Source organism: Streptomyces sp. CNQ329 (assembly GCF_000482585.1).
In genome coordinates this window covers 257,556-372,543 of the sequence record NZ_KI519460.1, presented here as the reverse complement: position 1 = coordinate 372,543, position 114,988 = coordinate 257,556, and the positions used below count along the sequence as shown (strand labels likewise).

At 74.3% G+C, this 114,988-nt stretch carries 97 protein-coding genes and 3 pseudogenes (1 of these 100 running past the window's edge); 42 read left to right on the top strand and 58 right to left on the bottom strand.

The window, feature by feature from the left end; all coding sequences use genetic code 11:
- A protein-coding gene (locus I003_RS0131155; protein ID WP_027775001.1) for a LysR family transcriptional regulator crosses the window boundary here: on the bottom strand, positions 1-584 show its 5' portion. Its footprint begins 331 nt before the window's first position; only the first 584 of its 915 coding nucleotides appear in the window; the start codon lies at positions 582-584; the stop codon falls past the left edge of the window.
- 250 nt (positions 585-834) lie between these two features.
- On the opposite strand from I003_RS0131155, the gene I003_RS0131150 reads away from it, so the two are divergent.
- Positions 835-2,007, top strand: coding sequence for an LLM class flavin-dependent oxidoreductase (locus I003_RS0131150; RefSeq protein WP_051368672.1), 1,173 nt, complete (start codon positions 835-837; stop codon positions 2,005-2,007).
- Positions 2,008-2,072: 65 nt separating this feature from the next.
- Here I003_RS0131150 and I003_RS0131145 read toward each other — a convergent pair whose 3' ends face one another.
- The 3 genes from I003_RS0131145 to I003_RS0131135 are packed head-to-tail and all read right to left on the bottom strand — an operon-like array spanning position 2,073 to position 4,099.
- Complete coding sequence (locus I003_RS0131145; protein WP_027774999.1) at positions 2,073-3,011, bottom strand: MauE/DoxX family redox-associated membrane protein; 939 nt, start codon at positions 3,009-3,011, stop codon at positions 2,073-2,075.
- A 31-nt stretch (positions 3,012-3,042) separates the two neighbouring features.
- Positions 3,043-3,660: a hypothetical protein gene (locus tag I003_RS0131140; protein WP_027774998.1), complete on the bottom strand. Its 618-nt coding sequence runs from the start codon at positions 3,658-3,660 to the stop codon at positions 3,043-3,045.
- Positions 3,661-3,673: 13 nt separating this feature from the next.
- Positions 3,674-4,099 carry a hypothetical protein gene (locus tag I003_RS0131135; protein ID WP_027774997.1) on the bottom strand — a complete coding sequence of 142 codons (426 nt, stop codon included), beginning with the start codon at positions 4,097-4,099 and terminating at the stop codon, positions 3,674-3,676.
- Positions 4,100-4,449: 350 nt separating this feature from the next.
- Here I003_RS0131135 and I003_RS0131130 point away from each other — a divergent pair, with 350 nt between their 5' ends.
- Positions 4,450-4,983 (top strand): TerD family protein, encoded by a 534-nt coding sequence (locus I003_RS0131130; RefSeq protein ID WP_027774996.1) that lies wholly within the window; start codon positions 4,450-4,452, stop codon positions 4,981-4,983.
- Positions 4,984-5,053: 70 nt separating this feature from the next.
- On the opposite strand, the gene I003_RS0131125 is transcribed toward I003_RS0131130, so the two are convergent.
- The 18 genes and pseudogenes from I003_RS0131125 to I003_RS0131040 form a co-directional block, all read right to left on the bottom strand.
- Positions 5,054-5,788, bottom strand: coding sequence for an IclR family transcriptional regulator (locus I003_RS0131125; protein WP_486584493.1), 735 nt, complete (start codon positions 5,786-5,788; stop codon positions 5,054-5,056).
- A 73-nt stretch (positions 5,789-5,861) separates the two neighbouring features.
- On the bottom strand, positions 5,862-6,323 hold the full coding sequence (locus tag I003_RS0131120) for a YbhB/YbcL family Raf kinase inhibitor-like protein (RefSeq protein WP_027774994.1): 462 nt from the start codon (positions 6,321-6,323) through the stop codon (positions 5,862-5,864).
- A 37-nt stretch (positions 6,324-6,360) separates the two neighbouring features.
- Positions 6,361-7,248, bottom strand: coding sequence for an alpha/beta fold hydrolase (locus I003_RS0131115; RefSeq protein WP_027774993.1), 888 nt, complete (start codon positions 7,246-7,248; stop codon positions 6,361-6,363).
- A 17-nt stretch (positions 7,249-7,265) separates the two neighbouring features.
- A complete protein-coding gene (locus I003_RS0131110) occupies positions 7,266-8,198 on the bottom strand; it encodes a 3-hydroxyacyl-CoA dehydrogenase NAD-binding domain-containing protein (protein WP_027774992.1) in 933 nt (310 codons plus the stop codon).
- Positions 8,199-8,260: 62 nt separating this feature from the next.
- Positions 8,261-9,001, bottom strand: coding sequence for a class II aldolase/adducin family protein (locus tag I003_RS0131105; protein ID WP_027774991.1), 741 nt, complete (start codon positions 8,999-9,001; stop codon positions 8,261-8,263).
- Between the two features lie 14 nt (positions 9,002-9,015).
- Complete coding sequence (locus I003_RS0131100; protein ID WP_027774990.1) at positions 9,016-9,627, bottom strand: amino acid synthesis family protein; 612 nt, start codon at positions 9,625-9,627, stop codon at positions 9,016-9,018.
- Between the two features lie 14 nt (positions 9,628-9,641).
- Positions 9,642-10,793 (bottom strand): FAD-dependent oxidoreductase, encoded by a 1,152-nt coding sequence (locus tag I003_RS0131095; RefSeq protein WP_486584492.1) that lies wholly within the window; start codon positions 10,791-10,793, stop codon positions 9,642-9,644.
- A 52-nt stretch (positions 10,794-10,845) separates the two neighbouring features.
- Positions 10,846-11,874: an ABC transporter substrate-binding protein gene (locus I003_RS0131090; RefSeq protein WP_486584491.1), complete on the bottom strand. Its 1,029-nt coding sequence runs from the start codon at positions 11,872-11,874 to the stop codon at positions 10,846-10,848.
- A 107-nt stretch (positions 11,875-11,981) separates the two neighbouring features.
- Positions 11,982-12,830, bottom strand: coding sequence for an ABC transporter permease (locus I003_RS0131085; RefSeq protein ID WP_027774987.1), 849 nt, complete (start codon positions 12,828-12,830; stop codon positions 11,982-11,984).
- Position 12,831: 1 nt separating this feature from the next.
- Positions 12,832-13,575 (bottom strand): ABC transporter ATP-binding protein, encoded by a 744-nt coding sequence (locus I003_RS0131080; protein WP_027774986.1) that lies wholly within the window; start codon positions 13,573-13,575, stop codon positions 12,832-12,834.
- Between the two features lie 268 nt (positions 13,576-13,843).
- Positions 13,844-14,206 (bottom strand): hypothetical protein, encoded by a 363-nt coding sequence (locus tag I003_RS36330; protein WP_158689060.1) that lies wholly within the window; start codon positions 14,204-14,206, stop codon positions 13,844-13,846.
- A 221-nt stretch (positions 14,207-14,427) separates the two neighbouring features.
- Positions 14,428-15,273: a 4'-phosphopantetheinyl transferase superfamily protein gene (locus tag I003_RS0131070; RefSeq protein ID WP_027774984.1), complete on the bottom strand. Its 846-nt coding sequence runs from the start codon at positions 15,271-15,273 to the stop codon at positions 14,428-14,430.
- Between the two features lie 60 nt (positions 15,274-15,333).
- Complete coding sequence (locus tag I003_RS0131065) at positions 15,334-16,488, bottom strand: MFS transporter (RefSeq protein ID WP_027774983.1); 1,155 nt, start codon at positions 16,486-16,488, stop codon at positions 15,334-15,336.
- A gap of 5 nt (positions 16,489-16,493) precedes the next feature.
- The gene (locus I003_RS36620) at positions 16,494-16,991 is read right to left on the bottom strand and encodes a GNAT family N-acetyltransferase (RefSeq protein ID WP_486584490.1); all 498 of its coding nucleotides are present in this window, start codon (positions 16,989-16,991) and stop codon (positions 16,494-16,496) included.
- Positions 16,981-17,376, bottom strand: a pseudogene (locus tag I003_RS36615) (type III PLP-dependent enzyme); the annotation flags it as partial. The pseudogene I003_RS36615 and the gene I003_RS36620, both read right to left, overlap by 11 nt.
- Positions 17,373-17,651 (bottom strand): annotated as a pseudogene (locus I003_RS36610) (DUF6271 family protein); the annotation flags it as partial. The pseudogenes I003_RS36615 and I003_RS36610, both read right to left, overlap by 4 nt.
- The gene (locus I003_RS0131045; protein ID WP_027774979.1) at positions 17,633-18,721 is read right to left on the bottom strand and encodes a phytanoyl-CoA dioxygenase family protein; all 1,089 of its coding nucleotides are present in this window, start codon (positions 18,719-18,721) and stop codon (positions 17,633-17,635) included. The pseudogene I003_RS36610 and the gene I003_RS0131045, both read right to left, overlap by 19 nt.
- Positions 18,722-18,765: 44 nt before the next feature.
- Positions 18,766-20,304, bottom strand: a complete 1,539-nt coding sequence (locus tag I003_RS0131040; RefSeq protein WP_027774978.1) for a glycoside hydrolase family 3 N-terminal domain-containing protein — start codon at positions 20,302-20,304, stop codon at positions 18,766-18,768.
- A gap of 356 nt (positions 20,305-20,660) precedes the next feature.
- Here I003_RS0131040 and I003_RS0131035 point away from each other — a divergent pair, with 356 nt between their 5' ends.
- Both I003_RS0131035 and I003_RS0131030 read left to right on the top strand, forming a co-directional pair.
- The gene (locus I003_RS0131035) at positions 20,661-21,308 is read left to right on the top strand and encodes a DUF427 domain-containing protein (protein WP_027774977.1); all 648 of its coding nucleotides are present in this window, start codon (positions 20,661-20,663) and stop codon (positions 21,306-21,308) included.
- Positions 21,309-21,427: 119 nt separating this feature from the next.
- Complete coding sequence (locus I003_RS0131030; RefSeq protein WP_027774976.1) at positions 21,428-21,742, top strand: hypothetical protein; 315 nt, start codon at positions 21,428-21,430, stop codon at positions 21,740-21,742.
- A 12-nt stretch (positions 21,743-21,754) separates the two neighbouring features.
- Here the strand turns inward: I003_RS0131030 and I003_RS0131025 are convergent, their stop codons facing one another.
- Positions 21,755-22,879 (bottom strand): aminopeptidase P family protein, encoded by a 1,125-nt coding sequence (locus I003_RS0131025; protein ID WP_027774975.1) that lies wholly within the window; start codon positions 22,877-22,879, stop codon positions 21,755-21,757.
- Positions 22,880-23,049: 170 nt separating this feature from the next.
- Here I003_RS0131025 and I003_RS37230 point away from each other — a divergent pair, with 170 nt between their 5' ends.
- Positions 23,050-23,181: a hypothetical protein gene (locus I003_RS37230; protein WP_486584489.1), complete on the top strand. Its 132-nt coding sequence runs from the start codon at positions 23,050-23,052 to the stop codon at positions 23,179-23,181.
- A gap of 19 nt (positions 23,182-23,200) precedes the next feature.
- The gene (locus I003_RS0131015) at positions 23,201-23,797 is read left to right on the top strand and encodes a TetR/AcrR family transcriptional regulator (RefSeq protein WP_027774974.1); all 597 of its coding nucleotides are present in this window, start codon (positions 23,201-23,203) and stop codon (positions 23,795-23,797) included.
- 56 nt (positions 23,798-23,853) lie between these two features.
- Here I003_RS0131015 and I003_RS0131010 read toward each other — a convergent pair whose 3' ends face one another.
- Positions 23,854-27,036, bottom strand: a complete 3,183-nt coding sequence (locus I003_RS0131010) for a BTAD domain-containing putative transcriptional regulator (protein ID WP_027774973.1) — start codon at positions 27,034-27,036, stop codon at positions 23,854-23,856.
- 307 nt (positions 27,037-27,343) lie between these two features.
- Between I003_RS0131010 and I003_RS0131005 the strand changes: the two genes are divergently transcribed.
- Together I003_RS0131005 and I003_RS35890 are read left to right on the top strand one after the other, a co-directional pair.
- Complete coding sequence (locus I003_RS0131005) at positions 27,344-28,606, top strand: hypothetical protein (protein ID WP_027774972.1); 1,263 nt, start codon at positions 27,344-27,346, stop codon at positions 28,604-28,606.
- Positions 28,603-29,169, top strand: a complete 567-nt coding sequence (locus I003_RS35890) for a hypothetical protein (RefSeq protein ID WP_051368671.1) — start codon at positions 28,603-28,605, stop codon at positions 29,167-29,169. Before I003_RS0131005 ends, I003_RS35890 begins: the two co-directional genes overlap by 4 nt.
- A gap of 9 nt (positions 29,170-29,178) precedes the next feature.
- Here the strand turns inward: I003_RS35890 and I003_RS0130995 are convergent, their stop codons facing one another.
- The 9 genes from I003_RS0130995 to I003_RS0130955 all read right to left on the bottom strand — a co-directional run bounded on the left by I003_RS0130995 (position 29,179) and on the right by I003_RS0130955 (position 40,302).
- Positions 29,179-29,499: a tetratricopeptide repeat protein gene (locus I003_RS0130995; protein ID WP_027774971.1), complete on the bottom strand. Its 321-nt coding sequence runs from the start codon at positions 29,497-29,499 to the stop codon at positions 29,179-29,181.
- A gap of 267 nt (positions 29,500-29,766) precedes the next feature.
- The gene (locus tag I003_RS0130990; RefSeq protein ID WP_037722292.1) at positions 29,767-30,648 is read right to left on the bottom strand and encodes a universal stress protein; all 882 of its coding nucleotides are present in this window, start codon (positions 30,646-30,648) and stop codon (positions 29,767-29,769) included.
- A gap of 216 nt (positions 30,649-30,864) precedes the next feature.
- Positions 30,865-31,581, bottom strand: a complete 717-nt coding sequence (locus I003_RS0130985; RefSeq protein WP_027774969.1) for a branched-chain amino acid ABC transporter ATP-binding protein — start codon at positions 31,579-31,581, stop codon at positions 30,865-30,867.
- A gap of 8 nt (positions 31,582-31,589) precedes the next feature.
- Complete coding sequence (locus I003_RS0130980; RefSeq protein ID WP_027774968.1) at positions 31,590-32,411, bottom strand: ATP-binding cassette domain-containing protein; 822 nt, start codon at positions 32,409-32,411, stop codon at positions 31,590-31,592.
- The gene (locus tag I003_RS0130975) at positions 32,408-34,501 is read right to left on the bottom strand and encodes an ABC transporter permease (protein WP_027774967.1); all 2,094 of its coding nucleotides are present in this window, start codon (positions 34,499-34,501) and stop codon (positions 32,408-32,410) included. The genes I003_RS0130980 and I003_RS0130975 overlap by 4 nt, the downstream gene beginning before the upstream one ends.
- A 1-nt stretch (position 34,502) precedes the next feature.
- Entirely contained in the window at positions 34,503-35,714 is a 1,212-nt protein-coding gene (locus I003_RS0130970) for an ABC transporter substrate-binding protein (protein ID WP_027774966.1), read from the bottom strand.
- Between the two features lie 163 nt (positions 35,715-35,877).
- Positions 35,878-36,282 carry a roadblock/LC7 domain-containing protein gene (locus I003_RS0130965; protein ID WP_027774965.1) on the bottom strand — a complete coding sequence of 135 codons (405 nt, stop codon included), beginning with the start codon at positions 36,280-36,282 and terminating at the stop codon, positions 35,878-35,880.
- Positions 36,282-38,789, bottom strand: coding sequence for a nitrate- and nitrite sensing domain-containing protein (locus I003_RS34105; RefSeq protein WP_078564610.1), 2,508 nt, complete (start codon positions 38,787-38,789; stop codon positions 36,282-36,284). Before I003_RS34105 ends, I003_RS0130965 begins: the two co-directional genes overlap by 1 nt.
- Positions 38,790-39,081: 292 nt before the next feature.
- A complete protein-coding gene (locus I003_RS0130955; RefSeq protein ID WP_027774964.1) occupies positions 39,082-40,302 on the bottom strand; it encodes an FAD-dependent monooxygenase in 1,221 nt (406 codons plus the stop codon).
- 258 nt (positions 40,303-40,560) lie between these two features.
- On the opposite strand from I003_RS0130955, the gene I003_RS0130950 reads away from it, so the two are divergent.
- Positions 40,561-42,324 carry an ABC transporter ATP-binding protein gene (locus I003_RS0130950; protein ID WP_027774963.1) on the top strand — a complete coding sequence of 588 codons (1,764 nt, stop codon included), beginning with the start codon at positions 40,561-40,563 and terminating at the stop codon, positions 42,322-42,324.
- Positions 42,321-44,180, top strand: a complete 1,860-nt coding sequence (locus I003_RS0130945) for an ABC transporter ATP-binding protein (protein ID WP_027774962.1) — start codon at positions 42,321-42,323, stop codon at positions 44,178-44,180. The genes I003_RS0130950 and I003_RS0130945 overlap by 4 nt, the downstream gene beginning before the upstream one ends.
- Before the next feature lie 63 nt (positions 44,181-44,243).
- Here I003_RS0130945 and I003_RS0130940 read toward each other — a convergent pair whose 3' ends face one another.
- Positions 44,244-44,837, bottom strand: coding sequence for an NAD(P)H-dependent oxidoreductase (locus I003_RS0130940; protein WP_027774961.1), 594 nt, complete (start codon positions 44,835-44,837; stop codon positions 44,244-44,246).
- Positions 44,838-45,028: 191 nt separating this feature from the next.
- Here I003_RS0130940 and sigJ point away from each other — a divergent pair, with 191 nt between their 5' ends.
- Positions 45,029-45,970: an RNA polymerase sigma factor SigJ gene (sigJ, locus tag I003_RS0130935; RefSeq protein ID WP_027774960.1), complete on the top strand. Its 942-nt coding sequence runs from the start codon at positions 45,029-45,031 to the stop codon at positions 45,968-45,970.
- Between the two features lie 418 nt (positions 45,971-46,388).
- A complete protein-coding gene (locus I003_RS0130930) occupies positions 46,389-48,194 on the top strand; it encodes a hypothetical protein (RefSeq protein WP_027774959.1) in 1,806 nt (601 codons plus the stop codon).
- 83 nt (positions 48,195-48,277) lie between these two features.
- Here I003_RS0130930 and I003_RS0130925 read toward each other — a convergent pair whose 3' ends face one another.
- Positions 48,278-49,330, bottom strand: a complete 1,053-nt coding sequence (locus I003_RS0130925) for a LacI family DNA-binding transcriptional regulator (RefSeq protein WP_027774958.1) — start codon at positions 49,328-49,330, stop codon at positions 48,278-48,280.
- Positions 49,331-49,609: 279 nt separating this feature from the next.
- Between I003_RS0130925 and I003_RS0130920 the strand changes: the two genes are divergently transcribed.
- Entirely contained in the window at positions 49,610-50,695 is a 1,086-nt protein-coding gene (locus I003_RS0130920) for a hypothetical protein (RefSeq protein WP_486584488.1), read from the top strand.
- 41 nt (positions 50,696-50,736) lie between these two features.
- On the opposite strand, the gene I003_RS0130915 is transcribed toward I003_RS0130920, so the two are convergent.
- On the bottom strand, positions 50,737-52,374 hold the full coding sequence (locus tag I003_RS0130915) for an FAD-binding oxidoreductase (protein WP_027774956.1): 1,638 nt from the start codon (positions 52,372-52,374) through the stop codon (positions 50,737-50,739).
- Positions 52,375-52,589: 215 nt separating this feature from the next.
- Here I003_RS0130915 and I003_RS0130910 point away from each other — a divergent pair, with 215 nt between their 5' ends.
- From I003_RS0130910 to I003_RS0130880, 7 genes are all read left to right on the top strand, one after another.
- Entirely contained in the window at positions 52,590-53,831 is a 1,242-nt protein-coding gene (locus tag I003_RS0130910; RefSeq protein WP_486584487.1) for a beta propeller lectin, read from the top strand.
- Between the two features lie 276 nt (positions 53,832-54,107).
- Positions 54,108-55,130 (top strand): LacI family DNA-binding transcriptional regulator, encoded by a 1,023-nt coding sequence (locus tag I003_RS0130905; RefSeq protein WP_027774954.1) that lies wholly within the window; start codon positions 54,108-54,110, stop codon positions 55,128-55,130.
- A gap of 62 nt (positions 55,131-55,192) precedes the next feature.
- On the top strand, positions 55,193-56,791 hold the full coding sequence (locus tag I003_RS0130900; RefSeq protein ID WP_027774953.1) for an FAD-dependent oxidoreductase: 1,599 nt from the start codon (positions 55,193-55,195) through the stop codon (positions 56,789-56,791).
- 42 nt (positions 56,792-56,833) lie between these two features.
- A complete protein-coding gene (locus I003_RS0130895) occupies positions 56,834-58,123 on the top strand; it encodes an ABC transporter substrate-binding protein (protein WP_027774952.1) in 1,290 nt (429 codons plus the stop codon).
- A 10-nt stretch (positions 58,124-58,133) separates the two neighbouring features.
- Entirely contained in the window at positions 58,134-59,087 is a 954-nt protein-coding gene (locus tag I003_RS0130890; RefSeq protein WP_027774951.1) for a carbohydrate ABC transporter permease, read from the top strand.
- Positions 59,077-59,916, top strand: a complete 840-nt coding sequence (locus I003_RS0130885) for a carbohydrate ABC transporter permease (RefSeq protein ID WP_027774950.1) — start codon at positions 59,077-59,079, stop codon at positions 59,914-59,916. The genes I003_RS0130890 and I003_RS0130885 overlap by 11 nt, the downstream gene beginning before the upstream one ends.
- A 399-nt stretch (positions 59,917-60,315) precedes the next feature.
- Complete coding sequence (locus tag I003_RS0130880) at positions 60,316-62,778, top strand: phosphoinositide-specific phospholipase C-related protein (RefSeq protein ID WP_027774949.1); 2,463 nt, start codon at positions 60,316-60,318, stop codon at positions 62,776-62,778.
- Positions 62,779-62,972: 194 nt separating this feature from the next.
- Here the strand turns inward: I003_RS0130880 and I003_RS0130875 are convergent, their stop codons facing one another.
- From I003_RS0130875 to I003_RS0130850, 6 genes are all read right to left on the bottom strand, one after another.
- Entirely contained in the window at positions 62,973-63,710 is a 738-nt protein-coding gene (locus tag I003_RS0130875) for a hypothetical protein (RefSeq protein WP_486584486.1), read from the bottom strand.
- Complete coding sequence (locus tag I003_RS0130870; RefSeq protein ID WP_027774947.1) at positions 63,707-64,552, bottom strand: carbohydrate ABC transporter permease; 846 nt, start codon at positions 64,550-64,552, stop codon at positions 63,707-63,709. The genes I003_RS0130875 and I003_RS0130870 overlap by 4 nt, the downstream gene beginning before the upstream one ends.
- Positions 64,549-65,493, bottom strand: a complete 945-nt coding sequence (locus tag I003_RS0130865; RefSeq protein WP_027774946.1) for a carbohydrate ABC transporter permease — start codon at positions 65,491-65,493, stop codon at positions 64,549-64,551. Before I003_RS0130865 ends, I003_RS0130870 begins: the two co-directional genes overlap by 4 nt.
- Positions 65,490-66,776, bottom strand: coding sequence for an ABC transporter substrate-binding protein (locus I003_RS0130860; RefSeq protein ID WP_486584485.1), 1,287 nt, complete (start codon positions 66,774-66,776; stop codon positions 65,490-65,492). The genes I003_RS0130865 and I003_RS0130860 overlap by 4 nt, the downstream gene beginning before the upstream one ends.
- 256 nt (positions 66,777-67,032) lie before the next feature.
- Positions 67,033-69,537, bottom strand: a complete 2,505-nt coding sequence (locus I003_RS0130855) for a GH116 family glycosyl-hydrolase (RefSeq protein WP_027774944.1) — start codon at positions 69,535-69,537, stop codon at positions 67,033-67,035.
- A 207-nt stretch (positions 69,538-69,744) separates the two neighbouring features.
- A complete protein-coding gene (locus tag I003_RS0130850) occupies positions 69,745-70,731 on the bottom strand; it encodes a sensor histidine kinase (RefSeq protein ID WP_027774943.1) in 987 nt (328 codons plus the stop codon).
- 157 nt (positions 70,732-70,888) lie between these two features.
- Here I003_RS0130850 and I003_RS0130845 point away from each other — a divergent pair, with 157 nt between their 5' ends.
- Positions 70,889-72,301 carry a hypothetical protein gene (locus tag I003_RS0130845; protein ID WP_027774942.1) on the top strand — a complete coding sequence of 471 codons (1,413 nt, stop codon included), beginning with the start codon at positions 70,889-70,891 and terminating at the stop codon, positions 72,299-72,301.
- 289 nt (positions 72,302-72,590) lie between these two features.
- Positions 72,591-73,589, top strand: coding sequence for an alpha/beta hydrolase (locus I003_RS0130835; RefSeq protein ID WP_027774941.1), 999 nt, complete (start codon positions 72,591-72,593; stop codon positions 73,587-73,589).
- A gap of 25 nt (positions 73,590-73,614) precedes the next feature.
- Here I003_RS0130835 and I003_RS0130830 read toward each other — a convergent pair whose 3' ends face one another.
- Positions 73,615-74,865, bottom strand: a complete 1,251-nt coding sequence (locus I003_RS0130830; protein ID WP_027774940.1) for a helix-turn-helix domain-containing protein — start codon at positions 74,863-74,865, stop codon at positions 73,615-73,617.
- A gap of 26 nt (positions 74,866-74,891) precedes the next feature.
- Between I003_RS0130830 and I003_RS0130825 the strand changes: the two genes are divergently transcribed.
- On the top strand, positions 74,892-75,869 hold the full coding sequence (locus tag I003_RS0130825) for an extracellular catalytic domain type 1 short-chain-length polyhydroxyalkanoate depolymerase (RefSeq protein WP_486584484.1): 978 nt from the start codon (positions 74,892-74,894) through the stop codon (positions 75,867-75,869).
- A 39-nt stretch (positions 75,870-75,908) separates the two neighbouring features.
- On the opposite strand, the gene I003_RS0130820 is transcribed toward I003_RS0130825, so the two are convergent.
- On the bottom strand, positions 75,909-76,520 hold the full coding sequence (locus I003_RS0130820) for a TetR/AcrR family transcriptional regulator (RefSeq protein WP_027774938.1): 612 nt from the start codon (positions 76,518-76,520) through the stop codon (positions 75,909-75,911).
- 89 nt (positions 76,521-76,609) lie between these two features.
- Between I003_RS0130820 and I003_RS0130815 the strand changes: the two genes are divergently transcribed.
- On the top strand, positions 76,610-78,022 hold the full coding sequence (locus I003_RS0130815; RefSeq protein WP_027774937.1) for an MFS transporter: 1,413 nt from the start codon (positions 76,610-76,612) through the stop codon (positions 78,020-78,022).
- Between the two features lie 115 nt (positions 78,023-78,137).
- Here I003_RS0130815 and I003_RS0130810 read toward each other — a convergent pair whose 3' ends face one another.
- Positions 78,138-78,800: a response regulator transcription factor gene (locus tag I003_RS0130810; RefSeq protein ID WP_027774936.1), complete on the bottom strand. Its 663-nt coding sequence runs from the start codon at positions 78,798-78,800 to the stop codon at positions 78,138-78,140.
- A 272-nt stretch (positions 78,801-79,072) separates the two neighbouring features.
- Between I003_RS0130810 and I003_RS0130805 the strand changes: the two genes are divergently transcribed.
- A complete protein-coding gene (locus I003_RS0130805; RefSeq protein WP_026276345.1) occupies positions 79,073-79,546 on the top strand; it encodes a cation:proton antiporter regulatory subunit in 474 nt (157 codons plus the stop codon).
- 4 nt (positions 79,547-79,550) lie between these two features.
- On the top strand, positions 79,551-80,927 hold the full coding sequence (locus I003_RS0130800; RefSeq protein ID WP_027774935.1) for a cation:proton antiporter: 1,377 nt from the start codon (positions 79,551-79,553) through the stop codon (positions 80,925-80,927).
- Here I003_RS0130800 and I003_RS0130795 read toward each other — a convergent pair.
- Entirely contained in the window at positions 80,867-82,066 is a 1,200-nt protein-coding gene (locus tag I003_RS0130795) for a PP2C family protein-serine/threonine phosphatase (protein ID WP_027774934.1), read from the bottom strand. The two genes, I003_RS0130800 and I003_RS0130795, sit on opposite strands and share 61 nt — an antisense overlap.
- A 185-nt stretch (positions 82,067-82,251) precedes the next feature.
- Positions 82,252-84,066, bottom strand: coding sequence for an ABC-F family ATP-binding cassette domain-containing protein (locus I003_RS0130790; RefSeq protein ID WP_027774933.1), 1,815 nt, complete (start codon positions 84,064-84,066; stop codon positions 82,252-82,254).
- A gap of 395 nt (positions 84,067-84,461) precedes the next feature.
- Here I003_RS0130790 and I003_RS0130785 point away from each other — a divergent pair, with 395 nt between their 5' ends.
- From I003_RS0130785 to I003_RS0130770, 4 genes are all read left to right on the top strand, one after another.
- Entirely contained in the window at positions 84,462-85,316 is an 855-nt protein-coding gene (locus tag I003_RS0130785) for a hypothetical protein (RefSeq protein WP_486584483.1), read from the top strand.
- On the top strand, positions 85,316-87,523 hold the full coding sequence (locus tag I003_RS0130780) for a bifunctional serine/threonine-protein kinase/ABC transporter substrate-binding protein (RefSeq protein ID WP_027774931.1): 2,208 nt from the start codon (positions 85,316-85,318) through the stop codon (positions 87,521-87,523). Before I003_RS0130785 ends, I003_RS0130780 begins: the two co-directional genes overlap by 1 nt.
- Before the next feature lie 16 nt (positions 87,524-87,539).
- Positions 87,540-89,999, top strand: a complete 2,460-nt coding sequence (locus I003_RS0130775; protein ID WP_027774930.1) for a bifunctional serine/threonine-protein kinase/ABC transporter substrate-binding protein — start codon at positions 87,540-87,542, stop codon at positions 89,997-89,999.
- A gap of 263 nt (positions 90,000-90,262) precedes the next feature.
- Positions 90,263-90,949, top strand: a complete 687-nt coding sequence (locus I003_RS0130770) for a glycoside hydrolase family 11 protein (protein WP_027774929.1) — start codon at positions 90,263-90,265, stop codon at positions 90,947-90,949.
- A gap of 99 nt (positions 90,950-91,048) precedes the next feature.
- On the opposite strand, the gene I003_RS0130765 is transcribed toward I003_RS0130770, so the two are convergent.
- Complete coding sequence (locus tag I003_RS0130765) at positions 91,049-92,140, bottom strand: glycoside hydrolase family 5 protein (protein WP_027774928.1); 1,092 nt, start codon at positions 92,138-92,140, stop codon at positions 91,049-91,051.
- Positions 92,141-92,700: 560 nt separating this feature from the next.
- On the opposite strand from I003_RS0130765, the gene I003_RS0130760 reads away from it, so the two are divergent.
- Positions 92,701-93,552, top strand: a complete 852-nt coding sequence (locus I003_RS0130760; RefSeq protein WP_027774927.1) for a peptidoglycan-binding domain-containing protein — start codon at positions 92,701-92,703, stop codon at positions 93,550-93,552.
- A gap of 143 nt (positions 93,553-93,695) precedes the next feature.
- Positions 93,696-94,241, top strand: coding sequence for a SigE family RNA polymerase sigma factor (locus I003_RS0130755; protein ID WP_027774926.1), 546 nt, complete (start codon positions 93,696-93,698; stop codon positions 94,239-94,241).
- On the opposite strand, the gene I003_RS0130750 is transcribed toward I003_RS0130755, so the two are convergent.
- On the bottom strand, positions 94,208-94,807 hold the full coding sequence (locus I003_RS0130750) for an ABATE domain-containing protein (RefSeq protein WP_027774925.1): 600 nt from the start codon (positions 94,805-94,807) through the stop codon (positions 94,208-94,210). The two genes, I003_RS0130755 and I003_RS0130750, sit on opposite strands and share 34 nt — an antisense overlap.
- 87 nt (positions 94,808-94,894) lie before the next feature.
- Here I003_RS0130750 and I003_RS0130745 point away from each other — a divergent pair, with 87 nt between their 5' ends.
- The gene (locus I003_RS0130745; protein WP_027774924.1) at positions 94,895-95,683 is read left to right on the top strand and encodes an MBL fold metallo-hydrolase; all 789 of its coding nucleotides are present in this window, start codon (positions 94,895-94,897) and stop codon (positions 95,681-95,683) included.
- Positions 95,684-95,843: 160 nt separating this feature from the next.
- Complete coding sequence (locus I003_RS0130740) at positions 95,844-97,109, top strand: MFS transporter (protein WP_027774923.1); 1,266 nt, start codon at positions 95,844-95,846, stop codon at positions 97,107-97,109.
- Here I003_RS0130740 and I003_RS0130735 read toward each other — a convergent pair.
- On the bottom strand, positions 97,096-97,674 hold the full coding sequence (locus I003_RS0130735; protein ID WP_027774922.1) for a TerD family protein: 579 nt from the start codon (positions 97,672-97,674) through the stop codon (positions 97,096-97,098). The genes I003_RS0130740 and I003_RS0130735 overlap by 14 nt on opposite strands.
- Positions 97,675-97,781: 107 nt before the next feature.
- Complete coding sequence (locus I003_RS0130730) at positions 97,782-98,603, bottom strand: DMT family transporter (RefSeq protein ID WP_037722287.1); 822 nt, start codon at positions 98,601-98,603, stop codon at positions 97,782-97,784.
- A gap of 73 nt (positions 98,604-98,676) precedes the next feature.
- Between I003_RS0130730 and I003_RS0130725 the strand changes: the two genes are divergently transcribed.
- On the top strand, positions 98,677-100,146 hold the full coding sequence (locus I003_RS0130725) for an aminotransferase-like domain-containing protein (protein ID WP_027774920.1): 1,470 nt from the start codon (positions 98,677-98,679) through the stop codon (positions 100,144-100,146).
- 225 nt (positions 100,147-100,371) lie between these two features.
- On the opposite strand, the gene I003_RS0130720 is transcribed toward I003_RS0130725, so the two are convergent.
- Positions 100,372-101,709 (bottom strand): extracellular solute-binding protein, encoded by a 1,338-nt coding sequence (locus tag I003_RS0130720; RefSeq protein ID WP_027774919.1) that lies wholly within the window; start codon positions 101,707-101,709, stop codon positions 100,372-100,374.
- A 126-nt stretch (positions 101,710-101,835) separates the two neighbouring features.
- A complete protein-coding gene (locus I003_RS34100) occupies positions 101,836-102,105 on the bottom strand; it encodes an SDR family oxidoreductase (RefSeq protein WP_486584482.1) in 270 nt (89 codons plus the stop codon).
- Between the two features lie 88 nt (positions 102,106-102,193).
- On the opposite strand from I003_RS34100, the gene I003_RS0130710 reads away from it, so the two are divergent.
- Positions 102,194-103,312, top strand: a complete 1,119-nt coding sequence (locus I003_RS0130710) for an FAD-dependent oxidoreductase (RefSeq protein WP_027774918.1) — start codon at positions 102,194-102,196, stop codon at positions 103,310-103,312.
- 233 nt (positions 103,313-103,545) lie between these two features.
- Here I003_RS0130710 and I003_RS0130705 read toward each other — a convergent pair whose 3' ends face one another.
- Complete coding sequence (locus I003_RS0130705; protein ID WP_027774917.1) at positions 103,546-104,202, bottom strand: maleylpyruvate isomerase N-terminal domain-containing protein; 657 nt, start codon at positions 104,200-104,202, stop codon at positions 103,546-103,548.
- An 820-nt stretch (positions 104,203-105,022) separates the two neighbouring features.
- Here I003_RS0130705 and I003_RS0130695 point away from each other — a divergent pair.
- A complete protein-coding gene (locus I003_RS0130695; protein ID WP_027774915.1) occupies positions 105,023-106,372 on the top strand; it encodes a hypothetical protein in 1,350 nt (449 codons plus the stop codon).
- Positions 106,373-106,445: 73 nt separating this feature from the next.
- On the opposite strand, the gene I003_RS34090 is transcribed toward I003_RS0130695, so the two are convergent.
- Positions 106,446-107,321 carry an FCD domain-containing protein gene (locus I003_RS34090; protein WP_078564604.1) on the bottom strand — a complete coding sequence of 292 codons (876 nt, stop codon included), beginning with the start codon at positions 107,319-107,321 and terminating at the stop codon, positions 106,446-106,448.
- A gap of 170 nt (positions 107,322-107,491) precedes the next feature.
- Between I003_RS34090 and I003_RS0130685 the strand changes: the two genes are divergently transcribed.
- Positions 107,492-108,424, top strand: a complete 933-nt coding sequence (locus I003_RS0130685; protein ID WP_027774914.1) for an ROK family protein — start codon at positions 107,492-107,494, stop codon at positions 108,422-108,424.
- Positions 108,421-109,182, top strand: coding sequence for an N-acetylmannosamine-6-phosphate 2-epimerase (locus tag I003_RS34085; RefSeq protein WP_051368670.1), 762 nt, complete (start codon positions 108,421-108,423; stop codon positions 109,180-109,182). The genes I003_RS0130685 and I003_RS34085 overlap by 4 nt, the downstream gene beginning before the upstream one ends.
- Positions 109,183-109,240: 58 nt before the next feature.
- Here the strand turns inward: I003_RS34085 and I003_RS0130675 are convergent, their stop codons facing one another.
- Positions 109,241-109,738, bottom strand: coding sequence for a lamin tail domain-containing protein (locus tag I003_RS0130675; protein WP_027774913.1), 498 nt, complete (start codon positions 109,736-109,738; stop codon positions 109,241-109,243).
- A 576-nt stretch (positions 109,739-110,314) separates the two neighbouring features.
- Between I003_RS0130675 and I003_RS34075 the strand changes: the two are divergent.
- From I003_RS34075 to I003_RS0130655, 3 genes and pseudogenes are all read left to right on the top strand, one after another.
- A pseudogene (locus tag I003_RS34075) lies at positions 110,315-110,878 on the top strand (sigma factor-like helix-turn-helix DNA-binding protein); the annotation flags it as partial.
- A gap of 90 nt (positions 110,879-110,968) precedes the next feature.
- Positions 110,969-111,976, top strand: a complete 1,008-nt coding sequence (locus tag I003_RS0130660; protein ID WP_027774912.1) for a methyltransferase — start codon at positions 110,969-110,971, stop codon at positions 111,974-111,976.
- Positions 111,977-112,218: 242 nt separating this feature from the next.
- The gene (locus I003_RS0130655) at positions 112,219-113,373 is read left to right on the top strand and encodes a ScyD/ScyE family protein (protein WP_106966367.1); all 1,155 of its coding nucleotides are present in this window, start codon (positions 112,219-112,221) and stop codon (positions 113,371-113,373) included.
- 48 nt (positions 113,374-113,421) lie between these two features.
- Here I003_RS0130655 and phzG read toward each other — a convergent pair whose 3' ends face one another.
- Together phzG and I003_RS0130645 are read right to left on the bottom strand one after the other, a co-directional pair.
- The gene (gene phzG / locus I003_RS0130650) at positions 113,422-114,060 is read right to left on the bottom strand and encodes a phenazine biosynthesis FMN-dependent oxidase PhzG (protein WP_027774910.1); all 639 of its coding nucleotides are present in this window, start codon (positions 114,058-114,060) and stop codon (positions 113,422-113,424) included.
- A gap of 42 nt (positions 114,061-114,102) precedes the next feature.
- A complete protein-coding gene (locus I003_RS0130645) occupies positions 114,103-114,942 on the bottom strand; it encodes a PhzF family phenazine biosynthesis protein (protein WP_027774909.1) in 840 nt (279 codons plus the stop codon).
- Positions 114,943-114,988: the final 46 nt, after the last annotated feature.

The following is a 114,988-nucleotide window of genomic DNA, read 5'->3' as shown; positions in this document are numbered from 1 at the left end:
CCGATCAGCGGCTCGGCGAGGAGTTCGACGGCGCCGATCTCGTCCAGCTCCGCCAGCGGGCTGCCGGGGTTCAGGCACACCACGGGACGGCCGCTCAGCAGCCCGGTGTCGTGCAGATCGGGGTGCGGGTCGTCGTCCGCGAGCCGGACGACGAGCCCCAGGTCGAGACCGCCTTCGACCAGCCCGCGGTGCACGGCCTCCTGCGGCCCGGAGACGATCTCCACCCCGGTCTGCGGGTGTGCGGCACGGAACTCCCGTACGGCCGGCGCCAGCAGCGGCGCGGCGACCGCGCCGCCGATCCCGAGCCGTATCGACCTGCTGACCCGGTGCTGCTCGTCGGCGGCCCGGCGGAGCCGGTCGACGGCGTCGAGCACGGCGGCGATATGCGGCAGCAGCTCGCGGCCCGCGTCGCTGATCCGCGCGCCGGAGCGGTGCCGGTCCAGCAGGTCGACGCCGAGCTCGCGCTCCAGGTTCCGCACGGTCTCGCTGAGCGCCGGCTGGGAGAGATGAAGCGATTCCGCGGCGCGCCGCAGAGAGCCGAAACGGGTGACCGCGGCCACGTATTCCAACTGCTGTATGCGCACCCCGACTCCCTGCTCCGCCGCAGGTCGAACACCCTAGCGCGGGTCCGGGGCGGGAATTCGGCCCGCGCCGGGAGCCGTGACCGGAAACGGGCGCGAGGCACCCCGGAAGGCTGCTCGCGGAAGGGGGAAATGCCTTGTCACGACGGTTTGTGAACGCGGCATGTCGACTCTGTGGCACCTCGGAGGTGCAGTGGTCCAGACCACCTGCTCCGGAGCCACGGGAATACGGAGCCGTCTTCCTGATGTCGGTATGGGGAAGGACCGCAGGACACCCGACGACCAGGAGGACCACGTGGCGGCAGCGGACGTGACGGCACCCGACCCGCAGGACGAGACACGGGGCCGGGTGAGCGGCTCCGCACCCGTGCCGCTGTCCGTGCTGGACCTGGCCACCGTGGGCGCCGGGTACACCGCGAGCGACGCGCTGCGCACCGGCGTGGAGCTGGCCCGGCTCGCCGAGGCGCGCGGCTTCCACCGCTACTGGGTCGCCGAGCACCACTCGATGCCCGCCGTCGCCTCCTCCTCGCCCGCCGTCATCCTGGCGCACCTGGCCGCGCACACGACGACCATCCGGCTCGGCTCCGGCGGCGTGATGCTGCCCAACCACGCACCGCTCGTCGTCGCCGAGCAGTTCGGCACGCTGGAGGCGCTGGCTCCCGGCCGCGTCGACCTGGGCCTGGGCCGCGCGCCCGGCACCGACGGTGCGACGGCGGCGGCGCTGCGCCGCACGGAGCGGCTGCACGAGGGCGCCGAGGAGTTCCCGCAGCAGCTTGCGGAGCTGATCCGCTTCCTCGACGACGACTTCCCCGACGGCCATCCGTACCGCAGGATTCACGCGGTGCCGGGCCCGGTGCAGGGCACGGCGCCCGGCGGGGTGCAGTCGGCGCACCGGCCGCCGGTGTGGCTGCTGGGCTCCTCGATGTTCAGCGCCCGGCTCGCCGCGGAGCTGGGGCTGCCGTTCGCCTTCGCCCACCATTTCGCCGGGCAGCACACCGGCCCCGCGCTGGAGCTGTACCGCGAGGCGTTCCAGCCGTCGGCCGTGCTCTCCGCCCCGTACGCCCTGATCGGCGTCTCGGTGCTGGCCGCGGAGGACGAGCGGGAGGCACGGCGGCAGGTGACGACGGGGGCGCTGAGCATGCTGCGGCTGCGCACCGGCCGGCCCGGTCTCGTGCCCTCGCCGGAGGAGGCGGATGTGTACGACTTCAGCCCGCTGGAGCGGGAGTTCGCCGACACCTGGATCTCCAACGTGGTGCACGGCACCCCGGACGAGGTGTGCACCGGCCTGGACGACCTGCGCAAACGCACCGGGGCGGACGAGCTGATGCTCACCACGAACGTGCACGGGCCGCGGGCACGGCTGCGCTCGTACGAGCTGATCGCGGACGCCTACGGCATGCCGGCCGGCGCCGGAGCGGACGCCTAGCCCGAGGAGCGCGCGGTACGGGGCGGTGCCCGGAGCCCGCCCCGTACGGGCTCCGGGCACCGCGCTCAGACGCCTTCGCCCAGCAGCGCGCCGGGGCGCTCCCGGCCGCCGGTGACGTCCACGCGCTCGCCGGTCTCCTCGTCGACGACACCGACCCGGATGACCGGCGGACGCGGGCTGTCCAGGCCCGCCTTCGCGTCCATCGCGAAGACCACGGACACCGGCCGGCCGCCGTCCTCGGCACCGTCCCGGCCCGTGTCGTACAGGCCGGTGTACCGCAGGAAGCGCCAGCCCTCGTCGTCCCAGTGCTCGCGCAGCCCGGAGCGGACGACGTGGATCACCGTCTGCCACGCGAGCGAGCGCTCCAGCAGTTCGACGGAGCCCTCGACGGGCACCGCCTCGGGGTCGCCGCCCGCGCCCGGTCCGCCGTGCAGCGGGTGGCCGAAGAGCCGCAGCCGCAGCCTGCGCAGCGGCAGCCGGACGGCCCGGTCGGGGTCGCCGAAGAGCAGCCAGGCCACCGCCGTGCCCACGGCCAGCAGGCCGAGGGCGGCGCCCGGCCGGTCCCGTAGCGTCTCCCACCAGGGCCCGCCGGCCGCCGCCGGGAGACCGCCGGCGGCCAGGCCGTCGGCGAGCACGACCGCCCCGCCGGCCAGGACGAACCCGGCCCTGGCGAAGGCCCGTACGCCGATGGGCGCCTTGTCCCGCGCGGTGCAGCCGCAGGACGAGTCGGGCGCGGTGGCCCTGGCGTAGCCGAGGTACGCCGCGAAGCCCGCGCCCGCGAGCGCCGCGAGCGCCCCGGTGACCAGCGGCACCGGCAGGGCCGCCAGCGCGAGCGCGACGAGCAGTTCCGCCGCCCCGACCGCGCGCAGCGCGACCGTGGCGCGCGGCAGCCCGCCGAGCTTGCGCTCCAGCACGGTGCCCGACGCCTGAACCGGGGTGTTGCGTCCGAACAGCTTGGTGCTCCCGCTCCAGCCGAGCACGCCGCCGACCAGCAGTGCGATCATGCTGCCTCCGTCCTCGATGTGGCCGCGACGGTCAGTGCCCGACCGTGATCCTGGCGATGTCGATCGCCCCGTCCTTGGGGCGCCAGGCGCCGAGCACCAGCGCGTGCTGCCCCATCCGCACGCCCGACAGGTCGTCGGTGAGTGCGGCGCCCCCGTACGAGGCGGTGGAGCGGCCCGGGACGATGCGGCCGATCAGCTCGCCGCCGTGGTAGCCGAGCGCCAGCCGGTCCTTGCCGATGCCGCGGACGGTGACGTCGAGGTTGACGATGTTCACCCAGACCGCGTCGGCGGCGAGGGTGCCGTCGGGCATCTCCAGGCCGCGGGCGTAGAGGCCGTCACCGGTCTCCACGTCCTCGGCGGTGGTGGGGTGGAGCTTCCAGATGCTGGTGGCGTTGGTGAGCTGGATGCGGTGCCGTTCGCCGTACGATCCCTTGACGTGCAGCAGGGTGCCGCCGTCGATGCCGGTGATGAGACCCTCGGCGAACGAGGTGTCGGCGACCGCCGGGTCCAGCGGCGGAGTGGGCGCCGCGAACGCGGCGTCGGGGTCCACCGCACCGAGCGCCGTGGCGCCGACGACGGTGGCCCCGCCCAGTGCGCTGGCGGACAGGAAGCGCCGCCGGTCGAGCGTCGAGTTCGTCGCGTGGTTCATGGCCGGGCCTCCTTCACTCGTAGATCCAGACACCGGTCTTGCCGGAGCTGAGGCTGGCGATCTGGGAGTACGCCGCGGGCGTCAGGTCGAGGATGCGGTTCGTGCGGCAGACGCCGTTGCAGCAGGCCGCCTCGCCGCAGAAGCTCTTGGTGCGCGGGCCGCAGTCGGTGATGGTGATGCAGACGGCCGCCTTGGAGCACTCCTGGACCACGCGCATGACGGAGCCGCAGCCGCGACGCGGGATGCCGCCCTCGCCGCACAGGTCGGGCCGGGTGATGTCCCAGCATGCCGCGGAGGCGTTCGGCCAGGCGCCGTGGTTCGAGGCGGAGCGGCAGTTGCCGCAGGCGCCGCCGCCGGCGGAGCCGCAGGGGCCCCAGGCGGCGCCGCAGCAGAACCAGGTGGCCTCGCCGCGCCAGAGGTAGTTGGTACTGCAAGCCATGTGTTCGAGCTCCCTTCAGATTGGCCCGTACATGACAGTCCGAATGCCATGTGGGGGTGGCGTACGGGTACCGAGAGCCCGCCGGGGGACACAGGTGGCGGACGGCCCGAGCGTGACGCGCCCCACACGCACCGTCAATCGGGCACCGCGGCGCCAGTGGACCGGTCCTCTGGTGTAACCGCCGCGCAAGGCGGTCCTTCCGGGGGCGGCCGCTCCGCCCCCCGCGTGCCGCTCCGCGCTCCCCGCACGCCGCTCCCGCGACCGGCGGAACGTGACACGATAGAGGCAACCGGCGGACACCGCCGGGCAGTTGTGCGGGAGCGCAGAGGAACGCGGGAGAGGGGAGCCCGGTGACCGGTCTCAACAAGGGTGTCGACAAGGTCGAGATCGAGCTGAAGTGGGACCCCAGTCCTCTCGGCGAACCCTCGCACGACCTGGATCTGATCGCGGCGGCCTACCCCGCCGACGACCCGCACGGCGAGCCGGCCTTCCTGGTCCACTTCGACAGCCGCGACCCCGGCGGCACGATCACCCTCCAGCGGCACAGCGAGACCGGCCAGGGCTTCGGCGCCGACGAGGTGCTGACGCTGGAGTTCGCGCGCATCTCTGCCGCGTACGCGCGGGTCGTCGTCGGCGTCGCGATCCAGCAGGGCCCCGGGCGGCTGACCTTCGGCGAGGTGACGGGCACCCACGTACTCGTCCGCGACGGCCACGACGAGCTGGCCACCGACGACTTCGCCGCGGTCCCCGGCGCCACCGCCGCCACCGTCGCGGAGTTCGTCCGGGAGGAAGACGGCAGTTGGCAGTTCCACCCCGTGGTGCAGGGCTTCGACGCCGACCCCGCGTCGTTCTCGGCCCTCATGGGGACCGTGTCCGGCGGCTGACGGCCCGCGCCGGCCCGGGGGACGCCACCGCGCCACGCAAGGCCCACGGTGGCATCCCCGGGAGGCGGCGCTAACGCCGCCAGGTGCTGAGCGAGTCGGACAGCTCGGCCGCGGCGGCCACGACGCGCTCCGTGATGTGCCCGGCGCGCTCGTCGTCGATGCGGAAGTGCGGCCCGGCGACCGTGACCGCGGCGACGACCTTCCCGCCCACCCCGATCGGCGCGGCCACCGCCCAGACGCCCTCGTCGACCTCCGCCTCGCTCATGGACCACCCCTGCGCGGCCACCGCCTGCACCTCCGCCAGCACCGCGTCGCGCTCGGCGGCCGACGGCGCGGGGCGCAGCCGGTCGAAGTAGCGCTGGGCCCACGCCTCGCCCATCGCGGCGAGCAGCACCTTGGGCCCGGCGCCGCGGTGCAGGCTCATGATCTGCCCGGGCTCGAACGACAGCCGGATCGTGTGTTCGGGGTGGCTCATCTCCACGCAGGTCGCGAAGTCGCCCACCCGCCGGATCACCAGCGCCGCCTCGCCGGTGTCCTTCGACAGCCGCTCGACGAGCGGCCGGAGCACCCGGGAGACCGGGAACGCCTGCTCCGCGCTGCTGGCCAGCAGGAAGATCCGCGGCGAGAGCACGTACGTGCCGCCGCCGTTGTCCTCCACCATGTCCATCTCGCGCAGCAGCGAGACGAACCGGTAGGCGGAGGGCACCGAGATCCCGACGGAGTGCGCGATCTCCTCCACGCTCAGCTCCGGTCCCTTCTCGGTGAAGAGAAGAAGGATCTTCAGCACCCTCCTGGCGCTGTCCACGCCGGGGGTCCGCTCCCGCCCTTCAGACACGTTGCGCTCGCCCTTCTGTGCTCGTGGTGTGGCCCCGGGTGCGTCAGGCGGAGTAGGTGCCGACGAGCCGGTTCTGCTCGATGACGCGATCGCCGTACGCGTGGAGGAACTCCTCGCGTGACGGCTCGCCCGCGACCGGGGTGTCGAGGGCGTACACCCAGAAATAGTAGTGATGGGTGCCGTGGCCGGGCGGCGGCTGGGGTCCCGTATACGCCTTGTCGCCAAGGGAGTTGGGGCCCTCGCGGACAGCGCCGCCGGATCCCGGGGCGGGAAGGGCGGGAGCGGCCGGGTCGATGCCGTAGACCACCCAGTGGGTGAAGCCGTGTGGCAGCGGCGCATCGGGGTCGTGGAGGATCAGCGCGAGTTCCGCGGTGCCGGCGGGGACTCCGGTGATCCGGATCCCGGGGGCGGCGTTGCCGTGGCCGGCGGCGTGCCGGTCCGGGATCCGCTCGCCGGGGCCGAAGCCGTCGGCGCTGACGGCGAGGTCCTTGATGTTCAGGGGCATGGCGTGGGGGTCCTCTCGGTGGCGGGACGCGGGCGGGTCAGCCCGTCGTCCGGTCGAGCATGCGGACGATCTCGTCCGCGACGGTGTGCGGGTCCTCCTCGGGCAGGTAGTGGTCGAGCCCGGAGAGTTCCACGGCGCGGAAGTCGGGGCGCAGTTCGCGAGTGGCGGCGAAGGCGGGCGGGGAGACGATCGCGCTGTGCTCGCCGCGCAGCAGGGTGACGGGGACGCGCACGTCACGGGTCTCGGCGGCGAAGTCGCGGCGCAGCCCGTCGACGGTGCGGACCATGGCCGCGGGGTCGGCGAGCGGGCGCAGCGTCCGGCCGGCGCCGGCCGGGGCGTAGCCGTAACGGCGCCGGCGGCGGACGGCGCCGGCGGGCAGCAGGGGGTAGCGCTCGCGCAGATACGCCTCGACGTCCGCGGCGGTGGCGAAGGCGCGGTCGCCGCCGCGCACCCGGGTCTCCAGGGCGTCGAGCACGGCCGGTTCGACGTACGGGGTGTAGTCGACGGCGACGACGCCCGCAACGGCGCCGGGGTGCGCGGCGGCGAGCACGAGGGCGTTGCGGGCGCCGAGGGAGTGCCCGACGGCCACCACGGGACCGGTCTCCAGCTCGCGGATGAGCGCGAGCACGTCGGCGGTGTACGCGGCGGCGTCGTAGCCGGCGGCGGGCTTGCCGCTGCGGCCGTGGCCGCGCTGGTCGACGGCGACGGTCCGTACCGTCTCGCCGAGCCGCTCGACCACGGCGTCCCAGACGCCGAGGCTGGCCGTCGTGCCGTGCAGCAGCACGACCGCCGGGCCCGCGCCGGCGTCGCGTACACACAACTCGACCTCCCCGGCGCGCACGTACGCCAGCCCCGGCAGTTCATCAGGGAGCGCTGCGGTGGCGGGGTGCGACGCCGGGTCAGGCGGCTGCGGTGCGCGGTTCACGGTCAACTCCCGTCCGCTCAGACCGGTTTGATCGCGGAGAGCGCCTTGCGGACGCTCACCAGGCCGTCGACGATGTCGGCGCGCTTGGCGGCGACTTCGCCCTCGCCGTACTCGTAGAGACCGGTGCCGGTCTTCATGCCGAGCTTCCCCTCGGCGGTCAGCTCGGTGACCAGGGAGGAGACACCGGTCTCGGTGGACAGGTCGCGGTTGAGGTAGGAGCCGACGGCCTGGTAGATGTCCAGACCCGCCATGTCGACCAGCCGCATCGGCCCGATGACGGCGAGCTTGTAGCCGACGCCCCACTTCACCACGGTGTCCAGGTCGCGCTGGGAGACCACGCCCTCCTCGACGAGGGCCATGCACTCGCGCAGCACGGCGTACAGCACGCGGTTCTCGACGAAGCCGGGCACCTCCTTCTCGACCACGGCCTCGTAGCCGAACGCCTCGACGATACCGACGAGCCGGTCCTCGACGGCGGCGCCGGTGCGCGCGCCCCTGACGATTTCGATCATCGGGATGAGGTGCGGCGGGTTGGACCAGTGCATGCCGATCAGGCGCTCGGGGTGGTCCATGTCGGCCGCCATGTCGGAGATCGGGATGCCGGAGGTGTTGGTCGCGATGATCACGTCGTCGCGCACCGCGGCCTCGACCTGGGCGAGCACCGTCTTCTTCAGCTCCAGGTGCTCCGGCACCGCCTCGATGACGAAGTCGGCGCCCGCCAGTGCCTTGTCCCGGTCGCGTTCGAAGGTGACGGAGCCGCCGGGGGTGACGGGCACGTCGAGGCGGTCGAGGTGCGCGACGACGCCGGCGCAGGTCCCCTCCGCCCGCGCCAGGGCCTCGTCGCTGACGTCGTACAGCCGTACGCCGGATCCGTAGCGGGCGAGCAGCGCGGCGATGCCGGGCCCCATGCTCCCCGAGCCGAGGACGGCGCTGGTGGTGGGAATGCTCACGATGGTTCCTTTCGTGCACTGCCGCGGTTGGCCGCTTCCGCCGCCGGGCCGCGCGGGCGGGCTCAGCGGGCGGCTTCGAGCCGGTCGAGCTTGCGGTTGAAGTACATCCAGTAGTTGTCGCGGGCGCGTTCGGGGTAGATGCGGCGGTTCTTCTCCACGCTCTCGGCCGCGTCCGGCGGGTCGTACGGCAGGCCGGAGGCGAGGAGCGCGAGCTGGAAGGCGGCCGCCTTCTCCAGGAAGATCCCGGCGAGCGTCGCGTCGCGGACGTTGCGGCCGACGAACGACACGCCGTGGTTGGCCTGGAGCACGGCGTCGGCGTCGCCGAGGACCCGGGCGAGATCGCGGCCCAGCTCCGGGGTGGTGATGATGTGGCTGGTGGCGTCGAAGCGCGGGACGCCGTGCTCGGCGAACCACACACCGTGGTTGTTCACCGGCTCGATCCGCGCCCGGCCGGCGCCGAAGACCGTGGCCTGGAACGGGTGCGAGTGGCCGACGACGTTGACGTCGGGGCGGGCGAGCATGATCTCGGCGTGCAGCGGCCATTCCAGGTGGCGCAGCCCCTGGCCCTCCAGCACGGTGCCGTCGAAGCCGATGAGGATGTAGTCGCCGGCCCGTACCTCCTCCATGCCGAGATTGCCGCGCTTGAGCCACAGCCCGCGGCCGTGCGGGTCGCGGTAGGACAGGTGGCCCATGGACATGTCGCCGTGGCCCTCCAGCTCCAGGATCCGGTGGGCCCTGGCGAGGTTGTCGAGCACGTTGGCGACGGAGTCGTCCTGGAAGTAGAGCGCATCACTGGTCTGCATCGGGTCTCTCCTTCTCACCGGGCGGAGCCGGATGCGGCCCGCTCGCGCGCCTCGGCAGCGGTCAGGCCGCCGACGCGCTCGTGGATCCGGCCGCCGCTGGCGACGGCCACGCAGACGAACAGCTCGTCGGGGCGCGGCACATCGGGCACGGAGACGGTGACGGCGTCGTAGTGGGAGCGGACGTAGACCTCGTCCTTGTACGCCAGCGGGATGTCGAGGCCCGCGCCCGCCGCGGCGGTCTTGGTCGCGGAGGAGATCCACGCCGCGCCACCGCCGACCGCCTCGCGCAGCGCGTTGCCGAAGACGGTGGTGACGCAGGCGACGACGTGTTCCTGCTCGCCGTCGAGCCCGGCCAGTCCGCCTTTGCCGTAGCTCTCCACCGGCGCGTCGCCGAGGAGCGCCGCGGCCCGCCGGCCGAGCGCCGTCCCCAGCGCGGCGCTCGGCGCGGTGAGCGCGGACAGGTCCTCGGCGTAGGTGCCGGCGAAGGGGTTCTTGATGACGACGCCGCAGACCGCCTTGCGCAGCGGGCGGGCGGCCACGGGGCCGTTCTCGTGCAGCGTCTCCTCGACCAGGCCGACCCAGCGCCGTACCCGGTAGTCGTTCGTCACCTGCTCCTCGGGGGTCATCCAGATCCTCTCCTCTAGCTCCGCACGACGGACAGGGCGTGCCGGTTGGGGTTGGTCGGGTCGTACAGGGCGGTTTCGAGGTTCTCCAGGGTGAACTGGTTGCCCTCGGACATCGCGCGGGTGGCCGCGAAGTCCGCGGAGCGGCGCTGGCAGCGGTCGGTGAACGGCCGCTCCAGCTCCTCCCAGCCGGCCAGGGCCTCCTCGATGCCGCCGTCCGGGGCCTCGGTGGCGGCGACCGCGAGGGTGTACGCGTTGGCCATCGCGCAGCCGGCGCCCTGCGCGAGCGCAGGGGGCATGGCGTGGGCGGCGTCGCCGACCAGGGCGACGGCGCCGCGGCGCCACTCGGCGACGGCGGTGGTCTCGTAGCCGTAGTAGCGGGGGTCCGCGGCCGTGGCGGCGGCCTGGAGGACGGGGGTCAGCTCGGGGTACGCGGACGTCCACAGGTCCAGGTCGATGGGGGTGCGGCTGCCCTGCTCGTCGGCGCGGGGCGCGCCGAGGGCGAGGTACAGCTCGCGCTCGTTGCAGGGCACGTAGAGCACCCGCAGATAACGGGGTTCGAGGTTCCAGAAGTCGATGACGTTGTCCCATTCGCCGGGGCCGAGTTCGGCCTTGCGGCGCGGCACGAGGAACCGGGTGATCCCGTCGCGGGACTTCCAGCGCTCCTGTTCGAAGCCTAGGGAGTCGCGAACCTTCGACTTCACCCCGTCGGCGCCGACGACGAGGTCGGCGTAGAGCGTCTCACCGGAGGCAAGGGTGATCCGGCCGCGCGGGTCGGCGGCGGCCACCTCGGATCCGGTGCGGATCTCCACTCCGGCCGCGAGTGCGGCCTCCAGCAGGCGCGCGTGCAGATGGGGCCGGGTCATGGTGCGCCAGGGCAGGCCGCCGAAGTCCTCGTGGGACACGCTGGCGTGCTGGAAACGGGTCTCGTAGTACGGCGGCGTCATCGAGTCGGCCATCACCGCCTCGTACGCGCCGATGGCCTTCAGCACCTTGAGGCTGTTGTGCCACAGGACGATGCCGGCTCCTTGCTCGCGCAGCTCCGCCCCCTTCTCGTGCACCCGCACCGACCACCCGCGCTGCGCGAGCGCGGTGGCGGCCGTCAGGCCCGCGAACCCGGCGCCGGACACCTCCGCGTGGCGCCCTCGCCTGTCAACCGTGGTTTCCATAGCTCCGCTCTCACTCGTCGTGCCGGCCGCCCGGAGGCGGCCGGCTGCGCCATCAGTTGCCGGCGTCGCTGCCGCCGCCGGTCTTCGCGGCGGCCTTCTCGACGAACCTCTCCTGGTAGACGTCCCCGACCTCGGGGGCGCCGCCCTTGAGCACGTCCTCCTCGGCGAGGGTGTCGATGGTCGCCTGCCACGTGCGGGCGTCCATGGCCCCCAGGCCGTGCTTTTCGGTGACGTCACCGGTGAAGGTGTGGTCGATGTCCGCCTGGAGCTGCCGCTCGAACAGGTCGGCCTTGTCGCGGTTCTCCGGGGAGGACTCGGCGAGGATCTCGGCGGTCTTGTCCGGGTGCTTCGTCACGTAGTCGAATGCCTTGATGTAGGCGTTGGTGAAGCGCTGCACCAGACCGGGGTCGTCCTCGACCATGCTGTCGCTGGTGAACAGCCCGGAGCCGTATGCCTCGAAGCCGTGCTCGGAGCCGAGCAGGAGGTCGAGCGAGCCCTCGCCGCCGGCGGCCTCCTCCAGCAGCGGCACCTCGGCGTCGATGTAGCAGGGAACGGTGTCGACCTTGCCCTGGATCAGGTAGTTCTCGTACGGCGGGGTGACGCTGACCTCCTTGAGGTCGTCGCGGTCCAGGCCGTTGGCCGCGAGCAGCGCCTCGTAGAAGATGAACGTCGAGCCGGCGGCGTGGATGCCGACTGTCTTGCCCTTCAGGTCGTCGATCGACGTCAGCCGGTTCTTGTCCTTCACCGAGCACATCGCCAGCGGCGAGGTCTGGTTGACGGCGGCCAGGGTGGTGACGGGCACGTCCTGGGAGCGCGCGGTGACCAGCGACGGCAGGTCGCCGAAGCCGAAGTCGGCGCGGCCGGTGCCGACGAGACGCAGCGCGTCGGGTGAGCCGGTTCCGGTCTTGATGTCCTCGACGTCGATGCCCTCGTCCTTGAAGTAGCCGAGCTTGTCGGCGACGTAGAACATGCCGTGATTGCCGCGGAGTTGGTAGTCGAGCTGGACGGAGACCTTGTCGAGTCCGCCGTCGGCGGAGTCGTCTCCCGAGTCGCCGCCGCAGCCGGCCAGCAGGAGTGCCACGGCCGTCGCACCCGCGATACCGGCGACGGTTTTCCTACTCTGCCTGATTGTCTTTCCGGAGGGAAACATGATGGGCTCCTAGTGCAGGAGGGAATGCGAAGCCGGATTCAGCGGAGGGTGTCGGCCGTGATGTGCGGGAATCGCTTGCGGAGCACGAACTCCAGCAACGACATCGCGTAATAGAGGATCAGGCCGAGCAGGGACACGAGGGTCAGGGCCGCAAACATGAGCGGGGTGTCCAGTTGCGTCGAGGAGAACTGGATGAGATAGCCGAGGCCGTTCTCGGCGCCGGAGAACTCCGCCACCACCGCGCCGATGACGGCCAGGGTGATCGCGATGCGCATGCCGGCGAACAGGTACGGCAGCGAGGTGGGGATCCGGATACGGGTGAGGATCTGGTTCGGCGACGAGCCCACGGACCGCATGAGCAACAGCAGGTCCTGGTCGATGGCCTTGAGGCCGACGATCATGTTGAGGGTGATCGGGAAGAACGTGATCACCACGATGAGCAGCAGCTTGGGCGCCAGCCCGTAGCCGAACCAGAGGATGAAGATCGGCGCCAGGGCGACCTTGGGGACGACCTGGAAGAGCACGATCAGGGGGTAGAGCGCGCGCTCCAGCCAGCCGAAGCGGACGATGAGCACGGCGAGCAGCACGCCGAGGGCGAAGCTGAGCAGGAAGCCGTAGAGGATCTCCTGGGTGGTGACCCAGGCGGCGTCCCCCAGCATGTCGCGCGAGCGCCACATCTCGGCGAGGAACTCGCTCGGCTTGGCCAGTTCGAAGCTGGAGATGCCGAAGACCTCGACGGCCAGCTCCCAGAGCAGGAAGCCCGCGACGAAGACGGCCAGGCTGGGCCACACGCGCCGGAGCCAGGCGCGCACCGCGCCGCCGCGGCGGCGCCGGCCGCCGGGGCGGCGCCCGGCCGGCTTCTTCACGTCGTCCTGTGCGAGCGCCATGTCAGACCGTCGCTTTCGGTTCCAGGTGGCCGCGCAGCCGGCCCGTGTATTCGGTGAAGACGGGGTCGTCCAGCACCTCGCGGGTGCGCGGCCGGGGCAGGGCGACGTCGAGCGTCTCCAGGAAGCGGCCCCGGTCCAGGCCCATCACGTGCACGGTGTCGGAGAGGAAGACCGCCTCGGCGATGGAGTGGGTGACGAAGACGACGGTCTTGCCGGTCGTCGCCCAGATCTCGGCGAGCTTCAGGTTCATCTCGTCCCTGGTGATGGCGTCCAGGGCGCCGAAGGGCTCGTCCATCAGCAAGATGGCCGGGTCCATGGCCAGCGCCCGGGCGATGGACACGCGCTGCGCCATGCCGCCGGACAGTTCGTGCGGCAGCTTGTCCTCCGCCGCGGCGAGGCCGACCAGTTCCAGCGCCCGGCGCGCCGCGGGGGCGGCGTCCGCGGCGCGCTCGCCCGCGGCGATCTGCCGCAGCATGCTCGCGTTCTGCAGCGCGGACTTCCACGGCAGCAGCGCGGGCCGCTGCGGTACGAGGCCGATGACGCGGTCCTTGACCGCGTCCGCGGCCGGCCGCCCGCCGATCCGCACGGTACCCCGAGTGGGTGCGAGGATGCCGCCCAGGATCTTCAGCAGCGTGCTCTTGCCGCAGCCGGAAGGGCCGAGCAGCGTGACAAAACTTCCGGGGGTGATGTCGAGGTCCAGGTTCTCCAGAACCGTCTGTTCCTGCTCGCGCCGAGCAAAACTCATCGCGATACCCTGCGCTGAAATCCCCATGGATTCCATGGAAAAGCTCCTCTCCGCGCATCACAGCGGCACCGGAGTTGGCAGTTCGGGTTATCACTGTCTAAGAATGTGTTATCAAGCACGCTAGGCACGGCACCCCGGGGCCGTCAAGGGAGGAAACATGGATTTCCCTCGGGCGCCCCAGCACGGACACACGAAGGGGTGGCCGGAGCGCCGGTGTCCACCGGTGCCCCGGCCGCCCCTCCATGCGGACGGCCCGCTGCCTCGCCGGCTACAGCGCGGTCTCCCGCACGAACCGCAGCCGCGCGTAGTCGCCGTCGTCCGCGGACAGTTCCGGGTCGTCGTGCGGCCGGAGCCGGCGCGGTGTGCCGCCGGCGGCGCGGCAGGCGGCGGGGAAGGTGACGACGGCGCCGTGGCCGGCCGTGAACCGGCGCTCGGCGTCGTCCACCGCCGCGGTCAGCGCCGCACCGCGCACCCCCGCGGCGCGCAGCCGCGCCACCGTGGCGGCGGGGGTCTCGACCGTGCCCTTCCCGCCGCCGTCGAGGAGCGCGGCGAGGCCGGCGAGCGGCGGGGTTCGAGGCGTTCGCAGGCGAGGACGACGAGGGTGGAGTCGCCCGCCGCCCCGCCGAGTCACTCGCCGAGCCGGCGCACCGGCAAGACGCGTGTGGGCAGGGCCTGATCGGCACCGGGGCGTTTCCGGGCAGGGCACCACCTTCAGCCGTACGCCGGGCAGTTCCCCGGGCGCGCGGACCAGCAGGAGGCGGGCCTCCCGGCGGGCCATCCGCTCCAGGACGGCGAACCGAGCCGGAGGGCGGAACCGGAATGAGCCGGAACGGCCGTTCTCACGGCAGCGGATCAGGGAAATCCCGTGCCGCTTCCGCGGATGTCCCCGGCGGTGTCCCCGGCGCCCGCGCGCTCCACGGCCAGCGCCCCCGCGTGGCCGTTCCCCGGGGCCAGATCGACCAGGTGCCAGCCGGGTACGGCGGTGGAGACGTCGTCCGCGTCGAGGGCGCGGCCGAGGCCCACTCCGAGCCCTTTGAGGTACGCCTCCTTGCGCGTCCACAGGCGCGTGAACGCGGCGGACCGCAGTTCCTCGGGCGCCGCCCGCACCACGGCGCGCTCCGCCGGGTGCAGCCGCTCCACCAGGCCCGGGTCGGGCGGCGTGCCCGGGACCGGCTCCACGTCGACGCCCACCCGGCCGGGCGCGACCGCGACGAGTACCAGCCCGCCGCCGTGCGAGAGCGAGAACTCGGGGCCGCCCGCCGGATGTTCGAGCACCGGCCGGCCGTGCGGTCCGCCGCACCGGGGGCATGCGCGCCGGCCGAAGCGCAGCGCCGCGGGCGCGGCGCCGGTCAGCTCGCCGAGCAGCCGGCGCAGCGCGGCGTGGGCGACGCCGTAGCGGATCCGGTCCGCCGGGCGCAGGAAGCGCGCGTGCCGCCGCAGTTCCCCCTCGTCGAGCGCCGAGAGGTCCGGCTCCGCCCCGGGCCCGGCGTCGAACGTCCACACCCGCGCTCCCCCGGGCAGCCCCGGCGGCCCGGGGACGCCGGGTGCGGTCCGTACGACCGCGACGGCGCCGCCGGCCGCGTCCTTGCCCCGCACCGCCGCCCCGGGAACGTCCCCGGGCGCCTCCCCGGGTACGTCCCGGTCCGCAGCCGTCCTCTCGTCCGGCTCCGGCGACCGGCCCCGCGCGTGTGTCGCCACGCCGACCCACCCCCGCTTCGAACAGCCTTTGTGTAGTGCCCCGTTCGCGCCCGCCGGCGCTCAGGCCCTGCTCAGCGCAGGCCAGCGTATACGCGTCGTGCACAGCGAGACGAGCAGGGCGGACACGGCGACGGCGCCCATGCCCCACGCCAGCCCGGCGGCACCCGCGATGAAGCCGATCACCGCCGGCCCGCCCAGCAGCCCCGTGGTGCCCATCGACGCCACCAGCGACAGCGCATCCGGTCCCTCCCGGGCCGCCGCGACGTAGACGCACGGCGTCACGGCCGCGACGCCCAGTCCGACGCACGCGAACCCGACCAGCGCCGGCACCACCCCGCCCGCGAGCACCGCGACGGCGAGCCCGGTGCCCGCCAGCGCGCTGCCGAGCCGCACCACGGGGCCGTCGCCCCAGCGGGTGCGCCAGCCCTCGGCGAAGAGGCGGGCGAGGACCATCATCACGGAGACCACCGCGATGCCCAGCGGCGCGACCTCCGGCGCCGCGTCGGCGACGTCCTCCAGATAGAGCGTCGACCAGTCGTTCATGGCGCCCTCGGTGACGGTGCCCAACGCCATCGCGCACCCCATCCACAGCGTGACGCGCGCCGGCCGCCGGCGGCGGCGGCGCTCCTTGTCCGGCTGCCGGAAGCCGTCGTCGGGCGGCAGCCCGGTACGGGCGACGGCGAGCATGGCGACGAGCAGCACCGCGGCCACCGCGAAGTGCGCGGCCGGCACCGCGGTCACGGTCTGGACCAGGGAGGCGAGCAGCGCCGCGGCCAGCGACCCGGCGCTGAACGTGGCGTGCATCTTCGCCATGGCCGTGCGCTCGTGGATCCTCTCCAGGACGGCGCCCTGCGCGTTCATCGCCACGTTCAGACAGCCGACGGCGACGCCGTCGGCGGCGGCGACGGCCAGCGCGACCGGGTAGCCGGGGGCCGCGGCGAACGCCGGCAGGACCAGCAGCAGGGCGCCCGCCGAGGCGAACGCGAGCCGTTCGGCGCCCATCGCCTTCATCAGATGGGCGACCAGCGGGAAGGACACCGCGGCGCCCGCACCGCAGGCCATGAGCAGCAGCCCCAGCTCGGTGGCCGTCAGGTCCAGTTCGTCCTTGATCCACGGCAGCCGGGACACCCAGGTGACGTACTGGAAGCCCAGGAAGCAGAAGAGCGCCGCGATCGCCACCTGGGCCCGGCGGAACTCGTCGCGTATCGGCGGCATCGTGATCAGCCCGCTTCCCGGGACATGGAGACCGCCCGCGGGCCGTAACCGGCCGGGAGTGCCACCCCGGGGTGCGGGCGGTAGCCGCGGCGCGTCCAGAACACCGCGGTACCGGCGACGGCGACGAGGGAGATCCGCCGGTACCGCCGCGCGCGGGCGGTGGCCGTGAGCCGGGCGAGGAGACACGTGGCCAGCCCGGTGCCGCGCAGCCGTTCGGCCACGACGATGTCGTGCAGGTGCAGGTTGTCGGTGGCGTGCCCGGCCTCCTCCGCGCCCCGCAGCTCCGGGCAGCGGAACTCCGGGTACGGAAGCGCCAGCAGATAGCCCTCCGGCGCGCCGTCGGCGTCCAGGACGAAGCAGGTGCCGGGCGAGGCCCGGCCGCGGGCTGCGAGCGCCTCGCGGCCCTCGGTGAGCGCGCGGTCGGCGTACGCGCGGTCCTCCAGTGCGGCGATGGCGCCCCAGTCGTGCGCGGCGATGTGCCGGATGCGCACCTCAGCCGGCACGCAGGCAGGTGTGCGGTAGCGGGCCATAACCGTTGAACCCCCGGGTCAGGTAACTGACGGCGTACGCGCCGCTGGACAGGATCCACACCGGATCCCCGGACGCGGCGGCCCGGGGAACCTGTACCGGCACGCGGCCCTCCGCCACGACGTCGTCGCTGTCGCAGGTGGGGCCGGCGACGACCGCCGGCACCAGCTCCGCGGCGACGCCGTGGGAGGGGAACACCAGCGGGTACTGCAACCGGTCCACCTCGTACAGGCCGTTGAACTTGCCGCAGCTCAGGAAGAGCCAGTAGCGCCGCTCCCCGTCCGCGCGCCGGCGTGAGGAGAGCCGTGCGACGTGCGCCCGGATCGCGCCGTGGTCGGCGACCAGGTGCCGGCCCGCTTGTCGGCGCCGGCGACCCGGGCGCGGCGGAGCACGGCGGTGAGGAACGTACGCTGCTCCGCCTCGCCGAGATGGTGCACGACGACGCCGGGAACGGGCGGCAGCCCGGCGACGGCGGCGGCGTGGCCGGCGCGGTCGCGCTCGGCGGCGGAGTCGAGGACGAGGAAGTGGACCTCGACGCCGAAGCGGGCGGCGGCGTGGGCGGCTTCCTCGTGGACGGCGGCGATGGTGGCCGCGCAGGCGCGGTTCGTGGGCAGCGTCAGGCAGATACGTGCCACGCCCGCTCCCCGGTCTGCTCCGTCCGGTCCGCGGCCGTCCCGGCGTCCGGCGCGGGCGGATGCCAGGAGTCGAGCCCGAGGAGCTTGCGGCCGAGGCCGGTCAGCTCGGCCGGCCCGTACCGCTCCGACTCCTGCCGCCGCGCGTCGCCGAGGAGAGTGGCGTTCCAGTCGGGGGTGGACAGGGTGCGCCAGGACTCCACGCGCGAGCGCCGCAGCCGCTCGTGCTCCTCCAGGGCGGGCATCATCGCGAGGTACTGCACGGCGCGTACGCCGCCGTCGGAGGAGTTCAGGGCGACGCCGTGGGCCAGCAGCCCGTTCCAGAGGAGCAGGTCGCCGGCGGCCAGCTCGGGGCGTACGACGGGGAACTCGGCACGGTCGGTGTTCGGCCGGACCGGGTCGCGGCCGGCGGGCTGGGCGAGCCGCCACTTCTCGAAGTCGCGGAAGAGATCGGGCGCGCACTGGAAGCCGCCGTGGTCGGGGCGGGTGTCGTTGAGGGCGATGATGCCCTGGACGCGTTGCGGGAGGACGGCGAGGGTGGTGTCGACGTCCCAGTGCAGTTCGATGTCGAAGCCGGTGTCGGCGGGCTCGATGAGGGCACGGCTGCGGTTGCGCACGTTGGGCGGATTGAGGTGCAGCCGGTCGAGGGTCACCCACAGCTCGTCGCAGTCCCACACGTCGGCGAAGGCGTCGTAGACACGGCGGGTCTGGCGGCTGTCCCAGATCAGCTGGTGCTGGTACGCCTCGACGAAGCCGTACACGTGCAGGTCGCGATCGAGGTCGGAGCGGAACTCGCGCTCCTCGTACCAGGTTTCCGGCCGGTCGGGGTCCAGGCCCTGGAAGTCCCACGCGAAGTCGAGCAGCAGGGCGGCGGCTTCGGCGGGTATCGCCTCCCTGACCACGACGTAGCCGGAGGTCTGCCAGAACGCGAAGTCCTCTTCGGAAAGCACGCGCAGGGGCCGGGACTTGCGGATGTCGCGTAACGGGGTGCGGGCGAGGTAGGACTCGCCGTCGGCGCTGCAGTACGGGGTGCCGGAAGCGGCACGGTACAGGTACGGGCCGGGGTCGGGCATGGAACGTTTTCCTCCAGAGGGTGGAACCCTGCTACGTGCCGGCGTCACACGTCGCCGGTGAGAACCTCGGCCGCGGCGATGCCGGAGACGCGCGTGGCACCGTGCGTCGACAGATGCACGGCGCCGAGCCGGTCCTCGGCGGGCAGGCCCATCTCGACGACGAGCGCGTCGGGCCGCCGCCGCACCAGGTCGGCCAGCGCCTGCCACATCCACGGGTGGCGGGCCGCGTCCCTGACGACGACGACCAGTTCCCGGCCGTCGGCCGGACGCAGCGCCTGCCCGTCGAGCACGTCCGCGGCGCCCCCCGGGGCGCCGGTCAGCTCGGACTCGCCGAGGCGCACCGACGTGGTGCCGGGGCGCAGGGCGCGCAGCGGGCCGGCGACGCCCCAGGGCGTGCGGCCGTCGATGGCGAGGCTGGTGACGGGGGCGAACTCGACGACGTGCGGATCGCCGGCGAGCGGGAAGCGGGCCGCGCCCGCCGGGCCGTGGTGGACCCGGACCGCGCGGCGGGCGGCGAGGAGGCCGATCTCGTGGCCGGCCCCGTCGCCGCGGGGGTCGCCGGCCGGGACACTGCGGGTCAGCGCGGCGGACCAGCCGGCGAACTCGTGTACCCGGGCAGCGGCTTCGGCGAGCCGCTCCTCGGGCAGGCTGCCGTCGCGCACGGCGGCGACGATGGCGTCCGTCAGGTCGGTGGTGACGGATTCCTCGGCGCTCTCGCCGCCGACGCACACGGCGTCGGCGCCGCCGGCGAGCGCGCGGACGGTGGCTCCCTCGATGCCGTACAGGTCGGAGACGGCGCCCATCTCGATGCCGTCGGTGACGACGAGCCCGGTGAAGCCGAGTTCGTCGCGGAGCAGGTCGCGGATGATCCGGGGGCTGAGGGTGGCGGGGAGGCTGTCGTCGTAGGCGGGGATGAGCATGTGCGCCGTCATGACGGTGCGGACGCCGGCCTGCATGGCGGCGGTGAACGGCGGCAGCGCGGTACGGGCGATCTCGCGGGCGTCGGCGGAGACGTGCGGCAGTCCGTGGTGGGAGTCGACGCTGGTGTCCCCGTGGCCGGGGAAGTGCTTGGCGCACGCGGCGACACCGGCGGACTGCAGGCCGCGGATCCAGGCGGCGGTGTGCCGGCAGACCAGATCGGTGCGGGCGCCGAAGGAGCGGACGCCGATGACGGGGTTCTTGGGGTTGGAGTTGACGTCGGCGGAGGGCGCGTAGTTGAGCGAGACGCCCATGGCATGCAGTTGGCGGCCGATGTCGTACGCGACCTGCTCGGTCAGCTCGACGTCGTCGACGGCGCCGAGGGCGAGGTTACCGGGGCGGGTCGCCCCGGTGCCGGCCTCGATCCGGGTGACGTCACCGGCCTCCTCGTCGATGGCGATGATCAGGTCGGGGTTCTCGGCGCGCAGCGCGGTGGTGAGGGCGGCGACCTGCTCGGGGTCGGCGATGTTGCGGCCGAAGAGCACCACGGAGGCCAGCCCTTCGCCGATTCTGCGGCGCAGCCAGTCGGGCGCGGTCGTGCCCACGAACCCGGGCTGGAGAACCGAGTTGGCCAGCCGGGCGAGTTCGGGGTTGTTGGCTGCCATGGAAACCTCCGCGGGAGCAGGGGCGGGACGGCGGCCGCGGCGGTACTGCGGGCCGGGCGCGCGACGGGTGCGGACGGGGTGAAGGGTGTGTCGGAAGGGGCTGAAGCGGCACGAGAAGACTTGGTACAGACCAATGCCGGATACTGGCCTATACCAATCGGGGGTGTCAAGGAAGCCGGCGATCCGAACGGAGGCGGAATGCCCTGCTCCGCAACGGTGGGGGGACGGGAGGGGGCCCGCAACCACACGCGGCGGGCCGCGCACCCGTGCGTTCTCCCGGACGGGAAGTCCGGGCGCGCGGCGGATGTTGGCACTGACAGGCTTTGACAGATGGTGACCGTTGAGCGGGAGGGACGATGGCGACCTTCGGGACCAGGACCTGGGAGCCGAGCGAGCGGTGGGTGCGCGGCAGGCTCGGGGGCGAACTCGTCGTCGACAGCCGGGCTCCGCTGCTCGTGCGCGAGGCGGGCAGGCCGTCCGTGACGTACGCCTTCCCGCGCGGCGACGTCCGCGCGGACCTCGTGCCGGACGCGGTGCGGGCGTACGACGGCGACGGGCCGGCGGACCACGTGTCGGTGCGGTGGTCGGCGCTGGACCACTGGTACGAGGAGGACGAGGAGCTGCCCGCCGGCCCGCGGGATCCGTACCACCGGGTGGACGTGGTCCGCAGCGCACGGCACGTGCGGGTCTCGATCGACGGGCAGGTGGTCGCCGAGTCGCACAGGCCGCTGGCGGTCTTCGAGACGGGGCTGCCGGCACAGTTCTACCTGCCGCCGGAGGACGTGCGGCTGGAGCTCTTCGAGCGCACGCACACACGGACCGGGTGCCCGTACAAGGGCTTCGCCTCGTACCGGACGTACCGCGGCGCGGGGACGCCCGAGCGGGCGGACGTGGCCTGGTCGTACGAGGAGCCGCTCCACGAGGTGGCGCCGCTGGCGGGGTACGTGGCGTTCTACGCCTCGGTGGCGGACGTCGTGGTGGACGGGGTGAAGCGGGCCGGCTGAGCGGGGGCCCCCGGCGGCCGCGGCCACGACCTGCGAAGCCGGCCCGCCGGCGGGACAATGACGCCGTGGGTGGCGCACGCGGCGCGTGTGCGTCCGACAGCGAACCCCGGAGGTACCCCATGGCCGCCCAGCCCAGCGACCCCGTCGTGGCCGCCTTCGTCTCCGCGCTCAACGCCGGGGACAAGGACGCGTTCTTCGCGCTCCTGACCGACGACGCGACGATGACCGACGACGGCGTCGAGCGCGACCTGGCGGCGTGGACCGACAAGGAGATCTTCTCCTCCGCCGGCCATATGGACGTCGAGTCCGTCGCCCCGGACAGCCGGTCGCTCGTCGCCACGTACACGAACTCCACCTGGGGCGCCATGCGCACCCGGTGGTCCTTCACGGTCGCCGGCGACCGCATCAGCCACTTCGACACCGGTCAGGCGTGAACCGCCGCCCGGCTAGGAGACGATCGCCATCTCCCGCGGAGTGTCGTTGAGCCGCCGCCCGCCGCTCCCGGTGACGGTCACGATGTCCTCGATGCGTACGCCGAAGCGCCCCGGCAGGTAGATGCCGGGTTCGACGGAGAAGCACATGCCGGGCACGAGCGGCTGCTCCTCACCCTCGACCATGTACGGCGGCTCGTGGGTCGTGGTGCCGATGCCGTGCCCGGTGCGGTGGATGAAGTACTCGCCGTAGCCGGCGTCGGCGATGACCCGGCGCGCCGCCCGGTCGACGTCCTGGCAGGCGGCGCCCGGCCGCACGGCCCGGAAGCCGGCCTCCTGCGCCGCGCGCACGATGTCGTGGATCTCCCGTTCCTCGGCCGTGGGCTCGCCGACGTGCACGGTGCGGGTGGTGTCGGAGCCGTAGCCGTGGACGAGGCCGCCGAAGTCGAGGACGACCATGTCGCCGTCGCGGATGACCCGTTCGCCGGCCTCGTGGTGCGGGTCGGCGCCGTTGGGCCCGGAGCCCACGACGGTGAAGTCGACCTGGGAGTGGCCGAACCGGCGCAGCAGCGCGGCCAGGTCGGCGGCGACGTCGGACTCCTTGCGCCCGGCGAAGCGCGCCTTCCTGATCTCCACGTACGCGGCGTCAGCGGCGGTGCCGGCCGCGGCCAGCCGGGCCAGTTCGGCGTCGTCCTTGACGGCGCGCAGCATCGGCAGCCCGTCGGAGAAGGAGACGTACGCGGATTCCGGCAGTTCGCGCTGGAGCCCGAGCAGGTGCAGCGCCCAGGCGTCGTCGCTGACGGCGTACCGGCCGCGGGGGTCGAGCAACGGCGCGGTCACGGCGTACGGGCTCGTGCCGTCGGCCCAGTCGCGCAGGGCGAGGACCGGCCCGCCGGCCGCCTTGGCGGCGTCGCCGGCCTCCAGCTTCGGCACCACCAGCACCGGGTCCGCCCCGGGCACGAGGACGAGCAGGGTGAGCCGCTCGGTCGCGGCGGGCGGCGCGTAGCCGGTGAGCCACACGAGGTCGGGCCCGGGGGCGACGAGCAGCCCGGAGAGCCCGGCGTCGGCGGCGGTGCGGGCGGCGTGCCGCATGCGGGCGCGGTAGTCGTCGGCGGTGAACGGGGCGAAGTCGCCGGTCATCAGGGGCTCCTCGGTGCTCGTCGGCTCGCCGGCGGGGTGGGCCGGGCCTGGGACGAACGTACCCCCGCACCCACCCGGAGGCACGTAATGCAAGTCATCTTGCGTTAGAGGCCGGCCGCGCCGTACCTTAAAGCAAGCATTACTGCGTTAACTGCTCAGGAGGCACCCCGATGGTTCTCACCCCGGACTTCTGGACGCTCTTCACCCTGTTCGCCGCCGGCGGCATGGGACTCACCGCCGTGACCGCGGCGCTCGTCGCCGCACTCCCCCGCGCCCACGCCGAACGGCCGGCGCCGCACTGAGCTGCGCTACGTTGGCGGGATGCCGGAAAGCAGCCGCCAGCCCGCCACCGCCGCCCGCAGAACGGGCGGCCGCAGCGCCCGCGTACGCGCCGCCGTGCTGCAGGCGACGGTGGACGCCGTCCTGGAGCACGGCGTCGACGCGCTGTCGATCGCCGGGGTCGCCCAGCGCGCCGGCGTCCACGAGACGTCGATCTACCGCCGCTGGGGCACCAAGTCCGCGCTCGCCCTCGACGCCGTCCTCGACCGCACGCGCACCGACCTGCCCACCCCCGACACCGGCACCCTCAGGGGCGACCTCCTCGCCCTCCTCCACGGCACCGCCGCCTTCGTCCGCACCCCGCTGGGCGGCCTGCTGCTGCGGATGGCCGTGCAGGAGGACCTGGCCGAGTACGAGGCGGCCCGCGACCAGTTCTGGACCACCCGCTTCGCGGTCGGCGCGACCGTCCTCGACCGCGCCGAGTCCCGCGGCGAACTCCGCCCCGGCGTCGACCGCCGGCTGGCCTTCGAAGCCCTCATGGGCCCGCTGCACACCCGCGTGCTGCTCACCCGCGAACCGCTGGACGACGCCTTCCTGGAAGGCACGGTGGACCTGCTCCTTGCGGGCATCGGCACCTGACACCGGCCGTCTCCACGAGACGGCCGCTCCTCGACGGCCTCCGTAGCCGGCCGGGTTCACGAACCGGTCAGGCCGTGGTCCCGTAAGAGACGGAGCAGCCTGCCGGCCTCGTCCTCCGCCTCCGCGCTGCGGTAGAGCACGATCGCCCGCGCCGCGAGGCGCCGGGCCTCCTCGATGCTGCCCGAGGTCAAGGCGAGCCGGGTCAGTCCGGTCAGGGCCTGCGCGGCGCTCCGGGGGATGCCCGCGTCGCCGGCCACGCGCAGCACGGACTCGTACTGCTCGCGCGCCGCCGACAGCCGGCCCGACTCCCGCTGGATCTCGGCCGAGCCGAGCAGCGCGCCGGCGCGCTCGTACGGGGTGCCGATGGTGCGGGCGATCCGCTCGGCCATGGAGAAGTGCAGCAGCGCCTCCCCGCGGCGCCCGCCGGCCGCGTACGCGCCGCCCAGGCCCAGCAGTGTGTTCACCTCCCCCAGCGCGTCGCCGGCCGCCCGGTGGCTGGTCAGCGCCCGGTGGAAGGACTCCAGAGCCCGGGAGGTCTGGCCGGTCGCCTGGTAGACCTCGCCCATGTTGGTGGCGAGGATGGCGAGGTCCTGGCGGGCTCCGTAGCGCCGCATCAGGCTCAGGGACTGCTCGTAGTAGTCCAGGGCGGCCTCGAAGTGGCCCTGGAAACGGCGCAGATCGCCCAGGTTGTTCAGCGCCCTCGCCTCCCCGTACCGGTCACCGAGCATCCGTTGCAGGTTCAGCGTCGTACGGGCGGTGCGCAGGGCCTCGGCATGCCGGCCGCCGTGCAGGAGAGCGAGGCCGCGTACGTTCAGGCAGGACGCCTCCCCGTGCCGGTCGCCCGCGCCGCGGAAACCCTCCAGCGCCGCGTCGAAGGCCCCCAGTGCCTCCTCGACGCCGCCGACCGCGAGCTGGGCCCGGCCGGCCTGCAACAGTGCGTCCGCGCAGCCCAGTTCGTCTCCGCCGCGCCGGAACTCCGCCAGCGCCTCGCGCGCGCTGCGAAGGGCCTCCTGCGGGCTCTCCTTGGCGAGTTGCGCCGCGCGGTCCACCAGCGTCCGGGCCAGCGCGGCGGTCCCCCCGCGGGTGCGCAGGATGGCGAGTGCCGCGTCGTAGAGCGCCTCGGCGGGCTCACGGGCGCCCCAGCGGTCCAGGGACGGGGCCAGCACGTGAGGGAAGAGCGCCGCCGTCGCCGGGGACCGGGTGGTGGCGTGGGCGGCGGTGGCGAGGAGGTTGGCCCGTTCCACGGAGAGCCACACCGACGCCTCGTCGGCGTCCGCGAACTCCGGTGCGTACGGGGAGACCAGATCCGGCGGCAGGGGAAGGAGGCGGTGGTGCGGGTGGGCGAGGCGGGTCGCGCGGTGGGCCCCGGTCAGGTAGTGCGCGGCGAGGCGTGCGAACGCCGCCTGCCGCGCGGCCGGGCTGACGGCGCGCAGGCCGGCCTGACGGCCGAAGGCGCCGATGAGGTCGTGCAGGCGGTAGCGGTCGCGCACGGGCTCGTCCAGCAGGTTGCAGTCCTGCAGTTCGTCGATGCTGCGCCGCGGCCCCGCCGGGGGGACGCCCGTCGGGGCACCCACGAGTGCCAGCACCGCGCTCGGCGTCAGGTCGGGGCCGGGGGCCAGGGCCAGGGCACAGAGCATCTCCCGGGCCGGGGCGCTGAGTTCCTCGTACGACAGGCGGAACGCCGAGGCCACCGCGGCGTCCAGCTCTTCCAGCGGATCGGCGGCCTGGCCGAGCCGGTCGAGGAGATGCGGGAGGTCCCAGGAGCCGCGGTGCCGGAAGCGGCCCGCGAGCAGTTGGACCGCGAGCGGGTGGCAGCCGCAGGCGGCGACGACCTCGGCCAGCGTCGCGCCGTCGCCGGGCAGCCGGGCCGAGCCGACGATGCGGGTGAACAGCTCCGCCGCCTCCGCCGCGGCCAGCACCTCCAGTTCCAGCGACTCGGCGCCGTCCAGCCGCAGCCGGTTGCGGCTGGTGACGATCGCCCGGCAGTCCGGCGAACCGGGCAGCAGCGGTTCGACCTGAGCGGCGTCGCGGGCGTCGTCGAGGACCAGGAGCAGCCGCCGGCGCGCCGTCCACTCCCGCCACGCACTCGCCCGCTCGTCCAGCGTGTCCGGCGTCTTCGGCGCCCCGCAAGTCTGCAGCAGCACGGCGAGCGCCTCGGCCGGGTCGTACGGCTGCTGGCCGCTGAAGCCGCGCAGGTCGAGGAAGAGCTGCCCGTCGGGGTACGCGCTGCCGAGCGCGTACGCGACGTGGACGGCCAGGCTCGTCTTGCCGACGCCCGGCATCCCCTGGATCACGGTGAGCGGCAGCGCCCGCTTCTCCCGCCGGCCGGGCACCGCCCCCGGGCCGGCGCCCGCGCCCGTGGCGGCGAGGAGCAGCCTCAGTTCGCTCGCCCGGCCGGTGAAGTCGAGGGTGTCGCGCGGCAGGTTGGTGGGGGGCGCGAGCGTCACGGCCGCGTCCACCGGGGTCCCGGCGGCGGGAGTGGGGGCGGCGAGCAGTTCGCGGTCCTGTTCCAGGATGCGCTGGTGCAGGTCCCGTAGCTCCGCCGAGGGCTCCATGCCCTGCTCCTCCTGAAGCCGGCGGTGCGTGGTGCGGTAGAGGTCCAGGGCATCGACGTGCCGGCCGCAGCGGTACAGCGCCAGCATGAGGGAGGCGACGAGCCGCTGGGCGAGCGGGTTCTCCGCCACCAGCTCCTGTAACTCCCCGATGAGATCCGAGTGCCGGCCCGCCTCCAGCTCCAGCCGGATGCGCTGCTCCCGCACCCGGCGCAGGTCCTCGGCCAGCCGGGCGCGGGTCGAGGCCGCCCAGGTCCCCGGGAACTCGGCCAGCGGCTCTCCCCGCCACAGAGATTCAGCGGCGCGCAGAAGGGCGACGGCCCGCCGGCGTTCGCCGTGGGCGACGGCCGTCGCGCTCCGGGTCCGTAACTCCTCGAAGCGCAGCAGGTCGACGCTGCCGGGCGTGACCCGCAGCCGGTACAGGCCGGGCGAGGGGCGCTCCAGCTCGATCGTGTCCTTGTACGGCTTCAGCTTGGTGCGCAGCCGCGAGAGCATGCTCTGCAGCGTGCCCTGCGCGCTCGGCGGCGGCGAGCCGTCCCAGATGCGCTCCATCAGTGCCTCGGCCGTCACCGACCGCCCGCGCGCGTGCAGCAGTACGGCCAGAACGCAGCGCTCCTTGACCGAACCGAGGTCGCGGCGCTGCTCGCCCTGCCAGAGTTCCAGCGGTCCCAGAGCCCGTAGTTCCACCCGTCGCTCCACCATCGCCCGGCGGGGCCGTCGCCCCGCGGCCGGATCCCCTCCCGTGGTGGCGGCGCCCCGCCCGCAAGCCGGGGACACCACACCTTTGCCACGCCGGTACGGATGCGCCAGGGGAGCGGGACGGGGCGCACGGATGCGTGCGCCGGGCGCGCAGGAGCCGTCCCGCAGGCGGAGTGCAGGATTCCTGCAAGCCTCGTCCCAGACTCCCGGGGCAGCCCCTCTCTGTGGCCGCGAAGCCACGCGGCCGCCTCGGCCGGGCGATCGGCCGAAGCAGAGGAAACGGGGATCGACAGGGATGAGCATGGCGATACGGGAAGGGCGCTGGCACGTGCCGGTGCGGCTCGACGTCGAGCGGTGGGCGACGAGGCGTACCAGCAGGCGGGTGCTGGTGGTGGTGCACACGGTGACGTCGGGGCAGCGGGTGCTCGAAGCGGTGCGGTTGCTGGAGGGGGACCCGCGGGTGCAGGTCTGCTTCACCGCGGCGCCCGACGTGTTCAGCAACGGAGTGACGGCGTTTCTGGACCGGCTCGGCGGCCTGGTGCTGCCGTGGGACCAGGCGGCGCAGACCAGGTTCGACCTCGCCCTGGCGGCGAGCTACGGCAGCCTGCACGAGCTGCATTCGCCGGTGCTCGTCCTGCCGCACGGCGCCGGACACAACAAGATGGTGCCCGAGCGCCGCCGCGGGCGCCTCGCCGCGGCGCGCGGCACATACGGGCTGGCGCGCCAGATGCTGGTACGCGACGGGGCGGTGATCCCGGAGACCATCGTGCTGTCGCACGAGGACGACCTGGCCCGCCTCGGCCGCGAGTGCCCCGAGGCGCTGCCCGTCGCAGCGGTCGTCGGCGACCCGTGCTACGACCGCATCCAGGCCAGCCGCCCGTCCCGCGCACTGTACCGCGAGGCGCTGCGGGCCGGGGCCCGGCAGCGGCTGGTCGTGGTCTGCTCGACGTGGGGCACGGGGTCGCTGCTCGGGCAGGGCTGGGAACTGCTGCACCGGCTGGTGCGGGAGCTGCCGCGAGAGGACTTCCGGGTGGCCGCGCTGCTGCACCCGCACGTGTGGAACGGCCACAGCGAGTGGCAGATACGAAGCTGGCTGGCCGAACTCGGCCGCGCCGGACTCACCGTGGTCAGCCAGCACGCGGACTGGGTCGGGCCGCTGGTCGCCGCCGACGTGATCGTCGGCGACCACGGATCGACCACGCTGTACGGGACGGCGACGGGCGCGCCGGTGCTGCTGGCCGAACTCAGCGGCGCCGACCTGGACCCGAGCTCGCCCATGGCCGAACTGGTCTCCTTCGCCCCCCGGTTGCGCGCCGACCGGCCGCTGGCGCGGCAGCTCTCCCGCGACGCGCGGGCGTCGGTCCGGCCGCGCTACGAGCACGTCGCCGGCCGCATCACCTCCGAGCCGGGACGGTTCGCGCGGCTGATGCGCGGACTGCTGTACCGGAAGCTCCGGATGCGGGCACCGGGCGGCCTGCCGGGCGCCCCGGTCACCGAACGCGCGGCGCTGCCGCGGCTGGTGCCGCACGACGAGCAGAACGGCACGGTGGTGCCGTGAGGGGCGAGTGGGATCCGGTGTGCGTCGTGGCGGGGGCGGAGCTCACGGCCACGGTGTGGCACATACCGGTGTACGCGGACGAGCCGCCGGCGGGCCCGCGGCTGCGGCGGCACGGCCGGTCGCGGTCGCTGGCCGGCCCGGTGCACCGCGTACGGGTCGAGGCCCGGCGCGGCACCGAATCGCCGGCGGTCGACGAGCACGTGCGCGCCGGGCTGCACGCGCCGGCGCCGTGGCCCCGGGTGGCCGACGTGCTGCTGGTACCGGGCGGCGGTTGCGCGGACGGCCCGGCGGCGGCGAGCCACCCCGGCGCGCTGGTGGTGGCGGCGTACCGGGGTGAGCGGTGCCGGCTGCGGTACGGCGGGCGGGTCCTCGGCCTGCACTCCGCCGTGACGACCGCCGACGCTCCCGGGCCCGGCCGGCGTTGGCACGCCCTGGCCTCGGCGGTCCATGCCTGGGTCGCGGCCGGCCTGCTCGCGGATACGCTCCCCGGGCCCGTACGGCTGCGGACCATGCGCCTGCCCGCAGGACACGACGCCCCGGTGACCGCCGCACCACCGGCCTGACCCGGCGGGTCAACCGCCCTCCAGCCGCCGCAGCCGCTCCCGCACCGCCTCCGCCAGGGGCGACTCGGAGCTGCCTGCGGCGGCGTGGAGGTCCAGCGCCTCCCGGTAGTGGTCCCGGGCCTGCTCGGGCTCACCGCGGCGTTCGGCGAGGATCCCCATGCCCTCCACCGCGCGGGCCGTCTCGAAGTCGGCGGCGATGGCGCGGAACTCGGCCAGGGCGCCGGCCAGGTGGTCCTCGGCCCGGTCCGGCAGGCCGCGTTCGAGGAGGGCGTGGCCCAGGAGGGTGCGGGCGCGGGCGGCGTGGTACGCGTCGCCCGCGTCCCGTAACACGGCGAGCGCGGTCCCGGCGTCCTCGGTGGCAGCCTCGGGGCGGCCCCGGGTTCCCGAGCCGCAGCCAGTCCCTCCGCGTGCGCGGCGCGCCCGTGCGCGTACGACTTCCGGCGAATGCCGCGCAATGGTCCCGCCGGCCCGGACGCCCCGCTCCATACTGGGCTGGCCTGCACGTTCGCGCGGACGAGGCACCGGCGGGCGTCACCCTCCGTACCGCGGGTTCACACGGGTACAGCCGATGCCGTACGGGCCCTGGACCACGCCCGTCTACGGCCGGACCACCGCCACCGGGCAGTCCGCGTGGTGCAGCAGTGCCTGGCTCACCGAGCCCAGCAGCATTCCCGTGAAGCCCCCGCGTCCGCGTGCGCCCACGACCGCCAGAGCCGCCTCGCGGCTCGCCTCGATCAGCGCCTCCCGGGGGCCGCCGCGCAGCACGCGGCGGTCGACGGACACGTCCGGGTAGCGTTCCTGACGGCCCGCCAGTGCCTCGGCGAGCACCCGCTCCTCGTTCGCGGCCAGGTCGCCGGAGCCGCTCGCGTACGGCGCGGCCGGGTCCTGCGGGGGCGGGATCTCGGCCTTCCACGGCGACCAGGCGTGTACGGCGACGATGCCGGTGTCCCGCATCGCGGCCTCGGCGAAGGCGAACTCGATCGCCGCGTCACCCGCCTGCGAGCCGTCCACGCCGAGCACCACCGGGCCCTCGCGCGCCGGTGCACCCGCACCGCGTACGACGAGCACCGGGCAGTGGCCGTGCGCCACCAGGTGGACGGCCGTGGAGCCCAGCAGGAGGCCGGCGAACGCGCCGAGTCCGCGGCTGCCGACGACGGCCAGCGCCGCGCCGCGTGACTCCTCCGCCATCACCGGCAGCGTGTCGCCGGTGACCACGGCGCCCTCGGTCTCGACGTCCGGTTCGGCCTCGCGCGCGTGCCGTACGGCCTCGACGACCAACTGCTCCGCCTGGTTGCGCAGTCCGCCCTCGGGCGGGCCCATCGACGACGGCTCCAGCGGCACCCGCATCATCGGCCAGAAGAAGGCGTGCACGATGCGGAGGCCGGTGCCGCGCAGCCGTGCCTCGCGCGCTGCCAGGGCGACCGCTTCCAGGGCCTCGGGCGACCCGTCGACGCCCACCAGCACCGGTGCACTCACCATCGGCCTCCGTCTGTGCGCGCGGCGCCGTGTGCGCCGCCGGACCCACGTACCGTGCCCCCAGGCTTGCCCACCGCCGCCGGTCCCGCCAGCCGACGGCGGGTGAGCGGGTGAGCGGAGGGTGAGGCGGTGAGGGCGGGCGGGCAGAGCGGCGAGCGGCGTCACCGGCCGGGGGCGCCGTACGGCACGGGGCACCGTCGGCGCCCCGTCCGGGCGTGGTCAGTGCGCCGTCAGCGCCAGCGCCTCGTGCAGCTCCGCCGGGTCCTTGCGCACCGCCGGACCGTCCAGCCTGGCCGTCACACGGCCCGATGTCAGCACCGTCACCGTGTCGGCGCATTGCGCGGCCGACGCCGGGCTCGGCGAGACCAGCAGCACCGCAAGCCCCTCCCCCGCCAGCGTGCGGACCAGGTCGAGGATCTGCCCCACCAGCACCGGCGCCAGGCCCTCCGTCGGCTCGTCCAGCAGCAGCACGCGCGGCGAGCCCAGCAGCGCGCGGGCCAGCGCGAGCATCTGCTGCTCGCCGCCGGACAGGTCGGTGCCGCGGTGGGTGCTGCGCTCGCCGAGCCGGGGCAGCAGATCGAGCACCCGCTCCGGCGTCCAGGGCCGGTGGCCGCCGTCACGGGGCGGCGGGCGGTGGGCGAGGCGGATGTGCTCGGCCACGGTCAGCCGGGCGAAGACCCGGCGGCCCTGGGGTACGAGGCCGACGCCGGCGCGGGCGATGCGGTGCGCCGGGCGGCCGGTGACGTCGTGACCGGCGATCCCGACGGTGCCCGTGGCCGGGCGCAGCAGTCCGGCGACGGTGTGGACGAGCGTCGTCTTCCCGGCGCCGTTGTGGCCGACGACGGCGTGCACGCTGCCCTCGGGGACGTCGAGGTCGAGGTCGTGGAGGACCGTGCCGCCGTGGTAGCCGGCGGACAGCCCGGAGATGCGGAGCATGGGGCGGGTCACCTCTTCGCGCCGGGGTCGTGGACACCGGCGGCACCCGAGGTGCCGCCGGCGGCCGGGGCGTCCGCCGTGGTGGCGGCGTCCAGGTACGCGCTGCGCACCTCGGGCAGCGCGAAGACCTCCCGTACCGGTCCGGAGGCCAGCACCCGCCCGGTCACCAGCACCGTGACCGTACGGGCCAGTCGGGCGACCACCTCGGTGTTGTGCTCGACCAGCAGCACGGCGATGTCGTCGTCCAGGGCACCGAGGACGTCGAGCAGCAGGACGACGTCCCGGTCGGTGAGTCCGGCGGCGGGCTCGTCGAGCAGGAGCACACGCGGCCGGGCGACGAGGGCGGCGGCGAGGTCGAGCAGCCGGAGCTGTCCGTGCGACAGCGAGCCCGCGGGCCGGTCGGCCACCCCGGCGAGGCCCACGTCTGCGAGCCGCTCCGCGGCGGCCGCGGCCAGCCGGCCCCGGCGCGCGGCACGCCGCCAGGCGCCGCGGCGCTCGGGGTGGTGCCGCCAGGAGGCGAGCAGCACGTTGTCCAGGACGGTCAGGTCCGGGATGGCGGTGGGCTGCTGGAAGCTGCGGGCGACGCCGAGGCGGCTGCGCCGTGCGGGTGCGGTACGGGTGACGTCGCGGCCCAGGAAGGCGATGGAGCCCTGGTCGGGACGTTCGGTGCCGGCGATGAGGTTGAGAAGGGTGGTCTTGCCGGCGCCGTTGGGCCCGATGAGGGCGTGCCGGGCGCCGGCGGGCAGGTCGAGCGAGACGTCGTCGACCGCGGTGAGGCTGCCGAACCGGCGGGTGAGGCCGGCGAGTTCGAGGGCGGTGGCTGCGGTCACGTCGTCTCCTTCCGTATCCGGGCCGGTGAGCCCGCTTCGGCCGGCTCGGTGGCAGCCGGTGCAGCCGCGTCGCCCGGGCTGCGCGGCGCGGGCACCAGCCCCCCGGCGCCGCCGTGCCCGCCGCCCGCGGCGGCGGCGCGCGGTGCCCCGGACACCATTGCGGCGAGTCCGCGCGGCAGCAGGTAGACCGCCGCGACGAACAGCGCACCGAGCAGCAGCGGCCCGTGGCCCGGCCACGAACCGGCGAGCCAGTCGCGGGTGTAGACGATGAGCCCCGCGCCCACCAGCGCGCCGATGACCGAGGTGATGCCGCCGATGACGGCCGCGAGCAGCGCGAGCGCGGCGATCTCGAAGCCGACGTCGGCCGGCGAGACGTAGCTCTGCACGGCGATGAGCAGCGAGCCGCCGGCGCCCGCGAGGGCGCCCGCGCCGACGTACGCCACCAGCAGGTACCGCGTCACCGGATGGCCCGAGGCGCGCATCCGCTCCTCCGCCTCCCGCGAGCCGGTCAGCAGCTTGCCGGCCGGCGAGCGCAGCAGCACCAGCGCGAGGGCGACGGTGCAGACGACGACCACGGCCGCGTACTGGTAGATCGCCAGTTCCTCGACAAGCGGCTCGCCGCCCCAGAACGCCTGCGTGGAGGGGAACCCGGCGAGGCCGTCGGTCCCGCCGGTCACGGACTTCCACTGCCCGATGGCGATGGCCGTCAGCTCACCGACCGCGAGGGTGATCATGAGCACCGTGGTGCCGCGGGCGCGGATCACCGCGGGTCCCGTGACCACGCAGAACGCTGCGGCGACGGCGGCGGAGATCAGCACCTGCACGGGCCCGACCGTCCAGTCGCTCTCGGCGAGCTTGGCGGTGGTGTACGCACCGACGGCGAACGGCGCGGTCTGCCCCAGCGTGGGGAGCCCGGCGTAGCCGGTGACCACGGTGACGCTGACCGCGAGCAGACCGAGGGCCAGCGCGTAGCCGGCCAGGGAGAGGGCGTAGGCGTCGAGCATCATCGGCAGGACCGCCAGCACGGCGACGAGGACGGCCAGCGGAGCGGCGGCGCGGGCCGCCGCGGCGGCCCTCCCGGCGCCGCTTCCCGCGGCGGCGGCCTTGGCGGCCTTCGCGCGGCGCGCCACCAGGGCCCCGCGCCACGGCCACGGCACCCGGGCCAGCCCGCGGCGCAGCCGGTCCGCCGGGTCCGGCGGCGGGTCGGCGTCGTGATCCGGGCCGTGCGGCTCGGCGAGCCCGCGCCCGGAGCGCAGGATCAGCACCGCGGCCATGGCGGCGAAGAGCAGATACGGGGCCCAGTCCGGGGCGACGGACACCCCCAGTGTCTGCACCTCGCCGACGCCGATGGCGGCCACCAGCGTCGCCCACAGCGACCGGAGCCCGCCGAGGACGACGACCACGAGGGACAGCATCAGCACCGTGTCCCCGGTGCTCGGCCCGGGGCCGATGATCGGCGCGCCGAGCACACCGGCGGCGCCGGCCAGCGCGCCCGCCGCGGCGAGGACGCCGGTGTGCACGGCCCGGGGGCTGAGCCCCGTGGTGGCCAGCATCTCGGGGTCGTCGGCCGCGGCCCGTACGGCGGCGCCCGCGCGGGTGCGGGTGAGCACCCAGGTGCCGGCCGCGGCGAGCACGACGGCCATGACGATGAACCCGAGCCGGTAGGCGGGGTAGCGGTGGCCGAGGAGGTCGACGGAGGTGTCCAGCGTGTCCGGGACGCGTACCGGCATCTCGTCCGCGCCGAACCCCTCCACGAGCAGGTTGCCGCCGATCAGCGCCAGCCCGAACGTCAGGAGTGCCTGGTCGAGATGGCCCCGGCGGGCGAGCGGCGCCGTCGCCGCAGACAACAGCGCGCCCGCCGCGCAGGCGGCGGCGGTGCCGGCGACGAGACCGAGGGCGAGGCCGCCCCAGGTCCCGTCGCTCAGCTCGGCGCCGGTGTAGGCGCCGACCGCGTACAGCGTGCCGTGTGCCAGGTTGAGCACGCCGGCGGTGCCGAACGCCAGGCTCAGGCCGGCGGCGACGACGAACAGCAGCAGCCCGTAGGCGACGCCGTCGACCGCCGGCACGAGCTGGGCATCGAGTGCCCCCATGTCAGTCGCCGAGCGTGGCCAGGTCCTGGACCGTGACGTTGGAGAGTTGCTCGCCGTCCTTGCGGACCTCGCGCAGGTACCACTTCTGCACCGGTGCGTGCGACTTCTCGCCGAACGCCCAGGTGCCGCGCGGGCTTTCGATCTGGCCGAGGCTGCCGATGGCCTCGTTGATGGTGTCCGAGTTCACCTCGCCCTTCTTGGCCGCGTCCGCGATGGCCCTGTCCAGCACGTGGGCGGCGTCGTAGGACGCCATGGCGTACCCGGTGGGCGGGGTGTCGTGCTTGGCGGTCCAGTCGGAGACGAACTTCCGGTTGGCGTCGTTGTCCAGGTCGGGCACGTAGTTGGAGACGGACTGGATGTCCGCGGCGCCTTCTCCCTGGGCCTGGAGGACGCTGCCCTCGGTCAGCGAGCCGGAGGCGTACAGCGGCAGATCGGCGATGTCCGACTGGGCGTACTGTTTGACGAAGTCGATCGCGGCCTTGCCGGCGTAGAAGGTGTACACCGCCTTGGCGTCGGACCGGGCGATGTCGGCGAAGTACGGGGTGAAGTTGGTGGTGTCGGGGAACGGCGTCCAGGTGGTCTCGCCGTCGGGGTTGGCCAGCTCGCCGCCGATCTCCTCCAGCGTGTCGGTGAAGCCGCCGAGCTGGTCGTAGCCGCCCTGGTAGTCCGGGCCGATCGCGTAGATCGGGCCGTCGACCTCCTCCTTGACGTACGGGGCGATCGCGGTGCCGTAGTCCTTGGACAGGAAGCTGGTGTGCCAGACGCGGCTGACGTCCTTCAGATCCGGCCGGCCGTTGGAGCTGACCAGCGGGATCTTGTTCTGCTCCAGCATCGGCAGCACGGCGTTGTACGAGCCGTTGGCGACGATGCCGGTCATCACGTCGACCCGGTCCTTCTTGACCAGCTTGGTGGCGGCGGGCACCGCCGTGGGCGGTCCGTCGCCCTCGTCGCCCACCGACAGCTCGACCTCGCGACCGCCCAGCTTGCCGTCGTGGGTGTCCAGGTAGAGCTGGAAGCCGTTGCGCAGGTCGGTGCCCACCGCCTCGTAGGTGCCCGAGAGGGCCGCCAGCAGGCCGATCTTCACCGTATCGTCGCCGGAGCCGCTGTCGCCTCCGCTGCAGCCGGCGAGGGCCAGCGAGACGGCGACTGCTGCGGCGGCGGAGGCCCGGGCTCTGCTGCGGCCCGGGCGGCGTATGGATGCATGGACGAACACGATGGCTCCCGAGGGGAAAAACGAGGGATGGGCTGGGATAGGTCCGAGGGGGGTGGGGGGAACGGAAGATGAAGGGGTGCGTGACGAGGGCAGGCAGACGGGCGGCGGGGCACGGCGGCCGGGCACGCGGGCGGGGTGAGGGGGTCCCGCCCGTGCCGCGGCGTCAGGTGGCGGGCTGAGAGTCGCGCAGTTGCGGGCTGAGCGCGTCGCCCACCTGGTTGATCAGCTCGGACATCATGTAGCTGACCTCGCCGATGTCCGCGTCCCGGGTGGTGGTGACCAGGAGGGACGCTCCGCTGGAAACCGCCATGGAGAACATGTAGCCGCCCTCCATGGCGGTCAGGCTGTGCTCGACCGGGTCGGCCTCGATCAACTGCGCGGCCCCGGAGAGCAGGTTGACGATGCCGGAGGCGATGGCGGCCAGCCGGTCCGCGTCGTCCTGGTCCACCCCTGTGTAGGCCAGGGCGAGGCCGTCCACGGAGACGGCGATGACCTGGGTGACCTCGGGAATGCGACGGGCGAAGTCACTCAGCAGCCAGCTCAGGTCGGCGGTGGATGGGGTCGTCATCACGTGCTCCGTTGTGAGTCGTCGTCTTGTGCGGTCCGGGTACGGCCGCTGTTCCTGGCGTTACGGGCACGGCTCCCGTCGTCGTTACGGGCTCGGCCGTCACCGTTGCCGCCGCTACCGCCCGCGCCTGCCGGGCGGCCACGGTCGGCGGCCCCTCCGGCTCCCTCACGGCGGCCGGTGCTCCTGCTGATGCCCTGGGTGTACGCGGCCAGCACGTCGGAGATCTGCCGGGAGTCCCGGCGCTTGGTGGGCGCCGCCTTCCGCTCGCTCCTGCCCGGCTTCGTGTCCCCGTCGCGCTTGGGGAACCGCGGCCACTGGTCCGCCGGCTGGCGCGCCCGCACGGGCAGACCCGAAGGGCTCACGCCGGCGACGCGGTCGGCGGGGTCGTACTCCGGGCCGAAGGGCGGATTGCGCCGCGTGCCGCTGCCGCCGCGGGTATCGGCCTCCTGGGTGTCCGGGGCGGCGACGGCACCGCCGGCCGGGCCGCGGCGGGGCACGCCGGCGACGACGGCGGGCTCGTCGACCGGCTTGCGCGGGCCCGGCACGCCGCGGGGCCTGGCGGCGAAGACGCTCGCCTCGCCTTCCACCAGCGGCCGTTCGCCCTCCGCCATCGTCTCCTCCTCGACGGCCACGAGGACCGACGGCGGGAGGGTGACCTCGGCAATGGTGCCGGGGCCCGCGGAGGAGCGCAGCTCGACGACGATGCCGTGCCGGTCCGCGAGCCGGGCCACGACGTGCAGACCCATGGACCGCACGGCGCCCACGCCGGTCTGCGGGCTGGCCAGCCGGGCGTTCAGCTCGTCGCGGCGCTCGGCGGTCATGCCGACGCCCTCGTCGACGATCTGCACCACCGCGCGGTCCCACAGCCGCCAGACCGCCACGCCCACCTGCTTGTCGGGAGGCGAGAAACGGGTGGCGTTGTCGAGCAGTTCGGCGAGGATGTGCGCGAGGTCGTGCACCGCGCGGGCCGCGATGCCGATGCCCTGCTCCACGATCCCCATGGCGACGCGCTCGAACCGCTCGATCTGCTGGGCGGCGGCGACGACCACGGTGGCGCAGGGCGCATCCGCTTCACGAACCCGGGCGTGCCCGTAACCGCCCATCACGAGCAGGTTGTTGGTGTTGCGCTCCATGCGGATGGCGAGGTGGTCGAGCGCGAAGAGGATCTTCATCCGCTCCGGGTCGGCCTCGTCGCGCTGGACCGCGTCCAGTTCGGAGACCATGACGGAGGTGAGCTGCGCGCCGCGGCGGGCGACGCCGACCAGGGTCTCCGCGAACTGCTCGTGGGCGTGCGCCTGCTGGGCCGCGAGCCGTACCGCCTCGTGGTGCACCGAGTTGAACGCCTCGCCGACCTCGCCGATCTCGTCCTCGCCGGTGGTCTCCACCGGGCTGCCGGAGCTGTCGGCGACCTGCTGCGGCGAGGCACCGCCGAGCGCGCCGGGCTGGGAGAGGTCGGCGACGATCTGCGGCAGCCGTTCGGTGGCCACCGTGTGCGCCGCGTTGCGCAGGTCGCGCAGCCGGCGGATCATCACCCGCCCGATCCTGAAGGCGAAGAGCAGCGCGCCGACCAGCGTCAAGAGCACGACGATGATCTCGGCGACGGCCCACCGGACGAGCGAGGACTGCTCCTTCTTCACGGCGGCGTGCACCGCCTCGTCGACGCGGCTTTCCACCGAGCGCAGCATGGACAGCCGGTCGGCGGTGGCCTCCTGCCATTCGGCGGCGGAGATGTCGAGTTCCCGGCCGATCTCGGTGCGGCCGACCTGGTCCTCCATCCGCTGCGCGGGCAGTGCGCGCGGGGCCGCCAGCGTGCGCTCCAGCCAGAAGCGCCACTCCGACTCGCCCAGGGCGAGGAAGGTGCCGATGGACTCGGTGAAGCCGAGAAGGGTGGCGTCGTACGTGCGCTGGGAGGCCGGGGTGAAGCCGCCGCCGTCCAGCGCGCGGAGCACCACGATCTGTTGTTGCGCCGAGTGCTCCGAGGCGCGCGAGAACGCGGCGGCGGAACGGATGCGGTCGGCGATATCCGCGTCGACGCCGTCGGCCTGGGCGATGCCGTCCCGGTAGTCGATGAGGTCGGCGATCGTGATCCGGTACCCGAACGCAAGGGCGCTGAGCGTGCCGCTTCCGGAACGCACCTGCGCCCGCAGCGACGGCAGTTCGGCCAGCGAGTGCTCGATCCGCTGGAGCGCGAGTTCGGCGTTTGACGGCAGGGATTCGAGCTTCCTGCGCTTCTCGGTGTAGTCCGAGATACCTGCGTCCGTGGCGTCGGTGGCCTTGCGGAACGTGGCGGCATCGCCCTGCGAGGCGACCAGCGCGGTTGCGGCGACACGTTCGTGCTGCAGCCGTGCGGTCAGCTCCGCGGCGGACTCGGCGGCATCGACCATCTGCGCCAGCCTGTTGGCCTGGAACGCCTGGGTGGTCGCGGGCGCGAGTGCACGCACGGAAAAGGCGATGGCCACCGCAAGGGGCACGGCGACCAGGAGGACGAGTCGACGGTTGATCTTCACTACGCAACCCCTACGTCGGGGTCATGACACAGTAAAGCTGACACGGGATTACCTTGCGATGGGGAGGGTGTGACATGTGAGGGTCGGTGCATCCATCGCTCCTGCTGAGGGTGGGCTGAGCGATGCGTCTGATGCTAAGTCGGAAGTATAAGTTACGGGCGAGTACAACATCAAAATATGCAAGAGGGAGATGCAATCTCTACCTCTGACCAATCCGATTCGATCAGGTTCCGTCTGAAATTTCAGAGATGGGTGGGCGGTCCGGGCCCGGTCCCGGTCAAGTCGCCACGCGTCAGCCGCGCTTGAGCGCGTGACCGCCGAAGCCGCTGCTGCCCTCCGGACCCCGGTTCTGCTCCTGCCACCAGGCGTCGAACTCCGGCTGCCCCATCTTCTGCCAGTGAGGGGTCTGTTCGACCTGGGCGCGGCCCAGCCGGCGGCCGAGGGCGACCATCGCGGCGCCGACGGCGGTACGGTCCGCGTCGTAGGCGGCGGCGATCTCCGGCCAGCCGCCGCCGGCACGGCAGGCGGCCTCCAGTGCCGTGGCGTCCTGCAGCGCCTTCACGCTGCCGCCGCCGGTGTGCGGCCGTACGACGGTGGCGGCGTCGCCGGCGAGCAGCAGCCGGCCCACGGCGAGCCGCGGCACCTCCAGGTCGTAGATCGGCTGGATGAAGGAGTCCTCGGGTGCGGTACGCAGCACGCAGCGGCCCCAGTACGGCGGGAAGTGCTCGGCGACCAGATCGCGCAGGTACGCCGTGAGCTTCGCGGCGACCCGGCCCGGGGGCAGCGAGGTCGGGGTGCGCAGGTCGAGCAGCAGGTCGGGGTCGTTCGGCGGGACGGCGTAGAGCACCCAGTTCATCCGGAAGCCGCCGCCCGCCGCGGGGATGAGGTACATCATGCAGTGGCCGCCGGGGAAGACGACCACGCGCGCCTCCGCGCCGTCCGTCTCGGGGTCGCCCGCCACCGGCGCGGAGGTGCCGCGCCAGCCGAGGTAGCCGGCGTAGTCGGGGGTGAGCCCGGGGAACATCGCCTCGCGGACCACCGAGCGGTAGCCGTCCGCGCCGATCACGGCGCCGAAGCGCTCCCGCCGGCCGTCGGCGAGCTTGAGGGTGACCCCGTCCGCGTCCTGCTCGACGGCGGTCACGGCCGCACCCGTGTGGTAGGACACCGACTCGGGCACCCGGCTGCGCAACTCGTGCCACAGCGAGCCCCAGTTGTAGGAGCGGAACGGGAAGTGCTGCTCGGCGAACCCGCGGCCCAGCTCGGCGTCTCCGTCGCGGATCGTCCACACCCGGCGCTTCAGTCCGGACCACGGCATCGACGAGTCCACGTACCCCGCGGCCTCCAGCTCCGCGAACCGCGCGTCGTGCAGGCCGATGCCCACGCCCCGGTCGCGCAGTTCGCCGCCGGCCCGCTCGAAGACGGTGACCCTCACGGCACCCGCCCGCGCCACCGCCTGCGCCGTGGCACACCCCGCGATACTCCCGCCCACCACGGCGACGGAGTCCTCGTCCACCACGGTCTCCCCTCTGTTCCCCCGGCCGGCCCCGCGGCGCACCGCGCCCGGCCGGCTCTGCGGCATCTTCCGGAGCACAACCTTTCTCAACGCGATCACCTCGTCAAGTGATCGGCAGGGCCCCAACCGCCCTACGGTGCGGCCGAGTCGGGGCCACCGGGCCGCTCGGACACCCCCCGGTTCCCGGCCGTCCGGCGATTACTTAGGCTAGCCTTACCTAGGTGATCGGGCCGGGTTGGCGAAGGGGCGGGGTGGCGGGTGGCTGCACAGGGACCGTCGGGACGGGACGTGCTGAAAGGTGCGATCGCCGGACAGCGGCGCGGGGTCGCGATCGGCTCGGTGCTGGCCGCCGGGCACCAGCTCGGTGAAGCGCTGGTACCGGTGCTCATCGGCATGGTCATCGACGACGCGGTGGCCGGGGAGGACGCGGGCGCGCTGGTGCGCTGGCTCCTCGTGCTGGTCGCGGTGTACGTGATGCTGGCGCTGAGCTTCCGCCTCGGGGTCAAGGCGTCCGAGCGGGCCGCGGAGCTGGCCGCGCACCGGGTACGGCTGGAGCTGGTGGGACGGGTGCTCGACCCCCGCGGCGGGGCCGAACGCGGCCGGCTGCCGGGCTCGGTGGCGAACATCGCCACCGAGGACGCCAAGCGCGCCGGCTCCATCGTCATGGTGGTGACCGTCGGCGTCTCGGGGCTGGCCGGCGCGGCGGTCAGTGCGGTGGCGCTGCTGCTCATCTCCGTACCGCTGGGACTGCTCGTGCTGGTCGGCACGCCGATGCTGCTGTGGCTGGGACATCTGCTGAGCAAGCCGCTGGAGCACCGCAGCGCCGCCGAGCAGGAGCAGGCCGCGACGGCCTCCGGGGTCGCCGCCGACCTGGTCGCCGGGCTGCGGGTGCTCAAGGGCATCGGCGCGCGGGACGCGGCCGTCGAGCGCTACCGGGCCACCAGCCGCGACTCGCTGGCCGCCACGCTGCGTGCCGCGCGCGCCGAGAGCTGGCAGCACGGTGTCGTGCTCGCACTGACCGGCGGCTTCATCGCGCTGGTGGCGCTGGTCGGCGGCCGGCTCGCGCTCGGCGGCCACCTCACGCTCGGCCAGCTCGTCGCGGCCGTGGGACTCGCGCAGTTCCTGCTGACGCCGCTGCAGGCATTCGCGTACGTCAACGCCGAGTTCGCCCAGGCGCGGGCGTCGGCGGCGCGGGTCGCGGAGGTACTGGCCGCGCCGCCGGCCGTCGTCCCCGGCGACCGGCGGCTCACCGAGCCGGTGCGCGGCGAACTTCGGCTGCGCGGCGTCGGGCTCGGGGCGCTCGCGGAGGTGGACATGACGGTCGCGGCCGGGGAACTGGTCGGCGTGGCGACGACGGAACCGGCGGCGGCCGAGGCGCTGCTGCGGTGCCTGGGCCGGGTCGAGGACCCGGTGGCGGGCGTCGTGGAGCTGGACGGGGTGCCGCTGACCGGGCTCGACCCCGCGGAGCTGCGCACGGCGGTGCTGGTGGCGGCGCACGACGCGGACCTCTTCGCGGGGACGGTGGGCGAGAACGTGGCGCCGGCGGAGCCGGGGCACGCGGATACCGGTGCTGCCGGTGCCGGCGCGGCGGTGGCCTCCGCCCGTACCGGGCCCGAGCCGCCCGGGCGGGACCCCGGGCCCGCGATGGCCGCCGCGGCGGCCGACGAGGTGGCCCGTGCACTGCCCCGGGGCACCGGCACCGAGGTCGGCGAGGCGGGTCGCGCGCTCTCCGGCGGGCAGCGCCAGCGCGTCGCCCTGGCCCGGGCGCTGCACGCCGGACGGCCCGTGCTCGTCGTCCACGACCCGACCACCGCCGTGGACGTGGTCACCGAGGCCCGGATGGCCGAGGGGCTGCGCGACTACCGCGCGGGACTGACCACCGTGCTGGTCACCAACAGCCCGGCCCTGCTCGCCGTCGCCGACCGGGTCGTGTTCGTCGACGCCGGCCGGGTCGCCGCCGAGGGGCCGCACGCCGCTCTCCTCCGCGACGAGGCGGCCTACCGGACGGCGGTGCTCGCATGACGGCGGCACCCGGCGCGTACGACGACGCCGGCGAGGGACCGGAGCGGCCGGAGGTTCCGCACCCCGGCGACGCCCGCGAACTGCTGCCCACCGCGACCCCCGCCCGCACCCGCGCCGCCGTGCGCGAGCTGCTGCGCCCGCGCCGGGCGCTGGCCTGGACCGCGTTCGCGGTGATGGCCGCGGCCACCGCCGTCGGACTGCTCACCCAGCCGCTGCTGGGGCACATCGTCGACCTGGTCACCGACCGGCGCGACGCCGGCGCGCTCACGCTGCCCGTGGTCCTGCTGGTCGTCGTGGCCGTCGGCCAGGGGGTGCTGACCGCGATCGGCCGGACGATGGTCTCCCGGCTCGGCGAGACCGTGCTCGCCGAGCTGCGTGAGCGATTCGTCGAGCGGGCGCTGCGGCTGCCGCTCGACCGGCTGGAGAAGGCCGGCTCCGGCGACCTGACCGCCCGCGTCACCCGGGACGTCTCCCGCGTCGCCGAGGCGGTCCGCGGTGCGCTGCCCCAACTGGCCTCCTCCGCGCTGGCCATCGTGCTCACGCTCGGCGCGCTGGCCGTCCTCGACTGGCGTTTCCTGCTCGCCGCGCTGCTCGCGGTGCCCGTGCAGGCGCACACGGCGCGCTGGTACGTGCGCCGCGCGGTGCCGCTCTACGCCCGCGAGCGTGTCGCCACCGGCGCGCAGCAACAGCAGCTCCTCGACACGGTCAGCGGCGCGGCCACCGTGCGCGCGCACCGGCTGGAAGCTCTGCATGCCGGGCGCGTCGACGCGCACTCGCGCGCCGCGGTGGACATGCGGCTGCGCGGGGTGCGGCTGCTGATGGGCTTCTACAACCGGCTGCACGTGGCGGAGTACGTGGGGCTGTCCGCCGTGCTGGTGGCGGGCTACGTGCTGGTGCGCGGCGGCTCCGCCTCGATCGGCACGGCGACGGCCGCCGCGCTCTACTTCCACTCGCTGTTCGGTCCGGTCAACGTGGCCCTGGTGCTCCTCGACGACGCCCAGGCGGCGACGGCGGGGCTGGCACGGCTGGTCGGCGTCGTGGACACGCGGGAGCAGGCGGGTTCCGGCCGGGCGGGGTCCGGGGGGCCGGGGCCGCGGCCGGCGGCGGGGGTGTCCGTCAGCGGGGTCTCCCACGCGTACGCGCCCGGCCGGCCGGTGCTGCACGGCGTCGACCTGGAGCTGCGGCCGAAGGAGAAGGTGGCGCTGGTGGGCGCGAGCGGCGCGGGCAAGAGCACGCTCGCCAAGCTGCTCGCCGGCATCCACGTCCCGGCCGCCGGGCGCATCGACGTGGACGGCGCGGCACCGGACGAGTCGGGCCGCACGGTCGCGCTGGTCACCCAGGAGGTGCACGTCTTCGCCGGCCGGCTCGCCGACGACCTGCGGCTGGCCCGTCCCGGCGCCGGTGACGGGGAACTGCGCGAGGCACTGGCCCGGGTGGGCGCGCTGGGCTGGGCCGAGGCACTGCCGGAAGGGCTGGGCACCGTGGTGGGCGAGGGCGGTCACCGGCTGACGGCGGACCGGGCCCAGCAGCTCGCGCTGGCCCGGCTGGTGCTGGCCGACCCGCCGGTCGCGGTGCTCGACGAGGCCACCGCGGAGGCGGGCAGCCTCGGCGCCCGGCGGCTGGAGGAGGCGGCGGAGCGCGCGCTGGAGGGGCGTACGGCACTGGTCGTCGCACACCGGCTGAGCCAGGCCGCGGCGGCCGACCGGGTCGTGGTGATGGCGGAGGGCCGGGTGGTGGAGAGCGGCACGCACGACGAACTGCGGGCCGCGGACGGGCCGTACGCCGCGCTGTGGCGGGCGTGGTCGGCGGGTCGCACGGCAGATGCGGCCCGGGGCGCGGGCGCCGGGCCGTCATGAGGAGCGCGGCTCACACCGCGGGTACGGGTACGGGCAGGCCCCTGGCCCGTACCACCGCGGCTCTCAGACGGGGTACGAGCGACGGGCGGCAAGCGCGGCGGCGGTCGTGACCGCACGCCACGCCTGGTAGCGCGCGGCCTCCAGAGCCACGTCGCCGGCGGGCCCGTCCCCGGGGCCGTCCGGGGCGGGGTCGGGGCACCCGGGGGGCACGATGACGCCGCCCCAGTGGCAGAAGACGTTGACCAGCGCCAGCAGTCCGGCCCCGGACGGGCCGTGGGCGGTGCCGGAGGACGTGAAGGCCGAGTACACCTTGTCCGCGAGCCCGCCGGCGGAGCCCAGCGGGCCGGTGGTCTCGATGAACGCCTTCACCGGCGCGGACATGGTCCCCAGACGCGTCGGGGTGCCGAACAGCACGACGTCGGCCCAGTCCAGGTCGCCGGCGGCGGCCTCGGGCACGTCGGCGCTCCCGCCGCCGTGCCGGTCCGGCTCGGGTCTGCCCTCTGCCGCCGCCTCCCGCACGGTCTCCGGCACCCGGCGCAGGCGCACCTCGGCGCCCGCCTTCTGCGCGCCCTCGGCGGCGGCGCGGGCGAGGGCGTGCACGGTGCCGCCCGCGCTGTAGTAGATGACGGCCGCCTTGACGGGGGTCTCTGATTCCATGGTGGGCCTTTCACTCCGTGGTCCTGCTCGGCGATGGTTCACGATGGGCCCATGCGCCTTCCCCGCGCGAGCCCTGTGACCAAGACGATGGGGCGGCCGCATGTGTGAGACGGCGGCCCGGGCTCACAGTCCGGCGCCCTGTTTCGTCATACCCGGGGAAGCTGTCACGCGACCGAGGGAGCACCGGCACCATGACCACATCGTCCGCGCCGCAGAACGGCCGTCTCGACCCGGAGCCGGCCGGGATCGCGAGCGAGCGGGGGCGGCTGACCAACCTCGCCTACCGGCTGCTCGGCTCCCTGGCCGACGCCGAGGACGTGGTGCAGGAGACGTACGCCCGCTGGTACGCGCTGTCCGCGGAGCAGCGGTCGGCCATCGTATCCCCGGGCGCCTGGCTGACGAGGGTCGCCGGGCGCGTCTGCCTGGATCTGCTCGGATCGGCGCGTGCCCGTCGGGAGCGGTACGTCGGCGAGTGGCTGCCGGAGCCGCTGCCGGACCGCGCGGGGCTGGTCGGTGGACGGGTGGGCGCCGCGGCCGAGGAGGCGGCGGATCCGGCGGACCGCGTGACGATGGACGAATCGGTGCACATGGCCTTCCTCGTGCTGCTGGAGTCGATGACCCCGGCGGAGCGGGTGGCGTTCGTGCTGCACGACGTGTTCTCGTATCCGTTCCCGGAGGTGGCCCGGATCGTCGACCGGTCGCCGGCGGCGTGCCGGCAGTTGGCCGCGTCGGCCCGCCGCCGGGTCCGCGCGGCGCGGCGGCCCGCGGCGGCGGAGCGGCACACCGCTCTGGTACGGGAGTTCCTGCGGGCGTGGGAGGCGAAGGACATCGGCGCCCTGGTCGGACTGCTGGACCCGGACGCGATGTCCACCCCGGACAGCGGCGGCCTCGTACCGGCGGTGCTGCAGCCGATCGTGGGGGCCGGGGAGGTCACGCGGGCGCTCGCGGGGGTGTGGGAGCACCAGCCCGCGATCGAGCTGGTGGAGCACACGGTCAACGGTCAGCTCGGCCTGGTGGCGCAGGTGGACGGGAGGACAGCGACGGTGCTCACGTTCGATGTGGCCGACGGAGGGATCACGCACATCTGGGTGATGCGCAACCCGGAGAAGCTGCGCGCCTGGACGGCGGCCTGAGCCTCGCGGCAACGCCCCCCTTCACAAGGTGAGCGGATTGCGGCACGGCTGAGAGAGCGCTCCAGCCCGCAGAGGGGAAGCGCGGCCGGAAGGCTGTCGAGGCGCGCCGCCCGCCCGCCGTCCTCACATCCCTTGAACTCATCGCCTCCGCACCAACGCCTCGGCCGATCCCGGGTGTTCCGCCCGGGCCACCCCCAATCAAGCGCAGGAAAGCGGGACTTACCGCCCCTTGGGAGCCACTGTTGCGTGCGCACCCCCTTGACGGCGCGTGCCCATGGGCGTAAACCAACTCCCACACGAGAGAGCGCTCTCTTTCGCTCAATCCTTCATTCCTTGAAGCCTGATCGAAGAGCCGACCAGCGCACCATCCGCCCCACCGGGTGCATCCGCACCAGAGCCGACGACTCAGGAGTTACCGATGCGCGTACCCCCCACCGGAGAATCGCCCGTGCCGTCCGCAAGATCCGGTCCGTCCCGCCGCGTCCTGCTGGCCGCCGCCGCGGCGGCGGCCGCGGTGCCGGCCACGGGCCTGGCGATCACCCAGGCGACCGCGACGCCGCGGCGGTCCCCGGCCCGGCCGCTGGCCGACCCGGACCTCGGCCCCAACGTGATCTTCTTCGACCCGTCCTCCCCCGACATCCAGGGCCGGCTGGACCAGATCTTCCGCCAGCAGGAGTCGGCGCAGTTCGGCAGCGGCCGCTACGCGCTGCTCTTCAAGCCCGGTACGTACAACGGCCTCAACGCCCAGCTCGGCTTCTACACCTCGATCATCGGCCTGGGCCTGTCCCCCGACGACACGCACATCAACGGGGACGTGACCGTGGACGCCGGCTGGTTCCAGGGCAACGCCACGCAGAACTTCTGGCGCTCGGCCGAGAACCTGTCCCTCAGCCCCGTCAGCGGCACCAACCGCTTCGCCGTCTCCCAGGCCGCCCCGTTCCGCCGCATGCACGTGCGCGGCAACCTCAACCTCGCACCCGACGGCTACGGCTGGGCCAGCGGTGGCTACATCGCCGACAGCCGCATCGACGGCACCGTGCAGCCGTACTCACAGCAGCAGTGGTACACCCGCGACAGCAGCATCGGCGGCTGGCTGAACGCCGTGTGGAACATGGTCTTCTCCGGCGTCGAGGGCGCCCCGGCGCAGTCCTTCCCCGAACCGCCGTACACCACCCTGGACACCACGCCGATCTCCCGCGAGAAGCCCTTCCTCTACATCGACGGCGAGGAGTACCGCGTCTTCCTCCCCGCGCTGCGCCGCAACGCCCGCGGCACCACCTGGGGCGGCGGCGCCCCGCAGGGCGAGTCGCTCCCGCTGGCCGACTTCCACATCGTCAAGGAGGGGGCGACCGCGGCGAGCATCAACGCCGCCCTGCAGGAGGGTAAGCACCTGCTGCTCACCCCGGGGATCTACCACGTCGACGCGCCGATCGTGATCGACCGGGCGGACACCGTGGTCCTCGGCATCGGCTACCCCACGATCATCCCGGACGGCGGCGTGGCCGCCATGACCGTCGCCGACGTCGACGGGGTACGGCTCGCCGGCTTCCTGCTGGATGCCGGGACGGAGAACTCCGACGTGCTGCTCGAAGTGGGCCCGGAGGGTTCCTCCGCGGACCACGAAGGCAACCCGACCACGCTGCAGGACGTGTTCATCCGCATCGGCGGCGCCGGCCCCGGCAAGGCGACCACCAGCATGGTGATCAACAGCCGGCACGCGGTCGTCGACCACACCTGGGTGTGGCGCGCCGACCACGGCGACGGCGTCGGCTGGGAGACCAACCGGTGCGACTACGGCGTCGTCGTCAACGGCGACGACGTGCTGATGACCGGTTTCTTCGTGGAGCACTTCAACAAGTACGACGTGCAGTGGAACGGCGAGCGCGGCCGGACGATCTTCTTCCAGAACGAGAAGGCGTACGACGCTCCGAACCAGGCCGCCATCCAGAACGGCAGCCTGCGCGGCTACGCCGCGTACAAGGTCGCCGACGACGTCAGCGAGCACGAGGGCTGGGGCATGGGCAGTTACTGCTACTACAACGTCGCCCCGGACATCATCCAGGAGCACGGCTTCGCCACGCCGACGGGCTCCGGGATCAAGTTCCACAACATCATGGTCGTCTCGCTCGGCGGTCAGGGGCAGTACGCCCACGTCATCAACGACCACGGCTCCCCCACCTCGGGTACGGACACGATCCCCTCCAAGGTCGTCGCCTACCCCTGAGCGCACCGGCGGGTGCGCGAGCCCCGCCCCCGGTCCAGCGGACACCGGGGACGGGGCGGGGGCCCGAACCCGGCGTGACGCGCTCAGGCCGACGCGCGTACGACCAGCGTGGGCCGGAAGACCACCGAGGGCGGTGCGGCGCCGGGCTCCCTGATCTGCCGCAGCAGCAGCCGCGCCATCTCGCAGGCCATGTCCTCCACCGGCTGCCGCACGGTCGTCAGGGCCGGCTCCGCGGCCTCGGCGGCCTCGCTGTCGTCGAACCCGACCACGCCCACGTCCTCGGGCACCCGGCGCCCGGCACGCAGCAGCACCGGCACCGCGCCCAGTGCCATCAGGTCGGAGGCGACGAACACCCCGTCCAGACCCGGGTGTTCCGCGAGCAGCCGGCGCATCGCCTCGGCACCGCCGGCCCGGGTGAAGTCGCCCTCCGCCCACGGCAGTCCCGCCACGCCCAGCGCGGCGAGCGCGGCGCGGAAGCCCTCCAGCCGCTCCTTCGCGGCCGGCATGTCCTGCGGTCCCGTCACCGTGCCGATCAGCCGGCGCCCCTGGGCCACCAGGCGCTCGGCGGCCAACTGCGCGCCCGCGCGCTGGTCCACCTCGACGTAGGGCAGCGCCGCCGTACGCGCCGGGCGCCCCGCCAGCACGGTGGGCAGCGCGGTCTCGGAGAGCATCCGGGGCAGCGGGTCGTCCGGGTCCGAGGAGATCAGGACGACGCCGTCGACGTGCCCCTGCCGCAGGTACGTGAGCACCTGCCGGCGCGAGGCGTCGTCGTCGGCGACCATCAGCACGGTCTGCATGCCGGCCGGGCGCAGCACCTGGAGCAGCCCGCTGAGGACCCGGCCGAAGTGCGGGTCGGTGAACATCCGGCCGATGAACGGCGTGGCGGCGTGGCGCTGTTCGCGCTCGGAGACGACCAGGGCCACGGAGTCCGTGCGCCGGGTCACCAGGGAGCGGGCCGCCCGGTTCGGCGCGTAACTGGTGGCGCTGATCGCCTCTTCCACCTTGCGGCGCAGCGCGGCGTCGACCGTGGGCGAGCCGTTGATGACCCGGGAGGCCGTCGCCCTGGACACCCCCGCCACCCGCGCCACGTCCTCCAGGGTGGCGGGGCGGCCGGGCCACCGAGCTTCTGTTGCCATGCAGCCTTTATACCGCCCTGCGGAAGTCCGTGAGAGAGCGCTCTCCCCGCTTCGGCCCGTACGCCCGCGAAGTGCCACGCGTCCGGCGCCGCGGGGAGCGGCCCCCCGCCCGGGCACCGCGGGCCGCCGTCACAGGGCCCTGCCACGGGACTTGCGCGAGCGCGCCGACGACGCCACGCTACCCGCCTGCGCCCCGGGGACCGGCTGCCGGTCCGGGGGCGCGGATGCAGCATCATGGGGTGAAGTGCGTAGCCGAGACGACAGGGCACGATGGGCGAGATGATGCAACCCGGCGATTTCATGATGGCCACCAGGAGCCGCGGCTACTCGCCGCAGCAGGTCGACCGCGTCGTCGGCGACCTGCTCGTGGAACGGGAGGCCGCCCTGCGCCGGGCCAGAGACCTCGAAGCGCAGGTGGAGGCGAGCGGGCGGCATCTGGCACAACTCCTCGAACAGGCCGCCGCGCTGGGCCCGCAGACGTACGAGTCGCTCGGCGAAAGCGCCCACAAGCTCTATCTGGACGCCAGGGCCGAGGCGGACCGGGTGCTCGCCCGGGCCGCGGAGGAGTGCCGGGAGCTGAAGGAGGCCGCCCGCGCCGCCGCGACGGAACGCGGCAAGGAGTCGGAGCAGGCCGCGGAGCGCATCCGGGCCGACGCCGAACAGCGCGCGCGGCAGCGGATCAAGCAGGCGCACGAGACGGCGGGGCAGATCGTCGCCGAGGTCCAGCGGCAGGCGGACGGCATCCGCGAGGAGGCCCGTCAGCACGCCCAGCAGGTGACGCTGGAGGCCGCCGCGCACATCGGCGCGCAGCAGGCGGCGCAGGCCGAGCGCGAGGGGAAGCTGGCCGGCGAGGCGGGGGCGCGGCTGCAGGAGCTGGAGGACGCGCTGGGGGCGGCCGAGGGGCAGGCGGAGGCCGTGCGCTCGGAGTATCTGCGGCGGCGGGACGGCAACGCGAAGTACGCGACCAGGCTGCTGCGCGAGGCGGAGCTGGAGGCGGCGGATCTGCGTGACCGTGCCTGGCAGGCGGCGGAGCGGATCGAGATCCGGGCGGCGGCGGAGCAGGAACGCTACTCCGTGCGCATCGAGGAGGCGCGTACGCTCCTCGCGGAGGCGCAGCAGTCGGTGGTCGCCATCGCGGACCCGGCCCGGCGCCGGCAGGGACAGCCGCAGAGCCGGCAGGTGCCGCAGGCACAGCAGGCCCGGGAGCCGAACCGGGACCCGCGGGCCCAGGAGCCCCCGCAGCCGCAGCAGCCGGTGCAGCAGCAGCCGGTAGAGCAGGCGGTGCCCCAGCAGCCGCAGCACCGCCCCGAGCCCGTGCCGCCGCGGCCGGTGCAGCAGCCCGGTGACCGGCAGCCGGGGCGGTAGCGCGTCGCGGCGGGGTCCGGCCGGGAGCCGGACCTGCGGCGTCACCGCTCGGGGACGAGCACCCCGGGGTTGAGGATGCCGGCCGGGTCGAGCGCCGACTTCGCGGCGGCGAGGGCCGCGGCGAAGGGGTCCGGGCGCTGCCGGTCGTACCACGGCCGGTGGTCGCGCCCCACGGCGTGGTGGTGCGTGATCGTGCCGCCGTGCGCCGCGATCGCCTCCGAGACCGCTGCCTTGATGTCATCCCACTGCGCGACGGTGCTGCCCCAGCGGCCGGGCGCGATGACGCCGAAGTACGGCGCGGGGCCGTCGGGGTAGACGTGGGTGAAGCGGCACGTGAGCACCCCCGCGCCCCCGGTGGCCGCGCGGACCGCGCGGTGCGCGGCGTCGGTCACGGCGTGGTGCAGCGCGCCGAAGGTGTCCCACGTGCACGCCGTCTCGAAGGTCTCGACGATCATGGCGTGGCGGGCCAGGGCGTCGCGCTGGTACGGCATGCGCAGGAACGCCGAGCGCCAGGCGGCACCCGTCCCGCCGCCGGCGTTCCCGCCCTCCTCCGGCTCCCCCCGCAGTCCGGCACCGCCGGCGGTGTCCCGCGTGCCCTGCTCCGCCGGCGCGTCCGGGGCGCCGCCGTGGTCGCGGCAGAGTTCCAGCGCCCGCGCGAGTTTCTCCCCCACCGGGTGGTCCGCGGACTCGAAGCCCAGCACGAGGACGCCACCGCCGACGCTCACCCCCGTGCTGACCAGTGCCTCGGCCCCGTCGAGCAGCCGGCAGTCCGCCGGGTGCAGCCCGCTCTGCGCGACCGCCCGGGTCGCCGCCACCGCGGCGTCGAACTCCGCGAAGCGCACCGACGCCCGCGCGCGCCACCGCGGGCGCACCTGCACGCGCAGCCACGCCTCCGTGATCACCCCGAGGGCCCCCTCGCTGCCGAGGAACAGCCGATCCGGCGACGGGCCCGCGCCCGAGCCGGGCAGCCGCCGGGACTCGCCGGTGCCGGCCGGCGTGACCACCCGAAGGGACTCCACGAGATCGTCGATGTGCGTGTGCAGGGTGGCGTAGTGGCCGCCGGCCCGGGTGGCCAGCCAGCCGCCGAGCGTGGAGAACTCGAAGGACTGCGGGAAGTGCCGCAGCGTCAGCCCGTACGGGCGCAGCCGGTCCGCCAGCCGCGGGCCGTAGATGCCCGCCTGGACGCGGGCCGCGCGGCTCGTCACGTCGACCTCCGGCACGGCGTCCAGCCGTCCCAGGTCGAGGGTGAGCGCCGGGCGCCCGTCCGCGAGGCGCGGCTCGATGCCGCCGACCACCGAACTGCCGCCGCCGTAGGGGATCGCGGCCATACCGGCGCGGGTGCACCAGTCGAGCAGGTCCGTGACGTCGCGCTCATCGCGCGGGCGGGCGACGAGGTCCGGTGGGTGGCGCAAGTCGCCGTGCAGGTTGCGTACGACGTCGCGGAACGCCTTGCCGTGTGTGTGCGCGGCGCGGTCCGCGGGGTCGGCCGAGCACAGGCCGGCCAGCGAGTCCGGCGGCTCGGCCCGGGGCGGCGGCAGGGCGAGGGAGGCGACCGGCGGCGGCGCGTGGTCCTCGGGCTCGGCGCCCGACAGCAGCCGCACCCGGTCGAGCAGCGCGGCCAGTTCGGCGCCGCGCACCGCGTCCTCGACGTTTCCCCAGCCCCACCAGGATCGCGTCATACGCCGTCCTTCCCTCCGCTCCAGGCCGAATCCGGCCCCATGATGGCGTGAATTCCTCCCACGTGATCACCCCTTCAGGCGTTTCCGCGGTCTTGACAGCGGCTGGGGTGCGGCGGGGTGACCTAGCCTCAAAAGACGATCGACGTGCGGAGGACAGGGTGTTACCAACAAGGGGACAGCACGGTGTCGGCACCGTGCCGTCCGAGGGGTGTGACGTGACGCACTTCCGACACCGCAGCGGTTCCGCGTTCCCGCACGCGTCGCCGTGCGGCACGACCGCCCTCGCCATGTGGTCCGGTTCCCCCCTGGTCGCCCCGCCCGCAACCGGGCCGGCGGCCTCTGACCTGGAGGCCACGATGCCGCAGGACGACACCCGTACGCAGGCGCGTGCGCTCTTCACCGGACCCGACGGCACCGTACGTTCCCTTTCGGCGGCCGACGGCGGCCCCTGGTGCGGTCCCACCGTCGTCACCCCCGCCGGAAGCTGCCGCCCCGGCACCCCGGTCGCACTGGCCAGGGGAGCGCACGCGGGCCGTCTGGACGCGGCGTACGTGGGTGCTGACGGATCGATTCACGTCATGTGGGCGGTGCGAGGCTGTGGCTGGCACGCTCCCGAAGTCGTCTCGCCGCCGGGGACCTGTGCGCCGGGCGCCGCGGTCACGCTCGCACACCAGCGGACGAGGGACCAGGTGGACGTGGTGTGCACCGGAGCTGACGGCTCGGTGCTGACGCTGTGGTCGGCGGGCGACGGACGCTGGAGCGGACCCGCGGCCCTCGCTCCGCCCGGCAGTTGCGCGCCCGGGACCCCGGTCGGGCTGGGCCGGCGCGGTCCCGCCGAGCGGATCGAGGCGGTGTACGCGGGCGCGGACGGGTCCATACAGGCGCTGTGGGCGGACGTCGACCATCCGTGGCACGGGCCCGACGTCCTCGCCCCGCCCGGCACCTGCGCTCCGGGGACGGCGGTGACGCTCGCGTCGCAGGACGACGCCGGCCGGGTGACCGCACTGTTCACCGGCGCGGACGGCTCGGTGCAGGTCATGCGGGCCGACGGCACCGGGCCGTGGTCCGGTCCCGAGGCCGTCGTGCCGGCGGGCACCTGCGCGCCGGGTTCACCGCTGGCTCTCGCGTACGGCAAGTCCGTGGAGCGGCTGGACGCGGTGGTCGCCGGCGCCGACGGCTCGGTGCTGGCGCTGTCGGCGGCGGGCGAGGCCGGCTGGCACGGGCCGGTGACCGCCGCCCCGCCGGGCACGTGCGCACCCGCCACGGCGATCGGCCTGGGGCTCCGGGCGGCGGACCGGCTCGACGCGGTGTTCGCCGGCGCGGACGGCGCGGTGCACGTCATGTGGACGTTACGGGCCGGGGGTTGGCGCGCGCCGGCGGAGATCGCGGTGCCGGGGTCGGCTGCGCCCGGGTCGGCCGTCGCGCTGACCCGCCGGGGGTGTGTGCCCGGCGTCTGAGACGAAGCGGGCACCGGTGGCACGTGCCGGCCGGGCGCGCCCCGGTGTGGAAGCGCGGTGGCGGCTCCCCCGGCCGAGCACGGGGGCAGCGGTGCGCATTCCTCCGCGTACGCCACCAAGAGGGTGCACTCAGGGCACCAATCCTCCTGGGTCATCTGCTAATTCGCATTACTGCTGCCGCAACACCTCTTGACGGCCTTGCACGGCCGGTTCTAGGTTCCTCGCACAACAGTCAGGCAATACGCATTAGCTACCCACTGTGAGGTCCAGCCTCCCATGCCAGAAGCCCCCGGCAGGCTCACCCAGCGCGACATAGCCCGGCTCGCCGGCGTCAGTCAGACCACGGTCTCCCTCGTGCTCAACGACCGCCCCGACGCCGCCCGGATCGCCCCCGGCACCCGCGAGCGGGTGCTGCGCGTGATCCGGGAGACCGGCTACGCGGCCGACCCCGTGGCCCGCCGGCTGACCAAGCAGCTCAACCAGATCGTCGGGGTCTTCACCTACGAGCCCGTCTTCCCCAGCACCAGCGCCGACTTCTACCACCCCTTCCTGCGCGGCATCGAGGAGAGCGCCGAGCGCAGCGGCTGCGACCTGCTGCTGTTCACCTCCGCGCCGGTGACCGCCGGCCGCCGGCGCATCTTCCACGAGAACAACCGGCTGCGGGTGGCCGACGGCTGCGTGCTCCTCGGCCGCGAGATCCCGCACGAGGAGCTGAGCCGGCTGGTCGCCGAGGGCTACCCCTTCGTCTGTGTGGGCCGCCGCGACGACGCGGACGGCGGTCCCGTGCCGTACATCGGCGCCGACTACGTCTCGGCCACCGCCCGGCTCGTGGAGCGGGTGCGGGCGCTGGGGCACCGGCGGCTGGCGTTCGCCGGTCCGGGCGCGGGAGCGGAGTCGTCCACCGACCGGCTCGCCGGCTTCCGGCAGGCGGCCGGTGCCGGCGCGCCGCACCTGGGCGCGCGGGGGGAGCCGGCCGCGGAGCAGCTGGAGCAGTTGCTCGACGCGGGCGTGACGGCGGTGTTCGTGGAGTTCCTGCACGACGCGGTCGGGCTGTACGAGGCGGCGGCGGCCCGCGGCCTGGACGTGCCGCGCGATCTGTCGGTGCTGGCGCTGGGCGATCCCACCGCGCCGGTGGACCCGCCGGTGGACTTCACCGGCTTCCGGCTGCGCCGCACCGAGATGGGCCGGCAGGCCGTCGACCTGCTCACCGGCATGCTGCACGGCCGGGCCGAACACACCCGCCGGCTGCTGGACTGCCGGCTCGTCGAGGGCGTCACGCTCGCCGCCCCCGCCCGCTGACGGACCCTGTGCCCCTGCCCACCCCCTGTCCCACCTCCGACTCAGCACCCCCAAGGAGACCCATGCACGCGGACGTCCTCGTCGTCGGCGGCGGCACCGGAGGCGTCGCCGCCGCGCTCGGCGCACTGCGCGCCGGCCGCTCGGTGATCCTCACCGAGGAGTACGACTGGCTGGGCGGCCAGCTCACCAGCCAGGCCGTGCCCCCCGACGAGCACACCTGGATCGAGCAGTTCGGCGCCACCGCCTCGTACCGGTCGCTGCGCGACGGCATCCGCGACTACTACCGCCGCCACTACCCGCTGACCGCCGCCGCGCGCGCCAAGCCGGACCTCAACCCCGGGGCCGGGCACGTCAGCCGGCTCTGCCACGAGCCGCGGGTGGCCGTCGCGGTGATCGACGAACTGCTGGCCCCCTACCGCGGCGCCGGCCGGCTGACCGTGCTGCAGCCCTACCGCCCGGTGGCCGCCGAGACGGACGGCGACCGCGTCACCTCCGTGGCGGTGGAGCGCCCCGGCGGCGGCGAGCCGCTGGTGCTCACCGCCCCGTACGTGCTGGACGCCACCGAGACCGGCGAACTGCTCCCGCTGACCGGCACCGAGTACGTCACCGGCTTCGAGTCCGGTGCGGAGACCGGCGAGCCCAGCGCCCCCGACGAGGCCCAGCCGCTCAACATGCAGGCGGTGTCGTACTGCTTCGCCGTCGACCACGTCGACGGCGACCACACCATCGACCGCCCCGCCTCCTACGGCTTCTGGCGCGACTACGAGCCGGAGTTCTGGGGCGCCCCGCTGCTGTCCTGGCGGGCCCCGCACCCGCGGACGCTGGAGCTGGTCGAGCGGGAGTTCACCCCGAACCCGGGCGACGACCCGCTCGCCGTCGTCGCCGACCAGCGGCGCAGCGGCGGGGACCGGAACCTGTGGACGTTCCGCAGGATCGCCGCCCGCGACCAGTTCGCGCCCGGCACGTACGCCAGCGACGTCACGCTCGTGAACTGGCCGATGGTCGACTACTTCGAGGCCCCGGTCATCGACGTGCCGGACGCGGCGGCGCGGCTGGAGGAAGCCCGCGGGCTGTCGCTGTCGCTGCTGTACTGGATGCAGACCGAGGCCCCGCGGCCCGACGGCGGCACCGGCTTCCCCGGCCTGCGGCTGCGCGGCGACGTCACCGGCGGGGGCGCGGACGGGCTGGCGATGGCCCCGTACATCCGCGAATCGCGGCGCATCCGGGCCGAGTACACCGTCGTGGAGCAGGACCTGTCGCTCGACGTGCGCGGCGGGAAGGGCGCGGTGAGCTACGCCGACTCGGCCGGCATCGGCATGTACCGCATCGACCTGCACCCCTCCACCGGCCGCGACACCTACATCGACGTGCCGTCCAGCCCGTTCGAGATCCCGCTCGGCGCACTGCTCCCGCAGCGCACGGAGAACCTGCTGCCCGCCGGCAAGAACATCGGCACCACCCACATCACCAACGGCTGCTACCGCCTGCACCCCGTCGAGTGGAACATCGGCGAGGCCGCCGGGCTGCTCGCCGCCCACTGCCTCACGCACGGCCTCACCCCCCGCGCCGTACGCAACACCCCCCGCCTTCTCCAGGACTTCCAGCGCACGCTGACCGCCCACGGCGTCGAACTGCGCTGGCCCGACATCAGCGGTTACTGACCGGCGGTCACCGACCGACCCGACATCACAGGAGGCACCCGCATGTCTTCGTCAACACGGCATCGCACCCGGCCCGGCCGGAAAACACCTCTCCGCGGAAGGCCCGTCGCCCTCGCCGCCGCCGGCCTGCTCGCGCTCACCGCGTGCGGCGGCTCCGACGGCGGCTCCGGCGGAGGCCCGGTCACGCTGCGCATGACCATCTGGACCGGCAACGAGGAACATCTGAAGCTGCTGAACTCGATCGCCGCGGACTACCGCGAGAAGAACCCGGACGTGAAGGAGATCAAGTTCGACACCCTGCCGGTCGAGAACTACACCACCACGCTGACCACCCAGATAGCCGGCGGCAAGGCCCCGGACCTTGCCTGGATCTTCGAGAACGCGGCCCCCGACTTCGTCGCCTCCGGCGCGCTCGCCGAGATCGAGGACGACGAGGACGTGCTGCCGGCGGCGAAGAAGCTGTGGCAGCACGAGGGCAAGCTCTACGCCTACCCCTTCTCCACCTCCCCGTTCGGCGTCTTCGTCAACACCGACATGCTGCAGGAGGCCGGCCGGCCCGCCCCGGCCGAGCTGATCGAGCAGGGGAAGTGGACCTGGGAGGAGGTGGCGGATATCGGCGGCGCGGTACGGGCCGAGACCGGCGAGGCCGGCATGGTCATCCGCGACTTCGACTACAAGCTGTGGGACAACCTGGCCACCGTCTGGGACGGCTGGGGCGCCGAGCCCTGGAGCGAGGACGGCAAGACCTGCTCGTTCGACGAGCCGGAGATGACCGAGGCGATGACCTTCCTGCACGACGCGATCTTCGCCGACGAGGCGATGCCCGCGCCGGGCACCACCGCGGACTTCTTCGCCGGCGAGGCGGCGATGACCGTCACCCAGATCAGCCGGGCCTCACTGCTGGACGACAGCTTCGGCTGGGACTTCGTGCCGCTGCCGGAGGGCCCCGCCGGCTCGTACGACGTGATCGGGCAGGCGGGTCTGGGAGTCCTGGGCAACGGCGACAACGTGGAGGAGGCCGTCGACTTCCTGGCGTTCATGACCAACGAGAAGAACTCCGCCGCCCTCGGCCGCTACTTCCCGCAGGCCCGCAGCTCCCAACTGGACGCGAAGACCCTGGCCAAGAGCAACCCGCAGCTCAAGCCCGCGCAGCTCGAAGAGGTCGTCATCGGCGGCATCGAGAACGGCGAGGTCAAGCCGACCCACACCAACCAGGCCGAGCTGTTCGACGCCGTGCGCGCCGCGCTCGACCCGCTGTGGAAGCCGGACGCCGACGTCGCGAAGACGCTCCAGGACGTCTGCTCGGCGATCCAGCCGCAACTGGAGAAGTGACGGCGCTGCCATGGCGATCCTGGAACGCGCCCGGGCCAAGGCCACCGACCCGCGCCCGGGCGGGGTCGGCTCCCGGCGGCCCTTCTGGACCGCCCGCCGCCGGGACCAGTTGGCCGGCTACCTGTTCATCGCCCCGCAGTTGCTGGGCAGCGTCGTGTTCGTCCTGATTCCCCTCATCCTGGTCTTCTGGTACAGCTTCCACGAGTGGAACGTGCTGGCCGGCAGCTTCCACGGGGTGGGCGCGGACAACTACCGGGCGCTGGCCGACGATCCCAAGCTGCCGGGCGTGCTGCGCGCCACCGCGTTCTTCTCCGTCGGGCTGGTGGTGCTGAACCTGACCCTGGCGCTCGCGCTCGCGGTGCTGCTGAACCAGAAGCTGCGCGGCAGCGTGGTCTTCCGCACCCTGTTCTTCTCGCCCGTGGTGGTCTCCCTGGTCGCGTGGACGATCGTGTGGGGCTTCCTGCTGCAGAAGAACGGCGGCATCAACGCCGGGCTCGACCTGATCGGCGTCGAGGGGCCCAACTGGCTGCGCGGCGAGACCTCGTCGATGATCTCGGTGATCGTCGTGCAGGTCTTCAAGAACGTGGGTTTGAACATGGTGCTCTTCCTGGCCGCGCTGCAGGGCGTGCCGCGGGAGCTGTACGAGGCCGCCACCGTGGACGGCGCCGGGCGGTGGCGGCAGTTCCTGCGGATCACCGTGCCGCTGATCAGCCCGACGATCCTGCTGACCTCGATCATCACGGTGGTCGGCTCGCTGCAGGTGTTCGCCCAGATCGCCGTGCTCACCCAGGGCGGCCCGGGCAACTCCACCACTGTCCTCGTCTACTACCTGTACCAGCAGGCGTTCGAGTTCCACCACTTCGGCTACGGCGCGACGCTCTCCGTGCTGCTCTTCCTCATCGTGCTCGTGCTGACCGTCGTGCAGTGGCAGATGCGCAAGAAGTGGGTCTTCCATGAGTCATAAGCTGTCCCCGCGCGCCAGGCTCGTGCTCTACGGGGTACTGCTGGTGCTGCTCGTCCCCTTCGTCTTCCCGACGTGGTGGATGGCGACCTCGTCGCTGAAGCCGGCGAGCGAGATCTTCGCGTTCCCGCCGTCGCTGTGGCCGGAGAACCCCGGGTTCGGCGCGTACGAGCGGGTCTTCGACCTCCAGCCGTTCGCGCAGCAGTACTGGAACAGCATGTACATCGCGGTCATCGTGACCGTCGGCACGCTCGCGGTGTCCTCGATGGCGGGCTACGCCTTCGCGCGCATCCGCTTCCGCGGCCAGAACGCGCTGTTCCTGGTGGTGCTCACCGGCCTGCTGATCCCGAGCGAGGTCACCATCGTCCCGCTGTTCCAGATGTTCAACGACTGGGGGATGACGGACACGCACTGGCCGCTGGTCCTGGTGCCGATCCTCGGCGCACCGAGCGTGCTGGCGACGTTCATCATGCGGCAGTTCTTCCTCACGCTGCCGACCGAGCTGGAGGAGGCGGCGCGGATGGACGGCCTGGGCCGCTTCGCCATCTACCGGCGCATCGCGCTGCCGCTGGCGCGGCCCGCGCTGGCGGCGGTCGGGATCTTCACGTTCCTGCACAGCTGGAACCTGTATCTGGAGCCGATCGTGTACCTCTCCACGCCGGAGAAGTTCACGCTGCCGCAGGCGCTGACACAGTTCACCGACTCCTACGGCGGCCCGATGTGGGACGTGCAGCTCGCCGCGGCGTCACTGACCGCGCTGCCGGTGCTGGCCGTCTTCGTCTTCGCGCAGCGCCAGTTCGTGGAGGGCCTCGCGCACACCGGTCTGAAGTGATCGCCTTCCCGGTCCTGGGTCGGCGTCGCCGATGTGGCCGCGGCGATGGGCCGCACGATCGCCGCGCGCCCTTCTCGAAGCCCCGCACGGCGGCCGCAACGCCGTGGGCGGCCTCGGCCTCCACGCTGTTCGCGACCGGCTGACGGCTGTCCGGGGCTGTTCCGGTACGGTGCGTCACCGGCGCCGTTCAGGTCCGTACCATTCTGCCCCGGCTGTCCGACCGCACGCCTCCTGCATCCGGCGGACCCACCGCCCGACCTGGCCGGATGGCCGCCGCACAGGCGTGCCGGCACCTGCGCACCTGCGCTTCGGCGGCGGCATCGGCCCTGATCACGGGTCCGGGGCGGTTCCCGCGCGCAGCCCGTAGGCTCGAAGGGCGACAGCAGGCAGGAACCGCGCATGATCCCGTTCGACAAGCTCAGAGCCCGGCTCGCCCGTGTGGTACGGCGGGTCGGCGAGGCCGCGCCGCCGCGGGACGCCGTCGTCCTGCGGTGGCTCGCCTTCGCGGTCGCGGTGCTCGCCACGGCGGTCCTCGTCGTCGCCGGTACGGCCCGCTCCACCGTCGCGGACGCGGGCTTCTACCGCGCCGCGCTCGACCGCCAGGACGCCTACGACCGGCTCTACGACGAGGTGCTGGTCGACCCCGAGGCGTCGGGCGTCACCCGCGATCTGCTCGCCCGGCTGCCCGTCCCGGAATCCGTCGTCACCTCCAACCTCAAGACGGTCCTGCCGCCGACCACCGCGCGGGCCCTGGCCGAGGGCGTCATCGCGGACGCGGTGGCCTATCTGCGCGGGGAGAAGGATGATCTGACGCTGGAGGTCGACCTGCGCCCGGTGCTCGACAATCTGGGCGCCGTGGGCAACGTCCACTTCGCCGACGTCGTCGCGAACCTCCAGGACAAGCCCGCCCCCGACTACGCCGCCTTCCAGTCCGACCTGGGCGAGGCCGTGGACCGCATCGCGGACGGCGAGCGCCCGGAGGGGCTGCCGACGCTGGACCTCACCGAGGCACAGGCGAGGACCGCCACCGACACGGTGCTGCGGGCCGTGCCCGCGGACGAGCGGGCGGACCTGCGCCCCCGGCTGCTCGCCGCGCTCGGCGCCGGCGACCTGGCCACGGCGCTCGCCGAGGTCGGGCCCGCGCTCTTCTCCGGCCGGGAGGAGAGCGCGTCGTCGGCGCTGCGGAACACGGCGGACGGGGTGTCCTGGGACCTTGCCGCCGAGTTCGGCGGCGGCGACGACGAACTGCGCCCGGCGCGCGAGGCCCGTGCCTTCACCCGGCTGGGCCTCGGCTGGGTTCAGACCGGCGCCGTCCTCCTGGGGATCGCCTCGCTGGCCGTGCTGTGGCGCTACGGGCCGCGCTCCCCGGGCCGCAGGCTTTTCCGCATCGGCGGGGCGCTGGCCGGCGGGGGCGCGCTGGCGTTCGCGCTGACGCTGGTGGTCCGCGGGCTGGTCGGAAGGAGCGTCGCCGTCGCGCCGGGGAACTGGCCGGACTCCGCCGCCCGGCTGCTGGACGACCTCCAGCGCACGGCGCTTGACCGGCTCTACGCCGTCGCGCTGACGACGGCTGTCGTGCCGCTGACGGCGGGGCTGCTGCTGGCCGCCGGGGGGTGGCTGTGGCACCGCAGGACAGAGGCGCTCGCCGCGGCGGGCGGGGCGCAGGTCACGGGGGCGGCGACGAGCGGGAAGACCGCGACCGCCGGGTCCGGGGCCGGCGCGTCCGAGCCGGGCTGTCCCGGGCCGGGCTCGTCCGGGCCCGGCGGGCCGGAGAGCGCCGAGACGCAAGAGATCCTTACCCCCGCGGCGGGGGAAGCCGGGGCCGGGGAGCAGGGAACGGACCGGTCCGGCGCGGCCGGGCCCGCACCTCCCCTGCCGCCGCGCTACCGCTGGGGCGCGGTGGGCCTCGTCCTCGCCGCCCTGGCCGGCGCCGTCTTCGTGCCGAACGCCTTCGGCGGCGAGTCGGACCGCCGCTGCAACGGGCGGGAGGAGCTGTGCGAGCTGCGCTACGACGAGGTGGCACAGCTCGCCTCGCACAACGCGATGGCCACCTCCCAGGACCGGTTCATCGCCCCGCTCCAGGACCCGTCGATCACCGGCCAGCTCAATGACGGCGTCCGCGCCCTGCTCCTCGACACCCACCGCTGGGAGACGCCCCCGGAGATCACCGAGCGGCTGGCGGAGTCGGACTTCACGCCGACCGTGCAGCGGCAGATCCGCTCCGTGCTCAACACCGTCGACCCGCCCCGCGCAGGCACCTGGCTGTGCCACGCCGTGTGCCGCGGCGGCGCGCTGCCCCTGGTCCCGGAGCTGGAGAAGATCGGCGACTGGCTGGAGCAGAACCCCTCCGACGTCGTCACGCTGGTGATCCAGGACGGCATCAGCGGCGCCGACACGCGCGCGGCGATGCGCCGTGCCGGATTGGCGGACGTGGTGTTCACGCCGGACGACGACCCGGACAAGCCGTGGCCGACGCTCGGCGAGATGATCGACGAGGACCGGCGGCTGGTGGTGTTCGCGGAGAAGGCGGACGGCCCGGCGCCCTGGTACCGCAACTTCTACCGGTACGGCATGGAGACCCCGTTCGCGTTCCGTACGCCCGAGGACATGACGTGCGTGGCGAACCGCGGCGGCGAGGACAAGAAGCTCTTCCTCATGAACCACTTCATCACCAACAGCGGCGGCAGCCGCCTGGACGCCGGCCGGATCAACGCCCGTGACTTCGTGCTCGACCGGGCCCGGGAGTGCGAGCGGGCACGCGGCCGGCCGGTGAACCTGGTGGCCGTCGACTACTCCACGATCGGCGACGCCGGCGGCGCCGTTGACGTGCTCAACGACGAGCGCATCGCGCGCCACGAGGACTGAGCCCGCCCCGGACGGCGACGTGCACCTCCGGCGCGGCGACTGCTGCCGCGGAGCGTACGCGCCCTCGCCGGCGGGCCGCCCGTCGGTGCCGTCCGGGCCGCCACGGGGTGGTGGGCCCGGCCGGGCCGCCGGGTGCGGAGAGGCATCGGGCCCGACGGCGTACCGGCGGCGTGCCGGCGCCGCCCGTACGCGCGTCAGCCCCGCTCCGGTTCCCCTCCCCCGGCGCCGGCCGTGCCGTGGCGCGCCAGGGCCGTCGCCGTCGCGGCGGAGGCGACGAGCGCCACCGGCGGCGGGACGAGGAGCAGCAGCGAGGCGGTCCAGCGCAGCGAGGCCGAGAGGCCCAGCAGCGCCAGCGACGGGGCGGCGAGGAACCGCGTCGGGTGGCGGGCGACCAGGTGCACCGCGCAGATCCACAGCAGCCTGCCGCGCAGCGCCGGGCGGGCGGTGCCGAGGGACAGCGCGGCCGGCAGGGCGAGCAGCCCGGCGACGGCGCACGCGCCGCCGGCCGCCAGCGACGGCAGCAGCCACGGGCTCTGCGTCTGCTGCCACAGCGCCAGCGCGGCGAGGAACGCCGCCGTCGGCACCGCGGGCACCAGCGTCTGCACGGCACCGTACCGCCACAGCGTGCACAGCCCGCGCCACCAGTCCCGGATCTCCGCCTCGCCGTCCGCGCCGATCCGGTCGGCCGTGGCGCCGAGCGCGGCCAGCCAGGGGCCGGTGAGCAGGGCGGCGAGGAGCACCGAGACGGGGGTGACCCCCGGCGCGAGCAGGACGGCGACGGTGCCGGCGGCGCAGACGGCCGTCCCCGCGACGGCCAGCGCCGGCAGGCTCGGCCAGGCGCCGCGCAACAGCCGCCGCAGCGCCTCGTTCTCGGCGGTGGCCTCGCCGGGGATCGGCCCGGTCCGCGGGACCGCCGTCGTGTGCCCACTCATCCGCGCAGCCCCGCCTGGGCGATGCTCGCCACGAACGAGCGCTGGAAGAGCAGGAACAGCGCCAGCACCGGCACCACCACCGCCGTGATCGCCGCGAACACCACCACCGGCGAGCCGCCGTGGCTGGCCTGGAGGGCGACCAGGCCCACCGGCAGCGTCATGTTCTCCGGGGTGCTGAGGAAGATCAGCGGGCCGAAGTAGTTGTTCCAGGCGGCCTCGAACGTCAGGATCGCCATCGCCGCGAGGGCGGGCCCGGACAGCGGCACGATGACCCGGAAGCAGATCCACAGGTGTCCGGCGCCGTCGATGCGCGCGGCCTCGTCCAGCTCGCGCGGGATGGTGGTGAAGTACTGCCGGAAGAAGAAGATCGAGAAGACGTTGATCAGCGCGGGCAGCCACAGCGCGGGCAGCGAGTCGATGAGGCCGAGGTTGCGCATCAGCACGAAGACGGGGATGACCGTCATCTGCGCCGGGATCATCAGCGCGCTGAGCAGCACGAGGAAGATCCCGTCCCGGCCGCGGAAGGTGAGCCGGGAGAAGGCGTACGCCGCGAGCACGCTGACCAGCAGCGAGCCGGCGGTGGCGATCACCGCGACCTGGAGGCTGTTGAGCGCCATCCGGCCGAACGGGATGGCGTCCGGCACGGCGGCGAAGTTCTCGGTGGTGAAGGGGTGGGGGATCCAGTTCGGCGGCATCTCGAAGGCCGCCCGCTCCGCGGTGAAGCTCTGCACGACGAGCCAGACGAGCGGGGCGATCATGACGAGCCCGACGGCGACCAGGAGGAGTTCGAGCAGGAGGTGGGCCGGGCGTACGCGCCGGCGCTTGCGGATCCGTACGGTCACTGCTGGTGCACCCACTTCCGCGAGCCCCAGAACTGCAGCAGCGTAACGGCCATCATGATCACGAAGACGAGGATGGAGACGGCCGCGGCGTAGCCGATCTGGAAGGACTGGAAGCCCTTTTGGTAGAGGTACATGACGATGGTGATGGTCGAGTTCTCCGGCCCGCCGTCGGGCGTGATGATCTGCACCGGATCGAAGATCTGGAAGGCTCCGATGAAGGTGATGACCGCGGCGAAGAAGATCGTCGGCGACATCATCGGCAGCGTCACCCGCCAGAAGATCTGGTGCGGCCGGGCGCCGTCCACCCGGGCCGCCTCGTGGAGTTCGCGCGGCACGGTCTGCAGCCCCGCGAGCATGATGACGAAGGTGAAGCCGATGGTGTGCCAGAAGTCGATGGCGATGATGGCGGGCAGCGCCCACGCCGGGTCGGTGAACCACTCCGGCGGCTGCACCCCGATCTCGCCCGCGTAGTGGGTGACCAGGCCGAACGTGGGGTCGAGCACGTACTTCCACAGCAGCGCGACCGCGGCCCAGGAGATGACGAACGGGAAGAAGAGCGTGGTGCGCACGAAGTACGAGAGCGCCCTGTTCATCATCCGGTTGACGCCCATGGCGAGCAGCAGCCCGCCGCCGAGGTGGGTGAGGACGGAGGCGAAGGCGAAGACGAAGGTGTTGACCAGCGCCTCATAGAGCAGCGGGTCGGAGAACATCTCGGTGAAGTTGCCGACGCCGTTGAACTCGGCGGGGGTGAGCATGTCCCAGCTGTAGAAGGCCAGGACGATGGCGACGACGAACGGCCCGGCCACGAAGGCGAGGAAGAGCAGCAGCGCGGGGCTGAGGAACGCGTACCCGACCCAGTCGCCGCGCCGGAACCGGCCGCCGCGGCGCGCCGCCGGGGGCGGGGCGGCGGCGCGCTTCCGGTGTTCCTGCGTGAGGGTCACAGCAGCCCGCTGAGCTTGTCGTTCGCGCTGCCCAGGGCCTCTGCGGCGGGCTGGTTGCCGAGGATGGCGGCCTGCCAGCCCTGGGTGACGGCCGCCTGGGCCTCGGCGCCGCGCTCGGGCGAGGGGATCGGGGTGCCGTAGCCGAGTGCGGCGGGCAGGTGCTCGGTGCCGGCCGGGGCGTCGTCGGTGAACGCGGGGCTCGCGGCGACGGAGTTGCGGGCGGGGATGTTGGTGCCGCCGGCGGAGGCGTAGAAGGTGGACGCCTCCTTCGACATCATCCACGTGAGGAACTCCCAGGCGGCGTCCTTGTTCTTGGAGGCACGCAGGATCGGCCAGCCGTCCCAGCCGACGCTGGCGCCGGGCTTGGTGTTGCTGGGCCAGGGCACGATGCGTACGGAGTCGGTGAGCTTCAGACGGCGCATGTCGAGGGTGGCCCACCGGCCGGCGCCGAAGGTGGCGAGCCTGCCCTTGCGGAGCTGGGCGGCGGCGTTGAAGTTGCCGCCCGGCTTGGGTGAGAGGCCGTCGTCGATCAGGCCCTTGACGTACTCGGCGGCCTCGACCGCGGCGGGGCTGTCGAACGTCGCCTCGTCCCAGGCGGCGTTGTGGGTGCTGGCACCGTTGGTGAGCAGCCAGGGCATGATGTCGAGGAAGGGGAACGCGAAGCCGGCGGGCAGCAGGAACGCACCCGTCTTCTGCTTGATGCGCTCCCCGGCGGCGCGGAAGTCGTCCCAGGTCCACCCGTCTTCGGGCAGGTCGACGCCGGCGTCGGCGAAGACCTCGGTGTTGCAGTACAGGACCGAGGTGTTGTAGCCGCCGGGTATGAAGTACGTCTTGCCGTCCGTGGACCCGTAGGTCTCGGTCCACTCCTTCAGCTTGGGGTCGGTGTCGGCGAAGTAGTCCTCGACGACCTTCCTGTCCCTGTCCATATACGCATCGAGCGGTTCCAGGAGGCTCTTGGAGGCGAACAGCCGCTGGCCCTCGGTGGCGACCTGGACGATGTCCGGGACCTTGCCGCCGGCGATCTGGGTGGAGACGGTGTTGGCGAAGTTGCCCCAGGTCTCGGCGGCGATGCCGCGGGCCTTGATCTTCACCTTCGGCTTGGACTTGTTGAACTCGGCGAAGAGCGCGTTGAACGCCTCCTGCTGGGTGGCGTCGCCCAGATAGACGAGGTCGAGCGAGGACGAGTCCCCGGACCCCGATCCCCCGCACGCCGCCAGGCTCCCCGCGGCGGGCGCGGCGAGCGCCGCCGCGCCCATCGACCGCAGCACCTGACGGCGCGACATTCCTCCCGGTCCGACCCAACCCATTGCGGCTCCTCTCGCTGGGCCCGCACCGCTTCTCGCGGTGCGGACCTTTCGGCATGTACGGGTGGAACAGGGCGTGAAATCGATTTCTTGCCTGATGGCCAGCCATGCAAGCAGCGCGTCACCGCGGGGGTCAAGAGGTGTGCACGCGGAATCCGCGGGGCGGCCGCCCCGTACGGGCGCTCGCGCCCGTACCGGAGCCGGCGCCGGCTTCCGTACGGGACGGCCCCCTCGGCTACGCGGGCGGAAGCGCGGTGCCGCCCTCCGCGCCCGCGGCGACGGCGCGCAGCCGGACCGCGAGGGGCCCCCGGCTCTCCTCGTCGACCGACTCCCAGACCGCCTCCGCCGTGACCCCGTCCGGGACCGCGGTAACGTGCACGACACCCACGTGACCTCCGGCGACGACCGGCCACCTGCCCGGCAGCGGGTCGAGTTCGACGGTCCCGGCGCCGGCGTCCACGACGGTCCGCGGCCAGGCGTGCGCCAGCCCGAACGAGGCCATGGAGCGCACGTAGTGGTTGCCGCACTCCACCTCGTTGAACGGGTTGCGCGCCCGCCCGTCATAGCGGTCCCGGACGTCCGCCACCACGTGCTCGGCCGCGTCCCGGTCGCCCTGCGCGGCGAGCCCGAGCGCCGCGGTGTACTCCACGCCCGTCCATACCTCGTTGCAGTACGGAAACGGTCGTGTCGGCCGGCCACCGTGGGGATACGTACAGTTCAGCAGCCCGTGCTCGTCGCCGAGCGCGAAGGTGCGCAGATGATTCATGTGCGAGTGGAACTCTCCGCGGTGGTTGTGCCGCAGCACGCTGCGCAGCGCGGTCGCGGTGTGCTCCGGATCGAGCCGGTCGTCGAGGCCGCAGAGCACGGCGAGCGTGTGACCGGCGAGCTGGTCGCCCATGCAGCCGGGGCCGATCTGCAGGTCGGGGTCGACGAGGTCGTCGGAGCCGACGTCGGGGTTGTCGCCGTCGTAGCGGATACGCAGGCCGTCGGCGATGTTGTCGGCGGAGCCGGCGGGCAGCACCTTCTGCTCGTAGTACGCGCCGTTGAACAGTTCCGCGTCGGTCCGGGCCGCGCCGCCTGCCAGCACCTCCGCGCAGGTGCCGGCGAAGTCGTGGTCGCCGAGCGCGCGCGCCATGCGCTCGCAGGCGGCGAGCGCGGCCAGGTACCAGGACTGGTTGATCCCGCTCGGCCCGTAGTACTCGACGTCGCTCGTGCTGTGCTGGCAGCCCTCCATCAGCCCGTCGCGGTCCGCGTCCCAGCCCCGCGGGATCCAGGCGAACGCAAGCGCCCGGCGCGCGCCCGGCCACAGCCGTGCCAGCAGGTCGTCGCGGCCGGTCAGCCGCCAGGTGCGGTAGAGCCGGACGAGGGCGCCCATCTGCCCGTCGGCGGCGGCGATCCGCCAGCCGGTGCCCGCGCGCTCCAGCGGCAGCCCGGCGCGGAAGCTCATCATGCCCCGCTCGTCCAGCGCGTGGACGAACTCGACCTCGCGCATCGTCCAGGCCAGGTCGGGGAAGAGCTGCTCCAGCGCGTACTGGTAGTTCCACACGTGCGTACAACTGCCGTGGCAGCTCCCGTGGTCGGGGTTGCCGCCCTCCCAGGCCAGGAACGTGCCGTCGGCGATGCGGAAGCAGGTCTGTGTCTTCAGCACCGCGGCGTTGGAGAGCACCGCGTCCTTGACGGCGGGCGGCAGGCTGGAGGTCGTGACGGCCTCGGCGTAGGCGCGGGTCCGGCGCTCGTGGCCGGCCAGCCGGGGCACGAGCCGGCGGACCACGTCGGCAGCGTCCGCGTAGCGGGTGGCGTAGTGGTTGCCGACGACGTCGGCGCTGTGGCCGTAGTCCGGCGGGCCCTGGAAGCGGTGGCTCCAGCCGCGGCGGTGCGGGAAGTGCCAGGCGACGACGAAGGTGAACTCCCGCTCGGCGCCCGCGGGCAGGCGGTCGGAGACCACGAGGGAGCCGGTGGGCACGCGGGCGCCCTCGGCGGGCTCGCCGAGCCGGCCGTCGGCGGTGAAGTCGTCCCAGAAGTCCAGCAGCGAATCACCCCAGGAACGGCGCGCCCAGGTCAGCCGGTGGCTGGTGACGGGCCCGCCGAGGGCGGCGAGGGCCAGGGTGCCCCAGCTCTCGGCGTCCTCGGCGACCTCGGTGGTGCGTCCGGCCAGCACGGTGGCGCCGTTCACGTCGAGGCGGTCGAAGACGTTGCCCGCGGGCAGGCCGCCGGTGGGGTGGCGGCCCGCGACGTGCTGGAGGTTGCCGCAGACGTCGACGGCCAGCTCCTCGGCGCCGGTGTTGCGCAGGCGCACCCGGTAGATGAGCGCGGGGATGCCGCTGGCTTCGGCGTCGCCGGGGACGAGCGGGTTGAAGACCCGTACCGTCGCCTCCACCGGCAGGCCGGGGTCGGTCAGCCGCACCTGGCCGAAGGGGTAGGCGGCGGCGAACTCACCCTCACGGAAGCGGGGCAGGCCGTGCAGTGCGGACGGGCTGCCGCTGTGGCCGGCGTACTCGGCGGGCAGCAGGGCCGATTCGAGGACGCGGGTGAACGTCCCGGCGGCGCCCTCGGCGCGCATGCAGAAGAACGAGTCGGGGGTGAAGCCCTTGGCCGGGCGGTTGAACAGCTCCCAGTCGAGCAGGTGGCCGCGTCCGCCGAAGCCGATGGAGCCGGTGCCGATGCCGCCGACCGGCATAACGATGTGGGCGAGCCGCTCGCCCCGGTAGCGGCGGACCACCGGCCAGGGGGTGTCGTGCATGGTTCCTCGTTTCCTCGGGTGCCGGTGCGGGCGCCCGGGACGTACGGGGGTGCCCGCTGGTACGGGGACCGTAGTCGAAATCGATTTCATCCGGCAGGTGTCGTACGGGGATGATCGCGGCGGTGCGAGGTGGGCCGGGGCTGCACCGGGCCCGGGAGCATCTGTGGCCGGGCCCGGACTCCGGTCCGGGCGGCCCGGTCCCGGCCGCTAGCGCCGCACCGCGGGCGGCTCCGGCGCCTCGCCGCGGGGCCGCCCGGGCTCCGGAACCGTGAGCACCACCTGCGTGCCGCCGCCCGGCGCGAGCGTCACGTCCAGCGCCGCGCCGATGAGCAGCGCCCGCTCGCACATCCCGCGGATCCCGGCGCCCTCGCGGGCGGCGCCCATGCCGCGGCCGTCGTCGGTGACGCGCAGTTCCACCCCGTCGCCGGTGCACACGAGGCTCAGCCCGACCCGGTCCGCCGCGGCGTGCCGGACGACATTCGTGAGGGCCGCCTGCGCGACGCGGTAGAGGACCAGCTCCACGTCCGGGTCCAGCGGCGGCAGGCCCGGATCGATGCGGCGGTCGACGCGTATCCCCGTGTGCCCGTCCAGGTCCCTGCCCAGCGAGGTCAGCGCGCTGACCAGGCCCAGGTCCTCCAGCACCCCGGGCCGCAGCCGGCGGGCGAGCCTTCGCACCTCCTCCAGGCTCTCCCGGGTGGTCTCCTGTGCCCGCTCCAGATCGCCGCGGAGCGCCTCCGGCACGCGCTCGCCGACGCGCTTCAGCTCCAGCAGCACGGTGGTCATGCTCTGCCCGACCTCGTCGTGCAGCTCCTGCGCGATGCGCCGCCGCTCGGCCTCCTGTGCGGACAGCGCACGCCCGGTGCTGGCCGCGCGCTCGGCCTCCAGCCGGTCGAGCATCGCGTTGAACGCGCTGATGAGGTCGGCGATGTCGCCGGCGCCCGGCACGGCGAGCCGCTGGCCGGGGCGGAGCAGGTCGACGGTGTTCATCAGCCCGGTGAGACGTTCGAGGGGCGCGAGGCCGACGCGCAGCAGCGCGGCGTTGGCGACGAGCATGACGGTCACGCCCGCCACGAGCACCAGGGCCTCGGCGAGCAGGACCGACGAGGAGACGGTCACGGGCGCCAGCATCAGCACGCCGGCGGCCGTGCCGAGCACCAGGGCGTTCAGCCCGAAGATCCGCCAGAACAGGGACACGGGGCGGGGCCTCCTCGATTCGTACGCTGCGTACCACTATGGGCGATCGACGGCCGCCGGCTGCGGCAGGGCCGGTTGCGGGAGGGGTTCACGCGGGCATAGTAAGCGGTTACTTTCCGGGTGGGACGAGTCGTACGGCTCCGGAGGAGGCAGTGCCATGGGTCCTGTAAGCGGCGGCCGAAGGCCGCGTCTCGTGCTCCTCGTCGCGCTGCTCGCGACGCTCCTCGCCGGGCTGCCGGCGCTGCCCGCGGGTGCGGCGGCGACCGCCCGGCCGCCGTCGGCCCGGGTCGTGCCCGTCGACTGGACGGACTTCGGCGAAGGGCTGCCGCCCGGCGCGGACGCCGCGCGGCTGCGCGCGATCCTGGTCAACGCCAACCGCTACGCGCTGACGACCTGGTACGACGAGCGCTTCGCGGGCCAGGGCGGCGAGGGCCTGCTCGACCTCGGCGGCACCACCGAGCACGACGTGCGCCCCGTCGCCGCCGAGGCGTTCGCGCTCGCCGCCTCGCTGGCCACGGGCGCGTACGACGCGGAGGGCACCGGCGTCGCCGAGCCGCACGCCCGCGCGACAGCCGTGCGGCTGCTGACCTCCGTGGCCGGGCACCACCGCGCCACCGAGGCGGGCGGCTGGGGCGACGAGTGGCAGAGCGCCTTGTGGGCGGCGATGGCCGGGTTCGCCGGCTGGCTGCTGTGGGACGACCTGACGCCCGCGGAGCGGGAGGGGGTGCGCGCCATGACCGAGGACGAGGCGGACCGGTTCCTGGGCTACGACGTCCCGTACTGGAAGGACCGGGACGGCGTCGAGCAGACCCCCGGCGACAGCAAGGCCGAGGAGAACTCCTGGAACGCGATGCTGCTCCAGGTCGCCACCGCGATGATGCCCGGCCACCGCAACGCGCCCGCCTGGCGGCAGGCGAACCTGGAGCTGATGATCTCCGCCTTCGCCCGCCCCTCCGACCTCGGCAGCCGGCGGGTGCTGCACGGCAGGCCGGTGTCCCGCTGGGTCGGCGGCTGGAACGCCGAGGAGGACGGCCTCGTCGTCAACCACGGCATCGTCCACCCCGACTACATGGCCACCGCCGTGCAGAACACCCACGCCGTCCTCACGTCCGCGCTCGCCGGCCAGCCGGCGCCCCGCGCGGCGCTGCACAACTTCGACGTCGTCTACGCCGCCCTCACCGACCGGGAGTTCACCAGCCCGCCGTACGCCGCGCCGGGAGGGACGATGTACATGCGCGGCTCGGACGAGATCTACTTCCCGCAGGGCACGAGCTGGGGCCCGTCGCGGCGGATGGACTTCGTCGCGATGGACGTGGTGGCGCGGGAGCTGCGGCTCGACGGCCTGGCGGGCGCCGGCGGCGCGTACTGGGAGCGGCTGCACGCGGGCCGCGCGCTGGCGATGCAGCAGCGCCACCCGGACGGCCGGACGTACGCGCCGGAGGACGCGGACCCGTACCAGGGCCGGGAGGAGTGGGTGGCGATGCACGCGGGCTGGGCGTATCTGACGCGCTGGCTGGTGCACCAGGACGCGGTACGGATCACGAACAGGGCGTACGCGGGCGGAGGCTGACGACCGGGGTTCTCCGGGCACGCACCCGGCCCGGGCCGGCGTATCGGGGGATGCATGCGGGCCGAAGGCCGGCGCTCCGGCGCCGGCCCGGTGGCCGGGCGGACGTCCACCCGCCCGGCCGCCGGGCCGCGGCGCGCGGTCACGCCCGCGGGCTCCGCCACGCGGCGCACGGTCGTCGGGTGCGGGCCGCGGCTTTCCCGACGGGCGTCTGCTGTCCACCGCCGCCGCCGCATGACACCGTGCCAAGCGCACCGGCACCCGCAGGCCCCCACACGGACGGGATCCGCGCATGCGCTACGCCTTCGACCCCGAACTCGCCGCGGCGGTCGCGCTGATGGCCGAGGTCGACCTCGTGGACCTCGGCGCCGCGCGCGCCGCGCAGGCGGCCGAGCTGGCCGCCGCGCCCGCGGCCGACGAGTCGGGCGTGGTCGTCCGGGAGGTGCTCGCGCCGGGCTTCGCGGAGGGCGGGCCGAAGGTGCCGCTGCGGGTCTACCAGCCCGCCACGCCCGCGCCCGCCGGCCCGCTGCCCGCCGTGTACGCGCTGCACGGCGGCGGCTTCGTCCTCGGCTCGCCGCAGGTCGACCACGACACCCTGCTCCGGTTCTGCCGGGAACTGCCCGCCGTGGTCGTCGCCGCCGACTACCGCCTCGCGCCCGAGCACCCCTACCCCGCCGCGCTCGACGACTGCCGCGCCGGCCTGTGGTGGCTGGCCGGGAACGCGACCGGGCTCGGCGTCGACCCGGCCCGTATCGGTCTGTGGGGCGACAGCGCGGGCGCCGGTCTCGCGGCGGGGCTCGCGCTGCTGACCCGCGACCGCGGCGGCCCGGCGATCCGCTGCCAGCACCTCCAGAGCCCGGCACTCGACGACCGCCTGAGCACGCCCAGCGCCCGCACGTTCACCGACACCCCGGTGTGGAACCGCCGCAACGCCCGGCTGAGCTGGGAGGCGTACCTCGGTCCCGGTGTGCCGGGCTCGCCGGAGGTGCCCCCGTACGCGGCGCCGGCCCGGGCCACGGACCTGGCCGGGCTGCCGCCGGCGTCCGTGGCGGTGATGGAGTTCGACCCGCTGCGCGACGAGGCCGTCGCGTACGCGGAGGCGCTGACGGCCGCGGGTGTGCCGACTCGGCTGCGCTTCTATGCGGGCACGTTCCACGGCGCGGTGGGGGTGACCCACGCCCCTGTGGCCCGGCGGATCCTCGCCGACGCCGTGACCGCGCTCCGGGCGGGTCTGGCGACGGGCGGGGCGGACGGCACGGCCGCGGACGAGCGCGGCGGCGGGCAGGGGTGACGCCGATGTCCCCCGCCGCGCGGCGTCAGTCGCCGGCGGTGTTCGCCAACCGCCAGGCGTACAGGGCGAGCCGGGCGCGCAGCCGGTCGTCCGGCTCGCGCAGCCGGACGCCGAGCGCCGCCTCCGCACGGGCCAGCCGGGCCGCCACGGTGCTGTGGTGCAGGTGCAGTTCAGCGGCGGCCCGGCGCAGGGAGCCGGTGCGGCAGAAGGCGTCCAGCGCCGCGATGCCCGACTCGCCGCCCTCGCGCGCGGCGAGTGCGGTCAGTGCCCGTACGCCCGGGTCCGCGCGCAGCCGGTCGGCCGGCACCTCGGCGAGCAGCGCGAGCGGGCCGAGCGCGTCGTGGTCGACCACCGTCTCCCCGGGGCCGCCGGAGCCGGCGAACCGCAGCGCGGTGCGGGCCTGTGCCCAGGAGACATGGGCCCGTACGGGCGACACCCCGCCTCCGACCCCGAACCGCGCCGCACGCGGCGGCGACGGGGCCCCCTCCCCCGACTCCGCGCGGTCCCCGTCCCCCGCGCCGCGCGCCGCCCCGCTCCTCCGGTCCTGGCCCCGTCCCCGTTCCGCCGCCGCGGCCGACAGGTCCCTCGCCACGTCTCCCGTCGCGGTCGCGCCGCCCTCCGATGTCTGCACCAGCACCGCCGCCAGCGCGTCCATCGCCGCTATCCGCACCGTCGCGCCCGGAGCCCCGCGCGCGAGCAGCGCGACCGCCTCCACCCCCGCGTCGGCCTCCCCGCCGCCGGACACCGCGACCACGCGCAGCGGCCGTTCGGGGCTGAGGCCGAGCAGCCGCAGGGCGCGCACGCGGTCCTCGACGGCCTCCCGTTCGGAGAGCACGGTCTCCACCAGCGCGGGATCGGCGACGTGCGGCGGGCGGGGGGCGCGCGGCGGGCCCATGCCGGCCGCCAGCGCCATCCATTCGAGGACCAGGTCGTCCAACGGGCCCGGCCCGCCGTCCCGTTCGAGCCATACGCACCCCGCGGGGGCCAGCGACCGCCGTCCCGAGACCGGATCGGCTCCGCCGGACGCCTCGGGCGGCCCGTCGCACGGCAACCGGGCGCCGTCCGGCCCGAAGCGCAGTGCCCGGCCGGCCCGGCCGGTCGCCTCCGCCTGCCCGGAGAGCCCCGCGGGGCAGCCCGCCAGCGCGGCGGTCGACCGCACCAGCACCTCGGGGTCGACGGACCCGCCGCTCAACAGCGCCTGGAAGTGGGCGATCACGCGCACCGCCGCGGCGGCGTCCGCGTCCAGAGACGAAAGCCGCACCAGCAGACCCTTCACACACGCAGTCTAGAAAGGGCATGGACATGTTCACCAGAGCCGCAGCCCAACCCGCAGCTCCCCCACCCCCCACCCGCCGCCGGGCGCGCCCGCTGCACGCCGCGCTGCTCGGCTGCGTCCTCGCCCTCCTCGCCGCCCTGTCGCTCAGCGCACCGCCGCAGGCGTCCGCGGCGACGCTCCGCGAGGTGACGAACTTCGGCAACAATCCCAGCAACCTGCGCATGCACCTCTACGTGCCGGACAACGTCCGCCCGCAGCCCGCGGTGCTCGTGGCGATCCACTACTGCACGGGCTCCGGCCCCGCGTTCTACTCGGGCACGGAGTTCGCCCGGCTCGCGGACCAGTACGGCTTCATCGTCATCTACCCGTCCGCCACCCGAAGCGGCCAGTGCTTCGACGTCTCCTCGCCGCAGGCGCTGCGCCGCGACGGCGGCAGCGACCCGGTCGGCATCAACTCGATGGTGCAGTACGTGCGCGCCAACAACGGTGCGGACCCGGACCGCACGTTCGTCACCGGCGCCTCGTCCGGCGCGATGATGACCAACGTGATGCTCGGCAACTACCCCGACGTGTACAAGGCGGGCGCGGCGTTCTCGGGCGTGCCGCACAGCTGCTTCGCCACCACCGACGGCTCCGGCTGGAACAGCGCGTGCGCCAACGGCCAGATCATCCGCAGCCCGCAGCAGTGGGGCGACCTGGTACGCGGCGCGTACCCCGGCTACTCCGGCCCGCGCCCGCGAATGCAGGTCTGGCACGGCACCAACGACACCACGCTGCGCTACCCCAACTTCGAGGAGGAGATCAAGCAGTGGACCGACGTCCACGGCGTGGGCCAGACCCCGTCCATGACCGACAGCCCGCAGTCCGGCTGGACCCGCACCCGCTACGGCGGCACGGGCGAGCAGGCGCCCGTGGAGGCGATCAGCCTCCAGGGCGTGGGCCACTCGCTGCCGATGTCCGGCATGGCCGAGCGCGCCATCGTGTTCTTCGGCCTCAACACCTAGTACGCGTCCGCTAGCTATGCGCCGCGAGGTCTCCGCGGGCTACGCGCCGGGCGCGGCCGGTGCCGCCAGCACCGACAGCACCGACGTCGTGACCACCTCGGAGACCTCGCCCGGCGCCAGATCCAGCCGCCCGGCGCGCACCTCCTCCGCGGCGCCGTGCAGGATGTGCTGTGCGACACCGACGAGCCAGGCGGTCGGCATGTCGGTGCGGAAGACGCCCTGGTCCTGGCCGCGGCGGACGAGTTCCTCGACGCGCGCGGCCGGACCGGCGTGCAGCTCCCGCACCCGGCCGGCCGGCAGCACGTCCTGGGCGGCGGTCAGCAGCGCCGCCGACTCCGCCACCAGCGCCCAGCTCGACGCCAGCAGCCGGCGCATCGCCTCGTACGCGTCGCCCGTCAGGTCCACGGCGGCCAGCCGCCGGTCGCCGTCCTCCACCGCGTCCCGGAAGGCGGCGTCGACCAGCTCGGCGCGGGTCTTGAAGTGCCCGTAGAGGGTCATCCGCCCCACGCCCGCCGCCTTGGCGATCTCGTCGGTCGTCGCGTTCGGGTCGGAACCCAGCCGCTCGCGGGCGGCGGCGACGATGCGGGCGATGCTGCGCTCGGCGTCGGCCCGGCGGCGGGGGCGCTCGCCGGGGCGGGGGGAGGCGCTCATGCGGGCCACCCTAACTCGTACGGGAATGTTTGCGTTACAGTCCTCCGTGAGAACTCGTACATCTACGTACGAGATACCGGAGGGCACTGATGGCTTCGCACGACGAGGTCGGGCAACCGACGAAGGACGGGCGGCACCCCGCCCGCTGGCGCATCCTCGGCTTCCTCGGGGTCGCGCAGCTCATGCTGATCCTCGACGTCACGGTGGTGGCCATCGCGCTCCCGCACATCGGGGCCGACCTCGGGCTCGGCCGGGCGGCGGTGACGTGGACGGTCAGCGCCTACACACTGACGTTCGGCGGCCTGATGCTGCTCGGAGGGCGGATCGCGGATGTGATCGGCCCCAAGCGGGTGGTCCTCGCCGGGCTGCTCGTCTTCACCGCGGCGTCCCTGACCACGGGGCTCGCCGAGTCGGGCGGCACGCTGGTCGGCGGGCGCATTGCGCAGGGCGCCGGCGCGGCGCTGCTCTCGCCCGCGGCCCTGTCGCTGGTGGTCACGCTCTTCGAGGGCGAGGAACGGAACAAGGCGCTGGGCGTCTGGTCCGCACTCGGGGGCGGCGGCGCGGCGCTCGGCGTCCTCCTCGGCGGGCTGCTGACCGCGGGTCCCGGCTGGCCGTGGGTCTTCTACGTCAACGTGCCCATCGGGCTCGTCATCGTCGCCGTGCTCGCGGTGCTGCTGCCGGCGCGCCCGGCCCCCGCGGAGCGGCCCCGGGTGGACCTCCTCGGCGCGGCGCTGGTGACCGCGTCGACGGCGACGCTGATCTACGGGCTCATCGACGCCGGCGAACGCGGCTGGCTCACCGCCCGGACCGCGGGGCTCGTCCTGCTCACCGCCGCCGGCTACCTGGTGTTCACGATCTGGCAGCGGCGTGCCCGCAGCCCGCTGATGGACGTGCGGCTGCTGGCCCGGCGGCCGGTGGCCACGGGCGCGTTCCTCATCCTGATGGCGACGGCGCTGATGGTGGCGGTGTTCTTCCTGGGCACGTTCTACTACCAGCACACCCGCGGCTACGGTGCGCTGCACACCGGGCTGCTCTTCCTTCCCGTCGCGTTCGCCGCCATGGTGGGGGCCGACCTGACGGGCCGGCTGATCGGCCGGACGGGCGCGCGGACGCCCGCCATCGCCGCGCTCACCGCCGCGGCGGCCGGGCTCGCGGTCCCCGCCGTGTCGATCCGGCCGGTGACGGTCGCGATCGGCGTGACCGTCGCGGCGCTGGGCACGGGCGCGATGTTCGTGGTCGCGTCGGCGACGGCGCTGGGACGGGTGGCACCGCACGAGGCGGGGATCGCCTCCGGCATCGTGAGCACCTTCCACGAGTTCGGCGCCTCGCTGGGTGCCGCGGTGGTCTCCAGCGTGGCGGCGGCGAGCCTCGTCGGCAGCACGCTGGAAGGGTTCACGGAGGCGTTCACGGTGACGGCGGTCGCGGCGGCGGTGTCGGCGGCGGTGGCGGGGGCGCTGATCCCGGGACGGGCCGCGCCCGCGGCTGCCGAGCCGGCGGCTTGAGCCGGCCGGGCGCGCCGGGACCGGCGGGGGTGCGGCCGGGGGCCGTACCCCCGCCGGTCCCGCGGCACGGGGCACGGGGCCGGCGCGCCGGCCGCCGCGCACGCCCGGCGCGGCGTCAGGGCTCGATCAGGCCCACCCGGATCGCGTACCGCGTCAGCTCCAGCCGGTCGCGCATGCCCAGCTTCTGCAGCAGGTTGGCCCGGTGCCGCTCCACCGTCTTCGCGCTGATGACCAGCAGGTCCCCGATCTCCTTGGAGGTGTGCCCCTCCGCGACGAGCTTGAGGATCTCCTCCTCCCGCTCCGTGATCGGCCGGGCCGGCAGCGGGTCGCCCTGGCGGGCGCGGTCGAGGTAGCGGCGGATGAGGGCCGTCTCCGCGCCCGGGTAGATGAACGGCTCGTCGCGCAGTGCCGCCCGGCACGCCTCGACGAGGTCCCGGTCGGCGACGGACTTGGGCACGTAGCCGGCGGCGCCGGCCTTCAGCGACTCGAAGAAGTACTGCTCGTTGTCGTACATCGTCAGGATGAGTATCCGCAGCCCGGGCCGGACGCGGGACAGCTCGCGCGCGGCCTGCAGACCCGTCAGCCGGGGCATCGCGACGTCCAGGATGGCCAGGTCCGCCTCGGTCCCGTCGCGGACGAGGGCGACGGCCTCGGCACCGTCGCCCGCCTCCGCGGCGACGGTCAGGTCGGGCTCGGCGTCGAGGATGAGCCGGATCCCGCGGCGCACGAGCGCGTGGTCGTCGGCGAGAAGGACGCGGGCCTTGACCGCTCGGTTCATTCGGGGCTTCCCTGGTGACGGTGGACGCAGCCGGCGGGACCGGGCCTGACCGGGGCTGCGGCCGGCGGAGAAGACTACCGTCCCGGCACTGATGGTGGCCCGGCCGTGGCGGGGTTGTCCATCCGTGCTGACACCCATGTTCCCGCAGTACGGCGGGATGGCACGATGTGCGCTGCGCCGCGCGGGGGGATCGGCTGCCCGAAACCCGGGGCCGCGGACGCGCGACACTCAAGCCGGAGTCGGAAAGGGGACAGGCCGTGCCTGCTCCAAGGATGAGCACCACACCGCTGCCTGGGATCGGCGTGAAGTACGACCTCACCACGCGTGCACAGAAAAAGCACCTGTCGGTGATCGCGCACCGGGACGGCACCCGGTCGATCAATGTCTACCGCTCGGACGACCCGGACGCCTGCGCGCAGTCGCTCCATCTGAACGGCGCCGAGACGGCGGCGCTGATCGACGCGCTCATGCCCTCGCACCACAGTCCGAACCTGCTGCACACGACCGACCTGGGGCTGGTCGCCGAGCGCGTCGAGCTGTCGGCCACGTCGTACTGGAACGGCCGGGTGCTCGGCGAGACCCGCATCCGTACCGAGACGGGGGCGTCGATCGTGGCCGTGCTGCGGCGCGCGGAGGCCATCCCCTCCCCCACCCCGGACTTCCGGTTCGCCGGCGGCGACACGCTCATCGTGATCGGCACGCGCGAGGGCATCGAGGCGGCCGCGGCGCTGCTCGGGAGGGAGTGAGCGCTTGCACTCCCAAGCTGTTTTCCTCATCGAGTTCGGCGCCATCATCCTCGGGCTCGGTCTGCTCGGGCGGTTCGCGGGCCGCTTCCAGTTCTCTCCGATCCCTCTCTACCTGCTGGCCGGGCTCGCCTTCGGCGAGGGCGGGCTGCTTCCGCTCGGCGCCAGCGAGGAGTTCGTGGCGATCGGCGCCGAGATCGGCGTCATCCTGCTGCTGCTCATGCTCGGCCTGGAGTACACGGCCAGCGACCTGGTCTCGAACCTCAAGACCCAGTACCCCGCCGGGGTCGTCGACTTCACCTTCAATGCCCTGCCGGGTGCCGTCATGGCGCTGCTGCTGGGCTGGGGCGGCGTCGCCGCCGTGGTGCTGGCCGGCGTCACCTGGATCTCCTCCTCCGGCGTCATCGCCAAAGTCCTCGGCGACCTCGGCCGGATCGGCAACCGAGAGACGCCGGTGATCCTCAGCGTGCTGGTGCTGGAGGACCTGGCGATGGCGATCTATCTGCCGATCGTCACCGCGCTCGTCGCCGGCGTCGGCATCGCGCAGGGCAGCGCCACGCTGGCCATCGCGCTCGGCGTGGCAGGTGCGGTGCTCTTCGTCGCCGTCCGCTACGGGCGGCTGATCTCCCGCTTCGTCTCCAGCGACGACCCGGAGAAGCTGCTGCTCGTCGTCCTTGGCATGACGCTGCTGGTCGCCGGTCTGGCCCAGGAGCTCCAGGTGTCGGCGGCGGTCGGCGCGTTCCTGGTGGGCATCGCCCTGTCGGGCGAGGTCGCCGAGGGCGCGCACAACCTGCTCAGTCCGCTGCGCGACCTCTTCGCCGCGGTGTTCTTCGTCTTCTTCGGCCTGCACACCGACCCCGAGTCGATCCCGCCGGTGATCCTTCCGGCGCTGGCGCTGGCGGGCGTGACGGCGCTGACGAAGATCGCGACGGGCTACTGGGCGGCGAAGCGCGCGGAGATCTCGGTGAAGGGCCGCTGGCGGGCGGGCGGCACGCTGGTCGCGCGGGGCGAGTTCTCCATCGTCATCGCGGGGATCGCGGTCACCGCCGGCGTCGAACCGGACCTGGGGCCGCTGGCGACGGCGTACGTGCTGGTGCTGGTCATCGTCGGACCGCTGGCGGCGCGGTACACGGAGCCGGTCGCACTGGGGGTGACGGCGTGGCGCGAGGCACGGCTGGCGGACCGGGAGGCGCGCGCGGCGCAGGCCGCAAAGGCCGCCGGGGCGGCGGACGGCGCCGGCGACGGGCACCCGGACTCCGGCTCGCCCCGCGGCGAGGACGCATCGCCGGACGCCGATGAGGCCGGGGTGCCGCGGCTGCCGGCTCAGCGGAGCGAGACGGCCCCGGCCGAGGACGAGCGCTCCCCCGGCAGCGGCGGCGTGTAGCGCAGCAGGACGAGGGCGGAGTCGTCGTCGAGTTCGCCGCCGCAGTAGACGCGCACGTCGGCGTTGAGCGCGGCGAGGACCTCCGCGGGCGCGTCGCCGGGGCCCAGACAGGCGGCGTATCGCGGGACCAGCGGGTAGAACTCGCCCGCGGCGTTGCGGGCCTCCAGGACGCCGTCGGTCACGAGGAGCAGTTCGTCGCCGGGAGCGAGAACCAGCTCGGTGGTCCGCGCGGGGCCGGCGGAGGCCCGGGCCGCGAGGGGGTCGATCGCGGGGTCGGTGGCGGGGACGACGCCGGAGCCGCGGCCGGATTCGGGTGCCGGGTCTGCTTCCGGTGCCAAGGTGCTCGACAGCCCGAGGCCCAGCGGCGGGTGGGCGGCGACGGGGGCCTCGCGCACCTCGCCCGCGACGGTGCGGACGAGGGGCGCGGGGTGCCCGTACGACAGGAGCGTGCACCGGCCGCCGGTGGTGACCTCCACGAGCAGCACGGTCACGAAGTCCTCGGGCCCCGCCTCGCGCAGCACGCTGTGCTCCATCCGGCGGGCGATCAGCGGCAGGTCCCGCTCGTCGTGCGCGACCGCGCGGAAGACGCCGAGCGCGCCGCCGCTGATGCGCACGGCGGGCAGCCCTTTGCCGCGTACGTCGCCGATCACGGCCCGCAGCCCGGAGCCGGTACCCACCACGTCGTACAGGTCGCCGCCGACCTGCGCGTCGTGCGCGGCGGACGCGTAGCTGGCGGCGACGGCGAAGGGACCCACGTGACGGGGCGGCAGCGGCAGCAGCGCCCGCTGCACCACGTCCGCGATCCGCTGCGCCCGCGCAAGCCGCTTCTCCCGGTCGACGCGCACCGCCTGGAGGACCAGCCCGAGCACGGTGGCGCCGATGACGGCGATGAACCGGGCGAAGAACTGGGCCTGCCCGGCGTCGTGGTTGTACCAGCTCAGGAATCCGGCCAGCACCACCCCGAGTGCCCCGGCGACGACCACGGCGATCCGCCCGCCGTTCACCGCGACGAGCACGGGGATGACGGAGAACAGCGCCCCGAGCGAGTGCCCCTCGGAGGTCACGATGTCGGCGAAGGTGATGACGACGAAGAGCGTCGCCACGAACCACCGGGACGAGACGAACGTGGCGGCGGACATGCCCCCAGCATGCGCGGCGCGAGCCTCACCGCCGAGGCGGCCCGCCGACGCGGTACCCCCAGCGGAGGGCGCGGCGGGATCGCGGGGCGCCCGGCGGCGGCCGGCCCGGCGGCCGGCGGGCCGCCGCCGGGCGGGCGAGGTCCTCGCGGCGGCGCCGGGACCGGAGCGGCCACGGCCGGCGGGTGTCACCCGGATGGATGCGGGGTACCGGCGTGGAGCTGCAGACGGGTGCCGGTGAAGCGCGCGCGCATGCGGCGGTCGTGGGTGACCACGACCAGGGCGCCCGCGTAGTGGGCGAGAGCCTGCTCCAGCTCCTCCACGAGCGCGGGCGACAGGTGGTTCGTCGGCTCGTCCAGGAGCAGCAGATCGACCGGTTCCGCGATGAGCCGCGCGAGGTCGATGCGCCGGCGCTGCCCGTACGACAGCTCGGCCACGCGCACCCGCAGGTCCGCCGGGCGGAACAGGCCGTACGACAGGAGTTGCGCGGCGTGCTCGTCCGGGGTGCCGGGGCGGTCGGCGGCGAAGGCCCGCAGCACGGTGGCGCCGGGCGGCCACGCGGTCTCCTCCTGCCGCAGATGCCCCACCCTGCCGGGCACCCGCGCCACCCCGGAGTCCGGGCTCAGCTCACCGGCGAGGACGCGCATGAGTGTGGTCTTCCCGGCCCCGTTGGGGCCGGTCACCAGCAGCCGCTCGGTGGCACCGAGCCGCAGCGAGGGCACCCGCAACCGGTCCCCGACGACGACGTCCGCCAGCTCCGCGGCGGGAGCCGGCTCCGCCGGGGCGGAGGCCGCCGGCCGTACCGGTACCGCACCCCCGCCCGCGGCGGCCGGCGTGGCGCCACCGGCCGGAGCGGCCGGCGCCGTATCCCCGCGTGCCGCGGAACCGCCCCGCCCGTCCGTCCCCACGCCCGCGGCCGGGGCCGCGTCTTTCCGCTCCCCCGTGTCCGCGGCGTGCTCCTTCCCCGGCGCCGGCCGGGCCCGGAACACCAGCGGCTGCGGCGGGGGCGGGACCGGGTTCGCGGTGAGGCGGGCCACGCGTTCCTTTGCGTTGCGGATACGGCCCGCCGCGCCATGGCCCCGGCTGCGGGTGCGGAACGCGCCGTGGCCGAAGACCGCCAGCGGCTGTGACCGCGGGATCGCCGCGAGCCGGGTGCCGGCGGCCCGGGCAAGGCGGCGGCTGCGGTCGAGTTCGGCGCGCCACTCCTCGTACTCACGGTGCATGCGGGCGCGTTCCGCCGCCTTCGCGGCGAGGTAGCCCTCGTAGCCGTCGCCGTGGCGGGTGACCCGGCCGGCGTCGACTTCCAGGACCGTCGTCGTCAGCCGTTCCAGGAACAACCGGTCGTGGGTGACGGCGACGACGGTGCCGCGGTGGGCGCGCAACTCGTCCTCCAGCCAGGTGACCGCCCGGTCGTCCAGGTCGTTGGTGGGCTCATCCAGCAGCAGGACCTCCGGGCGGGCCGCCAGCGTCGCCGCAAGGGCGAGGCGGGAGCGTTCACCGCCGGACAAGGTGCCGAGGCGGCGGTCGCGGGCAAGGTCGGGGAGGCCGAGGCCGGCGAGGGCGGCGTCCACGCGGCTGTCCGCACGGTAGCCGTCGCGGGTCTCGTACTCCTCGACGAGCCTGCCGTACGCGGCCAGCGCCGCGTCCAGCGGCGCACCCGGCGCCGCCCCGGCGAGGGCGTACTCGGCCCGCCGCAGCGCGGCTTCGAGCGTGCGGAGTCCGGCGAGCGCCGTGTCGACCGCGTCCTGGACGGTGGCCTGCGGCGGCAGGTCGAGGCTCTGCGGCAGATGGCCGAGGCCGCCGGGCGCGACCAGGGTCGCCTCGCCCGCGTCGGGCGCGGTCCGGCCGGCGAGGAGCCGCAGCAGCGTCGACTTGCCGGAGCCGTTGTCCCCGATGACGCCGGCCTTCTCGCCGGGGCGGACGGTGAGCGTCACGTCGGCGAGGACGACGCGCTCGCCGTAGCTCTTGGTGACGTGGTGGAGGGAGAGTTGTGCGGTGGTCATAGGTGGGTGCCCCTGTTCCCGGCCGTGGCCGTTCGCGACGGATCGAGGACGGGTCCGTACGCGAGGACGCGCCGCGGCGCCGCGAAGGGAGCGGGGAGGCGGGACTCGCGCACGGACGGGCGCGACGGCGGCGGAGCGTGGCTCTACGCGGTCGTGCGCCCGGCGGTGATCACAGCGTTCCCATGCCGTCAACGTACGGCATACCGGCCGGGGACGGCAACGTCGTTCCCGCACGGGGACGGCGGCCCCCGGGCCTTGTAGAGTTCACGATGACGACGATGCCGCTCCGGTGTCCGGTGGAACCGCCGGGTGCCGGAGCGGCATCCGTATGGATGGCCGCCCCGCGGCGTTCGTTCGCCGGTTCGGGTGGCCGGGGAGGGCAGGGGGTGGGAGTCATGGCATACGGCAGACGTATGCGCCGGCGGGGTGTTCCCGCGGCGTTATTCGCGGTGCTGGTCGCGGGCGCCGCGGCGTGCGACAGCGGTGGCGGGCCCGGGGGCGGGGGAACCGCGAGCACGAGCGCGGATGTGAAGGCGGACGAGCCGCCCGCGCCGGCACCGACGCCGGAGGCCGACCCGGACAGGGTCCCGCGCACCGCGGCGCAGGCGCGCCGGCTGGTCGAGGACGTCCTCGCCGAGCCGGAGCACTTCGGGCCGGACACGGTACGGGCGACGCCCTACGAGAGCGATCCCGCGCGCTGGACCGTGCTCACCGAGGACTGCGCGTGGCGTACGGGGCATCTGCCGGACGACGTACTGGCCACACGCACCCGCTACTTCGAGATACCGGCCGCCGACGGCAGGGGCCCCGTCGCGCTGTCCGCCACCGTCACCGTGCACCGTACGGCCCTCGACGCGGCGTGGGAGCAGGCGCGGATGCTGGAGGAGGCCGTCGGCTGCCCGGAACAGACGCTGCGGCCGGGTGAGCGGCTCACGGGCCTGACGTCGCTGGCGCTCGCGCGCGGCGAAGGCGCCAACGAGACGAGCGACGACACGCTCTCCGAACGCGGCGAGTGCATCAGCGACAGCCGGGGCGGACCGTACCCGTACACGTGGGACCAGTCGACGTTCGGGCCCGTGGTGGTCGGGGTGTCCGTCTGCGGCGGGGAGAAGATCTCCGCCGCCGATCTGGCGGGAACGAGCGTCGAGCCCATGGTGACGATGATGCAGCGGGCCCAGGGCGCCGTCGGCCGCGAGGACACGGACGGCAAGAGCGGCGCGGGCTCCCCGGGGACGAAGGAGGACGGCTGATGGAGCGGTTGCTTCCCACCGACCCCGCGCACCTGGGCGGGAACCGGCTGCTGGGCCGGCTCGGCGCCGGCGGCATGGGCGTGGTCTACCTCGCCCGCACCCGGGCCGGAACACTGGCCGCGGTCAAGGCCATCCAGCCCGAATACGCCGAACGGCCCGAGTTCCGGGCCCGCTTCCGCCGCGAGGCGGCATCGGCGCGCCGGGTCGCCAGCCCGTGGGTGGTGCCCGTGCTCGACGCCGACACCGAGGCCGAGGCGCCGTGGCTGGCGACGGCGTTCGTGCCGGGCCCGGCACTGGCCGAGGCGGTCGCGGCATGCGGCCCGCTGCCGGAGCACAGCGTACGGGTGCTGGGCAAGGTGCTGGCGCGCGCGGTCGCCGCGGTGCACGACGCCGGCCTGGTCCACCGCGACCTCAAGCCCGGCAACGTGCTGCTCGCGCTCGACGGGCCGCGGCTCATCGACTTCGGCATCGCCCGGCCCACGGCGGCCGGGGAAACGGAGCTGACGTCGGCCAGCATGGTCGTCGGCACGCCCGGCTTCCTCTCCCCCGAGCAGGCCCGGGCGCGACAGGTCGGGCCCGCGAGCGATGTCTTCTCGCTGGGGTGCGTGCTGGCGTACGCGGCCACCGGCCGGCCGCCGTTCGGCACCGGCGCCGCGGACGCGCTGCTGTACCGCACGGTGCACGACGAGCCGGATCTCGACGGCATCGGGGACGACGAGCTGCGGGCGCTTCTCGTGCGGTGTCTGGCCAAGGAGCCGGGGGAACGGCCCTCCGCGCCCGAACTCGACGCCGGGCTGGAGGCGGACGCGCCGGAGAGCGACATCGACTGGCTGCCGGACGCGGTGGTACGAATGGTCGCCGAGCGGTCGGCGGAAATGCTGCACCTGCCCGGCATCGAGCCCACCGAGGTCTCGGCCGCACCGGTGGGGAGCGCGGGGGACGCGGACTCCGGCGGCGTGGACACCACCGTCGGCGCGGACTCCGCCGGCCCCGGCCGCCGCCGGGTCCTGGCGCTGGCCGGGGGCGGTGCCGTGCTCCTCGCCGCGGGCGGCGGCGCCGGGCTGTGGGCGGCGCTGCGTGACGACGACGAGCCGTCCTCGTCGAGGGTGCGCGGACCGGTCCGTAAGGTGGGGCTGCACGCGGATCTGACGGGGCCGCAGAAGGCGGCCGGGACGGCCCAGGAACGGGCCGCCCGGCTGGCGGTGGAGCAGTTCAACGCCCGGGAGAGCAGGCCGTTCACGCTGGCGCTTGCCGTCGTCGACGACCGCGGCGAACCCGGCCGTGCGCTGAGCGTGGCGCGGGGGCTGGTCGGCGACCGCGAGGTGCTCGCGGTCCTCGGTCCCACCGGCTACGGCTCCGCGCAGGCGGCGCTGGACGCGTACGAAGGCGCGGGGATGCCGCTGCTGACGGTGTCGGAGGGGTCGTTCAGCGCCGCGCAGGCGGCGCTGATCGGGGAGCCGAAGGCCTACTTCCACACCACGGCTCTCGGCGTACGGGCCGCCTTCACCACCGTGTACACGATGCTGAGCCAGGGCTCGGCCCACGTGGGCCTCCTCGCCGACCGGGCGGGGGCCATCCGTGGCCTGGAGCACAGCAGCATCGCGCACGACGCGGCCGAAAGCGCGGAGTCGGGGCTGTACCTGCGCGTCGTCCCCGCCCTCGCGGGCGACGACGCGCTGGGCCCGGTCGTCGCCGACATCCTCGACCACGATGTCGACGGCTTCTACTACACCGGCACGCCCGATCGGGCCGCGGCCGTCGCGCGCGAGCTGGCGCAGCGGGGCTTCGAGGGGCCGCGGTTCCTCGACGAACCCGCGGCGACCGGCCGGTTCACGTCCGCGGCGGCCGACGCGGCGGAGGGCTGGCAGGCACTGACCCCGTACATCGGCGCGGACGCCGATCCGGTACGGGACTTCGCGACCGCGTACCGCGAGCGGTTCGACGCCGCGCCGGCGCCGTGGGCGGCGGAGGCGTACGACGTCACAAGGCTGATCGCCGACCGGCTGACCGCTCTGGCGCGGAAGGGCAAGCGCAGGCCGGCGCGCGCGGCGCTGGCCGGGGCGCTGGCGGCGGCCCGGTTCGAAGGGCTGACGACGACGTACAGCTTCGACGACCAGAGGCAGATCGAGCAGGGGAAGATCCACCACCACCGGGTCGAGGGCGGCCGGTTCGGCTACGTCGGTCCGGTGGCGCTCCCCGGCTCCTGACGGGGAGGGGCGGGCGATGCGGTCCCTGCGTACGGACGACCCGGCCGAGGTGGGCGGGCACAGGCTGCTCGCCCGGCTCGGCGCGGGCGGCATGGGCGTGGTCTACCTGGCGCGCGCCGGGGACGGCACGCTGGTGGCGCTGAAGGTCATCCGGCCCGAGCACGCGGCCGACCCGGCGTTCCGCGCCCGGTTCCGGCGCGAGGTGCGGCTGGCGACGGGGCTGACGGGCCGCTGGGTGGTGCCGGTCACCGCGGCCGACGCCGAGGCCGCGGCGCCGTGGCTGGCCACGGCGTTCGTGCCGGGTCCCGCGCTGGTGGAGGCCGTGGACGGGCACGGGCCGCTGCCGCCGTACGCCGTCGCCGCGCTCGGCGCGCGGCTGGCGGAGGCGCTCGCGGAGGTGCACGCGGCCGGGCTGGTCCACCGGGACGTCAAACCGGGCAACGTGCTGCTCGCCCTGGACGGGCCGCGGCTGATCGACTTCGGCATCGCGCACGACTCCGGCGCGACGGCGCTGACGGCCCCGGACGCGGTCATCGGCACGCCGGGGTACCTGGCGCCGGAGCAGGTCAGGGCGGGCGGCCGGGCGGGACCGCCGAGCGACGTGTTCGCGCTGGGATGCGTGCTGGCGTACGCGGCGACGGGGCGCCGCCCCTACGGCACGGGCAACCCGGCGGCGGTGCTGTACCGCACGGTGCACGAGCCGCCGGACCTGACGGGGCTGGACAGGCTGCTGCCGCGGGAGCTGGCGGCGGCGGTCGCGGGGTGCCTGGCGAAGAACCCGGCGGAGCGGCCCACGGCGGCGGAGCTGCGGACGACGCTGGCGGCGGGGGCGGGCCCCGCGGGGGCGCCGGAGGCCGCCGGCGCGCGGGCGGATGCGCACCAGAGCCCGGACGCCGGCGGGCGGCCGGAGGTGGACGACGGGGCGGTCACGGGTCGCGCGGCAGGGGCGGGCCCGGTCGATCCGCGCGTCCCGGCGCCGCCCCCGCCGGACCCGGACACCCGGGTGCTGCGGGACGAGGAGATCCCGTCCGCGGAGACGCTGCCCTCCGTCCCGTCCGCCCCGGCCCCGGCGCAGGCCCCCGCCGCCGCCCCGCCCGCGGGCACCCGCGACTGGCTGCCCTCCCCCGTGCTGCGGCTCGTCGCGGAGCGGTCCGCCCGCGCGCTCGACCCGCCGCCCCGGCAGGCCGCCGCCCCCGCCGACGCCGTGCCGCCCGCGCCGGACGCGACCACCGCCGCGCCCGTCCGACCCGGGTCGTCCCGCCGCCGGTTCCTCGTCGTGGGCGGCTCCGCGGCCGCCGCGCTGGCCGCCTCGGGCGCCGGTGCGGCCGCGCTCTACGCCACCCGCGGCGGCGCCGGCGGCAACGGCGGCGCCCCGCACCGCCTGCCCCTGCACGCCATCGCCCTCCATGCCGCCCTGACGGGCGGGCAGAAGGCGGACGGCGTTGCCCACGAACGCGGCGCCCGGCTGGCCGTCGCACGGCACAACGCCCGCGACGACGCCCGTTTCCGGCTCTCCCTCGTCCCGTACGACGACGGCGGGGAGGCCGGCCGGGCGCGGGAGGTGGTGCGCAAGGTCCTGCACGACCGGTCGGTGCGGGCCGTGCTCGGCCCGACGACGGCCGCTTCCCTGCGCGTCGCCGCCCCGCGGTACGCGGAGGAGTCGATGCCGGTCGTCGACGTGTCGGTCGACACCGACGCGGCGGAGGTGTCCAGGAAGGACGCGCACTCGCTCGTCGCCACCCGGCTGGCCGGGTCGTACCACACGTTTCCGATCCTCGACTACCTGACCCGGGTGTGCGGCGTGGTGCGTACCGCCGTCGTGGAGGACCGGGGAGCCGACGACGGCGGGGTCCAGGGCATCCTGAGGCAGCTACGCGAGAGCCCGCCCGGGGAGGGCGAGACCCGCTTCCACCCGGTGGCGGCCCCGGACGGGTTCGGCCCGGCCGTCGCCGCGGCGCTGGCGGAGCGGCCGGAGGCCGTCGTCTACGCCGGCTCCTCCCCGGAGCGTGCGGCGGCGTGTGCCCGGGCGCTGGCGGAGGCCGGCTTCGACGGGCCGCGGGTGTCGTTCGAGCCGGTCATGCGGCCGGCGTTCCTGCGCGAGGCGGGCGACGCGGGCGGGGGCTGGGTGGTCGGCGCACCGTACACGGCGGCGGAGCAGGCGACGTCGAAGGCGGCCCGCGCTTTCACGGCCGCGTACCGCGAGCGGTACGACGGGCCGCCCCCGCGCTGGGCCGCCGAGGCGTACGACGCCGTGAGCCTGATCGCGGTCGCGCTCGACGCGCTGGGCGGCGGGGCGGAGATCGTGCCGGGCCAGGTCGCGGAGCGGATCGTGAACGTGAGTCATACGGGCATCGCCAAGCCGCTCCGCTTCGCCGGGCAGCTCGTGCGCATGCTCCAGCCGGACAAAGCGGCCTTTCTGTACGAGGTCCGCAACGGGGAGTTCCGCTACCTCGGCCGCCACGACCAGGTCGAGTGATTCCGCGAAACTTTCGCACCCTCAACTCGCGACCGGGATCCCCGTAACACGCCGACAACGCGCTCACTTTTACCCGTTCTCCCGCCCAACGGCTTGAACTGCAACGATGCTTGCCACCTTCAACCGCACCCCGCAGCAATGTTTCGGAATCAGTGTCGAAACTGTTGACACTCCCTTCCGCCGGTTCAACACTGGCGCACGACCCGTTCGGCGCCACCTGGCCTAGCGGCAGGAACCCCCTCCTGCCGCCACGAGGAGGAAGAATGAACACGAACGGCACCCCCCACGGCGTGAGCCGCAGGCAGTTCGTCGGCCGCGCCGGCGCTGTCGCCCTCGGCGCGTCCGCGGCGACGCTGCTGTCCACCGGATCCGCGCACGCGCAGACCATCTGGGACAACCAGACCGGCACCCACAACGGGTACTACTACTCGTTCTGGACGGACGCGCAGGGCACGGTCTCGATGACGCTGGGCAACGGCGGCAACTACAGCACCTCGTGGAGCAACACCGGCAACTTCGTCTGCGGCAAGGGCTGGAGCAACGGCAGCCGCCGCAGCGTCGGCTACTCCGGCAGCTTCAACCCGTCCGGCAACGGCTACCTCTGCCTCTACGGCTGGACCTCGAACCCGCTCGTCGAGTACTACATCGTCGACAGCTACGGCTCCTACCGGCCCACCGGCGAGAACCGGGGCTCGGTGACCAGCGACGGCGTCACGTACGACCTGTACCACACGATGCGGTACAACGCCCCCTCGGTCGAGGGCACCAAGACCTTCCCGCAGTTCTGGAGCGTCAACAGGTCGAAGCGGGTGGGCGGCACGATCACCACCGGCAACCACTTCGACGCCTGGTCGCGGGCCGGGATGCAGCTCGGCAACTTCGCCTACTACATGATCATGGCCACCGAGGGCTACCAGAGCAGCGGCAACTCGAACATCAACGTCGGCTGACGGCGCGGGGGTAGCAACGGCGGGGAAAAGCTCTCCGGGAAACGGCCGCGGGACCGGCTCGCACCGAGCCGGTCCCGCGGTCGTCGCACGCTCGCACGCTCACTCCTTGATGCGCTCCCGGATCCAGACGCCGGCCTCCTTCAGCACGCCGGTGCCCGTCCACTGGTTCCCGTCGCAGGTGCCCTCCTTGAACACCGCGCCCGAGCGGAAGTCATCGGAGAAGTTCCAGTTGGTCCAGGAGATGCCCTTCTCCTTCATGAGGTCCAGGTACCGCTGCGCCATGGTGAAGTCGTTCGCGCCCTCGCCCGAGTAGTTCTGGGTGCCGAACTCGGTGACGAACACCGGGAGTTCGTCGGCGGCACGGGAGAGCGTCTGCAGGTACTCGTCCCCGTGGGAGGCGGCGTAGAAGTGGAAGGTGTACATGATGTTGTCGGCGTCGACCGGGTTGTCGATCACCTCGCGCTCGTCCGCGCCGTCCGAGACGCCGAAGGAGGACCAGGCGCGGGTGCCGACCAGGACGACGCCGTCGGGGTCGTGCTGCCGGACGACGGGGATGATCTCCTCGGCGTACGACTTGACCGACCCCCAGCCGACGCCGTTGGGCTCGTTGGCGATCTCGTAGAAGACGTTGGGCTGGTCGGCGTACCTGGTCGCCATGTCGGTGAAGAACCGCTTGGCGAGGGCGGTGTTGGCGTTCGGGTCGCCGGGGCTGAGCATGTGCCAGTCGATGACGGCGTACATCCCGCGCGCTATCGCCTGGTCGACGACGCGCTGGGCGAGGGCGGTGAACCGCTCGGGGTCGGTCTCGTAGCCGTCTTCCTGGACGTACGTCGACACGCGCAGCACATCCGCGTCCCAGTCCTGCGCCAGCGCGTCGAGGGAGCCGTCGGTGAGGCACTGCTCGTACCACTGGGTGCCGTGCGAACTCATGCCGTTCAACTGCACGGCCCGGCCCTGCTCGTTGCACAGCCGGGTGTCGCAGACCGCCAGCGTGCCGTTCTCGGCGACGGGCGATCCGGCCGGTGCGGCGGCACGGGCGGCGGCCTGGGCCGAGGACGTGTCGCGGGAGTCGCGGCCGGCGGCGCCGGAGCCCTCGTCGGCTCCGGCGCTGAGCTGCGGGGTGAGGGCGAACAGCAGGGCGGCGGTCGCGACGCTGGCGGAACCGAGCAGGAGGGGCTTGGTCCTTCGCATGGGGGGTCTCCAGTTTTGGGGGTATGCCATCCGGCGCGCGGATGGGCGTGGCCGGAAAGCTAAGGTCCTTTCCGCACGCCGTCAAGACTGGAAGGAAACCTTCCTAACCGCGCGCGGAGAACGGGCCGTTGGCCGGCCGCACCGCGAGGGAGCACACCGATGCCTGCTTCGCGACGACCGCGAGGGTCAGCCCGGCGATCCGGGCCGCGACACCCGCCTGCCGACGCCGTCCACGCGGGCGTCCGCCGCCGCGCCCGGCCGCCCGGCGGGAAGAGGACGAGGCCGGTATGCATCGGATTGCACGGATGACGGGACGTTTGGCCAGCGCGAACGGACGGCGGACGGGGGGATGAGGCCGCGCCGAGCGCCGCCTGCTTGCATAATCGTCGGCATCGAACTGGAGGGGAACGCCAGTGCCATCCGACGGATGTCCGCGGTGCTTCGCACCGCTCAAGGAGGACGGCAGGCCGAGTTGTGCGTGTGCGGCGGACGCGGCGCAGGAATCGGATACGCCGACGACCGGGAAGCGCACGGAGCCGCGGCTGATCAGACCGTACGTCATGCGGGCTGCCGAGGCCGGCGGCGAGAAGGACGCGGCCGGCGGGAACGGACAGGGGCCCGGGGCCGAGCTGCTGCCGGTGCCGCGCGCCGCGTTCCTGCCGCAGCCGGCGACGAGGGGCGAGGTCGTCCGCGTGGCGGACACGGAGCCGGAGCCCGCCGCCGGGGAGACGTCTCCGGGCGGTGACGGGCGGCGGGTACGCCCCACCGGTCTGCTGCTCGCGGGCGGCGGCGCGGCGGCGGTGATCACCGGACTGATCGTCACCGCCGGGCTGCTGACGGGCGGTTCGGAGTCGGACGACGCGGGCGGCGGCCCGGCGGGGGTCAGCGCGGCACCGTCCGGCGGCGGCGAGGCGGACGGCGGTCCGCTGGCCGGCGACGACGGGGGCGGCGCACCGGCGGACGGCGGCGGCGCGCCCGACGACCGCGCCGGCCGCGAGCGCGGCGGCGACGGGTACGCGCCCCCGGACGGCAGCCGGGCCGCTGACGGCGGCGCAGCCGGCGATCTCGCTCCCGGGCGCGCGAACGGGCAGATCGGCTCGGTCGACCCCACGGCCCCGCCCGCCGGCGGCGCGTCGCACCCGCCCACCTCCTCCCCCACCGGCGACGGCGCTCTGCCCACCGGCCCGCCGGTGCTCGGCCCCGGCGACTCGGGTCCCGAGGTGACCGAACTGCAGCACCGGCTGCGCCAGGTCGGGCTCGGCCTGCTGCAGCCGGTGGACGGCGCGTACGACGACGGCGTACGCACGAGCGTGCGCACCTTCCAGTCGCTCAACGGCCTGGAGGAGGACGAGCGCGGCGTCTACGGCCCGGAGACCCGGCGCGAGCTGGAGTCGCGTACGGACGAGCCCTGAGCCCCGCCGGCACCCGCCCGGCGACGGCGCGGGCCGCGGGGGTTGCCGCCGGACTCGCCCTGCCTTAGATTGCGTTCACCATCTTGAACGATGGCTCACCACATGAACGGGGCCTAGGCACGCGAGAGCGAGGAGAGGCACCCGTGGACATACCCAGCGCCGGCCGTGATGATGCGGAGACCGCGGAGTTCCGGGAGTTCTTCGAGCACCACTATGCCGAACTCGCCCGCCTGGCGAACTCGTTGAGCGGTGAGGCCGACGGTGCGGACGACGTGGCGGCCGACGCGCTGGTCGCACTCTGGCACCGCTGGGACCGGGTACGCGCCGCGGACCACCCGGCCGCGTACGCCCGCGGTGTCGTCGCCAACCTCGTCCGCAGCCGCATCCGCAGCGCCGTGCGCGAGCGCCGCCGCATCGCCCTGTACTGGACCGACAGCCACGAGCGCGTGGACGGCCCGGACGTGCCGGCGGTCGTCGACCTGCGCGAGGCGCTGCGCGGCCTGACCTTCCGCAAGCGCGCCTGCGTGGTCCTGCGGCACGCCTTCGACCTGTCCGAGCGCGAGACCGCGCACACCCTCGGGATCTCGGTGGGCACGGTCAAGAGCCAGACCGCCAAGGGCGTCGCCCAGTTAGAACAGGCGCTCGGCGGCGGCGCTCAGCCCGCGCTCGGGCGGGTGCGCCGGGCGTAGGCCCGGGCGGCGCGGGCGCGGTCGCCGCAGCGGGTCGAGCACCAGTGCCGGCGGCCGTGGCGCAGCAGGTAGCGGTTGCAGGGGCTGGAGCCGCATGGGATGAGGCGCTCGGCGTCGGGGCCGGTCAGCAGGTCGGCGGCGTCGGCGGCGAGGACCGCCAGGGCGCGGTCGAGGATCTCGTTGGTGGGGCACGGCGCGGCCCGGTACGGGCCGTTCTTCTCGTCCCAGTACAGCAGCGCGGCGGTGGGGGCGCGGCTGAGCGCGTCGTTGACGGCGGCCAGTGCCGCCGGCAGGGCGGGCAGGCCGTCGGCGCGGGCGGCGAACAGCACCCGCAGGTGCTCGCGCAGGGAGCGCAACTGCGCCGCGCACATCTCCCGCACCCCGGCGTCCGCGGGGGCGAGTCCGTGTGCGGTCAGCCAGCGGTTGACGCCGGCGGGGGTGCCGAGGAGGTCGGTGTAGTGCCCTCCGGGCAGCGCCATGGCGCTGTTGACGAAGTCGAGCGAGACGTGGTCCGCCGCCCCGGGCGCGGGGGTGGCGGCGAAGTCGCCGGTCGGACTCTCGGACATACGTCTCATGGTACCGGTTGCCACCATCCGTGAGACAGGACTAGGGTTCCTCACGGATAATTTCCTAACCATCCGTGAGGTTTTTTCATGGCCGGAGCCGGCACGACCGTCGAGCAGTTCCCCGTACGCGTCATCGGCGGCCCCACCGCCCTCTTCGAGTACGGCGGTCTGCGCTTCCTGACCGATCCCACCTTCGACCAGCCCCGCGTCTACGACCTGCCGGGCGGGGCGCTGACCAAGACGGCGCCTCCCGCGACCGCGCGGGCGGAGCTGGGCCGTGTCGACGTGGTCCTGCTCTCCCACGACGAACACCCCGACAACCTCGACGAGTCCGGCCGGGCGCTGCTCGCGGACGTCCCGCTGACGCTGACCACACCCGGCGGCGGAAGGCGGCTGGGCGCGGGGTCCCGCGGGCTGGCCGACTGGGAGACGGCCGAGCTGGACCGGCCCGGCGGCGGCACGGTCACGGTCACCGCCGTGCCCGCCGTGCACGGGCCGAAGCCCCGCGCGGTCGTGGAAGCGACGATCGGGGAGGTCGTCGGGTTCGTGCTGACCGGCGAAGGGCTGCCCGTCGTCTACGTCAGCGGTGACAACGCCTCCCTGGCGGCGGTCGCGGAGACGGCCGGGCGGTTCGGCCCGGTGGACACCGCGATCCTGTTCGCCGGCGGCCCGCGCATCCCCGTCCTCTTCGACGGCGAGCCGCTGGTCCTGGACAGCGCGCAGGCGGCCGAGGCCGCGCGGGTCCTCGGCGCCCGCCGGGTGGTGCCCGTCCACTACGAGGGCTGGTCGCACTTCACCGAGGGCCGGGAGCACCTCGCCGCCGCCTTCGCGGCGGCCGGGATCCGCGACCGGCTCGACTGGGGGCTGCAGGACTGAAGCGCGCGGGCCGTCCGGCCGGGACCACCCCGCCGGACGGGCTCGCCCTCCCCCGGGACCGCACGGGCGGCTCTTCCGGCCGTGGCCCCGTGGCGCGCGCCCTGCCGCCGCCGTACGCCCGATCGCCCGCCCTCCGCGCACGAGATCAAAGGAAGCCCGAGTGACCACGACCGCGACCGCCGGGCCCGCCGTACGCACGCGGGCCCCTGCCCAACGCCGTGCCCTGACCGTCCTGTTCGCCGCCCAGGTACTCAGCGGCGTCGGGCTGGCCGCGGGCGTGGTCAACGGTGCGCTGCTCGGGCAGGACATGCTCGGCTCCACCAGCCTGGCCGGGCTGCTCGGCGCGCTCGCCACCGCCGGGGCGGCGCTGGCGGCGGCCCTCGTCGGCCGGCTCTCCGACGCGTACGGCCGCCGCCCCGGGCTGGCCGCCGGGTATCTGACCGGCGCCGTCGGCGGCGCCGGCGTCGTGGCGGCGGCGGTCGCCGGCAACCCGGCGCTGCTCTTCGCGGCGATATTCGTCTACGGCGCGGGCACCGCCACCAACCTCCTGGCCCGGTACGCGGGCGCCGATCTGGCGGCGCCCGCGTACCGGGCCCGCGCCGTGTCGACCGTGCTCGTCGCCACCACGCTGGGCGGGGTGGCCGGGCCCAACCTGGCCGTACCCGCGGGAGATCTGGGCGCCGCGCTCGGCGTCCCGCGGCTGTCCGGGCTCTTCCTCGTCTCGGCCGCCGCGTACGGCGCCGCCGCCCTGGTGCTGGCGGTGTGGCTACGCCCCGATCCGCTGCTGCTCGCGCGCGAACTCGGCGAGGCGGAGCACACCGCCGCGCCGCCCGGCCCGGCGGAGCCGGGGGCGAAGCCGCCCCGCGAGCGGCCCGGTTCCGGCGTGCTGCCCGGTGCGCTGGTCATGGTGGTCACCCAGCTCGTCATGGTCGCGATCATGACGATGACCCCGGTCCACATGCACGACCACGGCCACGGCGCCGCCGCCTCCGGCCTGGTCATCGCCGTCCATGTCGGCGCCATGTATCTGCCGGCGCCGCTGTCCGGCTGGCTCGTGGACCGCCGCGGGCCGCTCGTCGTCGCCGTGGCCGCGGGGCCGGCCATGCTCGCCGCGGGGATGGTCGCCGCCACCGCCGAGTCCACCGCCGTGTTCGCGCTGGCTCTCGCGCTGCTGGGGGTGGGCTGGAGCCTGGGGCTCGTCAGCGGGACGGCGATGGTCACCGACGCCGTACCGCCCGCCACCCGGGCCCGTACCCAGGGCACGGTCGACGTCGCGATCTCGGCCGCGGGCGCCGGCGGCGGCCTGGCTTCGGGCGCGGTGGTCGCCGTCGCCGGCTATCCGCTGCTGACCGTCGGCGGCGGAATCCTCGCGCTGGCCGTCGTGCCCGCGGCCGTCGCCGCGGCGGGCGGGGTCAGCCGACGTTGACGCCGTAGTCGGTGGCGATGCCGTGCAGCCCGGAGGCGTAACCCTGGCCGACGGCACGGAACTTCCACTCCCCGGCCCGCCGGTACAGCTCGCCGAAGACCATCGCGGTCTCCGTCGAGGCGTCCTCGGTCAGGTCGAAGCGGACCAGCTCGACGCCGTCGCTGCGGTTGACGACCCGGATGAAGGCGTTGCTGACCTGGCCGAAGTTCTGCCCGCGCAGATCGGCGTCGTGAATGGACACCGGGAAGACGATCTTCTCGACCTGCGGCGGGACCAGGCTGAGGTCCACGTTGATCGACTCATCGTCCCCGTCGCCCTCGCCGGTGAGATTGTCACCGGTGTGCTCGACGGAACCGTCCGGACTGGTGAGGTTGTTGTAGAACACGAAGTGCTGGTCGGACAGCACCTTCCCGGACGCGCCGCACATGAGCGCGGAGGCGTCCAGGTCATGCGCCGCACCGGTCGTGGTGCGCACATCCCAGCCGAGCCCCACGGTCACGGCCGTCAGGCCCGGTGCCTCCTTGCTGAGAGAGACGTTGCCGCCCTTGGCCAGGGAAACTCCCACGATCACCCCTCCACCTCTGATGTCCCTTTGCCACCCTACAGGCGGTCGGCCCACGTCCGGACAGGTTCTGTCGTACGCCGTACGGGACCGCCCGGCGCCGGCCGCGGTCAGGTACGGGCCCGCTGGGTGACGGCGATGCAGGCCAGGACGATCACCGCGGTCACCGGAGCGAGCGGAGCGAGGTGTTCGCCCATGAAAAGCACCGACCAGATGAGGGTCAGCAGCGGCTGGGCGAGCTGGATCTGGCTGGCCCGCGCCACTCCGACGACGGCCATGCCGCGGTACCACACGACGAACCCGCCGAACTGCGCCACCGCCGCGAGGTACGCCATACCCGTCGCCGACTGCACCGTGAGCCGCACCGGCTCGTGCGGCAGCGCCAGCGCGGTGACGAGGACGGAGACCGGGAGGGCGGCGACGCAGCCCCACGCGATGACCTGCCAGCCGGGCATGCGCGCGGCGAGCCGGCCCCCCTGGGCGTAGCCGGCCGCGCACAGCAGCAGCGCGCCGAAGAGGTAGAGATCGGCGGTGCCCGGCAGGCCGCGGCTCCGGCTCAGCGTGAAGGCGAACACCGCGAGGGCGCCGGCGCCGGCGGCGGTCCAGAAGGCCCGCGACGGGCGGCGGCCGGTGAGCACCGCGGAACAGGCGGCGGTGGCCAGCGGCAGCATGCCGATGACGACGGCGGAGTGTGCGGTGGTGGAGGTCTGCAGCGCGAGGGTGGTCAGGAGCGGGAAGCCGACGACGCAGCCGCCGGCGACGGTCAGGAGTGCGGTCCGGTCGCGCCGGGCGGGGACAGGCACGCGGGCGGCGAAGAGGCAGCCGCCCGCGAGCAGGCCGGCCAGCAGGCCGCGTACGCCCGTCGTCGTCCACGGCCCGAGTCCCTCCAGGGCGCGGACGGTGGCGGGGAAGCTGAAGGAGAAGGACGCCACGGCGAGGGCGGCCAGGAGCGTACCGGTGCGGGCCGATATCGCCGCCGGCCGAGTAGCGCTATCTTGTGCTGTCATGAACGACAGTAGCAGTGTCGCCCAGTTGGTCGCCGCCCTGCGCGACGAGCTGGATCGCTACTCCGCCGGAGGAAAGCTGCCGTCCAGCCGGGCGCTCGTCGCACGGTACCGGGTGAGCCCCGTGACGGTCTCCCGGGCGATCGCCGCACTGACCGCCGAGGGACTGGTGACCAGCCGGCCGGGCGCCGGGGTGTTCAAGGCCCCGGCCCGCCGGCCCTCGCGCCCTCTCGGCGACGTCTCCTGGCAGGAGGTGGCGCTGACCGCGGACCCGCCGCACGCCGCCCTCGACACCGGACCGCGCGCCGCCGACGCCGCCGGGGTGCTGGCCACGCTCGCCGCGCCGCCGCCGGAGGTCGTCGACCTCAGCGGCGGCTACCCGCACGCCTCGCTGCGCCCGGAACGTGCCCTGGCCCGAGCGCTGGCCCGGGCCGGCCGGCGGCCCGGCACCTGGTCCCGGCCGCCGGTCGCCGGGCTGCCCGAGCTGCGCGACTGGTTCGCCCGGGACATCGGCGGCCCCGCCGGGCCGCTGGACGCCGCGGACGTGCTGGTCACCGCCGGCGGGCAGAGCGGGCTGACCACCGCGCTGCGGGCACTGGCCGCCCCCGGCTCGGCGGTGCTGGTCGAGTCGCCCACGTATCCGGGGCTGCTCGCGATCGCCCGCGCCGCCGGGCTGCGGCCGGTGCCGGTGCCGCACGACGCCGACGGGGTACGGGCCGATCTGCTGGCCGAGGCGTTCGCCGCGACCCGCGCCCGGGTGTTCGTCTGCCAGCCGCTGTTCCACAACCCCACCGGCGCCGTGCTGACGCCCGCGCGGCGCGCGGAGGTGCTCGGCACCGCGCGCGCCGCCGGGGCGTTCGTCGTCGAGGACGACTTCGCCCGCCGGCTCGCGCACGCGGATGCCCCGCCCCTGCCGCCGACGCTGGCCGCCGACGACCCGGACGGCGTGGTGGTCCACGTCCGCTCGCTGACCAAGGCCGCCTCGCCCAGCCTGCGTGTCGGTGCGCTGTCGGCGCGCGGGCCCGCGCTGGAGCGGCTGCGCGCGGTCCAGGTCGTCGACAGCCTCTTCGTACCCCGGCCGCTGCAGGAGACCGCGCTCGAACTCGTCGGCTCCCCCTCCTGGGCGGGCCATCTGCGCGCACTCGCCGGCGCGTTGCGCGAGCGCCGCACCGCCGTACTGGCCGCGCTCCGCGCCGGGCTGCCCGGTCTCGTACCGGACCGGCCGCCGCTCGGCGGCTACCACCTGTGGCTGCGACTGCCGGACGGCGCCGACGAGTCGGCCGTGGCCGCGGCGGCGCTCCGTCACGGCGTCGCGGTCACCGCCGGCGCACCGTACTTCACCGCCGAGGCGCCGGCGCCGCACCTGCGGCTGAGCTACGCCGCCGGTGCGGGCACCGCGCAGCTGGCCGACGGCGTGCGCCGGCTGCGCCGCGCGTTCCCCGCCGACTCGCCGCTCGCGAACGGAGATTGAGGGCCTGCCTGCCGAAGGTCTCCCGCTGTGTCCGGGGGTACGGCCGGCCCGCGGTGGGGGAGGCCCGGCACGCACCGGCGCGCCGGGCCTCCCCGATCGACCGGGCCGGCCCGCCCCCATGGACGCACCGCCGCCTCGCACGCGCACGCACCGGTCCCCCTGTGCCCGGTGCGTGCGGGAGGTGTCCCGGCTCCGGCGGTCCGGCGGCGGAACGGCCCGGCGGCCTCAGCGGTCCAGCAGTTCGTCGATCTTCCGCTCCGCCGCCCGCCACGCCTGCGTGGGCGTCAGTTCCTGCCGCTCGACCGGCAGGATGCCCGCGTCGGTGATCTGCTGCTGGATCGGCTGGTCCTTCGCGCCGAGTTCGAGGGTGGGGATGCTCTTGGCGGCGATGGAGAAGATCTCGCCGGTCGGCGCGTCGTTGAAGTACGGATGCGTGGCGTCGGCGACCTGCGGCAGCTCGAACGCCGCCTGCGAACTGGGGAAACTCGCCCGCTTCTCGAAGAGCCGGGCCTGCTGCTCGGGCGCGGTCAGCCAGGCCGCCAGCCGCGCCGCCTCCTGCTTGTGCTCGCCCGCCTCGGGCACGGTGAGGAACGAGCCGCCCCAGTTGGCGGGCTTGGGCGCGGTGGCGATGTCCCACTTGTCGGCGGCCTGTGGACCGGCCTTCTCCTGGATGTAACCCAGCATCCAGGACGGGCAGATGACGGTCGCGAAGTCGCCCTCGGCGAACCCCTTGTCCCAGGCCGGGGTGAACTGCTTGAGCCTGGCCGTCATCTCCCCCTGCGCCGCCCGCATCGCCAGGTCCCAGGAGACCTCGACGGCGGGGCTGTCCTTGTAGATGGCCTCGCCCTCGCGGCCGAAGTAGCGGACGGGGAAACTGCTGATCGAGCCGTTGTAGACGCCGGCGGCCGAGTCGACGAACGCCGTGCCCGCGGGGGCGTTCGCCATGTAGTCCTCCCCGACGCCGAGGTACTTCTCCCAGTCGGAGAACCACAGCGCGGCGACCTCCTCGCGGTCGGTCGGCAGCCCGGCGGCGCGGAAGAGGTCCTTGCGGTAGCAGACGGCCATCGGGCCGATGTCGGTGCCGAGACCGACCGTCTTGTTGTCGTCGGTCGTCGCCTGGTCCCACTTCCAGGGCAGGAACGCCCCCTCGTCGACGCCCGTCACCGTGCTGAGGTCCATCAGCCGGTCGGCGCGGCCGGCGACGACCTCGCTGATGTTGCCCACCTCGACGGCCTGGATGTCGGCCAGCCCGCGGCCGGAGTCGAGGGCCCTGCGCAGGCCCGGGTAGTACTTCTCGTTGTTGGGTGCGGCCTTCTCCTTGATGGTGACGTCCGGGTACAGCTTCTCGTACTCGTCGTAGAGTCCGGCCTCCTCGAACCCGAAGACCCCGAAGACCCCGACGGTCAGCGTGACGGGACCGCCGTCGCCCCCCGTACCGGCGCCGTTCGGCGCGGTCGCCGTGGAGCCGTCGTCGAGCAGCGCGCAGCCGGCGAGAAGGCCGGCCGCCAGCGCGGCCGCGAGGGCACGGGAGGTGCGTGAGCTGGTATGTGAACGTGTGCGCATGGGACTCCCCCGGGAACCGCCGCGCCCCCTCCCCGATGACGAGGTGCGGCCTGGGTTTGGGAGCGTAGCCTGGGAGCGCTCCCGAAGACATCCCGTCTGCACATCTTTCGATGGCCCTGAGACGGTTCAGTCCACGATCGCACCACAGGTGATGTTCAGCTCCGACGCCGTGACCGCCGCCGCCCGGTCGCTGGCGGCGCACACGGCGGCGCAGCCGACGTCGTCGAACGTCGCCGTCCGGCCCGGCATCGTCGGCTCCGTGAGCGAGGCGACCAGCTCCTCGCGGCCCTCGAAACCGGCCGGGATCGTCTCGGGGATCCCTCCGGTCTTCAGGCCGGCGACGCGCACGCCGTGCGGGCCGAGTTCGGCGGCGAGCTGCTTGCGCAGCATGTCCACCGCACTCAGCGCGACCTGGAAGCCTCCGATGAAGTGGTCGCGCAGCGGATTGTCTTTGCCTCGTCATGAGGACATACGGTGTATCGCCATGAGACACCGCATCGCAGTGGTCGGAGGCGGTCCTGCCGGCCTCACCTTTGCCCGTGTCCTGCACCGCCGTGGCCACCCCGTCACCGTCTTCGAACGCGATCCCGCCCGCGACGCCCGCCCTCCGGGCGGCACCCTGGACCTGCACGAAGGGCTGGGCCAACGCGCGCTGGACAACGCGGGGCTGCTGGCGGAGTTCCAGGCGCTCTCCCGTCCCGAGGGGCAGGCCATGCGCATCCTGGACACGGACGGGACCGTCCTGCGCGACTACCGACCCCGTCCGGATGACCGGGCCCATCCCGAAATCGACCGTGGGCAGCTCCGTGACCTGCTGCTCGGCCCTCTCGACGTCCAGTGGGGCCGGGAGGTGACGCAGGTGGAGCCGGGGCCCCGGGAGGGCACGCTGGTCCACTTCGCGGACGGGCGGCAGGAGGCGTTCGATCTCGTGGTCGGCGCGGACGGCGCCCGGTCCCGGGTCCGCCCGGCAGTCTCGTCGGTGAGACCGCACTACACCGGCGTCACGTATGTCGAGACCTCCCTGGAGGACATCGACACCCGCCACCCCGGCCTCGGCCGGCTGATCGGCGACGGTTCCGTAGCGGTGTACGGCGTGAACCGTTCGCTGGTCGCCCAGCGCAACAGTGGCGGTCACGTCAAGGTGTACGCCCAGTTCCGTGCGCCGCTGGACTGGCACACGGACCTGGACCTGGACGACGCCGAGGCCGTGCGATCGAGCCTGCTGGCTCTGTTCGACGGCTGGGCCGCTCCCGTCCCCGACCTCCTCCGCCACGGCACAGCTTTCCTCCACCGTCCCCTCTACGTCCTGCCCGTGTCCCACACCTGGACCCACGTCCCCGGGGTGACGCTCCTGGGCGACGCCGCCCACCTGATGCCCCCGCTGGGGGCGGGCGCGAACCTTGCGATGCTGGAAGGCGCCGAACTCGCCGAGTCCATCGCCACCGGCCCCGCAGACCTGGACGAGGCCGTCCATGACTTCGAGGAAGAGATGTGGGCCCGGGCCGGCAGATGGGCAGAGATCACGACGGCCGGTCTCGAACGCCTCGTGAGCCCGGACCCCGCCGGAGCCCTCGCCCTCTTCGACGAGGTCCAGCCGTCCTGACCGCCACGCGCGAGAGCGCCGGCGCTCCCCGGCCCCGCTCTCCTGTCCTCGATGGACCCCACCGCCCGCCGCCCGCGCACCTGCGCGTTGCTGTCCATGGGCCCGGCCGCAGCGCCGGCTCGGTGATGGCGGGCGCGTACGCCCGGCTCTCCGGTCCCGCGGCCGGGGGTACGTCGAGGAGCGGATCCGGGGACATCGCGCCGCTCGCGGAGGACGTGCGCTCGTTTCTCCCGTCAGCCCAGGATGAGGGGGAGCTTCGCGGCCAGGGGGCCGAGAGCCGTGCGCTCCGGCTCCGTGGGGGTGCGGCGGCCCGTGGCGACGACGAGGGCGTCCGTGTCGGTGAAGGACTCCGGGAACGCGGCGCCCGCGATCCGTTCCAGCAGCGCCCGCGCGTCCGTCAGGCCCGCCGCGGGCGGGCCGGGGACGTGCGGGAGGCGGGCGGTCAGGTCGAGATGATGCAGCGTCCACTCCAGTACGTACGCCGCGAGGTAGTCGCCCGTCGTGAGGACCATGTCCTGCGTGCTCACCCGCAGCGCCGGGTCCGCGAGCCGCGCGGCCCGCCCGGCGGCGGAGCCGACGTCGTCGAGGTGGAACTTCAGCAGCGCCGGGTCCTCGTACGCCGCCGCCATCCGGACGGTGAGGGCGTCCAGGGGATCCGCGCCGGTGGGCGGCTCGTCGCTCACGTGCCAGTAACCCGCGGCGTCGGCCGTCGGCTCGCGATCGGCCGGGGTGACGAGGGTGATGAGCACGTCCTGCGCGTCGATCACCAGGTGGCAGACGAGGTCACGGACGAGCCAGCCGGCGCAACCGGAAGGCTGCGCGAAATCCCCGTCGGCCAGGTCGGCGACCGCCGCGCGCAGTGCCGCCCACGAGGCTGCGAACTGATCCATCCGGGCAACCTAGTTCCCCGCCGCACCGGGGACAACTCGATTCACGGGCGGCGCACCGCTGCGGGCGCAGCCGGGCCACATACTGCTCCCGTACGCCCCGTCATCTCCCTGCGCGTCCGCGCCGCCGCCGGCGCGCTGGCCCTCATGACTGACGGAAAGGCGCACACCGCCTCTCTCCGGTGACCGCGGTGACCACTGCGCGCGGGGCATCTCCCCGCTTCGACAGCTCACTTTCCTCGTCCCACGAACGCCTGTCCCTGGCCGTCGCGCTGCGCGGCGAATGGCTGGGGCACGCCTTTTCCACCCTCCCCGCGGACCGGCCGGCGGCCGAAGCCGCCCTCACCGGGCTCTACCGTCTGGCCGGCGCGCCCCCGCCCCGGTTCGTCTGGATCCCCTCCCCCGCGGCGGCAACGGCGACGCTGCGCCGCGAGCAACCGGCCTTCGCCCGCCGGCGGCTGCGCGCGGCCGAGGCGCCGCCGCGAGGGGACGGCTGGCCCGTGTCCTCCCGGCTGGCGTCGCCGCAGTCCGCACTGCGTACCCGGCTGGACCGGCGCATCCGGCGCCCCTCGTACCTCTGGCTCAACCGGCGCCCCCCGCAACGGGGAAGTGCGGCTGCACCACCCCGACCGACCCGCCGTCCGGTACGCCGACGGCGCCGCGGTGTACGCGCTGCACGGCACCGCCGTGCCGGGGTGCATCGTCGCGGAGCCGGCGGTGGCACGGATCCGGACCGGAGGGGTTCTGCCGTTCGGGGCCCGTCCCAGTCCCGTTCCGGTACGGTCCTTGCTTCGGAAACGGACCGTAGCGCAGGGGTGAGACGGTGACGGACGACGTCGGCGAGCTGATCGAGCAGCTTGCCCTGTGGCGGACCGGGGACGGCGGCTACGCCGAGGAGAGCCTCCGGGAACGGGCGATCATCGCGTTACAGGAGCGCGGGCCCGGGGTCGTGCCCGTGCTCGTCGACCGGCTCGACGCCCTCCTCGCCGACCACGCCGCCCACCTGGAGCGCGTAGCTGCCGTCACGGCGGTGTGGGACGCCTGGTACGCGGAGGGTGACGCGCTCGTCGACGAGCACGGCGTGGGCAAGGTGTTCGAGCTGGAGCGGTACCGCACCATCTCCAGCGACAGCCTCCCCCAGCGCGACCCCCGGGACGAGCACTACCAGGACCCGTACGACCTCAAGCAGGGCCTCGTGGAAGCCCTGCGCCGTATCGGCGACGACAGGGCCGCGCCCGTCTTCGGGCGCGCACTTCGCGACCGGGCCTGCATCCACTACGCCGCCGTGGCGCTGCGCGGCACCCACCTCGACGGCGCCGTGCCCGCGCTGCTCGACGCCGCCGCGCGCATCGAGCCCGACGACACGGCTTTTCCGGAGGTCCTGCGCACGCTGGAGCACTGCGGCGTCACGATGGCGCAGGTACGGGCCCGGTTCGACGCCGAGTCCGGGCCGCAGGCCCGGGTGAGCCTGATGCACGTGATGAAGAAGCTGCCCGGCGACGGCGCCGGCAGGCCGGCGGACGAGGAGATCGAGGACGCGCTCGTCTTCCTCGCGATGAGCCGCTCGGCCACGGACAGGTATGCGGCCATCAGGCAGTTGAAGGCGCTCGGCACGCTCGAACCGGTCGAGGGACCGCCGGCGGGAACGCAGGACTCGTGGGGCGGGGACTTCGCCGGCTCCGGCATGGAGGCGCCGCCCCCGGCCGAGGCCGTCCACGCCGCGATAGCCCTGGCCGCGCACGGCAGACCGCCGGGACACGACCGTGAACTCCTGCGCCGGTTACGGCATATGGCCGAGGACACCCCGTCCGCGGCGCGGGCCGTCACCGCCGTACTCGCCCGCCGGCCGCGGGCCGACGACGCCGAGCTGGACCTCGCGCTGCGGCTGGCCCTGCGGCTCCACCCCGACCGGGCGGCGGAGCACCTGCCGCTGCTGCGCGCCCTGCACGCGCTCACCTCGTACCCGCCCGCCCGCACCGGCGCGCTGCGCGCGCTGCACCGCGACGGCAGGCTGTTCGTGCTGATGCTGCACGAGGACCCGGTGCTCCGCGAGGAGGCACGGGCCGTCTTCGACGACGTCGCCGAGCCCGCGGACCGGGAGCGGTTCGCCAGGTACGAGGCGCTGCGGCTGGGAACCTGGGGGCGGCTGGTGCGCAAGTTCAAGCGCCGCTAGCCGGACGGTCCCGCCGCGGCAGGGCTGCCGGCCGCTGATCCGGAGCGCGGCGAGGAGACGGCGGCTCCGGAGGTCAGCCGGCCGCCGCGTTCCCGCCGCCCCCGTGTGCGTGACCGTCGCGGCCGGCCGCGAGGCGGCGGCGCACGGGCGCGTAGTGTGCCGCGACGGCCCGGGCGAAGGCGTCCGGGTCGCCGTGGCGCGCGGCGTGCACGATGCTCGCGTGCACCTCGGCCGTCTCCGCCCGGTCCTCGTCCGTGGCCATCCGCAACTGCGGGGCGACGATGGCGTACACGTCCCAGAAGGCCATCGAAAGCTGCGCCATCAGCCCGTTGCCCAACGGTTCGACCAGCAGCGCGTGGAAGGCGCGGTCCGCCTCGACGAAGTCCTCCTCGGCGCCGCCGGCGTCCGCGCGCATCGTGTCCACCAGCGCGTCCAGCGCGTCGAGACGGTCGCCGTCGAGCCGGGCCACGATCCGCTCCGCCATGCCGCGCTCGAACAGCTCGCGCACGTCCACGAGATCGGCCATCACCTGCGCGTCGCTCTCCTGGCCGAGCAGCCCGCGGAACGCCAGGCTCTCCACGAGTGCCGACAGGCCCAGGCGGCCCACGTACGTGCCGTGCCCGTGCCGCACGTCGACGATGTCGAGGGCGTGGAGGGTCTTGACGGCCTCGCGGACGCTGGAACGGCTGGCCCCCAGCGCGGTGCACAGGCCGCTCTCGGTGGGCAGCGGATCGCCGGGGCGCAGCTTGTTCGCCAGGATGTAGCGCTTGATGCCCTCGGTGACCTCCAGCCGCAGGGGCGACCTGCCGGCACGCCCCTCGCCTGGGCGGACGCCCCCCGGGCGGCCCGCGAGGGCGCGGGGCTGCCCGGGCACACCCGCTCTGCCGGCATCCGTCCCGGGCGGGCGAGACCCGCTCGACATGGCGTCCGCGGCCCGGGCCTCGGTCATGCCCGTCCTCCCGCCTCTTGACCCACTTCGACCCCCGGGCTACGGTCACACGCTATCAGGCATCGGACGTCAGACATCCGACCTCCTGCCGTTCTTTCTCCGCTCGTTGATGTGCAGTACGTACCGGGAGGCCGCGTGCCCAGCCGCAACCGACACGCAGCCGGGCCGCGATGACCGTCGTGGCCGCGCTCGACATCGGCGGTACGAAGACCGCCGCCGCCCTGGTCGATCACGACGGGCGGCTGCTGCACCGCCACACCGCGCCGACGCCGGCCGCGGCCGGGCCCGCTGCCGTCCTCGACGCCGCGGCGGCGGCCGTGGCCCGACTCGCCACGGACGGCGGGCCGTACTCGGCCGCGGGCGCCGGCAGCGCGGGATTGATCGACGCCGCGGCCGGCACCGTGCTCTCGGCCACCGCGGCGCTGCCGGGGTGGGCGGGCACCGCGCTCCGCGACGAACTGGGCCGCCGCCTCGGCGTACCCGTCGCCGTCGACAACGACGTCCACGCACACGCGCTCGGCGAGAGCTGGCGGGGCGCCGCGGCCGGCCGCACGCACGTCCTCCTCGTCGCCGCCGGCACCGGGATCGGCGGCTCACTGGTGCTCGCCGGCCGGATCCACCGGGGCGCCCGCTCCGCGGCGGGCCACCTGGGCCACATGCCGGTCCCGGCCGCGGCGGGCCGGCCGTGCCCGTGCGGCGGTACGGGACACGCGGAGGGCGTGGCGGCGGGCCCGGCGATGGCGGCGGAGTACCGCCGCCGCACCGGGGAGGCGGCGACGTCCGGCCCTGTGGCGGACGGCGGACTGGCGGCGGTCGCCGAACGGGCGGCGGCGGGGGAGCCGGTGGCGGCGGCGGTGCTGGAGGAGGGGGCCGTGGCGCTGGGGGAAGCCGTGGGGGGACTCGTGAACGCGATCGATCCCCAACTCGTCCTCGTCACCGGCGGCGTGAGCCGCTGCGGCCCCGCGTGGTGGCGACCGCTGCGCACGGCGATCGCCGCGACGACGCTGCCGCCGCTGGCGGACGTCCCGGTCGTCCCGGGCGCGCTCGGGGACGACGCGGCGCTGCTGGGCGCCGCGCGGCTGGCACTGGGGGCGATCGCGTGACGGCACAGGCCGGAGGACCCGGCGGCGGACGGGACAGGGCTGTTCTCGCCCGGCTGCGCAGGCGGTTGGTGGTGTCCTGCCAGGCGTACCCGGGTGAACCCCTGCGCGACCCCGACACCATGCGCCGCATGGCGCTGGCCGTCCTCGCCGGCGGCGCGGCGGGCATCCGCGCCCAGGGGCTCGCGGATCTGCGGGCGATCCGGGCGTCGACCGACGCGCCGCTCATCGGGCTCTGGAAGGACGGGGAGGGGGGCGTCGTGATCACACCCACGGCCGCGCACGCCCGGGCGGTCGCCGGGACCGGCGCGGACGTCGTCGCCGTCGACGCCACGGACCGGCCGCGCCCCGACGGCAGGGGGGCGGAGGAGTCGTTCGAAGCGGTGCACCGGGCGGGCAGGCTGGTGATGGCCGACGTCTCGACGTACGAAGAAGGACTGCGGGCGGCGGACCTGGGCGCCGATCTGATCGGCACCACCCTCTCCGGCTACACCGGCCGCTCCCCCGCCCCGGGCGGGGGTCCCGACCTCGCCCTGGTCGAGCGGCTGGCGGCGGCCGTACGGGTGCCGGTACTCGCGGAGGGCCGGGTCGGCACGCCGGGCGAGGCGGCGGAAGCGCTGGCGCGGGGCGCGTACGCGGTCGTCGTCGGCACGGCGATCACCCACCCGACGACCCTCACACGCCACTTCACCGCGGCACTGTCCGCCCCCTCCCCCGGCACCGGCTTGGGCCCCGGCTCCGGCACGGGCCACCGCGGGTAACCCTGCGCCCGCCCCGGGCGCTCGCGGCCCCGCCGCGGGCGCCCGGAGCCGCCCCTCCTCAGCCGTGGTACGTGATGTAGCCGTTTCCGTCCCGGTCGTTGCGGCTCCTGGTGTACTTGTGCGCGTCCGCGCGGCTGCCGCTCGACTTGACGAGGTAGATCGTGTCCTTGTCGTTGTTCCACATGAAGGTGCAGTTGTCGCGGTAGACGACGTTGTCTGCGTCGGAGTCGCGCCCGTTGCCGCCGCGCAGCTTCACGTGGTCGCCGGGCTGGAGCCGGTGGTCGGCGCGGAACCTGAAACGGTTGCCCGCGGCGTCCTTGACGACCCAGCCTCTGAGGTTCACCGTCCGGCTGGACGAGTAGTTCTTGATCGTGAGGTATTCCTTGTGGGTGTTCCCCCCGGAGCATCGGTTGGAGTCCCGGCCGGGCGCGTCGTACTGGATGCCGCGGACCTTCAGCGGCGAGCTGTACTCGGCGGCCTGGGCCGGAACGACGGCGAGCAGCGTCAGCGCGCCGCCGGCGGCGGCGATGGCGATGACGGTGATGTGGTTGCGCATGTGTGTGAACCCCCCATGCTCGATTCGGCAGGAGGTTATGCGCGCAGCGCCCGCGACGGGCGTGCCGGGAGGGCATCCGGAACAGGCTGTTCGGCCCTTGTGCCGCCGCCGCCCGGGGGACGGCGGTACTACGCGACGCCCAGCGCGGCGGCATCGGGCGCGAAGACAGTCATCCAGCGCGTGCTGAGCCGGTAGAAGACGGCCTCCTCGTCCCAGCACAAGGCGTTCTCGCCGTAGAAGTCCTCGAAGGAAGGGAGGAGTTCCGGCCATCCGGGCTCCGCGTTCCCGGGGTTCAGGGTGATCGCGTCGCCGTGGTCTCCCGGAGCCGGCGCATGTCTTCGGGCGTTTCACGCAGCGGGTCACGGCAGCCCGACGGCCCCGCGCCGGTGAGGTGTGGGCGGGGTGGCGGGGTGCCGCGCTCTGCGCCCGCCGGCGACCTCCGGCCGGATCTCTTCGCGGCTCGTCACACCGGCGCGTTCCCGCCGGTCAGATTGATGACGGGTGGCGGAGAGGACCGACGCGTTGACGAAGGAACAGGACTGGCCGGCGGAACGGTACGAGACGGATCGGCCCCGGTTGCGGGCGGTGGCCCACCGGATGCCGGGGTCGGTCGCGGAGGCCGACGACGCCGTCCAGGAGGCGTGGATCCGGCTCTGCCGTTCGGACAGAGCAAGGGCGGAGAACCTCAGCGGCTGGGTCACGACGACCGTCGCACCGGTGTCACTGAACATGCTGAACTCCCGCAGGTCCCCGCCCGAGAGTGCGCTGGACACGACGGCCGGGGGCGATCGGCAGGACGAGGTGTCTCCCGGCGATCCGGAGGAGGAGGCGGTCATCGCCGACGCCGTCGGGCTGGCGCTGCTGCTCGTCCTCGACACACTGACGCCCGCCGAGCGGCTGGCGTTCGTCCTGCACGACATGTTCGCGGTGCCGTTCGACGAGATCGCGACGATCGTCGACCGCTCCCCCGCCGCGGCCCGGCAGCTCGCCAGCCGGGCGCGGCGCCGCGTCCGGGCCTCCACGCCGGCCGAGCGGCGGGGAGAGCCCTTCGGCATGGACGACGACGCCGGTGCTTCCGCGTCGGGGAAGTCGGATCCGGCGGCGGCGTCCCTCGCGGCGTCCCGGGAGGGCGACATGGAGGAGACGCCCGGCCGCCCGGCGGGGCCGTAGCAGGATCTTGCCGGTGGAGGCGTCCTGTCCGGCATCGCATGTGCGACCTAGGGTATAGGCATGGACGAATCCACCGATCTCACCGAACAGTTGATGGATTTATCGGTCGGTTACCTGCGGTCCGCCGCGCTGCACGCGGCCACGCACTGGCGGATCGCCGACCTCCTGGCCGACGGCCCGCGCAGCGCGGACGACCTGGCCGCGGAGGCAGGGCTCAACGGCCCGTATCTGGCACGGCTGTTGCGCTTCCTGGCGGCGAACGGCGTCTTCCGGCAGGAGGACGACGGCCGGTTCGCGCTGACCCCCATGGCGGAGTTGCTGCGGGAGGACGTGCCGGGGTCGATGCGCTCGTACGTGGACGTCCGCGGCCACGACATCTACTGGCGGGCGGCGGCCGGGCTGCGCGACGCGATCCGTACCGGCTCGAACCCGTTCGAGGACGCGTTCGGGATGCCCTTCTACCAGTACCTGTCCGCCAACCGTGAGCTGGGCCGGCGGTTCGACGCGAGCATGGCGTCGTTCTCGGAGGCGCTGAGCGACCAGGTCGCCGGGGCGTACGACTTCGGTTCCGCGCGCACGGTGGTGGACGTGGGCGGCGGTCGCGGCGGGCAGTTGCGCGCGATTCTGCTGCGCAACCCGCATCTTGAGGGGACCCTGCTCGATCTCGAACCGGTGGTGGCCGGACATGTGCTGGACGTGCCGGAGCTGTCCGGCCGGTGGCGCGCGGTGGGGGGCGACTTCTTCTCCGGGGTGCCCGGGGGCGGGGACGTCTACATCCTGAAGCACGTGCTGGCGAGCTGGCCCGACGATCAGTGTGTGCGGATCCTGGAGACGTGCCGGCAGGCCATGCCGGACGACGGGCGCCTGCTCATGGTCAACGCGCTGGTGCCGGAGGGGAACGAGCCGCACCCGAGCAAGACCGTGGACATGGTGATGCTGACGGTGCTCAACGGCAAGGGCAGGACGCAGGCGGAGTACGAGGAGCTGATGCGCAAGGCGGGGCTCGCGCCGGCGCGGGTACTGCACGTCTCGCCGCACGCCGCGATCATCGAGGCGGCGAAGGGCTGAGACCTCGACCGCGGCAACCGCCCGGATCCCGGAGCCGCCGGCGCGGTGGGGGCCGCCGCCCCCCGCACGCCGCCGGTCGCCGCGACAACGCCCTCTCACCAGCGCGTGCGGCACGCTGCGCGTGCGCCGACGCCGCCCAAATAGACGGCAATCCGTCGTAGGACGCGTGCCGCTTCGTGCGTCTAGGGTGACGCCGGTTGCAGCGCCCCCGACTGCGGGGGCGTGCCGAGTTGAGGAGAGACATGTCAAGAGCAAGCAAGTCTTGGGCGGGGGCCTTCCTTGCGGCGGCAGTGGTGGGCAGCCTCACGGCCGGTGCGATTCCGGGCCAGGCCGCGACCCAGGACGCGTCCGGCAAGGACACGTCCGAGGCACTGGTCCCCGAGGTCGTGGCGACCGGCCTGCAGAACCCGCGTGACATCACGCTCGAGCGCAACGGCTCGATCCTGATCGCGGAGTCCGGCACCGGCCCGGCCACGCCCTGCACGGAGCCGGGCGCCCAGTGCCTCGGCTTCAGCGGCTCCATCCTGCGGATCACCGGCTCCAAGCAGAAGCGCGTCGTCACCGGTCTGCCCTCCAAGCTGATCATCCGGGACGACGGCTCCGGCGTGATCGCCGGGGCGAACCAGGTCGGCACCGCGGGGAGGGGCACCTACCACGTGGTCTACGGACTGAGCGGCACCCCCGAAACCCGCGCGGAACTCGGCGAGGGCGCGGAACCGCTCGGCACGCTGGCCACGTCCGGCGGCAGGATTCTGGGCGACCTGGCCGAGCACGAGGCCATGTACGACCCCGACTCCGTGCTCGGCAACAACGACGTCCTTTCCAACCCGCAGCGCTACGCCATGCACGGCAAGGACTACCTGGTCGCCGACTCCGCCTCCAACACCCTGGTCCGGGTCCGTCCCGACGGCACGACCACGACCGAGTTCGTCTTCCCGAACAACCTCCTGCCCACGTCCTCGGGCGAGGCTTCCACGATGGTGCCCCCCGGTGAGGTCGAGGGGGTGCCCACCAGCATCGTGCGCGACCGGGACGGCACCTTCTACATGTCCGACATGAGCGGGATCCGGCCGGGCGTCAGCCGCATCTGGCGGTACGTGCCCGGCAGCGAGCCCACCGTCCTCGCCACCGGCATGACGGGCGTCATCGACCTCGACCTGACCCCCGACGGCGACCTGCTCGCCCTGTCGTACGCCACGGATCCCAACGTGCCGACCGTCCCGTACACCGCCGTCCTGACCCGGATCGACAAGGAGACGGGTGACCTCACCCAGCTCGACACCGGCGACCGCCTGACCCTGGCGATGGGCCTGGACGTCGCGCCGAACGGTGACATCTACGTCACCAACAACGGGCTGAGCAGCGAGGGTGAGCTGCTGAAGTTCCCCGCCCCCTGACCCGGTTCAGCGGCGCGGACGGTCGTGGCGTCCGCGGGGCCGTGCGCGCTACGGCTGGAGGCGGACGGAGGCCCAGGCGTCTCCCTCGCGGTCGTAGCGCAGGCGCAGGTGGAGCCGGTCGGGGCGATGGGCCCAGAACTCGACCTCATGGGGCTGCAGCCGGTAGCCGCAGAAGCGCTCGGGGCGGTCGAGCGCCCTGCCGTCCGCGCCGAGGCGTTCGGCTTCCGCGCGCAGCGCCGCCGGGTCGGCGAGCGGCTCACTCTGCCGGGAGGCCGCCGACATGGCGTGCAGCGGGACGGGGCGGGCCTGCCACAGGGCGTCGGATTCGGTGACCGGGACGGGCTCGACGGGACCGGAGAGTTTGATCTGCTGGCCGGTCTCGCGCCAGTAGAGCAGTCCGGCGGCCCAGTTGTTCTCTTCGATCTCGCGCCCCTTGCGGCTGGTGGCGTGGCTGGTGAAGAGCACGCCGCGCTCGTCCACGGCGCTGACGAGGACGATGCGCGCCGAGGGCCGGCCACTCTTGCCGGCGGTGGCCAGCGCGAGCGCCTTCGGTTCCCGGACGCCGACTTCCACGGCACGGTCCAGCCAGCGCCGCAGGAGACCCACCGGCTCGGCGGGCGGGTCGTCGTACTCGGGGAAGTCCGGGTCGTTTTCGACGGTGAGACTCTCGAACCGGCTGGTGTGCATCTCGTGCCTTTCTGCGGTGGCTGCCCGCCGGGTGCCGGAGGGCTAGAGGAAGAGGGTGCCGCGCCCCACGATGACGCCGTTGCCGCCGACGTGGACGGAGTGGATCCGGTCGCCGTGGCCCTGCGCGGTGGCGAGCATCAGGGAGGGCCGGCCCATCTCGACGCCCTGGAGGATCTCCACCTCCTCGCCGTAGGCGGCGAGCCCGTGCCGCGCGAGGTGGATGGCGAGCGGGCCGGCCGCGGAGCCGGTGGCCGCGTCCTCGACGACACCGTACGCGGGGGAGAACATCCGGGCCCGCCACTGCCGGCCCTGGCCGGCGAAGCAGTTGGCGGCCATGTCGGAGAAGGCGGACAGCGCGCGGTGGTCCGGGCGTAGCGCGGAGAGCGCGGGGACGCTCTGAAGGCCGACGAAGACGTGCCGGGGGCCGTTGCGGTAGATCTCGACGGGGGCGACGGAGGTGTCGGCGCCGAGGGCCGCGAGGAGTTCGTCGGCCTCGGCGTAGGGCTCCCACACGGGGTGGGGCTGGCGCATGCCGACCTTGACGGCGCCCTCGTCGTCGCCGAGGTGGACGGGGATGAGGCCCATCGCGGTTTCCAGCCGCAGGTCGTCCTGCTTGCGGGTCTCGCCGAGGGCGACGGCGGTGCCGAGGAGCGGATGGCCGGCGAACGGCAGTTCGTTGACGGGGGTGAAGATGCGGATGCGGGCGTCACCGCCCTCGCCGGGAGGCAGGACGAAGGTGGTCTCGGAGAGGTTCATCTCCCGGGCGATGCGCTGCATCAGGTCGGGTGTCAGTTCTCTGGCGTCGAGGAAGACGGCGACGGGATTGCCGTGCAGCGGCCTGCGGGAGAAGGCGTCCACCAGCATGTAGTCGAGTTCGGGCATGTACGGCACTCCTGACGGGCGGATACGGGTTCGTCGGTGTTCCTCG

Bases quoted from the DNA above. Each gene is read 5' to 3' on its own strand.
- I003_RS0131150 (WP_051368672.1), top strand. From the start codon at position 835: ATGGGGAAGGACCGCAGGACACCCGACGACCAGGAGGACCACGTGGCG.
- I003_RS0131145 (WP_027774999.1), bottom strand. From the start codon at position 3,011: ATGATCGCACTGCTGGTCGGCGGCGTGCTCGGCTGGAGCGGGAGCACC.
- I003_RS0131140 (WP_027774998.1), bottom strand. From the start codon at position 3,660: ATGAACCACGCGACGAACTCGACGCTCGACCGGCGGCGCTTCCTGTCC.
- I003_RS0131135 (WP_027774997.1), bottom strand. From the start codon at position 4,099: ATGGCTTGCAGTACCAACTACCTCTGGCGCGGCGAGGCCACCTGGTTC.
- I003_RS0131120 (WP_027774994.1), bottom strand. From the start codon at position 6,323: ATGCCCCTGAACATCAAGGACCTCGCCGTCAGCGCCGACGGCTTCGGC.
- I003_RS0131105 (WP_027774991.1), bottom strand. From the start codon at position 9,001: ATGCAGACCAGTGATGCGCTCTACTTCCAGGACGACTCCGTCGCCAAC.
- I003_RS0131100 (WP_027774990.1), bottom strand. From the start codon at position 9,627: ATGACCCCCGAGGAGCAGGTGACGAACGACTACCGGGTACGGCGCTGG.
- I003_RS0131095 (WP_486584492.1), bottom strand. From the start codon at position 10,793: ATGGAAACCACGGTTGACAGGCGAGGGCGCCACGCGGAGGTGTCCGGC.
- I003_RS0131085 (WP_027774987.1), bottom strand. From the start codon at position 12,830: ATGGCGCTCGCACAGGACGACGTGAAGAAGCCGGCCGGGCGCCGCCCC.
- I003_RS0131080 (WP_027774986.1), bottom strand. From the start codon at position 13,575: ATGAGTTTTGCTCGGCGCGAGCAGGAACAGACGGTTCTGGAGAACCTG.
- I003_RS0131065 (WP_027774983.1), bottom strand. From the start codon at position 16,488: ATGCCGCCGATACGCGACGAGTTCCGCCGGGCCCAGGTGGCGATCGCG.
- I003_RS0131045 (WP_027774979.1), bottom strand. From the start codon at position 18,721: ATGCCCGACCCCGGCCCGTACCTGTACCGTGCCGCTTCCGGCACCCCG.
- I003_RS0131040 (WP_027774978.1), bottom strand. From the start codon at position 20,304: ATGGCAGCCAACAACCCCGAACTCGCCCGGCTGGCCAACTCGGTTCTC.
- I003_RS0131035 (WP_027774977.1), top strand. From the start codon at position 20,661: ATGGCGACCTTCGGGACCAGGACCTGGGAGCCGAGCGAGCGGTGGGTG.
- I003_RS0131030 (WP_027774976.1), top strand. From the start codon at position 21,428: ATGGCCGCCCAGCCCAGCGACCCCGTCGTGGCCGCCTTCGTCTCCGCG.
- I003_RS0131025 (WP_027774975.1), bottom strand. From the start codon at position 22,879: ATGACCGGCGACTTCGCCCCGTTCACCGCCGACGACTACCGCGCCCGC.
- I003_RS37230 (WP_486584489.1), top strand. From the start codon at position 23,050: ATGGTTCTCACCCCGGACTTCTGGACGCTCTTCACCCTGTTCGCCGCC.
- I003_RS0131015 (WP_027774974.1), top strand. From the start codon at position 23,201: ATGCCGGAAAGCAGCCGCCAGCCCGCCACCGCCGCCCGCAGAACGGGC.
- I003_RS0131005 (WP_027774972.1), top strand. From the start codon at position 27,344: ATGAGCATGGCGATACGGGAAGGGCGCTGGCACGTGCCGGTGCGGCTC.
- I003_RS0130990 (WP_037722292.1), bottom strand. From the start codon at position 30,648: ATGGTGAGTGCACCGGTGCTGGTGGGCGTCGACGGGTCGCCCGAGGCC.
- I003_RS0130985 (WP_027774969.1), bottom strand. From the start codon at position 31,581: ATGCTCCGCATCTCCGGGCTGTCCGCCGGCTACCACGGCGGCACGGTC.
- I003_RS0130975 (WP_027774967.1), bottom strand. From the start codon at position 34,501: ATGGGGGCACTCGATGCCCAGCTCGTGCCGGCGGTCGACGGCGTCGCC.
- I003_RS0130965 (WP_027774965.1), bottom strand. From the start codon at position 36,282: ATGACGACCCCATCCACCGCCGACCTGAGCTGGCTGCTGAGTGACTTC.
- I003_RS0130945 (WP_027774962.1), top strand. From the start codon at position 42,321: ATGACGGCGGCACCCGGCGCGTACGACGACGCCGGCGAGGGACCGGAG.
- I003_RS0130940 (WP_027774961.1), bottom strand. From the start codon at position 44,837: ATGGAATCAGAGACCCCCGTCAAGGCGGCCGTCATCTACTACAGCGCG.
- sigJ (WP_027774960.1), top strand. From the start codon at position 45,029: ATGACCACATCGTCCGCGCCGCAGAACGGCCGTCTCGACCCGGAGCCG.
- I003_RS0130930 (WP_027774959.1), top strand. From the start codon at position 46,389: ATGCGCGTACCCCCCACCGGAGAATCGCCCGTGCCGTCCGCAAGATCC.
- I003_RS0130925 (WP_027774958.1), bottom strand. From the start codon at position 49,330: ATGGCAACAGAAGCTCGGTGGCCCGGCCGCCCCGCCACCCTGGAGGAC.
- I003_RS0130920 (WP_486584488.1), top strand. From the start codon at position 49,610: ATGATGCAACCCGGCGATTTCATGATGGCCACCAGGAGCCGCGGCTAC.
- I003_RS0130915 (WP_027774956.1), bottom strand. From the start codon at position 52,374: ATGACGCGATCCTGGTGGGGCTGGGGAAACGTCGAGGACGCGGTGCGC.
- I003_RS0130905 (WP_027774954.1), top strand. From the start codon at position 54,108: ATGCCAGAAGCCCCCGGCAGGCTCACCCAGCGCGACATAGCCCGGCTC.
- I003_RS0130900 (WP_027774953.1), top strand. From the start codon at position 55,193: ATGCACGCGGACGTCCTCGTCGTCGGCGGCGGCACCGGAGGCGTCGCC.
- I003_RS0130895 (WP_027774952.1), top strand. From the start codon at position 56,834: ATGTCTTCGTCAACACGGCATCGCACCCGGCCCGGCCGGAAAACACCT.
- I003_RS0130890 (WP_027774951.1), top strand. From the start codon at position 58,134: ATGGCGATCCTGGAACGCGCCCGGGCCAAGGCCACCGACCCGCGCCCG.
- I003_RS0130885 (WP_027774950.1), top strand. From the start codon at position 59,077: ATGAGTCATAAGCTGTCCCCGCGCGCCAGGCTCGTGCTCTACGGGGTA.
- I003_RS0130880 (WP_027774949.1), top strand. From the start codon at position 60,316: ATGATCCCGTTCGACAAGCTCAGAGCCCGGCTCGCCCGTGTGGTACGG.
- I003_RS0130875 (WP_486584486.1), bottom strand. From the start codon at position 63,710: ATGAGTGGGCACACGACGGCGGTCCCGCGGACCGGGCCGATCCCCGGC.
- I003_RS0130860 (WP_486584485.1), bottom strand. From the start codon at position 66,776: ATGTCGCGCCGTCAGGTGCTGCGGTCGATGGGCGCGGCGGCGCTCGCC.
- I003_RS0130855 (WP_027774944.1), bottom strand. From the start codon at position 69,537: ATGCACGACACCCCCTGGCCGGTGGTCCGCCGCTACCGGGGCGAGCGG.
- I003_RS0130845 (WP_027774942.1), top strand. From the start codon at position 70,889: ATGGGTCCTGTAAGCGGCGGCCGAAGGCCGCGTCTCGTGCTCCTCGTC.
- I003_RS0130835 (WP_027774941.1), top strand. From the start codon at position 72,591: ATGCGCTACGCCTTCGACCCCGAACTCGCCGCGGCGGTCGCGCTGATG.
- I003_RS0130825 (WP_486584484.1), top strand. From the start codon at position 74,892: ATGTTCACCAGAGCCGCAGCCCAACCCGCAGCTCCCCCACCCCCCACC.
- I003_RS0130820 (WP_027774938.1), bottom strand. From the start codon at position 76,520: ATGAGCGCCTCCCCCCGCCCCGGCGAGCGCCCCCGCCGCCGGGCCGAC.
- I003_RS0130815 (WP_027774937.1), top strand. From the start codon at position 76,610: ATGGCTTCGCACGACGAGGTCGGGCAACCGACGAAGGACGGGCGGCAC.
- I003_RS0130810 (WP_027774936.1), bottom strand. From the start codon at position 78,800: ATGAACCGAGCGGTCAAGGCCCGCGTCCTTCTCGCCGACGACCACGCG.
- I003_RS0130805 (WP_026276345.1), top strand. From the start codon at position 79,073: ATGAGCACCACACCGCTGCCTGGGATCGGCGTGAAGTACGACCTCACC.
- I003_RS0130795 (WP_027774934.1), bottom strand. From the start codon at position 82,066: ATGTCCGCCGCCACGTTCGTCTCGTCCCGGTGGTTCGTGGCGACGCTC.
- I003_RS0130790 (WP_027774933.1), bottom strand. From the start codon at position 84,066: ATGACCACCGCACAACTCTCCCTCCACCACGTCACCAAGAGCTACGGC.
- I003_RS0130785 (WP_486584483.1), top strand. From the start codon at position 84,462: ATGGCATACGGCAGACGTATGCGCCGGCGGGGTGTTCCCGCGGCGTTA.
- I003_RS0130780 (WP_027774931.1), top strand. From the start codon at position 85,316: ATGGAGCGGTTGCTTCCCACCGACCCCGCGCACCTGGGCGGGAACCGG.
- I003_RS0130775 (WP_027774930.1), top strand. From the start codon at position 87,540: ATGCGGTCCCTGCGTACGGACGACCCGGCCGAGGTGGGCGGGCACAGG.
- I003_RS0130770 (WP_027774929.1), top strand. From the start codon at position 90,263: ATGAACACGAACGGCACCCCCCACGGCGTGAGCCGCAGGCAGTTCGTC.
- I003_RS0130765 (WP_027774928.1), bottom strand. From the start codon at position 92,140: ATGCGAAGGACCAAGCCCCTCCTGCTCGGTTCCGCCAGCGTCGCGACC.
- I003_RS0130760 (WP_027774927.1), top strand. From the start codon at position 92,701: ATGCGGGCTGCCGAGGCCGGCGGCGAGAAGGACGCGGCCGGCGGGAAC.
- I003_RS0130750 (WP_027774925.1), bottom strand. From the start codon at position 94,807: ATGTCCGAGAGTCCGACCGGCGACTTCGCCGCCACCCCCGCGCCCGGG.
- I003_RS0130745 (WP_027774924.1), top strand. From the start codon at position 94,895: ATGGCCGGAGCCGGCACGACCGTCGAGCAGTTCCCCGTACGCGTCATC.
- I003_RS0130725 (WP_027774920.1), top strand. From the start codon at position 98,677: ATGAACGACAGTAGCAGTGTCGCCCAGTTGGTCGCCGCCCTGCGCGAC.
- I003_RS0130720 (WP_027774919.1), bottom strand. From the start codon at position 101,709: ATGCGCACACGTTCACATACCAGCTCACGCACCTCCCGTGCCCTCGCG.
- I003_RS0130710 (WP_027774918.1), top strand. From the start codon at position 102,194: ATGAGACACCGCATCGCAGTGGTCGGAGGCGGTCCTGCCGGCCTCACC.
- I003_RS0130705 (WP_027774917.1), bottom strand. From the start codon at position 104,202: ATGGATCAGTTCGCAGCCTCGTGGGCGGCACTGCGCGCGGCGGTCGCC.
- I003_RS34090 (WP_078564604.1), bottom strand. From the start codon at position 107,321: ATGACCGAGGCCCGGGCCGCGGACGCCATGTCGAGCGGGTCTCGCCCG.
- I003_RS0130685 (WP_027774914.1), top strand. From the start codon at position 107,492: ATGACCGTCGTGGCCGCGCTCGACATCGGCGGTACGAAGACCGCCGCC.
- I003_RS0130675 (WP_027774913.1), bottom strand. From the start codon at position 109,738: ATGCGCAACCACATCACCGTCATCGCCATCGCCGCCGCCGGCGGCGCG.
- I003_RS0130660 (WP_027774912.1), top strand. From the start codon at position 110,969: ATGGACGAATCCACCGATCTCACCGAACAGTTGATGGATTTATCGGTC.
- I003_RS0130655 (WP_106966367.1), top strand. From the start codon at position 112,219: ATGTCAAGAGCAAGCAAGTCTTGGGCGGGGGCCTTCCTTGCGGCGGCA.
- phzG (WP_027774910.1), bottom strand. From the start codon at position 114,060: ATGCACACCAGCCGGTTCGAGAGTCTCACCGTCGAAAACGACCCGGAC.
- I003_RS0130645 (WP_027774909.1), bottom strand. From the start codon at position 114,942: ATGCCCGAACTCGACTACATGCTGGTGGACGCCTTCTCCCGCAGGCCG.